Here is a 112,408-nt window from a genome sequence, read left to right as displayed (position 1 = left end):
GTCATGTACCCGATCTACGCCTTCGGCTCGGAAGAGCAGAAGATGAAGTACCTGCCCGGCATGGCCCGGGGCGAGATCGTCGGCTGCTTCGGCCTGACCGAGGCCGACGGCGGCTCGGACCCGGCCTCGATGCGCACGGTGGCGAAGAAGGTCGACGGCGGCTACGTGCTGAACGGCGCCAAGATGTGGATCACCAACGCCCCGATCAGCGACGTCTGCCTGGTCTGGGCCAAGCTGGACGGGGTGATCCGCGGCTTCCTGGTCGATCGCGGCTCGGAAGGCCTGACCACGCCGAAGATCGAGAACAAGCTGTCGCTGCGCGCCTCGATCACCGGCGAGATCGCTCTGGCCGACGTGTTCGTGCCGGAAGACCAGATGCTGCCGAACGTCACCGGCCTGCGCGGGCCGTTCTCGTGCCTGAACAAGGCCCGCTACGGCATCAGCTGGGGCGCGATGGGCGCGGCCGAGTTCTGCCTGCACGCCAGCCGCGAGTACACCCTGACCCGCAAGGTGTTCGGCAAGCCGCTGGCCGCGCGCCAGCTGGTCCAGAAGAAGCTGGCCGACATGCAGACCGAGATCGCGCTGGGCTTCGAGGGCGCGCTGGCGCTGGGCCGCCTGCTCGACCAGGGCGCCTGGGTCCCGGAAGCCATCAGCCTGATGAAGCGCAACAACTGCGGCAAGGCCCTGGCCATCGCCCGCGAGGCCCGCGACATCCACGGCGGCAACGGCATTTCCGGCGACTATCACGTGATGCGCCACGCCGCGAACCTGGAGACCGTCAACACCTACGAAGGCGCGCATGACGTGCACGCCCTGATCCTCGGCCGCGCCATCACCGGCGAAAACGCCTTCTAGGCGAAGGAAAATAGCGCTGCGCGCGATGGTTTTAGCATCGCAACCATCGCGCGCAGAATTTCGCACGCCAAAACGTTACGTTTACCGACCAATGTTACGCATCCCGCCGAACTTTCCGGGGGGCGTGGATGACCGCGCAGCGAACACCGCAGGAAACGGCGGCGATAACCGAGTGGCTGTTCGAGAACAGCCGCGACGTGATGTTCGTCATCGGCGCGGACAAGACGTTCAAGCTGATCAACCCGGCGTTCCGCCGCGAGACCGGCTGGGCCGAGGCCGAGATCGTCGGCCAGTTCGCCCGCGACTTCATCCATCCGGACGAGAACGCCAGCATAGAGGCGCACCTGCAGCGGCTGGCCGAGTTCGGCTATAGCGACCACGCCTCGCGCATCCGCACCAAGGACGGCGGCTGGCGCTGGTTCGAGGGCAGGGCTCAGCTCACCCAGGCCGGCGAGGTGATCGGCGTCATGCGGGACGCCACCGAGGAGCGAGCGCGCGAGGCGCGGCTGGCCGAGGCCGAACGCACCAGCCGCATGCTGTCCCAGGCCGCCGGCATCGGCACCTGGACCTACGAGCCGGACGACGACCGCGTGGAGTGGTCGCGCGACATCCTGGCCATCACCGGCTACTCGTCCGAAGACATCGCCAGCGGCGCCCAGTTCGAGGACATCCTGCATCCCGCCGACCGCGCGTGGGTGCAGGAGCAGTTCATCGCCGGCATCGTGCGCGGGGAATCGCGTTCGTTCGAGCACCGGATGAAGACCAAGGCCGGGCGCTGGTCGCACTGGCGCGTGACCTTCCAGACCGAGCCGCGGCCCGGCGGCGCCTACGCCCTGCGCGGCGTATCTCAGAACATCACCGAACTGATCGAGGCACGGGACGCCGCGCTGCGCAGCCGCCAGCAGATCCTGCAGCTTGTCGAGAGTTCGCCCTTCGGGGTGGCCATGTTCGATCGCCAGCTGCGCTGCATGGTGGTCAGCGACGCCTGGCGCAGCGCCTTCACCCTGCCCGACCAGGACCCGATCGGCCGCACCCTGGGCGAGGCCTTCGCCAAGGCCCCGCGGCAGCTGATCTCGGCCCAGACCCGCGCGCTGTCCGGCGAGGTGGTCCGCGCCCGTGAGCACCGCTTCGCCGACGTGAAGGGGGACAAGCGCTGGTTCCGGTGGGAAGCGCGGCCGTGGCGCGACGCCCGCGGCCGGGTCCAGGGCGTGGTCTGCTATGTCGACGACATCACCCCGCTGGCCGAGGCCCGACGCGAGGCCGAGGTCAATGCACGGCGACTGAAGCTGGCGCTGAACGCGGCCGACGCCGGGGTTTACGAGATCGACCACGTGCAGAAGACCTTCTGGGCCAGCCCGGAGTTCGAGAAGCTGGTCGGCAAGACGGCCGCCGGCTACGAGGAGGCTCAGACCCTTCAGTTCCCGCGCTTCCACGAGGACGATCTGGAGCATGTGCGCGGGGCGTTCCGCGACATCCGCGACGGCAAGCGCGCGCCCGGAGAGGCTTTCGAGGCCCGCGCCCTGACGCCCAACGGCCAGCAGCGCTGGATCCGCGTCTTCCACCACCTGTCGACCGACCGTAAGGGCAGGTGGCTGCGGGGCGTGGGCCTGGTTCAGGACTTCGACCAGCGCAAGCGCCAGGAACTGGAGCTGATGGCCGCCCAGCGCGCGGCGCAGTCGGCCAACGAAGCGAAGGCGGCGTTCCTGGCCAATATGAGCCACGAGATCCGCACTCCGATGAACGGGGTGATGGGCGTGCTTCACCTGCTCAAGTCCGAAGCCCTGTCGGCGGACGGGCGGCGGATGCTGGACGAGGCGTTGTCCTGCGGCCACATGCTGGCCGAACTGCTGAACGACGTGATCGACTTCTCGAAGATCGAGGCCGGGCACCTGGAGATGGCCCCAGAGCCGGTAGCTCCCAAGGCGCTGATCGAGGGGGTCGCGCGGCTGCTGCGACCGCAGGCCGAGGCCAAGAACCTGAAGCTGGTGGTCGAGGCGCCGGACGACCTCGGCTGGGTGATCAGCGACCCGGTGCGCCTGCGCCAGGGGCTGTTCAACCTGATCGGCAATGCGGTGAAGTTCACCCTGAAAGGCCAGGTGACGGTTCGCGCCGCCCTGCGCCACGGCGAGGCCGGGCCGATGCTGCGGCTGGAGATCGCCGACACCGGCGTGGGCATTCCCGAGGCGGTGCAGCCGCGGATCTTCCAGCGCTTCGATCAGGGCGACGCCTCGACCACGCGCAAGTTCGGCGGCTCGGGGCTGGGCCTGTCGATCACCCAGCGGCTGGCGCGGATGATGGGCGGCGACGTCGGCTTCGCCTCGACCGAAGGCGTCGGCTCGGTGTTCTGGATGGAGGTCCTGGCCCCCCGGACCGAGGCGGCCCCGATCGTCGAGGAGAGCACCGAGGACTGGCTGAACGGCCTGCGCGTCCTGGTCGTCGAGGACAATCCGACCAACCGGATGATCGCCACCAAGCTGCTGCAGAACCTGGGCGCCGACGTCGAGACCGCGGCCGACGGCCTGCTGGGCGTGGAGGCCGCTGCGCGCGGCGCCTTCGACCTGATCCTGATGGACGTGCAGATGCCCGGAATCGACGGGCTGGAGGCCGCGCGGCGCATCCGGGCCCTGGGCGGAGCCGCCGCCGCCACGCCGATCGTCGCCCTCACCGCCAACGTGCTGGCTCACCAGCGGCGCTCGTACCTCGACGCCGGCATGGACGGCGTGGTCGGCAAGCCGATCTCGCCGGCCGCCCTGCTGACCGAGATCGCCCGGCTCGCCGCCCAGCCGCTGGAGGACGACGCCGCGGCGCAGACCGCGGTGGCGTAGGCCGGATTCCGATTTGCGCCTCCTCTTGGGGGAGGAATTAGACCGCCCCTTCCCACAACGCCGTTCGCCGCGTTAGACCTTCTTCCGACTTGGGGGGAGACAAGAATGGCGGAAGTCGCCGTGGAGACGCCGGCCGGCAAGCAACCTGCGTCCTTGCGCACCGTGGTGGCGGCCTCTTCGGCCGGGACCGCGTTCGAATGGTACGACTTCTTCGTCTTCGGCAGCTTGACCCAGGTCATCTCCAAGACCTTCTTCTCGGGCCTGCCCGAGACCGCCGGCTATATCGCCGCCCTGGCCCTGTTCGGGGCCGGCTTTCTGTTCCGCCCGCTGGGCGCGCTGGTGTTCGGGCGGATCGGCGACAAGGCCGGCCGCAAGGGCGCCTTTCTGGTCACCGTCGTGCTGATGGGCGGGGCGACCTTCGCCATCGGCCTCTTGCCCACCTACGCCCAGGCCGGGCTGATCGCACCGGCGTTGCTGGTGCTGATGCGGATCATCCAGGGCTTCGCCCTGGGCGGGGAGTACGGCGGGGCGGCCATCTACGTCGCCGAGCACGCGCCGCCGGACCGCCGCGGCTGGGCCACCGGCTGGGTGCAGACCTCGGCCGCCATGGGCCTGTTCGGCGCGCTGATGGTGATCCTGGCCAGCCGGGTCATCGTCGGCGAGATGTTCGGCCCAGAGGCTTTCGACGCCTGGGGCTGGCGCATCCCGTTCCTGTTCTCGGCCGGCCTGCTGGCCATCTCGATCTGGATGCGGCTGAAGCTGTCGGAAAGCCCGGCCTTCGCCAAGATGAAGGCCGAGGGGACCGCCTCCAAGGCGCCCTACGCCGAGGCCTTCGGCCAGTGGAAGAACCTGAAGATCGTGCTGCTGGCGCTCGCGGCGATCATGTCGGCCCAGGGGGCGGTCTGGTACACCGCCTTCTTCTACGTCCAGACCTTCATCGAGCGGTTCCTGAAGGTCGCGCCCGAGACCATCAACCTGCTGATGCTGTCGGCGACCGCGGTCAGCGCCATCGGCTATGTCCTGTTCGGCTGGCTGTCGGACAGGATCGGCCGCAAGCCGGTGATGCTGCTGGGCATGACCCTGATGCTGGTCGCCTATTTCCCCGGCTTCCACATGCTGGCCAAGACGCTGAACCCGGCGCTGGCCGAGGCCGAGGCGCGCGTGCCGGTGGTGGTGGTCGCCGATCCGTCCGACTGCTCGCTGCAGTTCGATCCGGTCGGCAAGACGGCCTTCGTCTCGTCCTGCGACATCGCCAAGAGCGCGCTGGCGAGCGCAGGCGTCTCCTATTCCAACGAGGTCGGCGCCGCCGGTGCGCCGGCCCAGGTGAGGGTCGGTTCCAGTGAAGTCGCCTCGGCCAGCGCCAAGGGCCTGACCGGCGACGCGGCCAAGGCCGCCAAGGCCAAGGTCGAGGGGGAGATCAAAGCCGCCCTGGCCGCCGCCGGCTATCCGGCCAAGGCCGACCCGGCGCGCATGAACCTGGTCGGGGCGTTCGGGGTGCTGATGATCTTCGTGATCGCCGCCACCGCGCTCTACGGCCCGATCGCCGCCTGCCTGGTAGAGCTCTTCCCGACCCGCATCCGCTATACGGCCATGTCCCTGCCCTATCACATCGGCACCGGCTGGATCGGCGGCTTCGTGCCGTTCACCGCCTTCGCCATCGTGGCGGCGACGGGGAACATCTATGCCGGCCTCTGGTACCCTGTCGCGTTCACGGCGCTGTCGGTCGTCACCTGCCTGCTGCTGCTGCCCGAGACGAAGGGGCGGCCGCTGGACCAGTGATCCCCGCTGTCATCCCTTTTTGCGAAGCAAGACTGGGATCCATGAACACCGGATCGCGCCGAATGCGGCAGAGGCCTTCGCCCCTTTGAGCCAGGTCGGCGTCAATGGGTCCCGGACAGCCGCTGCGCGGCTTGCGGACACTTCAAGATCGCGCCGAGACCACCGCCAACGCCGCCTCGAACCGCTGCGAACGCAGACCCTCCAGCGCCTGGGCCAGGCGGGCGCGGACGTAGCCGAACCGGCCTTCGTCGGTGTCGAGCACCGGTTCGCCCAGGATTAGCGCCTGGTGCAGCTCGGCCAGCGCCGGCCCGTCGAGGCTCGGCAGTTGCGCGCGCGAGGCCACGGCGTTGGTCATCACCAGGCCGTAGAACAGGTGGTTCACCTGGGCCATCAGGTAGAGCCGCGCGCGGTGAACCTCGTCCACCTTGCCGAAATAGGTCGCCAGCAGCAGCTCTTCGCGCGCCGGGGTGTCGGCCAAGAGATTGGCCAGGCACGACAGGTCGACGAAGCGGTCGGCGAGGAAGGCCGATTCCCAGTCCACGAACCACAGGCGCTGGCCGTCGTAGAGCATGTTGCGCGGGTTGAGGTCGTTGTGGCTGGCGACCCTGTCCTGCGGCGCGGTGCGATAGGCCGCGCGCAGGACGCCGTAGAGGGCGAAGAGCTCATGGGTCGCGGCCGGCGCGACCAGGCCGCGGGCCTGGAATTGACCGATCAGGGCGTCGATCCCGTCGAGATAGTCGACCAAGGGCGGAAACGGCGGGCCGGCGTGCAGGGCGCGGACCGTCTGGACCGCCTCGACAATCAGGTCCTCGCGCTGGCCTGGGTAGTCGAGCAGCAACGAGCGTTCCTCGATGAATTCCAGGATCGCCACCCCGTCCTGCGGGTCGGCGTAGCGCACCCGCGGGGCGATCAGCCCCGCCGCGGCGATCCGCATGCAGGCATAGGCGCGGGCCGGGTCGCGGAAGGCGTCGCGCTCGCCCTCGATGCGCAGCAGGTATGGCACGCCCCCCACCCGGATTCGGAAGATACCGGCGCCCGACAGCCCGCCGCCCAGCGGCCGCGCGGACTCGATCTCGGCCGTGCCGAAGGCGGCGAGCGTGGCGCGGCGAACCGCGGGCAGGTCGGCGGGAAAAGACATGGGGCGGCTCCTTCGCGCCGCTTTTCACCCCGATAAAAAGCCGAGTCAATATTACCCGGGTATAATTATCATCGGCCTGCCATCGGAAGGATATCGGATTCCGGTCCGGGCCGGCGACGCGCCGGTCGGCCAGACTGGCGGCGTCAATGAAGGGAGGCTTTCTTATGAAACCCCTGTGGATCCTGCCGTTGTGGCTGGCGGCGGCGGGCGCGGCCGGGGCGGCGGAAACCAGGCCCGAGGCGGTCGTCCGCGCCAAGTTCGCTGCGGTGAACCGCCGCGACCTGGCGGGAGTGATCGCCAGTTACGCCCCGCAGGCGCGGCTGACCGCCTCGAACTTCTGCGCGCCGCGGGAGGGACTGGCCGAGGTCGAGCGGACCTATCGGGCGCTGTTCGCGGCCCTGCCCGACCTGGCGGTCACGCTGGACGAGGTGGTGACGCAGGGCGAAACAGTGGCGGTGCGCTTTCGCGTGCGCAGCGCCGCGGCCGGGATGGAGGTTCCGATCGCCGACTTCTTCACGGTGAGGAACGGGCTGATCGAGCGGGACGACGGGCTGTTCGACAACGGCGGACGGCCCTGCACGCCCTGAGGGTCAGGCGCGGCCCTGGGCGGTGCGCGCCGCCCAGCGGCCGACCGCGTCGGAGGCCAGCACGGCGAGGATCGCAACGGCCGCCGCGACCAGGCAGAGCGCCAGGGCGCGCGGCTCGTCCCCGGGCGACTGAGTCGCGCCATAGATCGCCGAGGGCATGGTCAGGGTCTCGCCCGGGATGGCGGCGACGAAGGTGATGGTCGCGCCGAACTCGCCGAGCGCCTTGGCGAAGCCGAGGATCGCTCCGCCGGCCACGCCGGGGGCGGCGAGCGGCAGGGTGACGCGGAAGAAGCGGGTGACGGGGCCGGCGCCCAGGGTGCGCGCCACCTCGTCCACCTCGCGGTCGACGGCCTCCAGCGCCTGACGGATCGGCCGCACCATCAGCGGAAAGGCCATCACCCCGGCGGCCAGGGCCGCCCCGGTCCAGTCGAAGGCGAAGACGATTCCAATCTTCTCGAGCCAGGCGCCGACGACGCCCCGCCGGCCAAGCAGCAGCAGCAGGAAGAAGCCGGTGGCGACCGGCGGCAGGACCAGCGGCAGGGTGACGAGAGCGTCCAGCACGACGCGAGCGGCGAAACGGCCGCGGGCCTGGGCGAGCGCCACGAGCACCGCCAGCGGCAGGCCGAAGAGCGTCGCGGTCAGCGCCACCTTCAGCGACAACGCCAGCGCCTGGAGATCGTCAGGCGTCAGGTGGCTCACGGAGCGGCGACCGGCAGGATTTCGACGGCGACGGCGGCCAGGGCCGCCAGCTCGGCGGGCGTCGGCGCGCCCGCGACGATGCGGACGACGGCGAGGCCGGCCTGAGCCGCAGCGGCGACGGCCTGCGGGGCGATCCGCTCGGCGTCGCGGCGCGCGAGGTCCAGGACCGCCGCGTCCACGCCCGGATCGGCGGCGATCTGGTCGGCGGCGGCGAGCGCGCGCACCGCCCTTAGGCTGAGCAGGTCGACGGGTCCGGTTCCGTCGATGAAGGCGACGCGCCCCAGCGATGCGACGCCCTCGGCCAGCGCCTGGCGCAGGAGGTCGGCGGCGGCTTCCATGTCGCCGGCCTGCGCCGCGGCGGCGGCCGGTCCGGTCAAGGCCTGGCGCAGAAAGGCGCGGCGGCGCGGCAGGTCGGGCAGGGCCGCCCGCACCTCGTCCTGCAGGCGGCGGAACAGGGCCGCGACCCGGCCCGCGCCCTCCGGCACGCGCTGCTCGATGTCATGGCGCAGCAGGGTCGCCAGCATCGGCGAGGCGCCGCCGGTGCCGATGGCGGCCACCACCTCGCCGCGGTCGATCACCGCCGGGGTGGTGAAGTCGCAGAGCTGGGGCCGGTCGACGACATTGACCGGCACATGAGCGGCGCGGGCCGCGGCGGCGGCGGCGGTCGCAAAGGCCTCGTCGGCGCTGGCCACGAAGGCCAGGGTCGCGCCCGCATAGGCGGCCGGATCGGCGGCGGCGGCCCCGGTCAGGCGCACGACCTGGGCAGGCGAGCCCTCCAGCAGCCGTAGCTTGGCCTGCGCCGCCTCGCCCTCGCCGGCCACGACCACCATGCGGCCGCTCAGGGGAAAGAAGGCGGGAAATGCGTCCAAGGTCGTTCCTGGCGGGTGATGAGGGCGGCGCCTAGCCTAACCATGGTTCGGCGCCCCATGCAGCCACTTTACCGGTCGATCTAAACGCTGTTAGGGTGAGCGCACGCTCACATCGAACCGGGAGGGATCCCACCCATGGCCACGACCCTGGACGTCAACGGCAAGAGCCTTACCGTGAAGGCCGCTCCCGACACGCCGCTGCTATGGGTGCTGCGCGACGAGCTGCAGCTGACCGGCACGAAGTTCGGCTGCGGCATGGCCCAGTGCGGCGCCTGCACCGTGCTGATGGACGGCCAGGCGATCCGCGCCTGCGTGACCCCGATCGAAGCGGTCGGCGCCGCCAAGATCACCACCATCGAGGGCCTGGGCGGGACGCACCCGGTGCAGGCCGCCTGGATCAAGCACGACGTCGCCCAGTGCGGCTACTGCCAGTCGGGTCAGATCATGTCGGCCGTGGCGCTGCTGGCGACCAAGCCGAAGCCGAGCGACGCCGACATCGACGGAGCCATGGACGGCAACATCTGCCGCTGCGGCACCTATCAGCGCGTGCGCGCTGCGATCAAGGACGCGGCCGGCATGACGCCCGCCGCCGCCCCGGCAGCACAGCCGGCCAAGGCATGAAGGGAGACCCTGCGATGAACGCTCCCGTGAAACCCTCCGACGTCGCCGGCGCCACGCGGCGCGATGTCGTCATCGGCGCGGCCGTGGTCGGCGGCGCCCTGGTGGTCGGCGCCTGCTCGCCGACCGACATCCTGTCCATCGGCGCCAAGACCGACTTCGGCGCCTTCGGGCCCTTCATCAAGATCGGCGCGGACGGCGCGGTCACCGTCGTCTCCAAGCACATCGAGTTCGGCCAGGGCAACCATGCCGGCCTGGCGGCCATCGCCGCCGAGGAGCTGGACGCCGACTGGAGCAAGGTGAAGGTCGAGCAGGCCCCCGCCATCGCCAAGGTCTACGCCAACCTCGGCATGGGCGCGCAGGGCACCGGCGGCTCGTCGGCGATCTCCAACAGCTGGGAGCAGCTGCGCAAGGCCGGCGCCTCGGCCCGCGCCATGTTCGTCGAGGCCGCCGCCAAGCGCTGGAGCGTGCCGGCCGGCGAGATCACGGTGAAGGACAGCCTGGTCGCCCATGCTTCCGGCAAGTCGGCGACCTTCGCCGAGCTGGTCGCCGATGCGGCCAAGGCGACTCCGCCCGAAACGCCGACCCTGAAGGATCCGAAGACCTTCACCCTGATCGGCACCGACCGCGTGCGCCGCAAGGACGCGACCGCCAAGTCGACCGGGACGGCGATCTTCACCCAGGACGTCCACCTGCCGAACATGCTGACCGCCATGGTGCTGCACGCGCCGCGGTTCGGGGCCAAGCTCGCCTCGTTCGACGGGGCCGCGGCCAAGCAGGTCCCCGGCGTGGTCGACGTGTTCGAGATCCCCAGCGGCGTGGCCGTGGTCGCCCAGGATACCTGGTCGGCCAAGAAAGGGCGCGAGGCGGTCAAGGCCACCTGGAACGAGGACGAGGCTGAGAAGCGCTCGTCCGACGCCATCCTGGCCAGCTACAAGGACCTGGCCTCGGGCAAGACCCAGCCGCAGGACAAGGCCAAGTGGCAGGCCTTCGAGACCCGCGGCGACATCGCGCAGGCCAAGGGCGAGACCCTGGAGGTCGCCTACGACTTCCCGTACCTGGCCCACGCCACCATGGAGCCGATGAACTGCGTGGCCGAGATCGGCGGCGGCAAGGCCAAGCTGACCACCGGATCGCAGATCCCGACCATCGACCAGCTCAACACCGCCAAGATCGTCGGCATGCTGCCGGGCGCGGTGGAGATCGAGACCCTGTTCGCCGGCGGCTCGTTCGGGCGGCGGGCGAACTTCCAGTCCGACTACGCGGCCGAGTGCGTGCACATCGCCAAGAAGATCGGCGGCGGCCGGCCGGTGAAGCTGGTCTGGACGCGCGAGGACGACATGGCGGCCGGCTACTTCCGGCCGATCACCCACCACACCGTGAAGGTGACGGTGGACGCCGAGGGCTATCCCGCCAGCTGGCGCCAACGGGTCGTGACCCAGAGCCTGATGAAGGGCTCGCCCATGGGCCAGCCGAAGCTGGACGCCACCGCCGTCGAGGGCGCGCTCGGCTCGCCGTATCTGAAGGCGACGCCGATCGTAGACGCCCAGATGGTGTTGCCCGACTCGCCGGTGCCGGTGCTGTGGTGGCGCTCGGTCGGCGCGACCCACACCGCCTTCGTGATGGAGCACACCATCGATCAGCTGGCCCGCAAGGCCGGCAAGGACCCGGTGGAGTACCGCCGCGCCCTCTACACCAAGGCCGGCGCCAAGCGGCACCTGGCGGTGCTGGACCTGGCCGCGCAGAAGGCTGGATGGGGAACCCCGGCCCCCGCGGGATGGACCCGCGGCGTGGCGGTGCACGAGAGCTTCGGCTCGGTCGTCGCCCAGATCGCCGAGGTGAAGCTGGAGAACGGCGTCCCGAAGGTCGGCCGGGTGGTGACGGCGGTCGACTGCGGCACGGCGATCTCGCCCGACCAGATCGCCGCCCAGATGGAGGGCGGCACCTGCTATGGTCTGTCGGCGGCGCTCTACGGCCAGGTGACCCTGAAGGACGGGGTGGTCGAGCAGACCAACTTCGACACCTATCGCGTGCTGCGCAATTCCGAAGCACCGAAGGTCGAGACCTACATCGTGCCGTCCGCTAATCCGCCCAGCGGCATCGGCGAGCCGGGCACCCCGGTGATCGGCCCGGCGGTGGCCAACGCGATCCTGGCCATCACCGGCCAGCCGAGCTTCAGCCAGCCGCTGGTGAAGACCGCCTAGGCGAGGCGCGCGGCCAGGTGGTCGGCGACCAAGCCGACGAAGGCGCGGATGCGCGGCGTGCGGCGCAGGTCCTCGTGGGTCAGCACCCAGACCTGCGAGGCGATCTCCGGGATCGGCCCCTGGACCCGCTCCAGGGGCCGCCCCTCGATCAGATATGACGGCAGGACCGCGCGGCCGAGCCCCGCGGCGGCGGCTTCGGCCGCGGCCCACATGCTGTTGACCCGCAGGGCGACGCCCGCCTCTCCGGAGCGGGCGGCCAGCCAGCGCGCGGCAGGGATGGCCGCCAGGCTGTCGTCCAGGGCGATCCAGGCGGCGGGCGCGCCGCGGCGGGCGTAGACGCCGTAGTCGAAGGCGGCTGCGCGCCGGCCGACCAGGGTCTCGGGCGGGGTGCGGGTCGGACGGATCGCCACCTCCGCCTCGTGGCGAGCCATGTCGGCGAAGTCGTTGGAGACCGACAGTCGCACCTGCACCTGCGGATGGGCCTCACGGAAAAGCGCGATCGCCTCAAGCGCCAACGGCGCGAGCGAGTCGGTCGTGGTGGCGGCCAGGGTTCCCGACATCCGCACGTCCGCGCCCGACAGGCGGCGGTTCAGCTCGGCCAGGCGGGTGCGGTTCTCGTCGGCGGCGGCGATGATCTCGCGCGCCAGGTCCGAGGGCTGGTAGCGGCCGTCCACCCGCTCGAACAGCGGCGCGCCGGCCGCCTGCTCCACGGCCTTCAGGCGGCGATAGACGGTGGCCGGATGCGCGCCCAGGGCCGCGGCGGCGCGGCGCGGACCGCCGTGGGCGGCGAGCGCGGCGATGAGCTCGAGGTCGGCATGGTCCAGCATGTGTCGCATTCATGCGAATTATGATCGCATTTCAAGATATTTCCTCGCGACAAAGCGACAATAGGTTGGCGTCTCCATTCGAGGAGACCCGCCATGCCTGTCCTGCTGCACATCGACGCCTCGCCACGCGAGGACTCCCGTTCGCGACGGGTCGGCGAGGCGCTGGTCGCCCGCCGCCTGGCCGATCGGGCCGACCTGCGCCTGGTCCGCCTGGACCTCTGGGCCGCCGACTTGCCGCACATGGACGGGGCGACCCTGGCGGCCAAGTACGCGCGGCTGGCCGGCAAGCCGCACGACAAGGCCGAAGCGCGCGCCTGGAGCGTGATCGAGGCGCTGGTCGCCGACCTGGACGCCGCCGCCGAGGTGGTGATCTCCACCCCGATGTGGAACTTCTCGATCCCCTACCGGCTGAAGCACTACATCGACCTCGTCACCCAGCCCGGCCTGTCGTTCAGCTTCGATCCGGCGAGCGGCTATTCGCCCCGGCTCGCCGAGCGGCCGGTGCACGTGGTGCTGGCCAGCGCCGGCGACTACCGCTTCGGGCCGAGCCGCGGACGGCCGGACCTGGCCACGCCCTACCTGCGCGAAGCCCTGGCCTTCATCGGCCTCAGCGACGTGACCTTCACCCCGGTGGGGCCGACGATCGGCGCGCCCAACGAGGTGGCGGCGGGCCTCGCCCGCGCCCTGGATCAGGTCGCGGCCCTGGAGCCGCAATCGTGAGCGCCCAGGCCGGCTGGATCATGCTGGCGGCCTCGGGGCTGCTGGACGTCGCCTGGGCGATCGCGACCAAGAAGGCGGACGGCTTCCGCAACCTCGGCTGGGCGGCGGCCTCGCTAGTGCTGCTGGCGCTGTTCGTGGTGCTGCTGACCCGCGCCCTGCAGGTGCTGCCGCTAGGCGTGGCCTATGCGGTGTGGGTCGGGATCGGCGCCATCGGCTCGGTCGCCGCAGGAACCCTGCTGTTCGGCGAGCCGCTGGGCGTGCCCCGGATCGCCCTGGTCGCGGTGGTCGCCGGCGGAATCGCCGGGCTGAAGCTGACGGCGGGCTAGGGGTCGGAAAGGGTGTCGCCGAGGTCGCGGGCGCCGTGCAGGATACGGACGATTTCCAGCGCGTCGGGCGTTACGCGGTAGAAGACGACATAGGAGCCGACGACCCAGGCCCGCATTCCCGGCTGCAGGTCATCGCGCGAACGTCCGGACTCCGGAAAGACGGCAAGCCGGCGTTCGGCGTCGAGCAAGGCGTAGATGATCCGATCAGCCGCGGGTGGATTGTCGGCCGCGACATAGACCCAGATCTCAGTGAGGTCTTCGTCGGCTTCCCGGCTGCGCGACACGCGTTTCGTCAAGACTCAGCCCCGGTTGGCCAGCCGGCGCCGGCCCTCGGCGATGATCTCCTCGGCGGTTCGATGGTGCGGCGCCGGCCCGCTGTCGATCCCGGCCTGGATCGCGGCGCGCAGGTCGGCGAGCTTGGCGGCGCGCTCTTCGCGCTTGCCGACCCAATCGCGCACCGCCTCGCGCACCACCTCGCTGGACGAGGCGTAATCGCCGGAATCGACAGCGTAGCGGATGCTCTCGAGCAGTTCTGGCGTGAGTGCGACGGAAACCTTTTCGACCTTGGACATGGCGGCCTCCTCTTCGGTAGGAAAAATTACTACCGGTAAGGCCCGGCGTCGAGATCGCCCGGCGTGTCGACATCGAACAGCACTCCGTCGTCGGCCGCTTCGACCAAGGCCAGACGGGGGCCAAGGTCTTTCAGGATCGCGCGAGCCCCCGCGTCGCCGTGCAGCGTCGCGAGCTGGGGCAGCAAGCTCGCGCCGATCAGGGCCGGATGGCCCCGCTGGCCTTGGAAGACCGGCGCCGCAGCCGGCGCGCCGGCCCGCACGGCCGCCGCCAAGGGCGCCAGCACCGCCGCCGGCACGCGCGGCATGTCGCCGAGAAACACGAAGACCCCGGCGCAGCCCGGGGAAAGCTCGGCCGCCGCGCGGCGCAGCGAGGCGCCCATGCCCTCGGCATGATCCTCCGCGTGGACGATCAGCAGGCGGTCCTCGCCCGCCCGCTGCGCATAGGCGCGGGCGGCGGCTTCCACCGCCTCGCCCCGAGCGCCCGTCACCAGGATGACCCGCGACACCGGGGCGGCGAAGGCCGCGGCCAGGGCGCCGTCCAGCAGCACGCCGTCGCCGAAGGGGGCCAGCAGCTTGCCGCCGCCGAAGCGGGCGCCCGATCCGGCCGCCAGAACGATGGCTTCGAATGCGTCCGCCCCTGTCGCCAAGCCGCGTTCCTCTCTATGTTAGCCAGACCATGACGCCCTATGACGCCGCATCGCCGCAAGAGGCCAGACCGCTGGTCGACGGGTTCGGCCGCACGGTCAGCTATCTGCGCGTCTCGGTCACCGACCGATGCGACCTGCGTTGCGTCTACTGCATGGCCGAGCACATGACCTTCCTGCCGAAGGCCGAGGTGCTGACGCTCGAGGAACTGGATCGCATCGCCTCGGCCTTTGTGGCGCTGGGCACGCGCAAGCTGCGGCTGACCGGCGGCGAGCCGCTGGTGCGCAAGGGCCTGATGGACCTGATCGGCAGTCTCTCGCGGCACCTGAAATCGGGCGCCCTGGACGAGCTGACCCTGACCACCAACGGCACGCGGCTGGAGGAGTTCGCCGAGGGCCTGGCGCGGCACGGCGTGCGGCGGATCAACGTCTCGATGGACACCCTCGATCCGGCCAAGTTCCGCGCCCTGACCCGCGGCGGCCAACTGCCCAAGGTGATCGCCGGGATCGACGCGGCCCTGGCCGCCGGGCTGGCGGTCAAGATCAACGCCGTGGCCCTGAAGGACGACAACGCCGCCGAGCTGCCCGACCTGATCGCCTGGGCCCATGCGCGTGGCTGCGACATGACCCTGATCGAGGCCATGCCGCTGGGCGAGATCGAGGTCGACCGCACCGACCAGTTCCTGTCGCTGAAGGACGTCCGCGCCAGGCTGGAAAGCTTCTGGACGCTCAACGAGATCGCCCACCGCACCGGCGGCCCCGCGCGTTACGTGAAGGTCGAGGAGACCGGCGGGCGGCTGGGGTTCATCACCCCGCTCAGCCATAATTTCTGCGAGAGCTGCAACCGCGTACGGCTGACCTGCACCGGCACGCTGCACACCTGCCTGGGCCGCGAGGACGCCAGCGACCTGCGCGCGGTGATCCGCGGCGGGGCCAGCGACGCCGGGCTGATCGACGCGATCCGCCTGGCGGTCGACGCCAAGCCGCAGGGCCACGACTTCAAGATCGAGCGCGCCGCCGCACCCGCCGTGGCCCGCCACATGTCGACGACCGGAGGCTGAAGCCGTGGCGCGCGTCCTGCTCTTCGGTCGGCTCGCCGACATCGCCGGCTGGCGCGAGCGGGAGCTCGAGGCCGCGTCGGTGGCGGCCTTGCGCGCGCTGCTGTCGGGCGAGGACGAGGCCCTGGCGCACGCCCTGGCCGGCCCCGGCGTGCAGGTGGCGCTGGACCAGGCGATCCTGCGCGGCGATGCGGCCCTGTCGGCCCGCTCGGAGGTCGCCTTCCTGCCGCCGATGAGCGGCGGATGATCGCCCTGACCGACCAGCCGTTCGACCCGGGCGAGCTGCTGAGCGCCTTCGCCCGAGGCCGCAGCGAGACCGGCGCCGTCGCCACCTTCACGGGCTTGGCCCGCGCCGAGCGCGGGGCGACGAAGATCCTGGAGCTGGAGGCCTATCCGGGCTTCACCGAGGCCGCGATCGGCAAGATCGCCGACGAGGCCGCGGCGCGCTTCTCCCTCGACGACGTCCAGATTGTCCACCGCGTGGGCAAGATCGCGCCTGGCGAGGCGATCGTCTTCGTCGCCACCGCCGCCCCGCACCGGCGGGCGGCGTTCGAGGCCTGCGATTTCCTGATGGACTACTTGAAGAGCCGAGCCCCCTTCTGGAAGAAGGAGACCGGTCCGGACGGCGCGCGCTGGATCGAGCCGCGCGACCAGGACCACGCCGACATCGCCCGATGGGAGAGCACCAAGCCATGAACGCCTTCACCCCCGGCGGCCGTATCGACGAGAGCCAGGCGATCAAGCCGGTGCGCATCGCGGTGCTGACCGTCTCCGACACCCGCGACGACGAGAGCGACACCTCCGGCCACGTCCTGGCCGAACGCATCGTCGCGGCCGGTCACGAACTGGCCGACAAGGGCATCGTCAAGGACGACGTCGTCCAGATCCGCGAGCAGATCAAAGCCTGGGTGGCCTCGCGCAGCGTCGACGCGATCATCACCACCGGCGGCACCGGCATCACCGGCCGCGACGTGACGCCCGAGGCGGTCGAGCCGCTGTTCGACAAGAAGATCGATGGCTTCTCGGTGATCTTCCACCTGGTCAGCTACCAGTCGGTGGGCCTGTCGACCCTGCAGAGCCGGGCGACCGCGGGCATCATCGATGGCGTGTTCGTGTTCTGCCTGCCTGGCTCGAACGGGGCGGTGAAGGACGGCTGGGACAAGGTGATCTCCGCCCAGCTCGACAGCCGCCATGGCCCCTGCAACATGGTCGAGCTCATGCCCAGGCTGCTTGAGAAGTAGGCCTGCGTTGAGCAAGCTGACCCACATCGACGAGACCGGCCGCGCCCACATGGTGGACGTGTCGGATAAGGCCGTCACCGCCCGCGAGGCGACCGCCGAGGGCTTCGTGCGCATGGATGCGGCGACCCTGGCCCTGGCGCTGTCGGGCGACGCCAAGAAGGGCGACGTGCGGGCCACCGCCGAAATCGCCGGGATCATGGCCGCCAAGAAGACCAGCGACCTGATCCCGCTGTGCCATCCGCTGGCGCTGAGCAAGGTCGAGGTGCGGGTCACGCCGGGCGAGGGCGGTCTTTCCGTCACCGCCCGGGTCAAGACGTCGGGCCAGACGGGTGTGGAGATGGAGGCCCTGACCGCCGTCTCCGTCGCCTGCCTGACCATCTACGACATGCTGAAGGCGGCCGACAAAGGCATGACCATCGAGACCGTGCGCCTGCTGACCAAGAGCGGCGGCAAGTCCGGCGACTGGGTGCGCGGGTGAGCGACCTGAAGCTGCTGAGCGTTGACGAGGCGCGGGCGCGGATGCTGGCCGAGGTCTCGCCGCTGCAGGCCGAGACGATTTCGCTGAGGGCCGCCATCGGCCGGGTGCTGGCCCAGGACGTGACCGCCGTGCGCGACCAGCCGCCGTTCGACGCCTCGGCCATGGACGGCTGGGCGCTGCGCAGCGCCGACGCCCCCGGAACCCTGGCCGTCGTCGGCGAAAGCGCCGCCGGTCACGGTTATGACGGCGAACTCGCGCCCGGTCAGGCGGTGCGCATCTTCACCGGGGCGGCCATCCCCGCCGGCGCCGACACCATCGTGATCCAGGAAAATGCGACCCGCGACGGCGACCGCGTCACGGTTCCCGCCACAGCCGTCGGCGACAGCGTGCGGCCGCGCGGCGGCGACTTCGCGGCCGGAGCCGCGCTGCTCACGGCCGGAACCCGCATCGATCCCTGGCGGTTGTCCCTGGCGGCCTCCGCGGGGCGGGCCGACGTTTCGGCGTACGCCCGCCCGCGGGTGACGATCGTCTCGACCGGCGAGGAGATCGTCGAGGCGCCGGTCGCGCCGGGCCCCTACCAGATCTACGATTCCGGCGCGCCGGCCCTGGCCGCGATGGTCGAGGCCTGGGGCGGGGTCGCCGCCAAGCTAAAGCCCGTGCGCGACGAACTGGACGCGGTGATCGAGGCCCTGCGCGGCGCGGACGCCGACCTGATCGTCACGGTCGGCGGCGCGTCGGTCGGCGACCACGACCTGGTGCGCGCGGCGGGCGAGGCGCTTGGCCTGTCGATGAAGGTCGCCAGCGTCAAGGTCCGGCCGGGCAAGCCGACCTTCTTCGGGGTGCTGGCCGACGGGCGGCGGATGCTGGGTCTGCCGGGCAATCCGGCCTCGGCTTTCGTCTGCGCCGAACTGTTCCTGCGGCCCATCGTCATGAAGATGCAGGGCGGGGCGGAAAACCTGCCGATGGCGAGCGCCAAGCTGGCCGAGCCGATGAAGGCCAACGGGCCGCGCGAGCACTGGATGCGCGCGCAACTGGCCGTCCAGGCCGGCGAGCTGCGCGTCCGTCCCTATCGCGACCAGGACTCCTCGCTGGTCACGGTCTTCGCCGGGGCCGACGCGCTGCTGCGCCGGCCCGCCGACGCCCCCGCGCTGAACGCCGGAGACGTGGTCGAGGTGTTGCCGCTGGCCAGGGCCTAGACGAGCTTGGCTTCGGCGGCGGCCAGGGCGGCCGCGCCGTCGGCCTTGTAGCCCTGGGCGGCCAGGGCTTCGGAAAGCGCGTTGAGGCACAGGCGCACGTGCCACGGGGTGGCCGAGGCGCCCATCAGGCCGATGCGCCAGACCTTGCCCTTTAGCGGGCCGAGACCGGCGCCGAGCTCCAGGTCCCACTTGGCGAGCACATAGGCGCGGACGGCCGCCTCGTCGACGCCGTCCGGCACGATCACGGCGTTGAGCTGGGGCAGACGGTCCTTGGGCTCGACCAGGAATTTCAGGCCCAGGGCCTCGATCCCGGCCGCCAGGGCTTCATGGGTGCGGGCATGGCGCACCAGCACCGCCTGTTGGCCTTCCTCGAACAGCGCCACCAGGCTCTCGTGCAGGCCATAGAGCGCATTGATCGGCGCAGTATGGTGATAGGTGCGGCCGCCATCGCCGCCCCAGTAGCTCATCAGGAGATTGAAGTCGCACAGCCAGTTGCGGACCTTGGTCTTGCGGGCCTTGATGGCGTCCTGCGCGCGCCGCGACAGGGCGATGGGCGACAGGCCGGGAGGCGCCGACAGGCACTTCTGGGTGCCGGAATAGACCGCATCGGCGTCCCAGGCGGCGACATCGACCGTGACGCCGCCCAGCGAGGTCACGCAGTCGACGATGGAGAGCGCGCCGTACTTGCGGGCCAGGCCGCAGAGGGTGGCCGCATCGCTGCGCGCGCCGGTCGAGGTCTCGGCGTGGACGAAGGCGAAGACCTTGGTCGGCGCCGCCTTCAGGGCCTCTTCCACCGCGGCCGGATCGACCGGCTTGCCCCAGTCGAACTCGACCTTCACGACCTCGGCGCCGGCGCGGTCGGCCATGTCGGCCATGCGGCCGCCGAAGGCGCCGTTGATGGCGATGACGGCGCGGTCGCCCGGCTCCAGCAGGTTCATGATCGCCGCTTCCATGCCCGCGGTGCCGGGCGCGGGCAGCGGCACGCAGGCGTGGTCCGGCGCATTGAACAGGCGGGCGAGCGCAGCCTTGATCTCCTCCATCAGCTCCTGGAACTGCGGGTCCAGGTGGCCGATGGTCGGACGGGCGAGAGCGGCCAGTACGCGGGGGCTGACGTCGGAGGGGCCGGGCCCCATCAGGATGCGCCGCGGCGGCTGGAAGCTCTGCATGTTCGTCGTCCCCGTATGGTCCGTATTCTGGTTGGGGCGACGCTTAGGGGATCGGGGCGGCGATGTCAGCCCAGGATGCGCTGCTCGATCCGGGCGCGCAGCTGCGGATCGACGCCGAGGACTTCGGCCAGGTAGGCGTCGATCGAGCCGTGCTGGGCGGTCATCACCTCGAAAGCCTTGGCGAGAAAGGCCTCGTTGACGCTGACGGCCTGACGCAAGGTCGCTTCGTCCAGCACCTGGCCGGTCAGGTCGGCGATCCAGGGGCCGAGGAAACCGATCTTCTTGGCCATCCGGCTCTCGTCGTTGGTGGCGAGGTAGTCCGCCATGGTGTCGTCGCGATGGACGCCGGCGATGTGGTGGGTCAGGGCGCAGAGCATGCCCGTGCGGTCCTTGCCGGCCGCGCAGTGGACGACCAGGGCGCCATCGGCGTCGGCCAGGGTCTGGAAGTAGCGGCGGAACAGGTCGACGTGGCGCGGCTCGTGCGGCGCGCGCTCGTAATAGGTCAGGCTGTCGCGATAGAACCACGCCGCGTCGATGGTCTCGCCGCTGGTCAGGGCGTCGGCCCAGTCGGCATAGGTGCCGTCGATGTCGTTCTCGATCACCTGGCCGGCGAAACCGTCCCAGCGACGGGAGGGCTCGCGCTCGCGCTCACGGCGGCGGCGCAGGTCGACGATGACCGCGACGCCCAGGTCGCGCAGCTTGGCCAGATCCTCGTCGGTGGCGTAGGCGTGGTTGGCCGAGCGGAACAGGCGGCCGGCCGCCAGTTTGCGGCCCGACGCAGTGGAATAGCCGCCGAAGTCGCGGAAGTTCTCGATGCCGTCGAAATTGATATTCGTCATGGCGCGGATTTAGCGAGCCCGCCGCACGAATGCGAGGGTTCGCGTCGTCGCGACGGCCGGATTACGCCAGGCCGAGCAGGCGCAGCAGGCCGATCGCCAGCGCCGCAAGGAGACCGAGCGACAGGGCGGCGGCGAGGCAGACGCGCAGGCCAGCCCTGGCCAGGGCGCGCACGTCCGCCCCAAGGCCAAGGGCGGCCATGGAGGCGATCGTCAGCCAGACCGAGGCCTTGCCGGCGAGCGCCGCGGCCGGGTCGGGCACAAGGCCTAGGGTGCGGCCGGCCGCCAGGACCAGGAAGACCAGGATGAACCAGGGCGCGAGACGGCGCCAATCGAGGCCGCGCCCGCCCTCCTCGCCGCCGCGGGCCAGGCCGAGCAGCAGGCAGACCGGACCCAGGGCCAGCACCCGGACCATCTTCACCAGCGCTCCGGTCTGGACCGCCAGGACGCCGGCTGGCGCGGCGGCGGCCAGGACCTGCGGCACCGCATAGACCGTCAACCCGGCGAAGGCGCCGCAGGCGGCGGGCGAGAGCCCCATGGCGCCGGCCAGCGGCGCGACGCCCAGCATGACGCCCACGCCCAGCACCGCGGTGAAGGCGATGGCGGCGGCGACGTCTTCCGACCGCGCTCCGATCACCGGAGCGACCGCGGCGATGGCGGAGTTGCCGCAGATCGAGTTCCCGCAAGCGACCAGAACAGCCATAGCCTTGGGCAGGCCGAGGCCGCGCGCCAGGCCATAACCGCCGGCGATCGACAGGGCGACGACGGCGGCGATTCCGACCACGAGGCCCGGCCCCATCCGGGCCAGGGCCACGACGCTCACCGTTGCGCCCAGCAGGGCGACGGCGATCTCCAGCACGACCTTGGAGCCGAAGGCGATCCCCTCGCCCCAGACCTCGCCCGGAGTCCATAGGGCGCGGACCAGCACGCCCAGCAGCACCGCCAGCGCCAGGGCCTCCAGCGGCGCGTGGCCGAACAGGCGCGTCTCCAGACCGTTAAGGCCGGCGGCGGCCAAGCCGATCAGGGCGCAGAGGACGAGGCCGGGCAACAGGCGGGACATGCGGCGGACAGCAACCATGCGAATGTTCTCGCGCCGCACATCCAATCATTCCAACGAATTATAATTGCCGCTTTGATCGTAAAATTCGATCATTAGACATGACCCTGGAACAGCTTCGCATCTTCGTGGCGGTGGCCGATCGCCTGCACATGACCCGCGCCGCCGAGGCCTTGCACATCACCCAGTCGGCCGCCAGCGCGGCGGTGGCGAGCCTGGAGGCCCGGCACGGCACGCGGCTGTTCGACCGGATCGGACGGGGCCTGGCCCTGACGGCGGAGGGGCGCGCCTTCCTGCCCCAGGCGCGTGCGGTGCTGGCCAGCGCCCAGGACGCCGCGGGTCTGCTGGATGATCTGGCGGGTCTGAAGCGGGGTCGGATCGACCTCGCCGCCAGCCAGACCATCGCCGCCTACTGGCTGCCGCCGCGGCTTGCGGCCCTCTCGCAGCGCCATCCCGGGCTCGACCTGGAACTTGCCCCCGGCAACACCGCCCAGGTCGCCGAAGCGGTGCTGGAAGGCCGGGCCGAGCTGGGCTTCGTCGAAGGTGCGCTGGACAACTCGCCGCTGCTGGCGCGCACGCAGATCGGCGCCGACCGGCTGGTGATCGTGGCCCGGCCCGACCACCCGCTGGCCCGCGCCGGCGAGCGTGGGCTCGAGGGTCTCGCCGACCACGCCTGGGCGCGCCGCGAACTGGGATCGGGCACCCGCGCCGAGCTGGAGCACGCCCTGCGCGGCCTGGGCCTGGACCCCGACGCCCTGCCCTGCGCCCTTGTCCTGCCGTCCAACGAGGCGCTGCTGGCGGCGGTCGCGGCCGGCGGGCTGATCGCGGCGGTCTCGGACCTGGCGGCGCGGCCGCTGATCGCACGCGGCGCCCTGGACGCGGTCGGGCCGGACCTGCCGACGCGTCCGTTCCACCTGCTGCGCCATCGCGAGCGGCGGCTGAGCCGCGCCGCTCAGGCCCTGCTTGCGAGCCTGCAAGAGACCGCGCTTGATGAATGATACATTATAACATATCAGACACCCTTTCCATCAGTCGGGGTGTCATCGCATGCAGTTCAGAACCCTCCTTCTCGCCGCCGCCGGCCTGTCGGCCCTGCCCGGCGCGGCGGCCGCAGACCAGTCGGGTCCCGGTTTCGAGATCGGCGAGGTGGTCGTCACGGGCGACCCGCTGGGCCGGCGCGGCGACGACGTGGCCTCCAGCGTCGCCGTCGTGCGCGGCGATGAGCTGGACCACCGCCGCCAGTCCACCCTCGGCGAGACCCTGACCGGCCTGCCGGGCGTCAATTCCGACACCTTCGGCGGCGGGGCCAGCCGCCCGGTGATCCGCGGCCAGACCGCGCCGCGGGTGAAGGTGCTGACCGACGGGGCGGCGCTGCTGGACGCCTCGGAGGTGTCGCCCGACCACGCCGTCTCCGGCGAGCCGTTGCTGCTGGAAGGGGTCGAGATCCTGCGCGGGCCGAGCGCCCTGCTGTATGGCGGCGGCGCCATCGGCGGAGCGGTCAACCTGATCGACAAGAAGATCCCCACCCGCCCGCCCGACGACGGCTTCGAGGGCGTCGCCGAGGTGCGCCTCGGTTCGGCCGACAACGAACGGGCCGGCGTGATCGGCGCGACCGGCGGAGCCGGGAACCTGGCCCTGCGCATCGAGCTCGCCGGGCGCAAGGCCGACGACTACGAGGTTGCGGACTGGAGCGAGAAGGTGCTGGACGGCTCGTTCAGCCAGGGCCGGACCGCCACCCTCGGCCTCTCCTGGGTCGGATCGCGCGGCTATCTCGGCGCGGCCTATACCGAGCAGCGCAGCAAGTACGGCCTCCCCGGTCACAATCACGAGTACGAGGACTGCCACCCGCACGGCTCGACCCTGCATTGCGGCGGCCATGGCCACGACGACGGCCACGGTCATGAGCATGAACACGGCGAGGAGGGCGCTCCGGTGGTCGACCTGACCAGCAAGCGGTTCGACCTGCGCGGCGAGTTGAGCGACCCCGTCGCCGGGATCGAACGCATCCGCCTGCGTGCCGGCTACACCGACTACGCCCACGACGAGATCGACGACGGGACGGTGGCCACCACCTTCACTAACAAGGGCTACGACGTGCGCATCGAGGCCCAGCACGCGCCGATCGGCGCCCTGCGCGGCGTGGTGGGCGTGCAGACCGCCCGCAGCGATTTCGCCGCGGTGGGCGAGGAGTCGTTCATTCCGAAGAGCCGCACCGTCAACACCGCGATCTTCCTGCTGGAAGAGTACGTGGCCGACGACTGGCGGTTCGAGGGCGCCCTGCGCCAGGAATGGCAGGACGCTCGAGCGCTGGGCCGGCCCGACGTCGAGCACAAGCCGTTCTCGGCCTCGCTGGCGGCAAGCTGGCGGTTCGCGCCCGGCTATCTCGTCTCGCTGGCGATCGCCCGCTCACAGCGGGCGCCGGCCGCGCAGGAGCTCTATGCGCGCGGCGTGCACCTGGCGACCAACACCTATGAGATCGGCGACGCCGCGCTGGACGTGGAGACCGCGAAGTCGGTGGAGCTGACCCTGAAGAAGACCGACGGCGCAACGACCTTCACCGCCAGCGCCTATCGCTACGCCTATGACGGCTACATCTACGCCCGCACCATGGACCAGTTCGAGGACTTCCGCCTGATCCGCTACAGCCAGGGCGACGCGACCTTCACCGGGGTCGAGGGCGAGGTGCGCCACCAGTTCACGCCAGGCCTGTCGGCGGCGGTGTTCGGCGACTATGTGCGCGCCAAGTTCGACAATGGCGGCGACCTGCCGCGCATCCCGGCCGGGCGGCTGGGCTTGCGCGGCGACTTCACCCGCGGCGACTGGTCGGGCAGCGCCGAATATGTGCGGGTCTTCGAGCAGGAGAAGATCGCCGCCTTCGAGACCCGCACGCCCGGCTATGACATGGTCAACGCGACCCTGGCCTACGATCTGGCGCTGGCCGGGTTCGCCAGCCAGGTGTTCGTGCGCGGGACCAACCTGCTGGACGAGAAGGCGCTGAACCACGCCTCGTTCATCACCAACCTCGCCCCGCTGCGCGGCCGCAATTTCGCGCTGGGCCTGCGGACGCGGTTCTAGGGCGGCGACGTTCCTCCCCTGCGCAGCAAGGGAGGAAGCGGCCCCCCTATCGGAAGGGGGGTTCGTCGAAGCTGCGCAGCTTGCGCGAGTGCAGCTTCGGCCCCTCCTGGCGCAACAGGTCCATGGTGGCGATACCGATCTGCAGATGCTGGCCGATGGCGCGTTCGTAGAAGGCGTTGGCCTGGCCCGGCAGCTTGATCTCGCCATGCAGCGGCTTGTCCGACACGCAGAGCAGCGTCCCATACGGCACCCGGAAGCGATAGCCCTGGGCGGCGATGGTCGCGCTCTCCATGTCGATGGCGACGGCCCGCGACTGATTGAACCGAAGCGAGCTGGATGAGAACCGCAGTTCCCAGTTCCGGTCGTCGGTCGTGACCACCGTGCCGGTGCGCAGCCGACGCTTCAGCATCTCGCCGCTCTCCCCGGTGACGTTCTCGGCCGCGCGGTTCATGGCCACCTGGATCTCGGCGATCGGCGGAATCGGGATTTCCGGCGGCAGCACGTCGTCCAGCACGTGGTCGTCGCGCAGATAGGCGTGGGCCAGGACATAGTCGCCGATGGTCTGCGACCCGCGCAGGCCGCCGCAGTGGCCGATCATCAGCCAGGCCTGCGGCCGCAGCACCGCCAGGTGGTCGGTGATGGTCTTGGCGTTGGACGGCCCGACCCCGATGTTGACCAGGGTGATCCCGCGCCGGCCCGGCGCCATCAGGTGATAGGCCGGCATCTGGTGGCGCCGCCAGGGACCGTCGGCCACCGCCTGCTCGCCGTTCTCGGTGTCGGCGGTGACCAGCACCCGGCCAGCCGCCGACAGGGCTTCGTAGCGCCCCTCCTTGATCTGCTGGCAGCCCCAGCGGACGAACTCGTCGACGTATCGATGGTAGTTCGTGAACAGGATGAACTGCTGGGTGTGCTCGGCCGGCGTGCCGGTGTAGTGGGCCAACCGCGCCAGCGAGAAGTCGGTCCGCAGGCCGTCGAACAGGGCCAGCGGCCGGGTCTCCTCCAGGCCCGGAACCCAGAAGCCGTCGGCGATCTCATCGCCGATGTGGGCGAGCTCGGTGGTCGGGAAGTGACGTGCGATCTCGGCCGAGCCGACATCGGCCATGGCCAGGTCCACCGCCCCGTCCAGCACGTAGGGGAACGGCATCTCCTGGGTCGAGCGCCCCACCTCGACGGTCACGTCGAAGTCGGCCATCAAGAGGCCGATCTGCTCGACCAGATAGTCGCGATAGAGGTCGGGCCGGGTGACGGTGACGCTGTAGTCGCCCGGCTGGGAAATGCGGGCATAGGCGCGCGACAGGCGCGGATAGGCCCGGCCGTGCGGCCATGAGAGCCGCAGTTCCGGATAGGCGAAGATTCCCTTCGCCCGGTCGGCGGGCGACGGCGGCGGTCCGCCCGAAAGGAATGTCTGGAGGGAGGTCCTCAGGGACCGGACTGTCGTCTGATATTCCTGATTAAGCCGCTCGACGATGGCGGTTGCTTTTTCTTCTTTGGACATGGGTCAGTTTAGCCTGCTCTGGTGCAGGTTGCGAGATGCCTCTGCCTCGAAAATCGTATCCCTATGGACGAACGGCCCTTTTCTCGGCCACAAGGTCGGCTGAGATCCATAGCGCGCGAGTGTGACGGCCCCTGACCGGCGGCTTCCTCGCGGGCCGACAGAGACCCCGGGGGACCCGCGCATGAACCGACTTTTCACCGCCTTCATCGTGGGGGCGATGGTGCTGGGCGTGCTGGTGGGCTGGGGCGTGAACCAGGGCCTGTCGCCCGAACAGGCCAAGGGCGTCGCCGACAACCTGACCATCATCACCGACGTCTTCCTGCGGCTGATCAAGATGATCATCGCCCCGCTGGTGTTCTCGACCCTGGTGGCCGGCATCGCCCACATGGAGGACGCCGCCTCGATCGGCCGGGTCGGGGTGAAAACCATGTTCTGGTTCATCTCGGCCTCGATCGTCTCTCTGACCATCGGCCTGCTGATGGTTCACCTGATCCAGCCGGGCGCGGGCATGAACCTGGTGGCCGAAGCGGCCGCGAACAGCGGAACCGTCGACGCCTCGAAACTGACCCTGAAGGAATTCGTCACCCACCTGGTGCCGAAGTCCATCGTCGAGGCCATGGCCAACAACGAGATCCTGCAGATCGTGGTGTTCTCGATCTTCGTCGGCACCGCGGTCTCGGCCATCGACGACAAGGCGCCGGCGGTCACCGCGCTCGTCGACCAGATCGCCACCATCATGCTGAAGGTCACCGGCTACGTCATGAAGACCGCCCCGCTGGCGATCTTCGCGGCCCTGGCGGCCACCATCTCGACCCAGGGCCTGGGCGTGCTGGTCGACTACGCCAAGTTCGTGCTGGGCTTCTACGCCTCGCTGGGCGTGCTCTGGGCGCTGCTCAGCATCGCCCTCATCCTGATCGTGGGAAAGCGCGCCCTGCAGCTGCTGGGCGCCATCCGCTCCCCCGCCCTGCTGGCCTTCGCCACCGCCTCGTCGGAGGCGGCTTATCCGCGGACGCTGGAGGAGCTGCAGAAGTTCGGCCTGTCGCGCCGGATCGCCAGCTTCGTCCTGCCGCTGGGCTACTCGTTCAATCTCGACGGCTCGATGATGTACTGCACCTTCGCGGTGCTGTTCATCGCCCAGGCCTACGGCATCGACCTGACGATCGGCCAGCAGATCACCATGCTGCTGCTGCTCATGGTCACCTCCAAGGGCATGGCCGGCGTGCCGCGCGCTTCGCTGGTGGTGATCGCCGCGACCCTGACCTATTTCGACCTGCCCGAAGCCGGGCTGCTGCTGATCCTCGGCGTGGACCACCTGCTGGACATGGGCCGCAGCGCCACCAACGTGCTCGGCAACTCGGTCGCCAGCGCCGTGGTCGCCAAGTGGGAAGGCCAGATCGAGGAACCCGAGCCGGAGCCCGCCAAGGCCTGACGACGGTGGTTTTTGCGAGCTCCTCTCGCCGCTGTTAACGGTCGGTCCGTGATTTCCGCATATTACGCGGTTATCTGAACACGTTCGCGGACCGGGTGGGAATGAAGGGCATCGTCTTTACGGAGTTCCTGGAATTCGTCGAGGACCAGATGGGCCCCGACATGGTCGATACGATCATCGACGACTGCGAACTCTCGACCGGCGGCGCCTACACCGCCGTGGGGACGTATCCGTTTTCTGAGCTGCGCGATCTGCTGCTGTCCCTGGTCAAGCATTCGGGCGCGGAGCCGGCCGTGCTGCTGCGCGGCTTCGGCCACAAGCTGTGCGCCACCTTCACCACCGGATACGCCCGGTATTTCGACGCCGCCGGCTCGCTGTTCGACTTCCTGGGGTCGATCGACGACCACATCCACGTCGAGGTCCGCAAGCTCTATCCCGACGCCGAGCTCCCCTCGATGCGGATCGCCGAACGCAACGCTGACCGCCTGGCGCTCGACTACCGCTCCGAACGTGGCCTGGAGGCCCTGGCCGAAGGGCTGATCGAAGCGACCTCCGCCTATTACCGCGAGCCGGTCGCGGTCAGGTCCGCGCGAATGAGCGATGCACAGGGCGAGTTCGTCCGTTTCACCATCGAGCGCAAGGCGGCCTGAGACTCTCTTGGAACAGTCCCCGCAAATGATCGACTCCGCCGTCGCCGCGCGGCGGATCGAGCGCGAGCGCCGGGCCCGTCGCGAGGCCGAAGCCCTGCTCGAGTCGAAGGCGCTGGAGCTGTTCCAGGCCGGGCAGGAGCTGCGCCGCGTCTATGAGACCCTCGCCGGCCGGGTCGACGAACTCGAGGCCGAGCGGGCCCTGACCATGCACCTGGCGCGCACCGACAGCCTGACCGGGCTGCTCAACCGCGGAGCCTTCACCTCGGCCCTGGTCGACCGCCTGGAGGCCGCCCAGGCCTGCGAAGGCGGCGTGGCGCTGTTCGTCATCGACCTGGACCGCTTCAAGCACCTGAACGACAGCCTGGGCCACCATGCCGGCGACCAGTTGCTGATGGAGATCGGCAAACGCCTGGGCCAGCAGGCCCGGCCCGGCGAGGTGGTCGCACGCCTGGGCGGCGACGAGTTCGCCGTCATCACCGATCGCGAGGGCGCGCGCAGCCGCGCCGAGGCGCTGACCCAGGCCCTCACGCAGGTCCACACCATCTACGGGCGTGTGATCGCGCCCGGCGCTTCGGTCGGTCTGGCCGTCTATCCCGACGACGCCACGGACGCGACCGACCTGCAGCGCTTCGCCGACATGGCGCTCTACCGAGCCAAGACCGCCGGCGGCAGCCGCTGGTCGGCCTTCGACGACGATCTGCGCCAGGCCAGCGAGGCGCGCCACAGCCTGGAGGCCGAACTGCGCCGTGCGATCCCCAGCGGCGACATCGTGCCCTGGTTCCAGCCGGTGGTGAACGCCGCCGACGGACGGATCATCGCCGCCGAGGTGCTGGCCCGCTGGAACCACACCGAACGCGGCATGATCCCGCCCGGCGTGTTCGTGCCGCTGGCCGAGGAGCTTGGCCTGATCGGCGAGCTGGACGGCATCATCTTCCAGAGCGCCTGCCAGCGCGCCGCGCCATGGGTGCGCGAGGGGCTGATCGACACCATCTCGTGCAACGTCTCGCAGCGCGAGCTGATGGACCCTGCCTTCTCGCGCAAGCTGATCGCGCGGCTGGCCGACACCGACCTGCCGGCCACGGCCCTGACCGTCGAGATCACCGAGACCTTCCTGGTCAACGACCTTTCGATGGCCCGCCGCCACATCGAGCGGCTGGCCGCGCGCGGCATACGCGTGGCGCTGGACGACTTCGGCACCGGCTATTCCAACCTGCGCGCTCTGCTGCAGCTGCCGATCCACACGGTGAAGCTGGACCAGTCGCTGATCGGCGGGGTCGGCCGCGACCCGCGCACCTCCAAGCTGGTGCGCGCGATGCTGAGCGCGGCCAAGTCGCTGGACGCGCGCATCGTCGCCGAGGGCGTCGAGGACGAGGCCCAGGCGATTTTCCTGCGCGCCGCCGGCTGCGACCGGATGCAGGGCTATCTGTTCGCCCGGCCGATGCCGGCCGACGACTGCGAGGCCCTGATGCGCGAGCAGGCCGCCGGCGCGGGCGCGGAGACCGACCGGATCATGGCCGCCGCCGCCACCCTGCGCGTGGTGAATTTCTAGACCACTACCCGCGGGTCGAGGTCGGCGGCGTAGTCGACGCCCGGAACGCCGAAGCCGAAAATCTTCAGGAAGTCGGCGCGGAAGCCGGCCAGATCGCCCAACTCGCCGAGCGTCTCGGTCGCCACCAGCGGCCAGCGGCGTTCGACCTCGGCCTGGACCTTCTCCGACAGCTCCCAGTCGTCCATGCGGATGCGGCCGGTCTCGTCCAGCGCGCCCTTGGGCAGCGCCTCGCGGAACAGGCGGTCGATCTGTTCAATGCACCCCTCGTGCAGGCCCATCTCCTTCATGACCTTGAAGAGAACCACGCCGTAGAGCGGCACCACCGGGATCGCCGAGCTGGCCTGGGTGACCACGGCCTTCAGCGACACCACTCGGGCGGCGTCCGGCCCCAGGCGGCCGCGGATGGCGGCGGCGGCACGGTCGACGTCCTCCTTGGCCTTGCCCAGGGTCGCATGCCAGTAGATCGGCCAGGTGAGCTGCGAGCCGATATAGGTGTAGTCCAGGGTGCGGAAGCCGTCGGCCAGCAGACCAGCCTGCGCCAGGGCCTCGACCCACAGCTCCCAGTCCTCGCCGCCCATGACCTTGACGGTGGCGGCGGTCTCCTCGGGCGTGGCGGGCGCGAGCTCGGTCTCGAAGACCTCGGCCTTGTCGGTGTTGAGCGTCTTGACCCGCACCGGCTCGCCCAGCGGCTTGATCGCCGAGCGGTAGGTCTCGCCGGTCCGCGGGTCCGTACGGACCGGGGCGGCCATGCTGTAGACCAACATGTCGATCTGGCCGAGCTCGTCGCGGACGGCGGCCAGCACCTTTTCGCGCATCTCGTCCGAGAAGGCGTCGCCGTCGAGGGTCACGGCCTTGCGGCCGGCGGCGGCGGCTTCGATTTCGAAGGCGCGGTTGTTGTACCAGCCGGCGCTGGCGGTCTTGGTCTCGGTCGGCTCCTTTTCGAAGGAGACGCCCACCGTGTCGGCTCCGCATCCGAAGGTGGTCACGATGCGCGACGCCAGGCCGTAGCCGGCCGAGCAGCCCAGCACCAGCACCCGCTTGGGGCCGCCCTCGATGGGGCCGCGCGAGCGCACCAGGTCGATCTGCTGGCGCACGTTGGCCGCGCAGCCGGCCGGATGGGCGGTGGTGCAGATGAAGCCGCGGATGCGGGGTTCGATGATCACGTCGCGGGTCCTGTCGGCTGTCGGCGGGAGGTCCCGCATAGCGCGCCCGGTGCGCCAAGCCAACGCGGCACGCGCGGCCGGATGCTTGCGAAGGCCGGCGCCCAGGCCCCATATCCAGGCCCATGCACAACCATCTTCGCACCTTCATGCTGCTGGCGGGCCTGACCGCCCTGTTCGTCGGCGTCGGCTATCTGATCGGCGGAGCGGCCGGCATGGCCGTGGCCCTGGCGCTCGCCGTGGCGATGAACGCCTTCAGCTACTGGAACTCCGACAAGATCGTGCTGCGCATGTACGGCGCGCGCGAGGTGGATCAGAGCGTGGCCGAACCGCTGCTGCGCAACTACGTGGCCGACGTCTACGAGCTGGCGGATCGCGCGAACCTGCCCCGGCCCAAGGTCTATGTGATGGAGAGCGAGCAGCCGAACGCTTTCGCCACCGGCCGCGACCCGGAACATGCGGCCGTGGCCGCCACCGTGGGCCTGCTGCGGATGCTGGACCGGCGCGAGATTCGCGGGGTGATGGCGCACGAGCTGGCGCATGTGAAGAACCGCGACACCCTGACCATGACCATTACGGCGACCCTCGCCGGGGCCATCTCCTCGCTCGCGAATTTCGCCTTGTTCTTTGGCGGCAACGACCGCGAGCGGCCGGGCGGGATCATCGGGACCATCGCCCTGATGATCCTCGCCCCCATGGCCGCGGCCCTGGTGCAGATGGCGATCAGCCGCGGCCGCGAATACGAGGCCGACCGCCATGGCGCCGAGATCAGCGGCGATCCCGAAGCGCTCGCCAGCGCCCTGCAGAAGATCGACGCCTATGCCCGCGGCATCGTCAACGTCACCGCAGAGCGTAATCCGGCCACCGGCCAGATGTTCATCATCAACCCGCTGGCGGGCCATGGCGCCGACAATCTCTTCTCCACCCATCCCTCGACCGGCAACCGGGTGGCGGCGCTGATGAAGCTGATCGGCCGCGGCGCTCCGCCGGCCGCGCCGATCGTCGACGGCGGCGGACGTCGCCGCGGGACCGCGGTGCCGACCACCAAGGCCCGCACGCCCGGCCCCTGGAGCTAAGGGAAGCCGCGGGGGTTGTCGGACACCGTCCGGCGGTTCACTGTTTCCCCAGCCGACGCGTACGAGAGTTCGGCGGGGAAGGAAGCTGACATGAGCGACGCCTTTGCGCGCGCGGCCGATATCGAGGCCAGCCTGGAACTGCTCGCCGAGCGCGACATCGATCCGACCGCCGCCGTCTATGAGCGGATGTTCGAACAGCACCCGCACATGAAGCCCTATTTTTGGCGCGACAAGGATTGGGCGATCCGCGGCGAGATGCTGTCGCGGACGTTCGCAGCCATCCTCGATTTCGTGGGCGAGCGGCGCTACGCCGACGTCATGATCGGCACGGAGATGGTCACCCACGAGGGCTACGACGTGCCGCGCGAGGTGTTCTCAACCTTCTTCGCCATCGTCCGCGACGCCCTGCGCGACCTGCTGGGCGGCGACTGGACCCCGGCCTTCGAGAGCGCCTGGGCCGAGTTGCTGGCCGAGATCGAGAGCTTCGGTCAGAAAGCGCCGCAGACGGGCGCGATCAGCCCGTTCCACGCCGAACGGGTCGCCAAGTTCCAGCGCGGGGAGATGACGGACTAATACAGTCCGTCGCGGTAGCTGGCCTCCAGCCCCTTGGCGACGAGGCCGCGATTGACCGCCAGCCGCAGCATGGTGGCCTCCGCGCCGCGCGCCTTGTTCAGCTTCACGTGCGCCACCAGGGTGGCGGACGGGTCGACGTCGCTGGCGGCGGGCGGCGCGGCCCAGACCGCGGCGCGGGCGAGGGCCTCGCTGGGCGCGAGACTCGCTGCGGCGCCCTCGATCACCGTGGCCAGGATCGGCGTCTTCGTCTCGACCACGAACCGGGCCCGCAGCGTCTCGTCCGTGGTGAGCACGGCCCGCCCGCGCAGTTCCGCCGCCGCGGCCACTCCCGGGATCAGGCAGAGCGCGGCGACCTGCGGCTGCTCGACCATGTTGCGATAGCCGAAGGCCAGGCGGTTTCCGGGCCGCTCGGCCAGGACGGCGCGGTCGCCCTCCATGCGGATCAGCAGACCCGCCGGGTCGCCCTTGGGACTGATGTCGATGCGGCCCTCGCGGTCCATTGTGGCCAGGGCCAGGAACCGGGCCCCATCGACGAAGGCGGCGGCGCCCGCCGGCGCCGTCGCGTCGGTGGGCGTCCAGAAGTCGGACCGGATCAGCGCCTTGGCGCAGTGGACGAAGCACTCCTCGACCGCGATCTCCAGCGCCTCGCCGGTCACCGCGCTGATGCGGCCGTTGGCGCGCAGGGTCTCGCCGACGCCGGGGATCAGGAAGAGGACGCCCGCCCCCTGCCCGGCCGCGACCTCGCCCGGCGCGTCGACGGCGGCAAGGGGCAGGCTGAGGACGGCCTTCGACTTCGCCCGCGCAAAACCGGCCGAGCCGCCGGCCAGCCGCACGCGCGGCCCATCCGCGCCGCCGATCCCAACGAAGGCCAGCGGCGAGGCGGCGATCCAGCGAGCCGCCGCCTCGTCCAGGTGGTCGATGATCTTCATCTTCACCGGCAGGCCGGCGACGCCGACGCAGGCTTGAAGCTCGGGAATGGTCGAGATGACATCGTTCATCGGCAGGCTCCGGCGTTTCGAACCGCAGCCTGCACGACATGATAATCATTCGCAACTAGAGACTTCAGCGCCCCTGGAACACCGGCGGCCGCTTTTCGAGGAAGGCGCGGCGGGCCTCCTTGCCGTCCTCGCTGCCGAAGGCGCGCATGATGTTGGAGACCTCGTAGCGGAGCTGCTGCTCCATATCGATGGACTCGTAGGACTTCACGATGCCGCGCTTGAGCAGGCGCAGGGTGATCGGCGACCAAGCACAGAGCTGCTGGGCGTATTCCGCCAGCCGCGTCTCGAAGTCGGCGTCGGCGACCGCCTCGCCGGCCATGCCCCAGTCGACGGCCTCCTGCCCGGTCAGGGTGCGGTTCTCCATCATGAAGCGCATGGCGCGCTCATAGCCCATGGCCTGAGGCAGGGTGATGGTCAGGCCGGCGTCCGGCGAGCCGCCGATGCGGGTATAGCCGGCCATCAGCCGGGCGCTGTGGGCGATCAGGCGCACGTCGGTGGCCATGGCCAGGCCCAGACCCGCCCCGACCGCCACGCCGTTGATCCCGCCGATCACCGGCTTGTCGCAGCGCTTGCGCACCGCCAGCAGGAAGTTGCCGACCCAGCCGATGTCGTCCAGCTGGGCGGTCATCGGCGTGCCGGGGTGGTAGGGCTCGGCGCCCGAGAGGTCGAGCCCGGCGCAGAAGGCGTCGCCCGACCCGGTCAGGGCCACGACCCAGACGTTGTCGTCACGCGCGGCGGCGTCCACCGCCTCGACCACGCCCCAGGCCAGGGCCTGGCTCAGGGCGTTCTTCTTCTCCGGACGGTTCAGGCGGATGGTGCGGACGTGGCCCGCATCAGAAACCTCGACTAGCTTGCCCATGGCGATCCCCTCGGTTCTTGGCTTTCCGCCACAATGGACGGGCGGGCGCAGCGATACCAGACCGAAGGGAGCCAGCATGACCGACCAGCCGCTGCACGACGAGGCGACGCTCGCCTTCTACGACCGCGAGGCCGGAGCCTATGCGGCGCGTAAGGATCAGGCCGGGCCGCACCTGGCCGCGTTCCTCGAGAAGCTTGAGCCGGGAGCGAAGATCCTCGAGCTCGGCTGCGGCGGCGGCCAGGATGCGGCGGCCATGATCGCCGCCGGCTTCGACGTCACGCCGACCGACGGTTCGGCGGGCCTGGCGCGGGAGGCGGAAAAGCGCCTGGGCCGGCCGGTGCGGGTGATGAAGTTCGCCGAGCTGGACGAGACGGACGCCTACGACGCGGTCTGGGCCAACGCCTGCCTGCTGCACGTGCCCGAGGAGGGACTCCCCAACGTGCTGGGGCGCATACATCGGGCGCTGAGGCCGGGCGGGCGGTTCTACGCCGGGTTCAAGGCCGGCGACGGCGGGACGCGCGACAGCCTGGGCCGCTACTACAACTTCCCCGACGAGGCGCGGCTTCGGGCGGCCTACGCTGCGGCGGGGCCGTGGGCGCAGATCGAGCTTCGCCATGGACAGGGCGGGGGATTCGATGGCGTGATGCGCGAGTGGCTACACGTTGAGGTCGTGAAACCCTGATGCCCAAGCTCGCGCATCTCCTCGCCCCGGCGCTCGTCGTGGCGGTTCTGGCGGCCTGCAGTCCCGCCCACCCCCCGGCTCAGCCCATCACCAGCAAGGAACAAGCCCTGGCCGTCATCAACGAACGGCTCGGCCCGAACCCGGCCGGCGGCAAGCCGCTGGAGGTCCGCGCCGACGGCGACCGCTGGATCGTGTCGGTGAAAGGGGCGCCCGAAGAGATGACCTCGATCCTCGACGCCAAGACCGGCCGCCTGATCGAATATACGGCGGACGTCTCGGTCACGGCGACCATCGAGCCGGCGGACTAAAGCCGACCTCAGTCCAGCTTCATCCCCGGCCTCCAGCCACTGGCCGCCAGGAAGGCCTTGGCGTCGGACATTTCGAGGATCTCGCGGAAGGCGCGGCGCTTGTCTTTGGCGCCTTGGTAATAGGCCTTGGCGATACGGTAGCCGACCCAGTAGCCAAGGTCTCCCGGCTTGCCCGGCGCGGTGTTGTAGAGCCAGGCCGAGAGGTCGGTCTTGTCGATGTCGGCCAGGAACGCGGTCTCGATCTCCAGTTCGCGCCCGGCCGCCAGCGACGGCAGGTAGACGTAGGCGATCTTGCCGGCGGTCTGCTCGGCGACGAACTCGGCTGCACCCTCGATCAGCGAGGCCTCCAGCACGGTCGGCGTCTCCTTCTCGGTGAGCGACGGCGCCTGTTGGACGTGGGCGAACTCGTGGGCCAGCACGTAGACGACCCGGTCCTCGATGTCCGGGTTCAGGACCTCGGTGGCGCAGAGCGCCTCCAGCCCGACCTGCACGCCGGTCACCGGGCTGCCCACCGCCACCGGCCGTCCGCGGCCGACCGCGACCGTCACGGCGGGAAAGCGCGCCTGCGGATAGAGCCCGGCCAGCCTGGTCAGCGCCTTCTGCAGCCGCTTGCGCGCGGCCGGCAGGACAGCGGCGCAACGGCGTGCGTCTTCATACACGGCCGGCTGTGCGGCGATGTTGTCGGCGATGCGTTGGCCGGTGACCCGGCGCACCCGCGCCAGCGTCTTCAGCCCGTCCGAGCCGCCGTCCAGATAGGCCTGCAACTGCTCGGCGGTCGGCTTGCCGCCGGCGGCGTCATAGATTTCATAGAACCGCGCGACGTCGCCGATCTCGACGACCGGCCCGCCGGCCGGCTGGGCGCCGGCGGCGCCCGCCACGCAGGCGAGCGCAAGGGCGGTCAGGATACGCCGGAACATCGGACCGCTTCCGCCTGCGGCCTATTCCGCCGGCAGCGAATTCTCGGCGCGCTTAGCCAGCATGTTGTCGAAGGACGACCAGACGCCGTCCGCGCCATGCCATTGGCCCTTCGTCGCCGCCTTGGAGTACTCGGTCGAGCGGGCTTCGAAGAAGTTGGCGTGTTCGACGCCCGACAGCATCGACTGCAGCCAGGGCAGCGGGTTTTCCTTCACCCCGTAGACTTCCGGCAGGGCCAGCTGGCGCAGGCGCCAGTCGGCGATGAAGCGGATGTAGGACTTGATGTCGTCCGGGGTCATGCCCTGGATCTCGCCGGCCTCGAAGGCCAGGTCGATGAACTTGTCCTCCAGGCCGACCACGGTCTTGCAGCAGTCGACGATGTCGTCGCCGACGCTCTTGGTGACCGCGCCGGTCTCCTTGTTGAAGGCATGGTAGAGCTTGATGATGCCTTCGCAATGCAGGCTCTCGTCTCGCACCGACCACGAGACGATCTGGCCCATGCCCTTCATCTTGTTGTGGCGCGGGAAGTTCATCAGCATCGCGAACGAGGCGAACAGCTGCAGCCCCTCGGTGAAGCCGCCGAACATGGCCAGCGTACGGGCGATGTCGGCGTTCGAATCGACGCCGAACTTCTGCATGTAGTCATGCTTGTCGCGCATCGCCTGGTAGTCGAGGAACGCCGTGAACTCGGAATCGGGCATGCCGATCGTCTCGAGCAGCAGGGCGTAGGCGGCGATGTGGATCGTCTCCATGTTGGAGAACGCCGACAGCATCATCTTCACCTCGGTGGGTTTGAAGACGCGGCTGTAACGCTCCATGTAGTTGTCGTTCACCTCGACGTCCGACTGCGTGAAGAAGCGGAAGATCTGGGTGAGGAGGTTGCGCTCCTTGTCGTTGAGCTTGGCCGCCCAGTCCTTGAGGTCCTCGCCCAGCGGCACCTCCTCGGGCATCCAATGGACCTGCTGCTGCTTCTTCCAGAAGTCGTAGGCCCACGGATAGCGGAACGGCTTGTAGGCGTAGGACGGGGTGAGCAGGCCAGGCAGGGCGGATTGCGCGGTCACGGCGGCGACTTTCGAATCTGTGCAGGCGGGATCTTGGTTACCCACTTATTTAGGCGCCGTTTGCCGCCGAGAGAAAGCCACATCTTGTGGTGTGACGCGGCATAAAGACCCAACATGTTGTGGATGATGGGAGGACAAACATGAGCAGCGAATATGTCGTTCACGGCGCCTCGGGCTCGGGCTCCATGCCCGTCGAGGCGACGATGCGGCTGCTGGGCCTGCCCTATCGCGTGATCGAGAACGCGCCATGGGAAAGCAAGGCGGCGGCCGACGCGGTGGGCGCGGTCAACCGCTTGCGCCAGGTTCCCGCGGTGATCCTGCCTTCGGGCGAGCTGATGACGGAAAGCGCGGCGATCCTGATCCATCTGGCCGACAGCCATCCCCAGGCCGGTCTGGCCCCCGCGCCGGATGCGCGCGAGCGCGCCCAGTTCCTGCGTTGGATGATCTACCTGCCAGCGTCCATCTATTCGATGTTCTGGGTGCGGGACGATCCGAGCCGGCTGGCGGCCGACGCCGCCGCCGAACAGGTGATCTCCCAACGCACCGCCCAGCGTATCGCCGACTGCTGGCGGATGATGGACGAGCAGGTTTCGCCGGGCGACTACATCCTGGGCGACCGGCTCTCGGTGCTGGACCTCTATGTGACGGTGATGTCCCGCTGGACCCCGCGCCGGAAGGTCTTCCACCAGGTCGCGCCGAAGATGAGCGCGGTCGTCCGCCGCGTCGACGCCGACCCGCGCCTGGCCGACTTCTGGGCGCAGCGCATGCCGTTCGAGGCGGGTTGGGAGGGCTGAGGCCCTCCCAGGCGCCATAGGCCTAGGCCGGCTCGACCACGAGGCCGACGATGCGCCGCACGATCGGCAGCAGCACCAGCAGGGCTGGGAAGGCGATCAGCCACGAGACGCCCCAGGCGCCCATCCAGGCGGCGGGCATGGAGGGCGTCGCGCCCAGACTCTTGAAGGTCGAGATGCCGGAGACCAGCAAGGTCATCAGCATCGACAGCACCAGCGGCATGACGAGCGCGCCATAACGGGCCGGCAGGCGGGGATAGGACTTGGACATGGGATAGCTCCGTAAGCGCCGCGCGATGCATCCGGCCCGTTCCGAACATCGCCGGCTCAATCGAACCCGGAAATGCTCTGCGCGGACGTGACCCCTCGCCCGGCCTGGGTGGGGTGGATGCGTTGGCTGACGTAAACGCTTACGGGCGCGCCAAGGGCGCGACGGGCGAGGCTATAGCCGCACTTCGATATATCGGCAAGCGGTCAGCCGCGACGCGCCGCTTCGATGGCGGCCACGTCTATCTTCTTCATGGTCATCATGGCGTCGAAGGCGCGCTTGGCTTCGGCGCCGCCGGCCGCCATGGCCTCGGTCAGCACGCGCGGCGTGATCTGCCAGGATATTCCCCACCGATCCTTGCACCACCCGCAGGCGCTCTCCTGCCCGCCATTGCCGACGATGGCGTTCCAGTAGCGGTCGGTCTCTTCCTGATCGTCAGTGGCGATCTGGAACGAGAAGGCTTCATCATGCTGAAACGCGGGGCCCCCGTTCAGGCCGAGGCATGGGATTCCGCAGACCGTGAACTCGACGGTCAACACGTCGCCCGCCTTGCCGGAGGGATTATCGCTGGGCGCGTGACGCACGGCGCTCACCGCACTGTCGGGAAAGGTCTCGGCGTAGAAGCGGGCTGCGGCCTCCGCGTCCTTATCGTACCAGAGGCAGATCGTGTTCTTCGCCATGACGTGTTCCTTCGGTTTGAGCCCCGGCGCTCACGTAAGGCGAGCGCATCCGGATAAGAACCGCAGCCGCCCAGCGTCGGATCCGCGTCCTATTCCTTCGGCTTGATCGAGAACGAGAAGGCGACGACCGAGTCTTCCTTGGTGTCCTGGCCGTAGACCATGTGCTCGCCCTTCACCTCGCGGTGGATGTAGCCGAGCGAGGTCTGCATCGCCCCTTTGCGCCAGGCGATGCCGACATGGGCGTCGCCGACAAGGGCGCTGGACGGGTCGGTCGACCAGCCGTCGCGGTCCCAGCCGGACTTCTCGTTGCGCAGGATGTTCAGGCCCACCGCCCGGCCGCTGGCCGCCGCGAACAGGTACCAACGCCCCTGGTCGCCATAGGCCGAGCCGTCGCGAACGCCGAGATCCTTAAGCTGGTTCTCCACCGCCGCGTCGCGCTTCTGCGCCAGGGTCAGCGTGGCGCCGGCCTCGGCCTGGCCGCCGCTGTTGGCCACGCCGACACCGGTGTGCGGGGTCAGTTCGACGTCATAGCGGCCGGCGTCGAAGCGGACGGGCGCCCAGTCGCGGGTGACTGCAATCTCGTAGGCGTCGGCGTCGAACTGGGCCCCGGCGGTCGAGCCGCTCAGGTCGCCCGGCGTGCGCAGGGTTCCGCCGACGCTGAGCCGGAGGGTGTCGACCGAGCCCTTGGCGGTCTTTCCGAGCTTGACGGTGTCGGTTCGCCAGCGCACCGGCCGGCCATCGGCGGTGAACTGCTCCCGCGCAGCCAGGGCGGAAAAGTCGTCGGCGCTCTTCTTGGGCGCATAGTCGGCGGCGAACGCCGCCTGCCGCAGGCGTTCAGCCTTGGCTGATATTGGCGTCTGTGCGTGAACCCCGCTCACAGCGCCAAAAGCAAAGGCGATGGCCCACCCAGCCAACGGCCTCATCATCGAACCTCCCGTGCCGCATCGTTGAGCGTGCGGCTCAACAAGCATCCTTCCACGAAGGTGGAATGACGCAAACGGAAATTCCGTTCCTGGGCGGCCCTCAACTTGAGTTTACACGCTGAGTGGCGCTCAAGAGGACGGCGTCATGTCCCAATTCGGGGCAAGACAAGGAATTCGCCTGCAATTTATGCGCTAGCGGCGTGGGTGCGGCGTTTTGACGGGCGCTGCAGACGTCCCATCCACGCCGGTCCGGTGAATCTCGTCTGAGACGACAATGGCGGGCCCGCAGCGTTGCAGACCCGCCATACCGCAGACTGGAAGATCGCCGTTATGCGAAGCCTATTGGCAGGCCAGGCATTCCTCATAGTCGGTGCGTTCAGCCGGAGCGTCGACCACCATGGCCGCACCTTCGCCGCCCGCGTGAGCCGCGCGCTGAACCGACTTGGAGCGCAGATAGTAGAGCGACTTGCAGCCGCGTTCCCAGGCCTGCCAGTGCAGCATGTGCAGGTCCCACTTGTCGACGTCGCCCGGCAGGAAGACGTTGACCGACTGCGACTGGCAGATGTCGGGCGTGCGGTCGGCGGCCAGCTCGATCACCCAGCGCTGGTCCAGTTCGAAGGCGGTCTTGTAGACGTCCTTTTCGTCCTGGGAGAGGAAGTCCAGGTGCTGGACCGAGCCCTCGTTCTCCAGGATCGAGTCCCAGACCTGCGAGGTGTTCTTGCCCTTCTCGTCCAGCAGGCGCTCCAGATAGGGGTTCTTCACCGCGAACGAGCCCGAAAGCGTCTTGTGGGTGTAGATGTTGGCCGGGATCGGCTCGATGCCGGCGCTTGTGCCGCCGCAGATGATCGAGATCGAAGCGGTCGGGGCGATGGCCAGCTTGTGGCTGAAGCGCTCCATCACGCCCTTTTCGGCCGCGTCAGGGCAGGCGCCGCGTTCGGCGGCGAGCGTGCGCGAGGCCGCGTCGCACTGGCGGCGCAGGTGCTTGAAGAGGCGCATGTTCCAGCTCTTGGCCAGCGCGCTTTCGAACGGCACGTTCTGCATCTGCAGGAAGGAGTGGAAGCCCATCAGGCCCAGGCCCACCGAGCGCTCGCGCTGGGCGGCGTAGACCGCGTTCTTCATTTCCGGCGGCGCGCTGCGGATGAAGTCTTCCAGCACGTTGTCGAGGAAGCGCATCACGTCCTCGATGAAGGTCGGGTGGTCGCGCCACTCCATGAACTTCTCGGCGTTGACCGACGAGAGGCAGCAGACGGCGGTCCGCTCGCGGCCCAGGTGGTCGGTCCCGGTGTGGAGCATGATCTCCGAGCAAAGGTTCGACTGCCGGACGCTGAGGCCGAGGTCGCGCTGATGCTGCGGCATCGAGCGGTTCACGGTGTCGGAGAAGATCAGGTAGGGCTCGCCGGTCTGCAGGCGGATCTCGAGGATCTTCTGCCAGAGGCTGCGGGCGTCGACCTCGCGCAGCACTTCCTGGTTCTTCGGCGAGCGCAGGCCGAACATGGCGCCGTCACGGACGGCTTCCATGAATTCGTCGGTGATGTTGATGCCGTGGTGCAGGTTCAGGGACTTGCGGTTGAAGTCGCCCGACGGCTTGCGGATCTCGAGGAACTCCTCGATTTCCGGGTGGTGGATGTCGAGATAGACAGCCGCCGAACCGCGGCGCAGCGAGCCCTGCGAAATGGCCAGGGTCAGCGAGTCCATCACCCGGATGAAGGGGATGATGCCGCTGGTCTGGCCCGCGCCCTTGACCTTCTCGCCGATCGAGCGAACCCCGCCCCAATAGGTGCCAATGCCGCCCCCGTTGGAGGCCAGCGCCACGTTCTCGTTCCAGACGCTCTGGATGCCGTCGAGCGAATCGCCGACCGCGTTGAGGAAGCAGGAGATCGGCAGGCCGCGCCCGGCGCCGCCGTTCGACAGCACCGGGGTCGCCGGCATGAACCAGAGGTTCGAGATGTAGTCGTAGACGCGCTGGGCGTGGTCGGCGTCGTCGGCATAGGCCGTGGCGACGCGGGCGAACATGTCCTGGTAGCTCTCGCCGGCCAGCAGGTAGCGGTCTTCCAGGGTGGTCTTGCCGAATTCGGTCAGCAGGGCGTCGCGCGAGCGATCCACCTCGACCTTGCGAACCAGTTGAAGCGTGGGCCGTTCAGCCCGCTCCGGGGCCGTCTGGCTTGCTTCCGAAACCGTCCGCTGTACCGCTTCGCCGCTGCTCATGCCCCAAAATCCATAACTATCAGGCGCTTCGAGCCCCCCGCCCGTCGTCACCCTTACTCCGCTACATATTGTGTCTCGCCGACTGCGTTACACCCACATATGGGGCATCAAGCCTAATGACTCGTCAACGGGTTCAGACGGTCATCCCCACGAGAATTTCGTTAACGCCGCATTTACCTTCTCCGCCAGGGCTTTGCGGGATTGAGTTTTCCACAGGCGGTCCTAGCCCGGACAAAGCGTCACCTCACGCGCATGTGAAAATCGGAACGTGCGAAGACGCGAGTCGTTCGCACTTGCCCACCGGCGGTCCCGCCCCTATCCACACCGCCGTCACTGGGGAGTAGCCGCCCGAATCTCCATCGGGGGGTCCGTCAACAGACTTGCGGAAGGCCGAAAGGCCCAAGGCATGGCGGATCCGGCGGTCGCATCTGCGGCCACGTGCTTGGCGAGACCTTTGGCTTTCGTGCGTCGGTCCATGCGGGGTCGGCGGCGCGGAAAGCCATTGGTATGCCTCGACCCCGCCCGGACGCCTATTCATGGAAGCCTTCTTCGTCTCGACCGGGCTCGTGGCGATCGCCGAGATCGGCGACAAGACCCAGCTCCTGGCCCTGCTGCTGGCCGCACGTTTCCGCAAACCCGTCCCCATCATCGCCGGCATCCTGGTCGCGACCATCGCCAATCACGCCCTGGCCGCCTGGGTCGGCATGGCGGCGGGCGCGTTCCTGAACGGCCCCTGGATGAAGTGGGTGCTGGGCCTGGCCTTCATCGGCTTCGGCGCCTGGGCGCTGATTCCCGACAAGTTCGAGGACGGCGACCGGCCCAAGGACCGGGCCGGGGTGTTCCTGACCACGCTCGTGGCCTTCTTCTTCGTCGAGATGGGCGACAAGACTCAGGTCGCCACGGTCGCCCTGGCGGCGAAGTTCCAGCAGGTCCTGCTGGTCGCGGCTGGCACGACGCTGGGCATGATGATCGCCAACGTCCCCGCTGTCCTGATCGGCGAGGCGGCGGCCACGCGCCTGCCCCTGAAATATATCCGCTGGGCGGCGGCGGCCTCGTTCGCGGCGATCGGGGTCTGGATCCTAGTCGCCGGTTAGGTCGGCGACAGCGGCCAGAACCAGGCGACGAGCGGCGCGCCCAGGACCAGCACCAGCAGGGTCAGGGGCGCGCCCAACCGGGCGTAGTCGCCGAAGCGATAGCCGCCTGGCCCCATCACCAGGGTGTTGCACTGGTGCCCGATGGGCGTGAGGAAGTCGCAGGCTGCGCCAACCGCCACGGCCATCAGGAACGGATCGGGATTGAGGCCCAGTTGCTTGGCCATGCTTGCCCCCACCGGCGCGACGATCAGCACGGTGGCGGCGTTGTTGAGGAACGGCGTGGCCGCCATGGCCACCGCCAGGATCGACACCAGCGCGAGCATCGGCGACTGGCCGCGGAACAGGGTCGAGAGCCAGCCGCCGATCAGGTCCGCCCCGCCCGTGGTCTGGATCGCCTCCGACACCGGGATCATCGCGGCGATCAGGACGATCAGCGGGCCGTCGACCGCGCCGTAGGCTTCACGCATCCGCAGCGCGCCGACGGCGATCATCGCCACCGCCGCGCCGAAGAACGCGACGGCCACCGGCGTCACCTGGAACGCCACGAGAATCATCGCCGCCGCCAGGATCACGGCCGGGGCGAGCGCATGGCGAATGCCGCCCAGCCGCACCTCGCGCTCGGCCAGCGGCAGCAGTCCGAGGGCGGCGAGCGCCGCCGGCAGGCTCCGCTCGCTTCCTTGCAGGACCACGATGTCGCCCGACTTGAAGCGCACCCGCTTCAGGTGCTGCTTGAGGTCGTATCCCGAGCGGGCAACGGCCAGAAGATTCACTCCATGGCGACCGTAGAGATCGAGCTGCTGGGCCGAGCGGCCCACGAATTCCGACTCTGCGCCCACCACCGCTTCGACGACCCGCACTTCGTCGGTCGGCTCGTCCATCGCCACGGGCCGGTCCGAACGGGTCAGGCGCAGCTTGCCCCGGTTGATCAACTCATCGAGCGCCTGCGGCTCGCCCTGGAGCAGCAGGATATCGCCGATGCGGACCTTGGTGTTGGCGTGCGGACGCGCCCGCCGCCGCCCCTTGCTCAGCATCATCATCACCTGCGCCTCGCCCTGGGCCAGGGCGTGGAGGTCGGCGATGCGCGCGCCGTCGAGCGGCCAGTCCTCCGGGGCCTCGACCTCGGTGAAATAGGCGTTCGCCGCCAGGGCTTCCTCGATGCTCACCGCGGGCGCCCGATCGGCCGGCAAAATGCGATAGGCGAGCGACAGGAAGATCAGGCCGATAACCGCCAGCGTGAGGCCGACCGGCGTGTAGTCGTACATGGAGAATGGCTTGCCGATCATCTCCTCGCGCACCTGCGAGACGATGATGTTGGGCGCGGTCCCGACCAGTGTCACCACGCCGCCCAGCATGGCGCCGAAGGCCATGGGCATGAGCAGACGCGAAGGCGCCGATCCGGTTCGCCGCGCGACCTGCAGGGCCACGGGCATGAGGATGGCCAGCGCACCGACATTCTTGGTGGCCGTCGACAGCAGGGTGACGGCGGCGGTGAGGACCGGGACCTGTGAGCGTTCGCTCTTCAGACGCGGCAGCAGCGGGCGCAGCACCCACTCCACCACGCCGGACCGTGCGAAGGCGGCGCTGACCACCAGGGCGGCCGCGATGATCACCGTAATGTCGTTGGAGAAGCCGTCGAAGGCGTCCTTTGCCGGGACGATTCCCAGCGCCACCCCGATCAGCAGGGCGCAGACCGCGATGACGTCGTAGCGGAAGCGGCCCCAGATGAAGGCCGCGATCGTCGCGGCCACGAGGCCGAAGGCCAGTCCTTGTTCAAGCGTCATCAAGCCCCCTGGCGACAGAGCCTGAACAACGCAAAGGGCCGCGGAAAGCTGCGCCGGAGCAGCTCACATAGCAAAAGAGCCCGGCCTTTCGGCCGGGCTCCTCGCTTAGATCGGCTGATCGCCGAGATCGACTTAGAAGTTGATGTCGATCGTCGAGCGGCGGTTCAGCGGTTCCTTCACGCCGTCGCCGGTCGGAACGGCGAGTTGGGTCTCACCCTTCCAGTCGACTTGCAGCGCGCCTTGACCCACGCCCAGGCCCACCAGCGCGTCGGCCACGGCCTTCGCACGGCGCTCCGACAGGCGGACGTTGTAGGCGGCCGAGCCCGACGAGTCGGTGTGGCCGACCACGATCACGCGGGTCGCGTTGCCGCTGGTCGCGTAGGTCGCAGCTTCCTGCACCACCGTCTGGGCTTCCGGCGTCAGCACGTACTGATCGAACGGGAAGTAGACGATGAACTGCTTCGCTTCATACGCCGGCGGAGGCGGCGGCGGAGGCGGAGGCGGAGGGGGAGGCGGCGGCGGGGGCGGCGGCGGCGGGGGAGGCGGCGGCGGCGGCGGAGCGGCGAAGGAGTAACGCAGGCCCACGGTCACCGACTGGTCGCGGTATTCGCCCGAGAACACGCCCGGCTGCAGCGCGTGCGAACCGGTCGACGCGAAGTCGAGGTCCGAACCGCCCAGGTAGCGGTAGGTCAGGTCGACGTTCAGACGGTCGGTGGCGCGCCACGCCACGCCGGCCAGGACTTGCCAGGCCAGGGCGGTGTCGTCGTCGTCGATCGTCAGGTTCTGGATCGCCGGGTTGGTCGCCGACAGGGCGCCGGTGATGTTCGAGAACTGGCCGACGGTGTTCAGCTTGACGTGCGCGATGCCGACGCCGGCGCCGATGAACGGATTGAGGACCGCGCTCGGGGCGAAGTCGTAGATCACGTTGCCCATCAGGGTCCAGGCTTCGATCTCACCCGACGGCGAACCGCAGGTCGAGGCCGAGGCGCTGCGGATCACGCCCGGGGTGCAGAGGCCGAGGATGGCGTTGTTGCTGCCGCCGCGAACCGACTTGATGTCGCCCGGACGATAGCCGCCTTCCAGTTCGACCCGCCAGTGCTCGCTCAGGCGATAGCCGAGGCGCGCAAAGCCAGCCCAGTCTTCTTCCTGGTTGAAGTCCCAGGAGTACGGCTGCGAGTTGGCGGCGTTGTTGGACGAGTCGCCCTCGATGCCTTCCGGCCAGTGGTAGCCAAGGTCGACCGCACCGTACCAGCCAACTTCTTGCGCCGAAGCGCCCGACGCGGCGAACACCGCAGCCAGGGCGGCCCCAGCTAGGAGTTTGAATTTCATATTCAGAGCCCTCTCTTGCCCTCTGCTCGGGCCATATGACCCAGCGCTGTTATATCAAGGCCGAAGCATTACGAAAGTGTCGCTACGGCAACACTTTCGCCAATTCGCCGACACCGACAAACCATCTCCAGGACGTTACACATTGTTCCCCTCGGCTATCAACTTCGGGGCGAGAGACAAGTCCCCCGTTCGGTGTCCGACGATGTTCCTGGAAACCATCGCCGGCCCGAATCTTATGTCGGCGTCCCGGCGGCGGTGAAACGGCTGCACCTGCAGCCACACCCGCCGCACTGTCGGAGCCCATTGATTCTCTTGAATATTGGCGCGAAGCGACGACGCAGTCCAGCCCACGTGCGAGACATGCTCCGCACGCGGCTTATACGCACTGCACTGGTCGGACGTCATTGAGCCCCTCGCCTAGGACGCGAACACTCGCCTCCGCAAGCCCCCTGAACGCCGCCCGTGAAGCTTGGTTCCGGGTCTTGTTCAGCTTTCCTGCGACCGACGATAGCGGCGGGTCCGGCCGCCGAGCGCCTCCGGCCGATTGAGCGCCTTTCGGAACTCGTCGCGCCGTTCGTGGATGGATGCGATGATTAGCCCCATTGGCACCCCGATCTCAACCAAAACCGCCTCGGACAATTGTAAACTTGCTTCCACGGTCTCGGGCACGGCGTCGGTGGCGCCCAGCTCGTAGAGGCGTTGAGCCTGCCGCGCGTCGCGGGCCCGGGCGACGATGGTAAGGTCCGGGCGCATGGCCCGGGCGGTGGCGACGATGGCCTCCACGCCGTCCGGCGCGTCCATCGTCACCACCAGGGCGGGGGCGGTCTCAAGCCCGCAGCGGCGCAGGAATTCCGGCCGCGAGGCGTCGCCGAAATAGATCGCCTCCCCGGCCCGGCGCGCGCCCTCGACCAGCCGCGGATCGCGCTCGGCCGCCACCCAGGCGATGTCGTGCCGGTGCAGCATGTCGCCGACCAGCCGGCCGACGCGGCCATAGCCGACCACCAGCACGCGTGGCGTCTCGGCGACTCCGGCCTCGACCTCCGGCTCGGGCGACAGATCCTGGCCCGCGCTCTTGCGCCCGCCGATCTTGAAGCCGAGCGCCGCCAGCAGCGGGATGCACATCATCGACAGGGTCGAGGCGACCAGCACGGTCTGGCCGATCGGCCGGGGCACGATCCCGTCGCCCATGGCGGCCGACAGGATGACGTAGGCGAACTCGCCGCCGCCGGCGAGCAGCAGGCCCGCCTCCATCGCCCCGCGCCAGGGCAGGCGGAACAGCCGGCCCAGCCCGAACACGACGCTGGCGTTCAGGACCACCACCCCCGCCGCGACGCCCAGGATCAGCAGCGGCTGGGCCACCAGCAGCGACAGATCGAGCCCGATGCCCACCGACAGGAAGAACAGGCCCAGCAGCAGGCCCTTGAACGGCTCGATCGTCACCTCGACCTCGTGCCGGTACTCGGTCTCGGCCAGCAGCAGGCCGGCGATGAAGGCGCCCAGCGCCATGGAGAGCCCGGTCAGGGCGCTGACCAGCCCGGCCCCGATGACCACCAGCAGGCAGGCGGCCATGAACAGTTCCTCGCTCTTGGCGCGAGCCACGGACTTCAGCATCGGGCGCAACAGCAGGCGGCCGAAGGCGACGATGGCCATCACCCCGACCGCGGCCGGGGCGAAGGCCAGCAGCAGGCGCGGCGAGAGCACGTCGCCGCCGTCCCCGCCCCTTCCCAGCACCGCCAGGGTGACCAGAATCGGGGCCACCGCCAGGTCCTGGAACAGCAGCACCGAGAAGGTCGCGCGCCCGGCGGCCGAATGCTGGCGCTTATGCTCGGCCAGGATCTGCATGACCACCGCCGTGGACGACAGCGACAGGGCCGCGCCGATGGCCGCGGCGGGGGCTGGCGGCAGGCCCAGGGCCATGGCGCCGGCGGCGATCACCGCCAGGCAGAGCGTGACCTGCAGGGCGCCCATGCCGAACACCCAGCGCCGCATCAGACGCAGGCGTTCCCAGGACAGTTCCAGCCCGATCATGAACAGCAGGAAGACGACGCCGAACTCGGCGAGCTGGGCGATGTCCTGCGGATTGCCGATGGTGAAGTAGCCGAGCCAGGGCGCGTGCGGGCGCAGCGCGCCGAGGCCGAACGGGCCGAGCACGACGCCGGCGCCGATGAATCCGAGGATGGGGCTGATCCGCCAACGGCGGAACAAGGGCACGATCACGCCGGCGGTGGCGAGAAAGAGGATGACGTCCTTGTATTCGCCGGGCGAAACGTGACCTTCCATGCGCTCTCCTTCTGTGACGGGCTGCACTATGGGGGGTGAACGGCTCTTGCGTAACCCACCGGGGGCCGCTTAAGAGCCGGCGCCATGCGGTTCGGCGGAAAAATAGGCGCGAAGGCGGCGCGGCTGGGGGTCCTTGCGGCCCTGCTGGCGCTGCTGAGCCAGGCGCTGCTGCCCGCCGCGGCCATGGCGGCCGAATCGCTGGGCGGCGTCCGCGTCGAACTCTGCACCGAGGACGGCGCCAAGACCGTCGTCATCGGCGCCGACGGCCAGGTGCGCGAAAGCGGCTTCGCCGGCCTGCCCTGCCACGACTGCCTCGCCGCCACCCTGGCGGTCGTCGTCACACCCGAACTGTCGATCGCCCCCGTGACCTACAAGGTCGCCGTGGTTCGCCACGAGGCGCCCGTCGCCGCCCTGCAGCCCCGCGCCCGCGCGCCGCCGCGCCCGCCCGGCCAAGGCCCCCCGTCCCTGAACGTCTGACCGAAACCCGCCGCAGCGCCACAGCGCTCGCGGCCTTCCGTCGTTCGTTCGAGGTATCCCATGCAAACCCTTCTGCGCGCTTCCCCGCGCGCCCTGCTGCTGGCCGCTACGGCGCTGGCCGCCCCCGCCCTGGCCCAGGCCGAGGCGGCCCCGCCCCTGGTCGACGCCGTCATCGTCACCGCCAATCCCAACCCCGAGGACCCGCCGGTCGTCGGCCAGGCCCGCAAGCGGCTCTCCGAAACCCCCGGCGCGGTCGCCGTCGTCTCGGCCGAGGCCTATCGCGACCGCTACGCCCAGGGCCTCTCCGAGACCCTGCGCGACGTGCCCGGCGTCTTCGCCCAGAAGAAGTGGGGCGACGACATGCGGCTCTCGATCCGCGGCTCGGGCATCGGCAATTCGGTGCACAATCGCGGCGTGCTGATCGCCCAGGACGGCGTGCCGTTCAACGAGGCCGACGGCTTCGGCGATTTCCAGCAGATCGACCCGCTGATCGCCCGCTTCACCGAGGTCTACAAGGGCGGCAACGCCCTGCGCTTCGGCGGCGCCCTGCTGGGCGGGGCGATCAACGTTGTCACCCCGAACGGCCGTGATGCGTCCGCGCAAAACCTGCTGAGGCTGGACGGCGGCGCCTACAGAACCCTGCGCGGCCATGCCGAGCTGGCCCGCACGGCCGGCGACTGGGACGTCTTCGCCGCCGCCACGGCGATCACCGCCAATGGCTGGCGCCAGCAGAGCGACCAGACCGCCCAGCACGTGACGCTGAATGTCGGCCGCAGCTTCGGCGAGGACCGCGAGGTGCGCTTCATCCTCTCGGGTCACAATGTCGACCAGGAGATCCCCGGCTCGCTGGAGCTGGCCCAGGCGCTGAATAACCCGAAGCTCGCCAACCCCGGCAACCTGGCGGGTGAGTACCAGCGCAACATGCGCAGTGTGCGCGGCGTGCTGCAGACCCGCTGGCGGGTGGCGGACAACTCAGTGTTCGAGGGCGGCGTCTATGCGACCTGGAAGGACCTGGATCATCCGATCTTCCAGGTGATCGACCAGGAGAGCCGCAACTGGGGCGCGTTCGGGCGGCTGGACGTGGAAGGCTCGCTGGCCGGACGGCCGGCCGACCTCTTCGTCGGCGCCTCGGTGCGATTGGGCGACCTCGACGCCCTGCAATGGGTGAACCTGAAGTCCTCGCGCGGCGAGAAGCGCGCCGACAGCGCCCAGAACGCCCGCGCCCTGGACGTGTTCGCCGAGGGCCGGGTGTTCGTCACCGACCATCTGATCCTGGTCGGCGGCGGTTCGCTGGGCTCGGCCAACCGGCAGTTCCGCAACAATCTGAACCACACCGCCGACCGCTCGATCACCTACGAGTGGTTCGCCCCGCGCGTGGGCGTGATCTGGCAGGCCGACGACGGCGCCCAGGCCTTCGCCAACCTGACCCGTTCGGTCGAGCCGCCGAACTTCAGCGCCCTGGCCCAGACCGGCCCGTTCGTCGGCTTCGCCCCGCTCAAGGCCCAGGACGCCTGGACCGCCGAGATCGGGACCCGCGGCCGTCGCGGCGCCTTCGCCTGGGATCTGGCCCTCTACCGGGCCGAGCTCGAGAACGAACTGCTGAACTTCGTGGTCTCGCCGGCGATTCCGGCCGCGACCTTCAATGCGGGCACCACGATCCACCAGGGGCTGGAAGCCGGGCTCGACTGGCGGGCCGGAAACTGGCGGCTGCGCCAGACCTACGCCTGGTCCGACTTCCGCTTCGACGGCGATCCCGTCTATGGCGACGGCCGCCTGCCGGTCGTGCCCGAGCACCTCTATCGGGCCGAGCTGCGCTACGATCACCCCAGTGGCTGGTTCGTCGCCCCCTCGCTGGAATGGTCGGTCAAGGACGTCCAGGTCGATTATGCCAACACCCTGAAGGCGCCGTCCTACGCGATCTGGTCGCTGGGCGGCGGCTGGCGCGGCCCCAGCGGCGTCAGCCTGTTCGTCGAGGCGCGGAACCTGGCGGACGAGCGCTATGTCTCCAATTTTTCGGCGATCACCGACGCCCGCCTGCCGGGCGTGTCGAAGGCGGTGTTCTTCCCCGGGGAAGGCCGCTCGGTGTTCGGAGGCGTGACATGGGCGTTCTGAAGACCCTGCTTGCGGCGGCCGTCCTGACCGCCGCCCCGGCCGCAGCCGGCGCCCACGTGGTCGCCGATCCCGGCCAGGCGAGCGCCGGGGCCTACCAGCCGGTGCGCTTCCGGGTCGGCCATGGCTGTGGGAGCGCGGCCACCACCGTCCTGCGCGTCGAGATCCCGCCGGAGATGGTCTCGGCCCGGCCCCAGCCCAAGCCGGGCTGGGCCCTGCAGATCGAGCACAATGAAACGAGCAAGGTCGTCGCCGTCACCTGGCGCGGCGCCCTGCCCGACGAGCAGTTCGACGAGTTCGCGATCATGTTCAAACTGCCCGACGCGGCCGGAACGCTCTATTTTCCGACTGTGCAGTCGTGCGGCGACGAGCAGAACCAGTGGACGGAGATCCCGTCTCCCGGCGAGCGCGCCTCCCATCCGGCGCCCAGCCTGACCATCACCCCCAAGGCCGCCCAGGCCGAAAGCCATCAGCACTGAGGACCCGATCCATGCGCAATCTCTGCATCGCCGCCGCGGCCGCCACGCTCGCCCTGGCCGGCTCCGCCCACGCCGCCAGCTACAAGCTGGGGACCCTGGAAGTCGCTGATCCCTGGAGCCGCCCCGCCGCGGCGAACGGCAACGGCGCCGGCTTCATGACGATCACCAACCGCGGCAAGTCCACCGAAGTGCTGAAGGCGGTCGAGACCACGGCGGCCAAGAAGACCGAGATCCACCTCTCGTCGACCGCCGGCGGGGTCATGCGAATGGCCCGCCAGGACGGCGGGGTGGCGATCCCGGCCGGCAAGTCGGTCAGCTTCGCGCCCGGCGGCTATCACGTGATGCTGCTGGGGCTCGGCAAGGCCAGCAAGGCCGGCGACAAGCTGCCGGCCACCCTGGTCTTCGCCAGCGGCGCCCGGCTGAAGGTCGAGTTCACGGTGGGGACGGCAGCCCCCGGCGCCGCCGATCCGATGGCGGGCCACATGCATCACTGAGGCTTTAAGGGGCAAGGGGCGAGCGCCGTTGACAGGCTCGCCCCGGGCGCCGTCTATGCCCTCCATATTTTTGAGACATTGGAGGAAGCCTTGGTTTGGAATTACGCCAACCTGTGGGAGTCCGTGGCCGCCGCCACGCCCGACCGCCCCGCCCTGATCCACGGCGATCGGCGCATCCCCTGGAAGGAATTCGACGCGCGGGCCAACGCCCTGGCCGCCGCCTTCGTTGAGGCGGGCCTGACCCGGCAGTCGAAGGTCGCAGCCTATCTCTATAACGGGCCGGAATACCTCGAGACCTATTTCGCCGCCTTCAAGGCCGGCGCGGTCCCGTTCAACACCAACTATCGCTACGGCGGCGACGAGCTGACCTATCTGTTCGACAACGCCGACGCCGAGGCCGTGGTCTTTCACGCCTCCTTCGCGGCCACCGCCGACAAGGTGCGCGGGCGCCTGCCCAAGGTGAAGGCGTGGATCGCAGTCGCCGAAGACGGCCATCCGGTTCCGGACTGGGCGCTCGACTACGACGCCATCGTGGCGGCGGGCGGCCAACGCTTCGAGGCGCCTTGGGGCCGCTCGGGCGACGACCTGCTGATCATGTACACCGGCGGCACCACCGGCATGCCAAAGGGCGTGATGTGGCGCCAGGAGGACCTGTTCAAGGCCCTCGGCGGCGGGGCCAACCTGCTCCTCGGCCTGCCGCCGCTGGAGACGGTGGAAGAAGCCGGCGCACGCGCCAAAGCGGTCGACGCTTCGGGCGCGCCGCTGAACATCAGCATCCCGGTCGCCCCGCTGATGCACGCCACCGGCCAGTTCATCTCATTCGGCACGCTGATCGCCGGCGGCGCCATCGCCACCCTGACCAGCCGCAAGTTCGACCCGGCCCTGCTGTTCGACGAGGTCGAGCGCCTGGGCGCCGCCGGCCTGATCATCGTCGGCCCCGCCTTCGCCGCCCCGATGCTCGAGACCCTGGACGCCAATCCGGGCCGCTGGACCATGCCCAGCCTGAAGCGCATCGCCTCATCCGGCGCCATGTGGGGCCTTGAGAACAAGCAGGGCCTGCTGAAGCACCTGCCGAACGTGATGCTGATGGACAGCCTCGGCTCTTCGGAAGCCCTGGGGCTCGCCTCCTCGACCTCCGGCGCGGGCCAGGCCACCGGCACGGCCAAGTTCGTCACCGGCCCCAATGCGGCGGTCTTCACCGAGGACGGCGTGCGGGTCGAGCCGGGCTCTGGCGTGCGTGGTCTGGTGGCCGTCGGCGGCCACACGCCGATCGGCTACTACAAGGACGAAGAGAAGTCGGCCAAGACCTTCCGCACCTTCGAAGGCCGCCGCTGGAGCGTGCCGGGCGACTGGGCGACGGTCGAGGCGGACGGCTCGATCACCCTGCTCGGCCGCGGCTCGCAGGTGATCAACACCGGCGGCGAGAAGGTCTTCCCCGAGGAGGTCGAGGAGGCCCTGAAGCGCTTCCCCGGCGTGCGTGACGCGGCCGTGGTCGGCCTGCCCGATCCGCGCTTTGGCGAGCGCATCGGCGCCATTGTGGACTTCCAGGGCGAAAACCTGCCGACCTTGGCCGATCTCTCCGCCCACGTGAAGGGCCTGCTGGCCGACTACAAGGCGCCGCGCGAACTGGTGCTGGCTCCCGTGGCCCGCGCCCCGAACGGCAAGCTCGACTACAAGGCGCTCAAGGCCCAGGCCATGACCGCCCTGGGCGTGACAGGCTAACGTAACAAAAAAGTAACGTGCCTTTCCGGGCGCGGCGGGTCCACCGTCGCGCCCACCGGCAAGACCCTAAGAAGGCTCGAAAAATCTTGATCAAGACCCTCTGGTTGGGCGCGGCGTCGGCCGCCGCCCTCATCTGCGCGTCCGCCCCCGCCCTGGCCGCCGACGACCTGGCCGCCCCGCGCATGGGCAGTTGGGGCTTCGACCTCAGCGGCCGCGACACCAGCATCGCCCCGTCGAAGGATTTCTTCGACTATGCGAACGGGACCTACCTGAACAAGCTGGAGATCCCCTCCGACCGTTCGCGCTACGGGGCGTTCGACGCCCTGGCCGAGCTGTCGCAGCAGCGCATGCGGGCCGTGGCCGAGAAGGCCGCCGCCAACAAGGCCGCGGCCGGCGACGAGGCCAAGGTCGGCGCGTTCTATCGCAGCTTCGTCGACGAGGCCGCGGTCGAGGCCCTGGGCGCCAAGCCGCTGGCCGCCGACCTCGCCGCCATCCGCGCGATCAAGACCCGCGAGCAGATGGCCCGCGAGATGGGCGCCAGCATGCGCAAATTCGGAGGCTCGTTCTTCGGCTCCTACGTGCACGACGACGCCAAGGATCCGGAGAAGTATGCGGCCTACCTGTTCCAGGGCGGACTCGGCCTGCCGGACCGCGACTACTATCTGGAGGACAAGTTCAAGCCCCAGAAGGCCGCCTACGAGGCCTATATCGCCAAGATGCTGGGCCTGGCCGGCTGGGAGAAGCCGGTCGAAAACGCCAAGGCCATCGTCGCCCTGGAGACGGAGATCGCCAAGGTCTCGTGGACCCGCGCCGAGCAGCGCGACGACGACAAGACCTACAACCCCTTCGAGGTCGACAAGCTGCAAGCCTACGCGCCGGGCTTCGCCTGGAAGACCTTTCTGGACGGTGCGGGCCTGTCCAAGGCCAACCGCGTGATCGTGGCCGAGAACACCGCCTTCCCGAAGATCGCGGCGATCTACGCCAAGGCGCCGATCGAGACGCTGAAAGCCTGGGAGGCGTTCAACCTGGTCGACCAGGCCGCGCCTTATCTCTCCAAGGACTTCGACAGCGCCCGGTTCGAGTTCCGCAACAAGACCCTGTCGGGCCAGCCGGCCCAGCAGCCCCGCTGGAAGCGCGCGGTCGCGGCGGTGGACAACAACGTCGGCGAGGCTTTGGGCAAGCTTTATGTCGAGGCCTACTTCCCCGCAGAGAGCAAGGCCAAGATGGAAGCCTTGGTCGGCGACATTCGGACCGCGATGAAGGGCCGGATCGAGAAGCTCGACTGGATGAGCCCGACCACCAAGGCCAAGGCCCTGGAGAAGCTCGCCAAGTTCCACGTGAAGATCGGCTATCCCGACAAGTGGCGCGACTATTCGGCCCTGACCGTCAAGGACGGCGACCTGTACGGCAACGTCCAGCGCGCCAGCGCCTTCGAGTGGGACTATCGCGCCGCGCGCCTGGGCGGGCCGGTGGACGACGACGAGTGGGGCATGACCCCGCCGACCATCAACGCCTACTATTCCTCGACCAAGAACGAGATCGTCTTCCCGGCGGCGATCCTGCAGCCTCCGTTCTTCGATCCCGACGGCGACGCGGCGATCAACTACGGGGGCATCGGCGGGGTGATCGGCCACGAGATCACCCATGGCTTCGACGACCAGGGTCGCAAGTCGGACGGCGACGGCAAGCTGACGGACTGGTGGACGCCCGAAGACGCCGCCAAGTTCGACGCCCAGGCCAAGAAGTTCGGCGCCCAGTACGCGGCCGTCGAGGTGCTGCCCGGCGCCCACATCAACGGCGACCTGACCATGGGCGAGAACATCGCAGACCTCGGCGGGCTGCTGTTGGCGCTTGACGCCTATCACCTGTCGCTGAAGGGCCAGCCGGCCCCCGTGATCGACGGCCTGACCGGCGACCAGCGCGTGTTCCTAGGCTGGGCCCAGGTGTGGCGTGGCAAGTACCGCGACGACCGCATGCGCCAGCAACTGGTCACCGATCCTCACTCGCCGCCGAAATACCGCGTGCAGGTCCCGGTGAAGAACATCGACGCGTTCTACGAGGCGTTCGGCGTGAAGCCCGGCGACCCGATGTACGTGGCGCCGGCCGACCGGGTCCGGATCTGGTAAGCCGCCCAGACTCCAAAGACGACGGCGCTCCTGCGGGGGCGCCGTTTTCGTTTCTGCGGTCGGCGAGCAATTTTTGACTCTAATGTCAAAATTTGTTCTGGCCAAAAAATTGGCCCGCTGCGGGGGATAATCGCAGCGGGCCGTTTTTTGAGCAGTCGCTCTTATTGAGCGGGCGTTTCCTCCCCGAAACGCCGGAGACCGTCGGTCTTGGTGGCCGCCATGTCTCTCGCAGGACTGAGAAAACGGCAATTTCTGACCCGAGTCAATGCACCCAGATCGCTCTTTGTAGGTAATTATCGATCAGATTTGCGCGAGCCGGCTTTTTTCCACCCATCTGGGGATTCTTTTTGACGGTATCGTCAAATATGTACCCGCTGACGTAGCTCATCAGCCGAAACACAACCTGAGTCATACACGAAGTCAGGTCGCGACGCCGTGACCGGTCCGACACCCGCTGCAGCGAGCGCGAGCGACGCCTCTGCGATCCGGCTGGCGGCGACCAGCAGGCCGTTCGGACGGCGTACCGCGCCCTGGGCGACCAGCCCGTCCACCACCGCAGCGTCGCGCGGATCGGCCGGCCAGATCAGGGTGGCGCTTTCGTGGGCCGCCGCGCGGGCCTCGATGATCCGCAGCAGACGCTCGGCGGCGGCAAGCTGATCGTCGCTCCAGGATGCGCGCAGCGACGCGGCGAACTGGGCCTGGCTCTTCAGGATCACCCCGTCGGCCAGGATCTTCAGGCTGTTGGCCTCCAGCGTCGCGCCGGTCGTGGTGATGTCCACGACCAGTTCGGCCGAACCGGCGGCCGGCGCCCCCTCGGTCGCTCCGCCGGATTCGGTGATCCGGTAGTCGGCGACCCCGTGGCGAGCGAAGAAACCGCGCGTCTGCGCCAGGTACTTGGTGGCGACGCGCATCCGCCGGCCCGAGCGGGCCAGCAGGTCGTGGCCCACCTCTTCCAGGTCGGCCATGGTCTCCACGTCTATCCAGCTTTTGGGCACGGCCACGACCAGGTCGGCGCGGCCGAAGCCGAGCGCCCGCAGCAGGAGCACGCGGGCGTCGACGTCGCCGCCCCGCTCGCGCAGCAGGTCCTCGCCGGTCACCCCCAGGTGAACCTCCCCGGCGTCGAGCGCCTCGGCGATGTCGCCGGCCGAGAGCAGGCGCACCTGCACGCCCGGCGCGCCCTTCAGTTCGGCCATGTAGCCGCGCGATCCGCCGCTGACGGACAGCTTCAGCCCGCAGTCGCCCAGCCATGCGTCGACCTGCTCTTTCAGGCGGCCCTTCGAGGGAACCGCAAGGATCAGGGGTTCGCTCACGCCTCGCCTCCCGCCCAGGCCCGCCAGGGCCGGATCATGCATCCCACCGCCTGGCTTCCCGCAGCGCCGCCGAGGCGCGCGGGCAGGCTGTCGTACCTGCCGCCGACGGCGACGGCGCGGTCACCCTCGAGGGCCGCCGAGCGGATCTCGAAGGTCAGGCCGTCGTAATAGTCGAAGGCGTGGCCGAGCGCGGCCGAGAACCGCGCCTGCTCGACCGGAACGCCGGCCGCCGCCAACAGGTCGAGCCGGCGCGACCAGTCGGCCAGCGGCGCCTCCAGACCCGCCCCGCCCAGTTCGCTGATGACCCCGAAGGCCTGGGCCGGCGCGGCCTCGATGGCCAGGAAGCGGCGGATGCGATCGGCCTGGTCGGCGCTGAGCGCCGGGGCGCGATCGGCCTCGGCCCGGCGGATCAGGCGCTGGGCGATTTCGGCCGGCCCCCGGCCGCCGACCGGGGCGATGCCGGCCAGGGCCCACATCTCCTCCAGTACGGTCGCCGCCTCGGCTTCCGAGAGCCCGGAGAGCAGGTCGGCCAGTCGCCCGCCTTCGCGCACGGCCGGCGCCTGGTCGACGCGGGCCAATTCGCCGGCCAGCAGCCGCGGCCGCGCGGCCGCGCGGCGCACGCGTGCAGCGAGCGGCGCGGCCAGGCCGAGGCCGTCGACGAAGGCCGAGAACAGCGCCACGTCGCCAAGCCACAGCGCCAGGTCCTGGCGCCCGCCGGCCGCTGCGGCCCGCCAGGCCAGGGCCGCGATCTCGGCGTCGGCTTCCAACGCCGGGGCCTCGCCGCCGTCGAAGCGCTCAAGGCCGATCTGGCGGAACTCGTCCGGCCGGCCCGGCTCGGGCGAGGCGCGGAACGCCTTGCCCTCATAGAAATAGCGGCCGGACGAGCGACCGCTGTCGAGGTGCTGGCGCACGACCGGAACGGTGAAGTCGGGGCGCAGGCAGGTTTCCTGTCCGCCCTCGGCCTGCACCACGAACAGGCGCGCGCGCATCGCCTCGCCGACCAGTTCGAGCAGCAGCCCGAGCGGCTGGAGGATCGGCGCGTCGACGATCTCGGCCTCCAGCGCCAGGAACGGCGCGCGGATGGCGGCGAGCGCATCGGCGGGAACGGCGGGTTCGGCGCTCATTGCCCGGCCTCGATGATCTTGCGCACCGCCCCGACCAGGTCGGCGCGGTCGACCGTCTGCTGGCCTGGACGCTGCTCGCGCCATTCGGCGTTGTCGGTCACGCCCTTGGAGAGCGCACGACCGAGGTCGAGATCCTTGATGGTGACCTTGCCGGCGGCGATCTCGTCCCCGCCCAGCATGATGGCGGCCGGCGCCATGCGGCGGTCGGCATACTTCATCTGCGCCTTCATCCCCGCCGAGCCGAGATAGACCTCGGCCGGGATCCCGGCGTTGCGCAGTTCGCCCACCACCGAAAAGTAATGCGCCATGTCGTCGGGCGTGAAGGCGATGACGACGACAGGCCCGCGAATCTCGTCACCAAGGTCGCGCCCGGCGGCGCGAAGGGCCGAGACCAGGCGCGAGACCCCGAACGAGAAGCCCGTCGCCGGGACCTGCTCGCCGGTGAAGCGGGCGACCAGGTCGTCATATCGGCCGCCGCCGCCGATCGAGCCGAAGCGGACGCCGCGGCCCTTTTCGTCTTTGGTCTTCAGCAGCAGCTCGGCCTCGAACACCGCGCCTGTGTAGTACTCCAGGCCGCGCACGATCGAGGGATCGAAGGCGGCGCGCTCGACGCCGACGCCGAGGCTGGTCAGGGCCTTGTCGATCGCCGCCAGTTCGGCCAGACCCGCGTCGCCCTCGGCCGAGCCGCCGATGATGGCTGAGATCTGGTCGAGGGTTTCCGCCCGGCCGCTCAGGCCGGCGCCGACGAAGGCCAGCACGGCCTCAGCGCCTGCAGCGTCGAGGCCCGCACCCTTGGTGAAGTCGCCGGACTCGTCCTTGCGCCCTTCGCCCAGCAGCAGGCGCACGCCCTCCGGCCCCAACCGGTCAAGCTTGTCGACGGCGCGCAGCACCGCCAGTTTCTGGGCGTCGTCCTTGACGCCGGCCGTCGTCAGCAGGCCATTCAGGAGCTTGCGGTTGTTGATCTTGATGACCGCCGAGCCGGCCGGCAGACCGGCGGCTTCCAGCCCCTCGACCGCCATGGCGATGATCTCGGCGTCCGCCTCGGGCCGCGCCGAGCCGACGGTGTCGGCGTCGCACTGGATGAATTCGCGGAAGCGGCCGGGGCCGGGCTTCTCATTGCGCCAGACGGGTCCGAAGGCGTAGCGGCGGAACGGCTTGGGCAGGCCTTCCTTGGTCTCGGCCACGAACCGCGCCAGCGGCGCGGTGAGGTCGTAGCGCAAGGCCATCCACTGCTCGTCGTCGTCCTGCAGGGCGAAGACGCCCTCGTTCGGGCGGTCGGCGTCGGGCAGGAACTTGCCCAGGGCGTCGGCATATTCGAAGGCCCCGGTGTCGAAGGCCTCGAAACCGTAGCGTTCGTAGACGGCGGAGACCTTGGCGAGGATCTGGCGTTCGGCGGCCAGGTCGCGGGCGCGGCGGTCGTTGAAGCCGCGCGGAGCGCGGGCCTCGGGGCGGGGAGCGTCGGTCATGGCGCTCGCCTAAAGGCTGGCGGCGCGCGCGGCAAGGCGCGGCTGCGATCGGAAGGAGGGCAAGGTGTCCATTCGTCGAAATCCTTGAGGGGCGTTTCGGACGGATGGAGCCGGTGTTCGAGCCCCATCCGCGGTGCGGGAGGCTCGGGCTCGGGTTCGCTTAGGCCATGCGATCCCGGCCGATCCCGCAATGCGAGGTCGGATGGTGATGGCCGTGATGGTGCGGACGATGCGTCATGACGGGTGCGTCATAGCGGCAAAGCGTGAAGAAGGCGAGTCTAGCCCGGCGGGTCGCCGGTGAAGTCGGCGAACTGGGCATCGAGCGCGCGCTGGAAGGCCGGGCGCGCTTCGCAGCGGGCCTGGTAGGCGGAAAGGTTGTCGTGCTCGGCCATCAGGTCAGTGTGGCGCAGGTTGCGCAGCACGGTGGTCATCATCAGGTCCCCGGCCGTGAAGCGACCATCGAGGTAGTCGTGCCCGTTCAGCCGCTCGGAAAGCTGGGTCAGACGCTGGCGCACGAAGGCCTCGACGCCGGGGCGGCGCGCCTTGGCCCAGTCCTCCTCGGCGTGGAAAAGGTCGATCTCGGCCAGGTTCTGGATGGCCGGCTCGATGGAGTTAAGGGCGGCGAACAGCCAGGCGGTGGCCCGCTCCCGCCCCGCCTCGTCTTCCGGCATCAGCGCCGGCGAGCGGCGGGCGACGTGCAGGACGATGGCGCCTGACTCGAAAAGCGTCAGATCGCCCTCGCGATAGCTGGGCACCTGGGCGAAGGGCTGCAAGGCGCGATAGGCGTCGCTGGCCTGCTCCACGAAGTCGATGGGCTTTGAGCGATAGGGCAGCCCTGCCTCCTCCAGCGCCCAGCGGACGCGCAGATCGCGAACCAGGCCACGGGCGAAGGGGGGCACCCACTTGAAGGCCGAAACCTCGATCATCGTGCGAACTCCTTGGCGAGATAGCCGTCGAACCGGTCGAGCAGCTCGCTCCAACCGCCGAAATGCGAGTCACGTGCGGCGACCGAGCCGAACGGCGTCTGGTGGAAGCGGAACAGCGTACGGCCGCCCGCGGTCGAGGCGAACGTGACGGTGACGACGTTCTCGACGCCGAGGATGCGGTCGGCGTCCCAACCGAAGGTCATGACGATCCGCTCGGGTGCGACGATCTCCTGGTAGACGCCGCTCATCCAGGATCGTGCGCCGTCGGGCGCCTCGATGCACGAGCGATAGGCGCCGCCCGGGCGGAAATCCATCTCGTAGGCGATGGCGCGTTAGTCCTTCGGGCCCCACCAGCGCATCAGGTGCTCGGGCGTGGTCCAGACCCGAAACACCAGTTCGCGCGGCGCGTCGAAGATGCGCTCGATCAGCAGTTCGTCGTCGCGGATGGCTGACGTCATGGTCATTCGCCCTTGGCCTCCTCGGCCTGAAGCTGGGCGATGTACTCGCCCATGCGGTCGAAACTGGCGTCCCAGAAGCGGCGGTAGGAATCGATCCAGGAAGCCGCATCCTTCAGCGGCCCCGCGTTCAACTGACAAGGCCGCCATTGAGCTTCACGCGTGCGGACGATCAGTCCGGCGTGCTCCAGCACCTTCAGATGGCGCGAGACGGCCGGCAGGCTGATCTCGAACGGCTCTGCGAGATCCGAGACCGAGGCTTCGCCAAGCGCGAGTCGCGCCAGGATCGCCCGCCGCGTCGGATCGGCCAGGGCTTGGAACGTGGTGCTGAGGGGGTCTGGGGTTTGCATTTAACAATCTCCTTAATTAACAGGATTGTTAAATGCAAGAGCCGAAATGCGCGATTGGATCGTACCGGGTCCGAGGTCAGCCCTTGAGGCGGCGGACGAGAGCGGTGGTGGACGGGTCGTGCGCGCCGACCGCGCCGCCTTCGAGCTCCTTTAGGATGCGCGAGGCCAGGGTCTTCCCCAGTTCCACGCCCCACTGGTCGAAGCTGTTGATCTGCCAGAGCACGCCCTCGACGAAGGTCTTGTGCTCGTAGAGCGCGATGAGCGCGCCCAGCGCCCGGGGCGTCAGACGCTCCAGCAGGATGAAGCTCGACGGGCGGTTTCCATGAAAGGTCTTCTGCGGCGCCAGCACGTCGATGGCGGCGGGCGACATGCCCTGGGCCGCCAACTCCTCGCGCACGGCGCTCTCGGGCTTGCCGACCATCAGCGCCTCGGCCTGGGCGATGGCGTTGGCCAGCAGCTTGGTCTGGTTGGCGGGTTCGCCCTCCGACGCCTGGGCCACGGCCACGATGTCCAGCGGGATGATGTCGGTCCCCTGGTGCATGAGCTGGAAGAAGGCGTGCTGGACGTTGGTGCCGGCGTCGCCGAACACCGTCGCGGCGGTGGCGCGGGCGACGGGGCGGCCATGAACGTCGGCCTGCTTGCCGTTCGATTCCATCTCCAGCTGCTGAAGGAAGTTGGGCAGCAGGCGCAGGCGCTGGGCGTAGGGCACCACGGCGCGGATCGGACGGTCGAGGCCGTTGCGGTTGAAGATATGGGCGAGCGCCAGCATCACCGGCGCATTGGCCGCCAGCGGCGCGGTGCGGAAGTGGCGGTCCATCTCCCAGGCGCCGGCGAGGAAATCCTCGAAGGCCTCCGCGCCTAGGGCGATGACGCAGGAGAGCCCGACCGCCGACCACACCGAATAGCGGCCGCCCACCCAGTCGCGGAAGCCGAAGATCTGGTCGGCCGGCACGCCGAAGGCCTGGGCGACGTCCGGTGCGGCCGAGACCGCCAGCAGGTGCGCATCGCCCGCCTGGCCCAGCGCGGCGCGCAGCCAGGCGCGGGCGACCTGCGCGTTCGCGAGCGTTTCCTGGGTGGTGAAGGTCTTGGAGACGACGACCACCAGGGTCGTCGCCGGATCCAGGCCGTCGAGGGTCAGGGCCATGTCGGCGGGGTCGACATTGGCCGCGAAGCGCAGGTCGATCTTGGGGGCCAGCGGACGCAGGGCTTCCCAGACCAGGCGCGGGCCGAAGTCCGATCCGCCGATGCCGATGTGGACGATGGCGGTGAAGGCTTTTCCGGTCGCGCCGCGCTTCTGTCCTGAGCGGATGGCGACGCTCAGCGCGGCCATCGCCGCGCGGGTGGCCTCGACCTCGGCCGAGACCGCCTCGCCCTTGGCCTTGAAGTCCGAGCCCGTGGGCGCGCGCAAGGCCATGTGCAGGGCCGCGCGGTCCTCGGAAGGATTGACCGCCTCGCCGGCGAACTGGCGGTCTCGCGCGGCCTCGACGCCGCCGGCCTGGGCGAGCTCGACTGCGGCGGCGAAGTCGCTGAGGGACCAGGGCTGCTTCGAGAGGTCGAGGCGGATCTCGGGCGCCACGACGACCAGGCGGTCAAGGCGATCTGGCTCGGCCTTGAAGAGATCCTCGATGCGACGCTCGCGGGCGCCCTGGGCGGCGGTTTCCAGCTGGGTCCAGGCGGCGGCGAGTTCGGTCATGCGAGAGCCTTCTTGAAGCGGTAGCCGGGCGTTTACGGTATCGCCGTTAGCAAAAGGCGCCCGACCTGTCTTGGGCGATTCGCAGAAGGCTCGCCCCTATGTCCTGCAGCGCCGCCGCCATGATCTCCGCCCTCTGGCTCGCCGCCGCGCCGGCCGGCCCCGCGCCCGCCGCAAGCCCGCCGGTCGTCGTCGCCACCGAGCCGCTGTTCGCCGATATCGCGCGCAGAGCCAGCGCCCTGAAAGGGGAGGTCGAGGGCTTCAAGGGGGTGACCGCGCCCATCCCCGACGCCTTCAAGACCAGGGTCGGCGAACTGGCTGAGCTGGACATGCAGGGTCACCGGAGCCTGGCCGAGCGCAAGCTGGACGGCGACCTGAAGTGCATCCTGCGCGGCATCGCCGAGGACCTGCCGCTGAAACTCAAGGCCCTGGACGAGGCCAAGACCGTCAAGGACCGCGACACCGCCGTCGCCGACATGGGCTATCTGCTGAACGACAACGTCGAGGTGATCACGGCGCCGCCGCAGGCGCCGGTCTAGACTAGCGCGCCTGGGCGTCCTTCAGCGCGCGGACGACAAGGCCCTCGGTCAGGATCTGCGGCAGGATGACCGGCTCTCCCCCCCTGGCGCCATAGACGAGGTATAGCGGCACGCCGGCGCGCCCGTGCCTGGCCAGCTCCGCCTCGATCACGTCGTCCTTCTTGGTCCAGTCGCCCTTCAGATAGACCGCGCCGGTCTGCTTGAAGGCGTCGGCGACGCCCTGGCGGCTGAGCGCGACCTTCTCGTTCACCTGGCAGGTCACGCACCAGGCGGCGGTGAAATTGACGAACACCGGCTTGCCTGCCGCCTGGGCGGCGGCGACCTTTTCCGGGCTCCAGGCCTCGTAGGGCACGCTGGCCTCGGCCCCGGACTGGGCGACGTCGGTCGGCGCGGCATAGTTCGGCCACACCGCGCCCGCGGCGGCGAGCAGCGCCAGCAGCCCGCCGACGACGATGGCCGGCAAGGCGTTCCGTCCCGCCGCCTGGCGCCGTTGCCCCACGCCCAGCAGCCACGCCGCAAGCGCGAGCGCTACGGCGGCGGCCAGGATGCGGGCCAGAGCGATGTTCCCGGCCTGCACCGTAAGCACCCAGGCGAGCCAGGCGGCTGCGCCGTACATCGGGAAGGCCAGCGCCTTCTTGAAGGTGTCCATCCACGCGCCAGGCTTCGGCAGGCGCGACAGCAGGCCCGGCACGAAGGGCGCGAGCGCGAACGGCGCGGCGAAGCCAAGGCCCAGCGCCAGGAAGACCGCCAGCGCGGCGGGCGCGCTCTGGGTCAGCGCCCAGCCGAGGGCCGGCGCCATGAAGGGCGCCGTGCAGGGCGCGGCGACCACCACCGCCAGTGCGCCGGTAAAGAAGGCCCCGGCCATGCCGCCGCGGCTCGCCAGACCGCCGCCAGCACCCTGCAGCGAGGCGCCCACCTGGAACACGCCGGAGAGATTCAGCGCTACGGCCAGCATCAGCAGAGAGAGCCCCGCCACCACCGGCGGCGACTGCAGCTGGAAGCCCCAGCCCACCGCCGCGCCGCCGGCCCTGATCGCGATGAGGACGCCGGCCAGGGCCAGGAACGTCGCCAGCACGCCGGTCAGGAAGGCCAGGCCCTGCGCCTGGGCGGCGCGACGCTCGTGCCCATGGCCGGCGAAGGCGGCGGCCTTCATGGCGAGGATCGGAAAGACGCAGGGCATCAGGTTTAAGATCAGTCCGCCGAGGAAGGCGAACAGCACCGCCGGCGCGAGGCCCAGCCCCGCGCCCGAAGCGCCCGAGGCCTTCGGCGGCGGGCCGAGGCCCGAAGCCCCGGCCGGCAGCGCGCCCTCGACCGCGCTGACCTCGAAGGCCTTGCCGCCGACCGTGAGCACGCCGGCCAGCGACTTCGGCGGCTGCGGCTGCTGGAAGGCGTAGCCCCCAGTCAGTCCCAGGGTCAGGCCCTCCGGCCCACGCTCGATCGGCTGGGCCTTGGCGTGTTCGATGACCGTGGCGTCGAACGGGAAGAAATAGGCGTCGGCCATGTCGAGGCCCTTCAGCGCCGGGCCGGTGATCGCCAGCGCCACGACCGGGCCCTGCCGCGCGAAGGCGGCGGTCAGGCCGCCGGGGGCCGGGGCGGCGGCGATGGTCGCCGCGACCTTCTCGCCCCATTGGGGGTCGGGCTCAGCCAGCCCCTCCTTGACCGGCAGGGAGAAGGTCAGGGTCGCCTCCTCCGGCACGCAGATCTCCTCGCAGACGAGGAAGGTCGCCGCCGCGGTCAGGGTGACGATCTGCCCAGGCCGCGCATTGGCGGGGGCCGTGACCGGCACGGGCAGCAGAACCTCTCCCTGGTAGCCATAGTTCATCAGCGGGCCGGTGGGCTGGCGATGCGGTGCGGGCCAGACGATGTCGCCGGCGCGCCAACCGTTCGGCAGGGTCCACTGGATGCGGGTCGCCTCGCCGCTGTCGCCGGAATTGCGCCAATAGGTGTGCCACCCCTTGTCGATTTTCTGGCGCAAGGCGACGTAGGTCGTCGCGCCCGGCGCGACCGAGAGGTCGCGGCCGACCAGCTCGGCCTCCAGGTGGCCAGTGTCGACCGGCGCCGCGACCGCGGGCGCCGCCCCCAGAAGGGCGAAGGCGGCGAGCAGGGTCGCAAGGAGGCGCGTCATCCGGTCATCCCATCAGGTCCGCCGCCTATATGGCCCGGCTGGCCGCCGGAGCAAAGTCAGGCGGACGCCGCACTCGGACGATAGGTCAGGATCGCCGCGCCGGTGTCGGCGGTGACGCAGCTGACCAGCTCCAGCGGCCGGCGGCGGTGGCCGCCGTCGAACAATCGCTTGCCGTCGCCCAGCAGGATCGGAACCAGCAGGATCCGGTATTCCTCAATGAGGTCCAGAGCGATCAGGCTGTTGGCGACCCCGGCCCCGCCCAGCACGACGATATCGCCGCCGTCCTGGCGCTTCAGCTCGGCGAACTCGGCCGCCAGGTCGGGACCGGCCAGGCGACCGTTCCAGCCCACGCTGGCCAGAGTATGCGAGAGCACCAGCTTGGGCAGGCCGTTCATCAGGGCCGCGAACTCCCGCTCCTCGGCCGGCGCCTCCGCGTTCGCCTCCATCGCCGTCCAGAAGGCGGAATTGAACTCATAGTTCTTGCGCCCGTAGACCAGCAGGCCGGCCGCCGACATCCCGGCGCCGGACCACTTCTCCTGCATGTCGTCGGACCAGGGCGGCGGCACGAACTCGCCATCCGGCCCCTCGATGAATCCGTCCAGGCTCATGAACATCGACAGCACGACCTTGCGCATGGCGCATCCCTCCCGTTGGGGGCCGCCTCCGCGGCCGAAACCGATTGCAAATTGCAATTGGTTGCGAGCTAGCCGCAACCGATGGCAAACTGCAAGCAGTTTCTGCGAGGACGCCGTCCATGGCCGACAGCCAAAGATCCGGCTGCCCGATCAACCTCACGCTCGAGGTGTTCGGCGACAAATGGAGCCTGCTGGTGATCCGCGACATGATGTTCGGCGACCGTCGGCACTTCCGCGAGCTTCTCGCCCGCTCGGAGGAAGGCATCGCCAGCAACATCCTGGCCGATCGGCTGAAGAAGCTGACCGAGATGGGCATGATCACCCGGTCAGACGATCCGAGCCACAAACAGAAGGCCATCTACAGCCTGACGGAAAAGGCGATCCAGCTGGTGCCGGTCTTCGCCCAGATCGGCGCGTGGGGCCGCCGCCACCTGCCGGTCAGCGAGGACCTCGCGATCCGCGCTCAGGTGCTGGAGGAAGGCGGACCGCAGATGTGGGCCGAGTTCATGGACGAACTGCGCGTGCTGCACCTGGGCGCAAAGCCGACCGGCGCGCCATCGGTCGCCGGGCGTCTCCAGGCCGCCTACCAGGCGGTGCTGGCCAGGCTCGGCGCGGCCTGAGGCTACTCCGCCAAGGCCAGCCAGCGACGCGGCCACTTCCAGCCCAAGGGTCGGACCTCGCCCGGTTTCAGGGCCAGCGACTTGATGGTCTTCGGGTTGAGCGCGCCGATGACGTGGACCGGCTCCAGCCCCTTGACCGGGCTGGAGGCCACCTGGCCGATCAGCATGGCGCGATCGATCGCCGTCCATTCGGCCTTCGCACGGTCTTCATGACCGACGGCGAAGAAATGGCGGACGGGAACAGGCTCCCCCGCCGCCTCGACCATGACGCCAATCAACCACCCGCTCGACATGACCGCCACATAGGGCGCCAAGGTCCAAACTTAAATGCCTGCTCGACTTGTCGCGTTCTGAGGTGAAGATCACCGAATCAGCGTTTTCCGAACTTGGAGTGCGTTCCTGTGCCTGCGTCCTTTGACGACATCGAAATCGGTCAAGTCGTACCGCTCGGCGACATCGCCGTGGATCCCGCTGCGCTCGAGGGCTTTATCGCCGCCTTTGCGCCCGGCTGGCCGACCGAACGGGGCGCGCCGGATGCGATGGTCTATGCGCTTTGGTGCCGTCTCGACGCCGCCTCGGTGCTGGAATGGCCGCAGACCAAGCGCCTGGGCGTCGACGCCCTGCGCTGGGCGCGCAATCCGCCGGCCGGCGAGATGCTTCGCGGCCGCATGACGGTGATGGGCAAGGATCCGGTCGGCGAGGGCAAGGGCATCGTCATCGCCCAGCACGACCTGCTCGACGAGGCCGGCCGGCTGGTCTTCTCCTGCCTGACCCGCAGCGTCTTCGCTAGGTGACGTCTTCTCCCTCCCCCTGGTGGGGAGGGCGGATCGGCGCAAAGCGCCGAGACGGGTGGGGCTTTGCTGACTCAGCAGTTCCCCACCCTGGTCGCTACGCGACCTGTCCCTCCCCACAAGGGGGAGGGAGATCTCATCCCCTAGGCGTTGGCGGCCTGGGGCATGCGGGCCATGGCCAGCGCGATCAGGCGGTCCCAGCCCGACAGCGACACCAGGTGCGCGTAGATCTGGGCAAGCGCGCCGTTGTCGCGCAGCTCGGTGTACTTCTCCACCGGCAGGGCGTTCAGCTTCTCTTCCGAGACGCCGAAGTACTCGGCGATGGTCTGCGGTTCGCCGGCGCTGCCGTCCGGATTGGTGGGGGTGAAGGTGGCCTTCTTGGTCTCGAACAGGTCGAGATCCTTGAGCAGCTGCACGAAGTTCTGCGTGCGCTGGCGCTCGACTTCGTAGTCGTTGCAGAAATTGATGCAGTTCTGCGTGTACTCGGTCGGCTTGCCCTCGGCGTCGAAGAACGACATGTCGCCGCCCTCGACGATGAACTCGGCGGCGCGGTCGATGCAGAGGATCATCTGGCCGGCGGCGCTGTCGTTGGCGAACACGAACGGATAGCGGCGGATGTAGGCGGGAACGTAGACGCCCGGCTCGAACATGCCCTCGGCGGTCAGGAACATGTTCTCGCCCGGGTTCAGGCCCATCACCGCCAGCGGGATCTTCTCGTCGCCGACGAAGATGATCGGGCCGCACAGCGCCGAGACGCCGAACTCGGTGACCGTCAGCGGCACCGCGTGGCCTTCCTTGGCGAACTTGAACGGCCCGGCGACGCTCTTGACGCCCAGCGTCTTGTGCAGGTCGACCGAAAGCGGCTCCGGCTTCGAGTAAAACAGCACGTTGCCGGAGATCTGGCCTGCGCCGGATTGGGTTTGGGTCGCCATGAAATACCTTCGATGATCCTGGGCGATTGATGTGTCTGCGCGAGCGGGCGGTTCTTCTGGCGTTGGCGCGCCGTCTCGGGCGAGGTTCGCGCTTCTACCCGATCGCGGCAGGACCGGCAAACCTGCTCGCGCCGCGCTTGCCTAGCGCAGGGCGAGCCGCTTCAATTCGTCCCATTCGATAAGCCGCAAGGCCACATACCGGAGGAATTGTTTTGCCCATCTTCTATCCCGACATTCTCAACCAGAAGACCGCGCCGCGCACCTTCACCTATGGCGACAAGGACGTGATGCTGTACGCGCTCGGCGTCGGCCTCGGCCGCGACCCGATGAACGAGACCGAGCTGCCCTTCGTCTATGAAAAGGCGCTGAAGGTCGTCCCCACCGCCGCCACCGTGCTCGCCTCGAACGCCAAGGCCAGCGGCCCGGCGCCCGAGATGCCGGCCGGCCATCGCCAGAGCCAGATCAACTTCCTGATGGTCGTGCACGGCGAGCAGAAGGTCGAGCTTCACAAACCGCTTCCCACCTACGGAACCTTCACCGCCGAAAGCCGCACGGTCGGCGCCTTCGACAAGGGCGAGGGCAAGGGCGCGGTGATCGTCAACGAGACCATCTGGAAGGACGAGAAGGGCGAAAAGGTCGCCACGCTGACCGGCTCCACCTTCGCCCGCGGCGATGGCGGCTTCGGGGGTCCGTCGGACGGCGCGCCCGAGCCGCACGTAGTCCCGACCCGCGCGCCGGACCTCTCGGTCGACTTCGCCACCCTGCCCGACCAGGCCCTGCTCTACCGGCTGAACGGCGACCGCAACCCGCTGCACTCCGATCCGGACGTGGCCAAGCGGGCCGGCTTCGACCGGCCCATCCTGCACGGCCTCTGCACCTACGGCATCACCTGCCGCGCCGTGCTGCAGGAGATCGTCGGCTTCGACCCCGACCAGATCTATTCCCACCAGGCCCGCTTCTCGGCCCCGGTCTTCCCGGGCGACACTATCACCGTCGATCTCTGGAAGGACGGGAAGAACATCTCGTTCGAAGCCCGGGTGAAGGCCCGCAACGTCACCGTCATCAAGAACGGCCTGACGGTCCTGCGGTAGGGCGCTGCTTCCTGGAACGGTTCCCAAGCCCTGGGGACCGTTCTATGGAGGCGCATGATCCGTAACCTGACCACCCTGGCCGGGCTCGCCCTGGCCGCGGGCCTCGCCGCCTGCGCCGCGACTACCGCCCAGGCCCCGCAGCTCGTCGACGAGAGCCTCGATGCGCCGCTGCTCAACCCGATCCCGACCAACCTGACCGGCTATCTCGCCCATGGCGTGATCGACGGCGCCACCTTGCTCGGCCCGCCGCCGGCGCCCGACAGCCTGGTCGGCCAAGCCGACCGCGCCCGCTACCTCGAGACCCGCGCGCTGAAGGACACGCCGCGCTGGAAGCAGGCCGTGGTCGACAACGACCTGTGGGGCGGTGGAGCCCTGAAGCAGTATTCCTGCAAGCTCGGCGTCTCGATCGACGAGAAGCAGACCCCGACGGCTCTGCGTATCCTGCACCGCGTGGAGCTGGACGTGCGCACGGTCGGCAAGCCGGCCAAGGACCACTACAACCGCCCCCGTCCGATGATCGGCGACGAGCGCCCGATCTGCGTGCCGCGCGAGGACTGGATGAAGACCAACGCGTCCTATCCGTCCGGCCACTCGATGACCGGCTGGACCTGGGCGCTGATCCTGGCCGAGCTGGCCCCCGCCAAGGCCGACGACATGCTGGCCATCGGCAAGCAGATCGGCGAGAGCCGGATCATCTGCGGCGTGCACTACGCCAGCGACATCGAGGCCGGCCGCACCCTGGGCGCGGCCATGGTCGCACGCCTGCATGGCGATCCGCAGTTCCTGGCCGACATGCAGAAGGCGCGGGCCGAGATCGCACGCGCCAAGGCCGCGCCGAAGAACTGCGCGGCCTAGGGGTACGCCACGTAGACCACGCTGGTCGGATCCTCGCCGGCCGGCGTGTTCGGAAAATGGAAGTCGCGCTGCGGCTCGCGCGAGAGGCCGAGGCGCTGCATCACCGCCTGCGAACGCAGGTTGGCCTTGCTGGTATAGGCCAGCACCTCTGCAAGCCCGACCCGCGCGAAAGCGTCGTCCAGCGCCGCGCGCGCCGCCTCGGTGGCGTAGCCCTCGCCCCAGGCCGTGGTGACCAGCCGCCAGCCGATCTCCGGCTGGCCGGCGATCGGCGTCACGCTCTCGTGGCACGGCATCACCCCGCACCAGCCCAGGAAGGCCCCATCGGACTTTCGCTCGACCAGGAAGCGACCGTAGCCGAGCGCCTCGAAAGTCGCCTCGACCCGGTCGATGCGCTGGCCGGCCTGTTCGGGGGTCAGCACCCCGCCCAACCATTGCATGACTTCAGGATCGGCGCAGATGGCGGCGAAGGCGGGCCGGTCGCTGTCTTTCCAGCGTCGGAGGATCAGGCGGGGCGTTTCGATCACGCCTCAGATGATCAGGCCGGACGCGCGCCCGTCAACGCCCCGTAGAGGTCGGTGCGGCGGTCGCGGAAGAAGCCCCAGGCCGCGCGGTGGGTCTGCAGGAAGTCGAGATCGAAGGTCGCCGCGACCAGGCCTTCGTCGCCGCGCCCCAGTTCCGAGACCAGATCGCCGCGATGGTCGGCGATGAAGGACGAGCCGTAGAAGGTCTGGCCGCCGTTCGGATAGCCGTCCCACGGCTCAAAGCCGATACGGTTGGCGCCGACCACGGGAATGACGTTCGACACCGCGTGGCCCTGCATCGCGCGCCGCCACGGCAGGGCGGTGTCCAGGCTGGGGTCGTGCGGCTCGGAGCCGATGGCGGTGGGATAGAACAGCACCTCGGCGCCCATCAGCGCCATGGCGCGGGCGCATTCGGGATACCACTGGTCCCAGCAGATGCCGACACCGAGGCGGCCGAACTTGGAATCCCAGACCTTGAAGCCGGTGTCGCCAGGCCGGAAGTAGTATTTCTCCATATAGCCCGGGCCATCGGGGATGTGGCTCTTGCGATAGAGTCCCATCAGCGAGCCGTCGGCGTCGACCATCACCAGGCTGTTGAAATAGTGCGGGCCTTCCTTCTCGAAGATCGAGATCGGCAGCACCACGCCCAGCTCGGCGGCCAGCGGCGCCAGCGCCTTGACGGCAGGATGCTCGCGCCACGGATAGGCCTGGCGGAACCAGTGCTCCTCCTGGGCGACGCAAAAGTACGGCCCCTGGAACAGCTCGGAGGGCAGAACCACCTGAGCGCCCTGGTCGGCGGCCTGGCGGATGAAGTCGGCGGTCTTCTTGATGTTCGCGTCCAGATCCATGCCGTAGCTGGTCTGGATGGCGGCGACGCTGATCGTGCGGGCCATCAGGCGGGCTCCTGCTGGGTGATGCAGTGGAACGAACCGCCACCGGTCAGGATGGCGTTGGACGGCAGGGCGATCACCTCCCGGTCCGGGAAAACGCTCTGCAGCGCCTGGGCGGCGAGGTCCGCAGCCTGGCCCTGCTTGTAGGTCGGCATGATCACCGCGCCGTTGGCGATGATGAAATTCATGTGGCTGGCAGGCGCGGCGCCGCCCTCGGCGCCCTCGATCCAGCCCGGCGAGGGGATGCGCACGACCTTCAGCCCGGCCTCGGCAAGGCGACGGGCGGCGTCGTCATAGGCCTCGACGTTGACGTCGCCGCGGCCATAGGCGACGGGGCAGACTGCGACGCCCGGCGCCACGAAGCGGGCCAGGTTATCGACGTGACCGTCGGTGTGATCGTTGGCCAGGCCATCGCCTAGCCAGATGACCTTCGCGGCGCCGAACGCCTGCGCGAAGGCGGCCTCCGCGTGCGCCTGGGTCCAGCCGGCGTTGCGGTTGGGGTTCAGCACGCACTGGCCGGTGGTCAGCACCGTCCCGGCGCCGTCATGGTCGACCGCTCCACCCTCCAGGATGAAGTCGTGGGCGTTGAGGGCGACGCCGGAAGCCTGGGCGATCTGGCCGGCCACCTCATCGTCATGGTCGAGCTGGTACTTGCCGCCCCAGCCGTTGAACTTGAAGCCCTGGGCCAAGTCCGCGCCATCCTGCTTGACGAAGATCGGGCCGGTGTCGCGCAGCCAGATGTCGCCGAACCGGCCGGGAACGATCTCGACGCCGGCCACGTCGCCCAGCAGGGCGCGCGCATCGGCCTCGCCGGCGTCCGAACCGGTCAGCAGGCGCACGCGCTCGCGGCCGGGACCGGCCAGGGCGCGGGCCAGGGCCGCCACCTCTTCCTGAGCCTGGCGCAGGTCTTCCTGCCAAAGCTCCTCATGACTGGGGAAGCCCAGCCACATGGCGCGGTGCGGAGCCCATTCGGCGGGGACGAGAACGGTCATGGCCTGCCTTCAATTCAACGAACGCGCGCAGATGGGCGGACAAGGCTCCCCCGTCAAGCGCTGCAAAGAAAAAGGGCGGCCCGTCGCCGGACCGCCCCCGATCTCAAGACTGATCCCGAAACTAGAACTCGGCGTGCAGGGTCAGCATCACCGCCCGCGGGTAGCCCAGCTGGAACTGGCCGTTGCCGTTGGTGTTGGTGACGATGTCGGCGAGGTAGTACTCGTCGAACAGGTTACGCACGTTGAGCTGCAGGTAGGTCTTCTTCAGGACGTCGAACTTGTAGCGCACGTCCAGATCCCAGGTGCTGTAGCCCGGAGCCTTTTCGGTGTTGGTCAGGTTCGTCCAGCGCTCGCCGACGAACTTGCCCTGAACGCCGACGCTCAGCGCGTCGGTGACGTCCCAATCGACGCGGACCGAACCCTGGAGCTTCGGGATCTCGTAGAGTTCCTTGCCCTTGGTCGCCAGGATCGCGCCGCCGGCGCCGTTCGGGAAGTTCGACTGGATCTCGGTGTCGACGTAGGACAGCGAGGTGTAGAAGCTCAGGTAGTCTTCCGGCTTCCAGCCGATCTGGCCATCGAAGCCGCGCAGCTTAACTTCGCCTACGTTGACCGAGTAGAAGATCTGGGCGGCTTCGTCGAACTGACGCTCGATGCGGTTTTCGAAGCTGTTGCTGAACGCCGCGATCGAGGCGATCAGGGTCGGGCTCGAATAGCGCCAGCCCAGGTCGAACGACTTCGAGGTTTCCGGGTTCGGATCCACGACGTTGCGGTCGTAGAGGTCGTCCGTACGCGGCACCGAGATGGTTTCGGCGTAGCTCGCATAGATCGTCTGGTGGTCGTTCAGCTCATAGCTGACGCCGACGTTCGGCAGCACCTTGTCGTACTTGCGCTCGAACTTGCGCGGCTGGCCGAAATAGGCGCTCGGCGTCGCGGTCGGTCCGTAGATCGCGCGGAACGCGGCCAGCTGGGCCGGGGTCAGCGAGGTGGTCGAAGCGCCGCCCGTCTGCGAAGCGTTGTTGGTCGGGAAGACCACGAACGGCACGCCGCTGCCGTCGTCGGTGCCGGCCACCACGAACGGGGTCTGGGTGGTGCAGTAGGCGTTGAAGGTGTCGCGCATGTAGCAGAACTGGTTCAGGTCCCGCTTGAAGAAGGGCGCGCGCACGCCGACGTTGATCAGCAGGCGGTCTTCCATGAACCGACCGCGATAGTCGATGGCGAACTGGTTCAGGGTGGCGATCGACAGGCGGTCGCGGCGACGCAGGATGCTGCCGTCGGCCAGGTTGATCGCCGGGCCGTAGCCGTCCTTGCCGCCGAACACGTCGGCCGGATTGCCGTTGGCGTCGAAGGTCGTGCCCTGGCCGGTCTGACGGTGACGGGCGTAGTCCAGGGTGTAGGCGGCGCGGATGCTCTGGGTATCGGAGAACTTCCAGATCAGCGAGGTGTTCACGCCGTAGCGACGGGTGTTGGTGGTGTTCGGCCAGTAGATCAGCACGCGGTCGAGGGTGTCGCCGTCGCCGTTCAGGTCGACATTGCCGCGGAACTGCGGATCGTTCTCCTGGAAGATCGTCCGGCCGCCGCCGTTAGCGATGGTGTACTGGAACGAGGGGTCGACCGTCAGGATCAGGGTGTCGGTCAGGTGGAACAGGCTCTGGCCGCGGATGTTGCCGGTGTTCGACGGGTTGATGTTGTTCCCGACGTACTGGGCGCAGGCGGCGGTGAAGCCGGTGGCCGAGGTCGCTTCGTTCTGCACCGTGCCGTTGGTCGGCGTCGGGCGCACGCAGGTGGCGTCATAGTGCAGGGTGGTGTCCGGCAGGTTCGCCGAGGTCACGCCCTTCTGGTTGAACTGCGCCAGGGTGATGCGGCGGATGAAGTTGTTGCGGTTCTCGTTGTAGTTGGCGGTGACGCTGATGAAGTCGCCGTTGTCGCCGATGTCCTGCCAGATCCGCGCGTTGAACGCCTTCTTCTCGATCTTGCCGGGGGCGTCGAAGATGTCGTTGCGGGTGTAGAGGCCGCTGATCCAGGCCTTGGTGCCCCACGGGCCGAAACGGCCGGTCTCGAAGGTGCCGTAGTAGCGCTGGAAGTTCTCCGAGCCGAAGCCGAGCTGGACGCGGCCGCCCATCTCGTCCTGCGGCTTGCGGGTGATGTAGTTGATGGTGCCGCCGGCCGCAGCCGCGGTCGGGCTGTCGACGTCGGTGGTGCCAAGGTTGACTTCGACGCGCTCGATCAGGTCGGAGTCCATCTGCTGGTTCGGATAGACGGCGTAGTTGCCGCTGTCGTTCAGCGGGATGCCGTCCTGGATCAGCGCCAGGCGTTGCGAGTCGAAGCCGCGAAGGGTGATGTCGCCGCCGGCCGAGCCGAAGGCGTCGTTGCCGGTGAAGTTGACGCCCGGCAGCAGGTTGATCTGGTCAAGGACGGTGCCGCCCGGAGCCTGGGTCGACAGGAATTCCTGGGTGATGGCCGAACGCGACTTCGGCGCATCCATGGCGACGATCGCGCCGCCTTGGCTGCGCTCGGCGGAGCCGGTGACGACCAGTTCTTCGACAACCGCGGTGCCGGTCGACTGGGCCATGGCGGCGGTGCTGACCAGAAGGCCGGTCACAAGCGCGGTAGACGCGCAAAGCGCGCGACCAATTACAGATTTCATGCTGATATCCCCTCAGTAGTACGAGAAAGGGATGGGCGCCCCGGCCCATCTTCCCACCCTTGAGGGCCCCTATAGCGCGGAAATTTCCACTGTGGGTGACGGATTCGTGACGCTCGCGTCACTACCGTAACGGGGAGTTCATTTATGCGGCGGCTGTCGCTTTACAGACACGCTCGCGCGCGCAAGTTTCCGCGCGAATTCGGCTAAGAGGCGCGCGTGTCCAACAGCAACCCGTCCGTTCACGGACTCGACCGGCACTGGCGCTCGGTGGTGCTCGTCACCCTGGCGCTGACGGCGGTGCGGCTGGTGGCGCTGTTCGCCACCCCGCTCGAGCTCTATCCGGACGAGGCTCAGTACTGGCTTTGGTCGCGCACCCTGGACTGGGGCTACTATTCCAAGCCGCCGGTCATCGCCTGGCTGATCTGGAGCACGACCCATATCGGCGGCGACGCCGAGCCCTGGATCCGGCTCTCGGCGCCGCTGCTGCACGCGCTTACGACGCTCTGCGTCTACCAGATCGGCCGGCGGCTGTACGACGCGCCCGCCGGCTTCCTCGCCGCAGCCCTCTATCTGCTGATGCCGGCGGTGCAGCTCTCGTCGCTGGTGATGGCGACGGACGCGCCGCTGCTCGCCTTCCTCAGCCTGGCGCTGCTCGCCTACGTCGAGCTGCCGCATGCGCAAGGTCGTCGACGTCTTGCTCTGGCCGCGGCGGTCGGCGCGGCGACGGGCCTGGCCTTCCTGTCGAAGTACGCGGCGATCTATGGGGTGATCGGGATCGCCCTGCACAGCATCCTTTCACGCCCGGCGCGGGCGGAATGGAACGTCCGAACCGCGGCCCTGGCGATCGGCGCCTTCCTGCTGGTGCTGGCGCCGAACCTCGTCTGGAACGCCGGGCACGGCTTCGCCACCGTCCAGCATACCGCCGCCAACGCCGCCTGGGGCGGGCGCCAGCTGTTCAACTTCGCCGAGCTTGGGGACTTCGTCGCCTCGCAGTTCGGGGTGTTCGGGCCGATCCCCTTTGCGGTGCTCATCGGCGGGACGATCCTCCTGGCCGCGCGGCGAAAGCTGCGCCCGCAGGACGTGCTGCTGCTCTGCTTCGCCCTGCCGCCGCTGCTGATCGTCACCGGCCAGTCGTTCATCAGCCGCGCCAACGCCAACTGGTCGGGCGCAGGTTATGCGCCGGGCGCCATCCTGGTCGCCGCGTGGCTGATGCGCTGGCGCGCCCGCGGGTGGATCATCGCCGCCCTGACCATCCAGGCCGCCGTGGCCGTCGTCTTCCTGGCCTGCGTGCTCAATCCCGGTTTCGCCGATCAGGTGGGCCTGGCCAACGCCTTCAAGCGGGCCAAGGGCTGGGAACAGATGAGCGAGGCCATCGCCGAGCGCGCCCTGCGCGAGCCCAAGGGCAGCCTGGACGCGGTGGTCGTCGACGACCGCTTCCTGTTCAACGCCGCCGCCTATTACGGCCGCGACTATTTCGGCAAGGACGGCGAGCCGCCCCTGCGCATGTGGGTGCGCGAGCTGCATCCGCAGAATCAGGCCGAGACTGTCGCCCCGCTGACCGCAGCCCAGGGCCGGCGTGTCCTGGTGGCCAGCCTGGACGAGGTCTACCAGGGCGAGGTCATGAACGACTTCAAGCGCATCTCCGGCCACGAGATCGTCGGCGTGCGGCTGGACCGCAAGCGCAAGCGCACGGCCGGCGTCTTCATCGCCGAGGGCTTCGATCCTGCGCCCCGCGACCCCGTCAGTGGGGAGCCGCTCCCCAGACGGCCTTGAGGGCGCGGTCGCGGCCGCAGCCCAGGCGATAGGCGTTGTAGCTGGCCGGATTCTTCCTGGCGTAGTCCTGGTGATAGGCCTCGGCCATCCAGAACGGGGAGGCCCGCAACACGCTGGTCGCCACCGGTTTGCCGAGGGTCTTGGCGATCTGCGCCTTCACCTCCACAGCGGCCGAACGCTCGGCCTCGCTCGTGACGAAGACCGCCGTCGTGTACGAGTGGCCGCGGTCGCAGATCTGCCCGCCGGCGTCGGTCGGGTCGATATTATGGAAAAAGCCGTCGACCAGCTTGGCGTAGCTGGTCTTGGCCGGGTCGTAGGTGACCTTCACCGCCTCCAGATGGCCTTCGTGGTTCTGATAGGTCGGGTTGCGACGGTCGCCGCCGGAATAGCCCACCACGACATCGGTGACGCCCGGCAACTTCTCCATCGCCTTCTCGACCGACCAGAAGCAGCCGCCGGCGAACACCGCCGTCTTGAGCTGCGCGGATTCGGCCGCCTCCACCGACGCCAGGCTGGCGACGGCTGCGAGGACGGCGGCGGAACGGAGGATCTTGGACATGGCTTCGAGCGTCTCACTTTCACGCGTCGGGCGAAAGCCAGACGCTGATGCAAGAACATACGCAAGCAAAAGGCGGCCGGATGCGCGGCCGCCTTTCAAAGTCCGGGGTTGGAAGCTGGGTCCTAGACAGCGACCTCGAACGCCGCCTCGGTCTTGGCCTTCACCTCGTCGAGCGTGACCCCGGGGGCCAGTTCGATCAGCTTCACCGGGGTCTTGCCGCGGTTGATCTCGAACACGCCGAGCTCGGTGATCAGCAGGTCGACCACGCCCTGACCGGTCAGCGGCAGGCTGCAGGCGTTCAGCAGCTTGGGCGCGCCCGACTTCTCGCAGTGGTCCATGACCACGACGACGCGCTTCACGCCCGCCACCAGGTCCATGGCCCCGCCCATGCCCTTGACCATCTTGCCGGGCACCATCCAGTTGGCCAGGTCGCCGTTCGCCGAGACCTGCATGCCGCCCAGGATCGACAGGGCGATGTGGCCGCCGCGGATCATGCCGAACGAGTCGGCGCTGGAGAAATAGGACGAGCTCGGCAGTTCGGTGATCGTCTGCTTGCCGGCGTTGATCAGGTCGGCGTCTTCTTCCCCCTCGTAAGGGAAGGGGCCCATGCCCAGCATGCCGTTCTCGCTCTGCAGCGTCACGTGCATGCCTTCGGGGATGTAGTTGGCGACCAGGGTCGGGATGCCGATGCCCAGGTTCACATAGAAGCCGTCGCGCAGTTCCTTGGCGGCGCGGGCGGCCATTTCGTCACGGGTCCAGGCCATCTTACGCGCTCGCCTTCTCTTCGCGGGGACGGGTAGTGACCCGCTCGATGCGCTTCTCGTAGACCGCGCCCTTGACGATGCGGTCGACGAAAATGCCCGGGGTGTGGATGTGGTCCTTGTCGATCGAGCCGATCGGCACGAGGTTCTCGACCTCGGCGACCGTGACCTTACCCGCCGTGGCCATCATCGGATTGAAGTTCCGCGCGGTCTTCCGATAGACGAGGTTGCCCTCGGCGTCGCCCGTGTGAGCCTTGACGATGGCGAGGTCGGCGACCAGGCCGCGCTCCATCACATAGGTCTCGCCGTCGAAGTCGCGGACTTCCTTGCCCTCGGCCACGAGCGTGCCGACCCCGGTCTTGGTGAAGAAGGCCGGGATGCCGGCGCCGCCGGCGCGAATGCGCTCGGCCAAGGTGCCCTGCGGGTTGAACTCCAGTTCCAGCGCGCCCGACAGATAAAGCTGCTCGAACAGCTTGTTCTCGCCCACATAGGACGAGATCATCTTCTTGATCTGGCCGCTTTCCAGCAGGATGCCGAGGCCGAAGCCGTCGACCCCGCAATTGTTGGAAACCACCGTCAGGTTTTTGACGCCGGATTCCTTGATCGCGCCGATCAGGTTCTCGGGAATGCCGCAGAGGCCGAAGCCCCCGGCCATGATGGTCATGCCGTCGAAGAGCAGCCCGGCGAGGGCCTCCACGGCGTCGTTACGGGTTTTTCCAGCCATGAGGGCCCCTTTACGCTGCGAGAGCCCCTTTGAGAACGGGGTCACGCGAAAAATTTCACCAGATGGAGAAGAACTACTCCGCAAGCTCCTTCGGGTGCTTCTCCAGCACGTCGGCGGCCTCCTCGTTGCCCGCACGCCCGCCCTTGCGCGGAACGGAGAACGGCTCCGGCGTCGGGGTCGGCATGTTGCCGCGCATCAGCCAGCGACCTTCCTGGATGCCGCCGGCGATCTGCAGCTCCAGGCGCTCGGTGTCGCGGCGGCGCACGTCGCGGACGATGTCGGCGGCCTCCACCTCGTCGACGCCGAGCTGGATCAGCACGTTCTTCCCGAACGACAGCGCCGATTCGAAGGTCTCGCGGATCTGGTAGTCGACCCCGGCCTTGATGAGCCGCAGCGAGTGGCCGCGGTCGAAGGCGCGGACGAACAGTTTGGCCAGCGGGAACTCGGCCTTCACCAGCTCGACGATCCTGTCGGCCACGTCCGGCTTGTCGACGCAGACCAGGATCGCCTCGGCGTTGGACGCCCCCGACGCGCGCAGCACGTCCAGCCGCGTGCCATCGCCGTAATAGACCTTGAAGCCGAAGGTGCCGGCGGCGCGGATCATCTCGACGTCGGTCTCGATCAGCGAGACCTCCATGCCGCGGGCCAGCAGCGGCTGGGAGACCACCTGCGCGAAGCGGCCGAAGCCGATCATCAGAACCCGACCCTCCAGGTTGGCGGCGACCTCGACCCCGTCCAGAGACTCCTTGGGCGGCGGCAGCACCCGGTTCAGCACGATCACCACCAGCGGGGTCAGGGCCATGGAGAGGATCACGACCGCGGTCAGGGCCGCGCTGGTGCGCGCGTCCACCACGCCGGCCGCGACCGCCGCCGAATAGAGCACGAAGGCGAACTCGCCGCCCTGAGCGAACAGCGCCGCGCGCTGGATCGCCTCGCGATGGTCGGCGCGGAACAGCCGGGCCACGACATAGATGCCGCCCGCCTTGACCAGCATGAAGGCGATCACCCCGACCGCGATCAGCCCCCACTCGGCCGCCACCACCGACAGGTCGAGCGACATGCCGACGCTGAGGAAGAACAGGCCCAGCAGGATGCCGCGGAACGGTTCGACGTCGGCTTCCAGCTGGTGGCGGAAGGTCGATTCTGACAGCAGCACCCCGGCCAGGAACGCGCCCATGGCCATGGAAAGCCCGCCCCACTGCATGAACAGCGCCGTGCCCAGCACCACCAGCAGAGCGGCGGCGGTCATGATCTCGCGCGCGCCGCTGCGGGCCAGAATCTGGAAGAACGGATTGAGCAGCCAGCGGCCGGCGGCGATCACTGCGGCGATGCAGCCGAGTCCGATCAGCAGGCCGAGCCAGGCCGGACGCCCCGAGTCGGCGACCGTCCCGTTCATCGAGGCCAGCACGACCACCAGGGCCAGCAGCGGCACCACCGCCAGGTCCTCGAGCAGCAGGATCGACACCGCCCTCTGGCCGGCTTCGGTCGAGGTCTCGCCGCGCTCGTCCAGCATCTTCATGATGACCGCGGTCGAGGACAGCACGAAGCCGCTGGCCCCTATCACTGCGGCGGCCGGCGGCAGGCCGCCCAGCATGGCCACGCCCGACAGCAGGGCGCAGCACAGCAGCACCTGAGCGGCCCCCAGGCCGAAGATCTCCCGCCGCAGGCTCCAGAGCTTGGCGGGCCGCATCTCCAGCCCGATCAGGAACAGGAACAGCACTACGCCCAGCTCAGCGACATGCAGGATGGCCTGCGGGTCGGTGAACAGCTTGAGGCCGAACGGGCCGATCGCCAGGCCGGCGGCCAGATAGCCCAGCACCGAACCGAGGCCGAGCTTGCGGAACACGGGCACAGCGACGACGCCGGCGGCCAGCAGGGCGACCGCATGCCCAAGATTCATTCCCGCCGCCTCGGCCGCCATTCCAGCTCCCATCGCCCGACGCGGCGAACAGCCGCTCGCGCCTCGCCGCTATGTGGGGCCAGAAGCCTGCGGCGTGCAACACAACGCGCCGCGAGGAAGAGCCGATCTAGGCCGTCAGCCCGTATAGGGGCGCAGGACGATCTCGACGCGCCGATTCTGCGCGCGTCCGGCATCGGTGGCGTTGTCGGCGATCGGCTGGGTCGAGCCGCGCCCCTCGACATAAAGCCGATCGCGCAGGACGCCGCGGTCGATCAGGTAGCCGGCCACCGAGGACGCTCGACGCTCGGAAAGGTTCTGGTTGTATTCGGCCCGTCCAGTGGAGTCGGCGTGACCGATTACGTCCACCAGGGTCTGGGGATAGGCGTTGAGGCTGCGGGCAACGTCGTCCAGCGCCCCGCGGAACTGCGGCTGAATGTCCGCCCGGTCGAAGCCGAAGGTCACGTCGGCCGGCATCTGCAGGACGATATTGTCGCCCTGGCGCTGGACGTCCACGCCGCTGCCGGCCAATTCACGGCGCAGCTCGGCTTGCTGGCGGTCCATATAGTTTCCGACGCCCGCACCGGCCAGGGCTCCGATCCCGGCGCCGATCAGGGCGTTCCTGCGTCCCTGCTCGCTGCGGTTGGTGTTGGTCAGGTAGCCAAGCGCCGCGCCGCCCAGGGCGCCGGCGATGGCGCCCGTGCCGGTGTTGTTGCGGACGGTCTGTCCGGTGTAGGGGTCGACCGTGGTGCACGCGGCCAGGGCCCCGGCGCCGACGACACATGCCGCAAGGGCGGTCCAGTTGCGCATCTATGATCTCCTCGCGAGGTGGGATTTCCGATGCGAACGCGACGCCTACGGTCAAGGTTCCCGCGAGGGCGGGTGAAGGACACGACGTGACGACACGACGGATCGAGCCGGTTTCGTTCGAGCGCTTCGAGCGCGACTTCGGCGGCTTCTCTGCTGACCTGGGCGGTTCGTTCGCCCGCTATGGCTTCGCGGTGATCTCCGACCACCCGCTGGAGCAGGCTCGCATCGAAAAGGCTATCGCCGCGGCCAAGGCGTTTTTCGCCCTGCCCGACGAGGTCAAGCGCAAGTACGTGTCGGGGGTCGGCGGCCAGCGCGGCTACACCCCGTTCGGCATCGAGACCGCCAAGGACGCCAAGCACTTCGACCTCAAAGAGTTCTGGCACATGGGCCGGGACCTGCCGGAAGACCATCCCTTCCGCGCCTTCATGCCCGACAACGTCTGGCCGGACGAGGTCCCTGAATTCCATCGCGAGATCGCCTGGCTGTTCAATGCGCTCGACGGCATGGGCCGCAAGGTGCTGGAGGCGATCGCCGTCTATCTGGGCCTGGATCGCCAGTTCTTCGACGACACGGTCGATCACGGCAATTCGATCCTGCGCCTGCTGCACTATCCGCCGGTGCCGCAGGACGGCCCCAACATTCGCGCCGGCGCGCACGAGGACATCAACGTCATCACCTTGCTGCTGGGCGCGGAAGAAGCCGGCCTGGAAGTGCTGGAGAAGGACGGGGGCTGGCTCGCGATCAACCCGCCGCCCGGCGCCCTCGTCTGCAACATCGGCGACATGCTTCAGCGGCTGACCAACCACGTGCTGCCCTCGACCACGCACCGGGTGGTCAATCCAGCGCCGGAACGCCGCGGCTTCTCGCGCTACTCCACGCCGTTCTTCCTGCACTTCAACCCGGACTACGAGATCCGCACCCTGCCCGGCTGCATCACGGCCGAGCATCCCGACCGGGGACAGGCGCCGATCACCGCCGATGAATTCCTCAAGCAGCGGCTGCGCGAGATCAAGCTGCTCTAGACTTCGCACAAACCCTTGTTTCAGCTTGCAATTCCGGACTTGAGTCCAAAAAATTGCAAGCTGGACCGCTGCAATCACAGATTTTCCACAGAAAACGACCGGCGGTTGCCGAACGACGTTCGGATAAACAGACAAATTTAACTCCACCTACCCATCCTCCCGCGCAAATACGTCAGGGGGAAAACATGTCCGGGCGTCCAATGGCGTCGCAGGTGGAAACCGCGCGGCTGGCGGCTATCGCCACGCTCGACCTCGACGAACTGAAACCGACTTTCGAGCGCATCGGCCGCCTGGCGCGGGCCTTCGCGCGCATGGACCTGGGCGACGTGGTGATGGTGGGCGCCGAGCGCACCTGGCACGCCAGCGTCGGTCCCAACTGGACCGACGAGCAGGTCTATCAGGACCAGTCGTTCTCCGAGATTGCAGTAAAGACCGATACACTGCTCTGGGTCGGCAACGCCCTGGATGATCCGCGCTTCACCGGTCACCCGCACGTGCGCGGACCCGAAAACGTCCGCTTCTACGCCGGCGCGCCGATCCGCCTGGCCGACGGCCAGCCGATCGGCGTGGTGTGCGTCGCCAGTCACGAACCGCGGGCCTACGACCAGGAACTGGCCGACTATCTGATCGACCTGGCCGCCGTCGCCTCGAACGAGTGCTCGCGCCATCACGCCCAGCGCGACCTGGTCAAATTCGCCGGCGAGGCCGAGGCGGCCAACAAGGCCAAGAGCGAGTTCCTCGCCAATATGAGCCACGAAATCCGCACCCCGCTGAACGGGGTGATGGGCATCGCCGGCGCCCTGGCCAAGACCGAACTCGCCCCCCACCAGGCCGAGATGGTCGAACTGATCGAGACCTCGGCCCAGACGCTGGAGGCGCTGCTCACCGACATCCTGGACCTGGCCCGCATCGAGGCCGGGCGCATGGAGATCCGGCCTGAGCCGTTCGACCTGGCCACCTCGGTCAACGCCTGCGCAGCCCTGTTCGAGGCCAGCGCCCAGGCCAAGGGCCTTAGGCTGAGGGTCGAGATCGAACCCTACGCCCAGGGCTCGTTCGAGGGCGACGGCCCCCGTATCCGCCAGATCCTCACCAACCTGGTCGGCAACGCGGTGAAGTTCACGGCCGAAGGCGAGGTCAAGCTGGCCGTCCGCGCCCGGCGGGACGAGACCACCACACATCTGACTTTCGTGGTCAGCGACACCGGCATCGGCTTCGACGAGGAGACGCGACAGCGGCTGTTCGGACGTTTCCAGCAGGCCGACGGCTCGATCACCCGCAAGTACGGCGGCACAGGTCTGGGCCTCGCCATCTCGCGTTCGCTGGCCGAGGCCATGGGCGGGACGCTCACAGCTTCGGCGGCCCCCGGCCGCGGCGCCAGCTTCGAGCTGGGCCTGGAATTGCCGCGCCGCCACGGCGCGGTCGAGATGTGGGGCGACCACGAGGACCACGGCGGCGACGAGCACGAACTGACCGCGATGCGGGTCCTGCTGGCCGAGGACCATCCGACCAACCGGCGCGTGGTCGAGCTGATCCTGGGCGCGGCCGGCGTCGACCTGATCTCGGTGGAGAACGGGGCCGAGGCGGTGGACGAGGCGGCTCGCTGCCAGTTCGACCTGATCCTGATGGACATGCAGATGCCGGTGATGGATGGCCTGACCGCGATCTCCGCCATCCGCCGCCGCGAGGCGCGGGCCGGGCGGCGCACGCCGATCTACACCTTGACCGCCAACGCCATGCCCGAGCACGCCGAGGCCTCCGCTCAGGCCGGCGCCGACGGCCACGTGACCAAGCCCATCACCGCCGAGCGCCTGCTGCACGTTGTCGAGCAGGTCTGGGCCGACAAGCTCGCGGCGGCCAGCGCGCCGGCGCTCTCCAACGTGGTGGCGCTGCGGGCCTGACGGCCGCGCTACCGCACGAATATCCCCATCAGCAGCGGACGAGCGAACACCGAAGGGGCGGCCTTCTGGGTGATGCCGGGCACCCAGAAGCCGAGTTCGGCGCCGGCGTTCAGGGTGGCGTTCAGCATCTGAGCGGCGATGGCCGGATCGACCGGCCGGATCGAGCCCTCGGCTATGCCGTCCGAGATCATCGAGGCGAAGCGGTCGGAGACGCGATCCGAATGGGCCACCTGCTCGCCGCGGATCGGCTCGGGCAGGGCCGAAAGCGCCGACACCCGCAGCAGCGGCCCGTAGTCCGAGAGCTGGTACTCGGCGAGGGCCGCCGCGGCGCTGGAAAGCCGCCGCCACTGGTCGCCGGGCAGGGCCATGGCCAGGCGCTGAACGCGGCGCATCACCTCGAAGGTGCGGTCGAAGCAGGCGACCACCAGGTCGTCCTTGGCGTCGATGTGGTGATAGAAGGAACCCTTGGTGACGTTGAGCGAGGCTGAGATCTTGTCGACCGACGCCCCGCGATAGCCGCGGCTGTTGATCAGCCGCGTGGCCGCCAGCAGGAAGGTGTCGCGGCTGATCTCCTGCGGTTCGCAGGCGGCCAGCTCGGCCAGGGGCGCCGGCGCGGGGGCCCAGGTCGCGCCCTCGACCGCCAGCCCGCCGACCAGGATGTCGAACATCCGCTCACGGATGCGCGGGTAATCGTCCACGTCGTATTTCGGCAACCAGGCGGCCGACCAGAACAGCTGCTCCAGCAGCATGTGCGTGCGCGCCGTGCGCCGTCCCCGGCTGAGCCAGGCCATGTCCGGCGCCTCGAACAGCGTCCGAACCTTGCGGAACAGCTTTACGTAGGCCTCGAACACCTCGGCTCGGCGCGGCTCGTTGAGAGCGCGAACGTCGGCGAGCACGGGCAATGGCGGCGCCTGGCCCAGAGCGGCCAGGCGAGCGCGATCGAGGTAGATCTCCAGCAGCCGGTGCAGCCGCGCCTTCGGCGTCGGCTCGGCCACCGCGCTCTCGGCGGCCTCCTGCAGCCATGCCACGCCGCGGGCCATGCAGGCCGCGGCCAGATCGTCCTTGCGCTTGAAGTAGTATGTGACGCTGGTCGTCGACAGGCCGACCGCCGCCGCCGCATCGGCCAGGGTCAGGCCTTTCACGCCCTTCTGGTTCAGGATCGGGATGGAGGCGTCGAGGATCGCTTCACGCTTCCGTCGGAAGCGGTCGGTCGCACGCCCGCCCTTGCCTTCAGCCATCTACGCCCATCCCCTTGAACAGCCTTGTCTATCGCAAGCCTGACGCCGCGCAAGGCGTCAGCTCGACGCGAAGGGATAGGGCGAGATCGACTTGGTGAAGTCGTCGACCGTCAGGGTGCGGTTGATCGGCTCGGCCGCGCGCTGAGGGCAGGCCGGCCGCTCGCAGATCCGGCAGGCCGGGCCGATCGCGCTCACCGCCGGCTCGCGCAGGTCGATGCCGCGCGAATAGACCAGCCGCTCGGCGAACTTCAGCTCGCAGCCCATGCCGATGGCCAGCTCCGAATCGTCGCCCGCATACGGCGTGGCGATCCGCGCCACCGTGCGTGAGAGGGTGAAGTAGCGCTGACCGTCCGGGGTCTCGACGATCTGGGTGACGATGCGGCCAGGGGTGCGGAAGCTGGTGTGGATGTTCCAGCGCGGGCAGGTGCCGCCGAAGCGCGAGAACGGGAAAGTGGCCCCGGCGAACCGCTTGGAGATGTTGCCGGCCGAGTCGACCCGCAGCATGAAGAACGGCACGCCGCGCGCGCCCGGCCGCGAGAGGGTGGTCAGCCGGTGGCAGGCCTGCTCGAACGAAACGCCGAACCGCGAACGCACCAGCTCGATGTCGTAGGCGCTGCGCTCGGCCGCCTCGTGGAAGGCGCCGTAGGGCATCAGGATCGCCGCGGCCAGGTAGTTGGCGAGCGACACCTTCAGCAGGCTGCGGGTCGGTCGATCCGGCGGCCCGGCCCGCTCGACCAGCGCGTCCAACAGCGGGCCGCTCTCCAGGATCGCCAGCTGATAGGCGAGCGCGAAGGAGCGGCCGTCGGTCGTCAGCACCTCGGACAGGAACAGCCGCTTGCGGTGATAGTCGTAGCGGCGCACCGATTCCGGCAGCACCTCCAGCGGGACGATCCGCACGGTGATGCCGTGGCGCTTGGCCAGCCGCTCGCGCGCGGCGACCGCGAAGTCGAGCGGCTCCACGCCCAGTTCGGCGACTAGGCTGTCGGCCGCCTCCTCCAGCTCGGCGAAGTAGTTCTTCTGGGCCTGGATGAAGTCGCGCACCCAGTCGGACGGCAGAACCGACGAGCCGGCCGAAGCGCCCTCCTCAGGCCGCCCGATGGCGCCGAGGTCAGTCAGGGCCCGCTGATCGAGATAGGCGCGGTAGAGGCGCACAATGGCTTCCGAGACGCCCGGCGCGCTCTCGGCCACCTCGGCGATCTCGTGACGCGCCAGGCCGAGGTCTCGGAACATCTGGTCTGAGAACACCTCGGCCAGGCCCGCGCCGCCGCCGCCCTCCGGGTCGGTCGACAGGGTCTTGAGGTCGAGGTCGTAGGCTTCGGCCAGGCGCAACAGCACCTGGGCCGTCACCGGCCGCTGGTTGCGCTCCAGCAGGTTCAGATAGCTGGGCGAGACGCCCAGGTCCTCGGCCATCCGCGTCTGGGTCAGGCCCAGATCGCGCCGCAGCCGCTTCAGCCGCGCGCCCAGGAAGAGCTTCCGATCCGTGGTCGAGATCGCCATGGAGTCTCATTGTCACAGATTTACAATATTTACAAGGTCGCGCTGTGACAAGTGAGCCTTGTTGCACCGCATTAACCCTTCATCCCAAGCCAGGCAAGGGCTAGATGGCTTCAACGGCTGTCACAGGCCAAGGCAACGGAAGAGTCAGATGTCGTATCAAGACCACATCATCGAGATGGGCCAGCTCATCAAAAGCAAGAACGGGACGTGGGACGGCATCAACCCCGAGTCCGTCGCCCGCATGCGCCTGCAGAACCGCTTCAAGACCGGCCTGGAGATCGCCAAGTACACCGCCGACATCATGCGCAAGGACATGGCGGCGTACGACCTGGACGCTGGCAAGTACACCCAGTCGCTGGGCTGCTGGCACGGCTTCATCGGCCAGCAAAAGCTGATCTCGATCAAGAAGCACTTCAAGTCGACCGACCGTAAGTACCTCTACCTGTCGGGCTGGATGGTCGCGGCGCTGCGCTCGGAATTCGGCCCGCTGCCGGACCAGTCGATGCACGAGAAGACCTCGGTCCCGGCCCTGATCGAAGAACTCTACACCTTCCTGCGCCAGGCCGACGCCCGTGAACTGGGCGGCCTGTACCGCGACCTCGACGCGGCGCGCGCGGCGGGCGACAAGGCGAAGGAAGCGTCGATCATCGACCAGATCGACAACTTCCAGACTCACGTCGTTCCGGTCATCGCCGACATCGACGCGGGCTTCGGCAACGCCGAGGCGACCTATCTGCTGGCCAAGAAGATGATCGAGGCGGGCGCCTGCGCCCTGCAGATCGAAAACCAGGTCTCGGACGAAAAGCAGTGCGGCCACCAGGACGGTAAGGTGACTGTCCCGCACGAAGACTTCCTGCAGAAGGTCCGCGCGGTCCGCTACGCCTTCCTCGAGCTGGGCGTCGACAACGGCGTCATCGTCACCCGCACCGACAGCCTCGGCGCCGGCCTGACCAAGCAGATCGCCGTCAGCCACACCCCGGGCGACCTGGGCGACCAGTACAACAGCTTCCTGGACTGCGACGAAGTCGACGCCAGCCAGATCGGCAACGGCGACGTCATCATCACCCGGGGCGGCAAGCTGCTGCGTCCGAAGCGCCTGCCCTCGAACCTCTTCCAGTTCCGCGAAGGCACCGGCGCGGACCGCTGCGTCCTCGACTCGATCACCTCGCTGCAGAACGGCGCGGACCTGCTTTGGATCGAGACCGAAAAGCCGCACGTCGAGCAGATCGCCTCGATGATGGACCGCATCCGCGAGGTCATCCCGAACGCCAAGCTGGTCTACAACAACAGCCCGTCTTTCAACTGGACGCTGAACTTCCGCCAGCAGATCTACGACGCCTACAAGGCGGCGGGTAAGGACGTCTCGGCCTACGACCGCGAAAAGCTGATGAGCGTCGACTACGACGGCACCGAACTGGCCGCCGAGGCTGACGAGAAGATCCGCACCTTCCAGGCGGACGGCGCCAAGCGGGCCGGCATCTTCCACCACCTGATCACTCTGCCGACCTATCACACCGCGGCCCTGTCGACCGACAATCTGGCCAAGGAATACTTCGGCGCGGCCGGCATGCTCGGCTACGTCGCCGGCGTCCAGCGCAAGGAGATCCGCGAAGGCATCGCCTGCGTGAAGCACCAGAACATGTCCGGCTCGGACATCGGCGACGACCACAAGGAATACTTCGCCGGCGAAGCGGCCCTGAAGGCCGGCGGCGTCCACAACACGATGAACCAGTTCGCCTAAGAACGGCTGATCATCGACTTACGGCCGGCCGGGCCGGGGGCTTGCCCCGAGGTCCGGCCGGAAACTCGGTTCCGGCGCAAGCCGGGGGAGCAGAGGACCATGACCAAGGAACGGTATTGGGTTGTCGGCGGCGAATACAGCTGCATGGCCTTCAAGGCCCTGAAGAGCGGCGCCCCGCACGTAATGGGCCCGTTCGAGGATCGCGACGAAGCCCGGCAAGCGTGGAAGCGCGTCTCTGACGAGACCCGCAGCAACGCCGCCGTCCGCTACTCGATCGCCTCCGAGCAGATCGTCCTGCCGGCCTAAGGTCAGGGCCTCCAAGCGCCCAGATGTCTCTCCTCGAGCCCGCCCGGCTTTCGGGCCTGGCGGGCTCGCTTTTTTCGATACCGAGTGAACAAGGAATATCAGCATGACCGTCGACGTCGCCGCCCGCCCGATCGAGATCAAAGGCGCTGTGGAAGGCCGCGCGGCCGAGGTGCTGACCCCGGATGCCCTGGCGTTCGTCGCCGAGCTCCACACCCGTTTCAACGACCGCCGGCTTGAGCTGCTGGCCGCCCGCGCCGAACGCCAGAAGCGCTTCGACGCCGGCGAGAAGCCGGACTTCCTGGCCGAGACCAAGGCGATCCGCGACGGCGACTGGAAGGTCGCTCCGATCCCCGCCGACCTGCAGGACCGCCGCGTCGAGATCACCGGTCCGGTCGACCGCAAGATGATCATCAACGCGCTGAACTCCGGAGCGCGGGTGTTCATGGCCGACTTCGAGGACGCCTCCTCGCCGACCTGGCAGAACATGATCGAGGGTCAGATCAACCTGAAGGACCGCTGGTCCGGCCAGATCGGCTTCACCGACGCCACGAACGGCAAGACCTACGCCCTGAAGGACAAGGTCGCCACCCTGATGGTGCGCCCGCGCGGCTGGCACCTGCCCGAAGCCCACGCCCTGGTGAACGGCCAGGAGATGAGCGGCGGCCTGTTCGATTTCGGCCTCTACTTCTTCCATAACGCCAAGGCCCAGATCGCCGCCGGCGCCACCCCGGCCTTCTACCTGCCGAAGATGGAGAGCCATCTGGAGGCGCGCCTCTGGAACGACGTCTTCGTCTATGCGCAGCAGGCGCTGGGCGTGCCGAACGGGACGATCAAGGTCACCGTGCTGATCGAGACCCTGCCGGCCGCCTTCGAGATGGACGAAATCCTCTACGAACTGCGCGACCACATGGCCGGCCTCAACTGCGGCCGCTGGGACTACATCTTCTCGTACATCAAGCGCCTGGGCCGCCAGCCCGACGCCCTGACCCCCGACCGCGCGGTCATGGGCATGGGCTCGGACTTCCTGGCCGCCTATTCGCTGAAGCTGATCCAGACCTGCCACCGCAGAGGCGCCTTCGCGATGGGCGGCATGGCCGCCCAGATCCCGGTCAAGGGCGACGACGCCGCCAATCAGGCGGCCTTCGCCAAGGTCCGCGCCGACAAGGAGCGCGAGGCCAACAACGGTCACGACGGCACCTGGGTCGCCCACCCGGACCTGGTGCCGGTCGCCATGGAAGTGTTCGACCGCGTCATGCCGACCCCGAACCAGCTTTCCAAGCTGCGCGAGGACGTCAGCGTCAGCCGCGAGGACCTGCTGAAGGTCCACGCCGGGGTGCGCACCGAGCATGGCCTGCGCGAGAACATCCGCGTCGGCGTGCAGTACATCGAGGCCTGGCTGCGCGGGAAAGGCGCGGTTCCGCTCTACAACCTGATGGAGGACGCGGCGACCGCCGAGATCAGCCGCGCCCAGATCTGGCAGTGGATCAAGCAGGCCGCCAAGCTGGACGATGGCCGCACGGTCGACGAAGCCCTGTTCCTCAAGCTGCTGGACGAGGAGATGGACGGCCTGCGCCAGGTGCTGCCGGCCGCCGCCTTCGAAAACGGCCGCTTCGCCGAAGCGGTGGCGATCTTCAAGGAGATGAGCCTGTCCGAGGCCTGCGAGGAGTTCCTGACCCTCCCGGCCTACCGGGCGCTGTAATCCGCGAGAGCGGATGGGGTGACGGGCGGGGGAGCTTAAATTCGGTCGCTTTCCCCGCCCCGATCACCCGAAACGAAAAGGGCGTCCCGCGGGACGCCCTTTTGCTTTGCCTACTTCTTCACCCAGGCGCCGCCGGCGTCCTGATAGAAGTCGCCGGGCCGCAGCTTGCCCTGCACCACGCTGCGGAAGGCCGAGGCTCCGGCCGCGGCCGGGCTGACCCCATTCTGGGCGGCGGCCTGCGAATAGAGCTGGCGACGGCCGGCGTTGATCTCGGCCACGGCCGCGCGGACTTCGGCGCTGGCGGCGCCGGCGTTCACGAAGCCCAGGAAGCCGTCGGCCTGCTCACCCACGACGCCTTGCGCCTTGGCGGCGTCGACGGCGGCCTTGGCGGCGGCCGGATCGGCATAGGCGGCGCCGGCGAAGGTGATGCTGGCGACCACGGCGGCGACAGGCGCCATCAGTTTGTGGAAGGTCATGCTCATCCCCTTAGAACAGGTTCGGGTTCTGCTTGATCAGCGCCTTGACGTCATCGTCGAGGCGCAGCCGGACGTCGGCGTCCAGCTTGGCGTAGATGGTGATCGGGGCGACCTCGACGCGAACGGTCGGGGTGCAGGCGCCGGTCACGGCCGCCCCGGCCAGGATCGCCGCGAGCGGCAGGGTTCTCTTCATGACGTCGTCTCCAATCTCATGGCCAAGTTAGGGCTTCACGGCTGAACGGCTTGTGAACCGCGAAGCGCCTGGTACTCGGCGAAGTCCTTGAGGATTTGATCGAGGTTGATCGAGGTGTCGAGGGTCAGGTCGACCTTGGTGCCCGAGGGCAGCGGCAGGGTCTTGTTCATGAAGCTCTGGCGGATCAGCTCCATGATGGTCAGGCGGATTTCCTGTTTCTTGGGCGGTGTGTGCTCGCCCTTGATGTGCATCAGAACGCCCAGCCGCCCGTTGGCCTGACTGTCGACCTGGGCGTCCAGGGTATCGAAGGCCAGGTGCTCCATGGCCTGATAGGCGAACTCGGTGATGGCGTTGGTGGCCTCGGGCGCAGCCTCCTCCGGAACCGGGACCGGGGCGCTGACACCGCCCCCCTCGGCGCCGACTGTGGTGAAGGCCTCACGCAGGATCGACAGGCGGCCCGGCTCGATGGCGCGCAGCACCCCTCCCGAAACCCGTACTCCTTCCGGCGTCACCTCGAACGGCGCCCGGCCGGTCAGGCGGGCGTCGAGGTCGACCCGGTCGCCGAAGGGCGAGGCCTCGACGAGGTCCTTCACCTGCACGGCCTCGATGTTGATGACGCCCTTCCACGGCGCGCCCGGCTTGAACGGCACGGTGAAGGGCTCGAAGACCATCTTGCCGCCGCCCATGGCGAACTGAGCGCCCTCGACCACCACCGCCTCGCTTTCCAGGCCGAATCGGATGTCGACGTCGGTCAGCGGCACCAGGGTGTTGACGCTCTGCGCTTTCAGGAATTGCCCGGGCGAGGCTTTCAGCGGCAGCAGGCTGTCGAACTGCGCCTGGCCCGAGAGTCCGACCACCGGCCCCATCGGACTCACGAAGTCCAGCCGTTCGACCAGCAGGGTTCCGTGGCTGGTCGGCTCTCCCTCTCCCCAGTCCATCTGGCCGACGAAGCGTGCGCGCCCCTCGGCCGGCGAGCCGAGGACGGCGGCGAAGGGCGACAGGCCGATCGGCTGCAGGCCGCCCGGCGCGAAGGCCAGCATCCCGGTGTCGAACCGCACCCCGCCGCGCCCGTCGCGGCCCTGGCTCAGGTTACCGTCGGCCAGTCGCCGGCCGGCCAGATCATTCAACGAGAATATTCCGGTCCAAACGCCCCCCGCGGCCTTCAGCTCGCCCGCCGCCTTCACCGGCCGAAACCGCATCTCGGCGGCGGTGTCGGAAACCCGCGCGCCGCTGACCACGACCCGTCCGCGCAAATCCTGGCCCACGCCGGAGAGATCGATCACGCCCGCGCCCTCCGCGACGTGCAGCTCGGTGGCCGGAAGATCGCCCGACAGGCCCTGGGCCTGGCCATGCACGCGCCAGCCGCGGCCATCCACGGTCAGCAGCGGCCCGACTGCCGGGCACAACGTCCCGTCCACTCGCTCGAGGTCATTCTCGCCCAGCTCGACATGGCTGGCGGCCAGGGTGACGCAGCGGCTGGCGGTGAAGGTCGTACGCCCGCCGGCGATCTTCAGCTCGCCCGCCGCGTCGATCGCCCCGCCGGAGACCGGCGCGAAGCCGCCCCTGGCCTTGAGGGCGAGGCCTGCGACCAACCCGTCGCCGGTCAGCCGGTACTGCGCTACGTCGAGGTCCACCTCCGGCAGGCCGCCGCCCTTTACGTTCAGGCCAAATCCGCCGCGCCCGTTCACATAGACTGGCGCGCCGGCGCGATAGAGCAGCGCCTCGCCGCCGCTGTCGGTGCGCAGTCGGACCGGCGTTCCCAGACTGACCGAAAGGCCGTCGCGCGAAGCGTTCACCGCCACTGAGTTGGCGGTCAGCCGAAAGCCCGCCACGGCTTGCTTCAGGGCCGCGGTCTCGGCCGGATCCTCGGCCAGGACAGGCCCGAGGCCGGACCAGGCTCCGCGCGAGGCGATCGAGCCGCGCAGGGCCACGTCCACGCGCTTCGGATCGAAGGCCACCAGCCCGCCGAGATCGCCCTGCGCGTCGGTCAGCACCAGGTCGGCCGCCGCAGCGTGATCGACCGAAAACCGCGAGCTCACCTCGGCCGAGACCACGTCGCCCGCCGCCCGGGTCCAGCGCACGTCGCCCACCGACGCGTCCGCCTTCAGCCGCTCGATCTTCACCCCAGCCGCCTGCCCGCCCGCGACCGCCGCTTTGATCGACCCGTCGCCCTGCAGCGCCAGGGTGCGCGCCCATCCGCTGACCGCGCCGGTGAAATCGCCGGTCAGGCGCGCGCCCTGCAGGCGGTTCTCGCCCAGGCGGACCTCCTGGCCCGACAGTTCGGCGCGGACCAGCACCTTGCCGTCGCCGCGCTGCCGGCGCAGGTCTGGATAGGGCCCTTGCAGCGACAGGGTCAGCCGCGCGGCCTTGGCCGAACCTTGTTCGAGCTTGATCTCGTTGACCGGCGCGACCAGCACCAGGTCGACCCGCGGCCCGGTGGTCGCCAGGCGCAGGGTCGCCGCGCCCAGGTCGGCGTCGATCCCCTCGCCCTTCAGCCGCGCCGGATCGAGCCGGGCGTCGAGCGCCATCAGCTTGCCGTCCTCCATGCGCCCATCCGCATAGACCTTCAGCGCGCCGTAGTCGGTGGCCAGCGCCAACACCCCCCGATGCGCCTCGATGCGCGGCTGGCGCGCGTCGGGCTGCGGCGGCTTGCGGGTGAACTCCTCGATCACCCGGTCCAGCGTTCCCAGGCTGAACTTCCCGCACCTGAGGGCGCCCTTCAGGACCGGGCGATATAACTTGATCGACGCGACCTCGACGCCCAGCGGCTTTCCGGCCCAGGGGCCGGTGAAGCCGTAGCGCACCTCCACCCGCTCGACGCTGACGTCGGGATCGTTCGCCGGGCCGGCGCGCACGCGGGCGGTGAAGCCGCCGTACTCGAAGTCGCGGAACTCGACGTCGGCCGGCACGCCGCGAGCGTCCAGCCATCCGACCAGCAGCTCGCGCGCGATGGCGCGCCGTGTGACGTACACGGTCGCGCCGGCCGCCATCGAGACGACGATCACCACCGCCACGGCGGTATAGGCGCGTCGCCAGCGGCGGCGGGTCGCGCGGTTCGGCGGTTTAGGTTCGGACTCGGTCAAACGCGGCGCCTGCTGCTCTCCAGCAGGTCATAACGCAAAACCGCCGAAAGCGTGGCCGTTCGATGCGAGTTTTACAGCACCCCGGTACTGGCCAGCGCCACGCCTCCGTCGACCGCGATGGTTTCGCCCACGACATAGTCGCCGGCTCGGCTGGCCAGGTAGATCGCCGCGGCGGCCATGTCCTCGTCGCGGCCGATGCGGCGCGAGGGGATGCGCTTGGCGACTTCCACGCTCTGGTCGCGGGCGACACGGTTCATTTCCGAGGCGAAGGCGCCGGGCGCGATGCCGGTGACGTTGATCTGGTCCTTGATCAGCTCGGCGGCGATCCGGCGGGTCAGGTAGATCAGCCCCGACTTGCTGGCGTGATAGGAGTAGGTCTCCTGCGGATTGAGGCGGATCCCATCGATCGAGCAGATATTGATCACCTTGGCCGGCTGGTCGGGGCTGGCGGCGGCCTTCAGCGCGCCGTGCAGGGCCTGGGTCAGGAAGAACGGCGACTTGAGGTTCAGGTTCAGGACCTTGTCCCAGCCGCTTTCGGGGAATTCGTCGAAGGGCGCGCCCCAGGCGGCGCCGGCGTTGTTGACCAGGATGTCCAGCTTCGGCTCGGCGTCGGTCAGGCGCTTGGCGAGCGCCTGGCAGCCCTCCACCGTCGAAACGTCCTGGGGCATCGAGATGCAGCGCTCGCCCAGTTCCGCCGCCGTCTCGTCGCAGGCCGCCGGCTTGCGCGAGGAGATGTAGACCCGCGCCGCCCCCGCATCGAGAAAGCCCTTGGCGATCATCTTGCCGATGCCGCGCGAGCCGCCGGTGACGAGAGCCACCCGGCCCTCCAGCGAAAACAGTCCCTGAGCCATGCCTTGCTTCCCCTAAGGTGATGTTCGGTAGGGTCGTCCAGCCCGTATCTCGTGCTCGAAAACCCCAATGGATTTTTGACTCGCGCACGTTCGGCGGGACATGTAAACAACCGTTTGAATCCAAAGGCGGCCAAGCTCAAGAGCCGCCTCTCCCAACAGTCGAGGATGCGCCACATGGCCGAGATCAATTCGGTGACCGACCTTTCGCTCGACGGCGACGTCGCGGTGATCACGCTCAACTCTCCGCCGGTCAACGCGCTGTCGGCCAATGTCCGCGAAGGCCTCTACGAGGGCTTCAAGGCGGCCATCGCCAACGACGCCGCCAAGGCCATCGTGCTGATCTGCGAAGGCCGCACCTTCATCGCCGGGGCCGACATCACCGAGTTCGGCGGCGCCATGAAGGGCCCGTCGCTGTTCGACGTCCAGGAGATGATGGAAAGCTCGCCCAAGCCGGTGATCGCCGCGATCCACGGCACGGCCTTGGGCGGCGGCCTGGAAGTGGCGCTCTGCGCCCACTATCGCGTGGCCGTCCCCTCGGCCCGCTTCGGTCTGCCGGAGGTGAACCTCGGCCTGCTTCCGGGCGCCGGCGGCACCCAGCGCCTGCCGCGCGTGGCGGGTGTCGAGAAGGCCCTGGAGATGATGACCAGCGGCCGCCACGCCCCAGCCAAGGAAGCCCTGGAAATGGGCCTGGTCGACGAGCTGGAGGACGAGGGCAAGCTGAAGGAAGGCGCCATCGCCTTCGCCCGCAAGGCCGTGGCCGAAGGCAAGCCGCTGGTGAAGGTCCGCGAGAACAACGCCAAGCTGGAAGCGGCCAAGGGCAAGCCCGAGATCTTCGAGACCTTCCGCAAGGCGAACGCCCGCAAGTTCCGCGGCTTCCTGGCCCCGGAATACAACATCCGCTGCATCGAGGCGGCGGTGAACCTGCCCTGGGACGAGGCCATCGGCGTCGAGCGCAAGCTGTTCGCCGAGCTGATGACCGGCTCGCAGTCGGCCGCCCAGCGGTACTCCTTCTTCGCCGAGCGCACCGCCCAGAAGATCCCGGACGTGCCGGACGACACCGCCCTCATCCCGATCAAGAAGGTCGGCATCATCGGCGCCGGCACCATGGGCGGCGGCATCGCCATGAACTTCGCGAACGCCGGCATCCCCGTGGTGATCGTCGAGCAGAAGCAGGAGCCGCTGGATCGGGGCCTGGCCACCATCCGCAAGAACTACGAGCGCACCGCCTCGCGCGGCGGCCTCACTGCGGCCCAGGTCGAGGAGCGCTGCGCCCTGATCACCGGCTCGCTGTCGATGGAAGACTCGTTCGGCGACGTCGATCTCGTCATCGAGGCCGTGTTCGAGCGCATGGACATCAAGAAGGACATCTTCGCCAAGCTCGACGCCATCTGCAAGCCTGGCGCGATCCTGGCCACCAACACCTCGGGCCTGGACATCGACGAGATCGCCTCGGTCACCAAGCGTCCCGAAAGCGTCATCGGCCTGCACTTCTTCTCGCCGGCCAACGTGATGAAGCTGCTGGAAATCGTCCGCGCCGACCACACCAGCAAGGAGGTGATCGCCACCTCGATGAAGCTGGCCAAGCAGATCGGCAAGGTCGCCGTGCTGGTCGGGGTCTGCCCCGGCTTCGTCGGCAACCGCATCCTCGGCGCCCGCCAGCGCGAGGCCCAGAAGCTGGTGCTGGAAGGCGCCATGCCCTGGGATGTCGACCGCGTGCTCTACGACTTCGGCTTCCCGATGGGCCCGTTCGCCATGAGCGACCTGGCCGGCCTCGACATCGGCTGGGTGAAGGAGAAGTCGAACGGCGCGACCATCCGTGACGTGCTGTGCGAAATGGATCGCCGCGGCCAGAAGACCGGCGCCGGCTATTACGACTACGACGAGAACCGCAACGCCAAGCCCAGCCCCGTCACCGAGAAGATCATCAACGACTTCATCGTCAAGTCGGGCGCCAACCCGCGCAAGATCAGCGACGAGGAGATTCTCGAACGCTGCATCTATCCGATGATCAACGAAGGCGCGAAGATCCTCGAGGAAGGCAAGGCCATCCGCGCCTCCGACATCGATGTGGTCTGGCAGAACGGCTACGGCTGGCCGGTCTATCGCGGCGGCCCGATGTGGTACGGCGATCAGGTCGGACCGGCCAAGGTGCTGGCCAAGATGAAGGAATTCCAAGCCACCATGGGCGACCAGTTCAAGCCGGCCGCGCTCCTGGAAAAGCTTGTGGCTGAAAACAAGAAGTTCGCCGACTTCAAGTAAGGCGACCGCTCACCGAGACAGGCCCCGTCGCTCGCGCGGCGGGGCCGCGAGCAGGACCACCCCCTCCCAACTCCTAGGAAGCTTTCCCATGCGTGAAGCCGTCATCGTCTCCACCGCCCGCACGCCGATCGGCAAGGCCTATCGCGGCGCCTTCAACAACACCTCGGCCGCCGAGCTGGGCGGCCACGTGATCAAGGCGGCCGTCGAGCGCGCCGGCATCGACCCGGCCACCGTCGACGACGTGGTGCTGGGCGCGGCCCTGCAACAGGGCTCCAGCGGCAACAACATCGCCCGCCGCGCGGCCCTGCGCGCCGGCCTGCCGAACACCGTCTCGGGCATGAGCCTGGACCGCCAGTGCTCGTCGGGCCTGATGGGCATCGCCACGGCCGCCAAGTACATCATCAACGACGGCGCCCAGGTGGCGATCGGCGGCGGCCTGGAGAGCATCAGCCTCGTCCAGAACGACAAGATGAACCGCTTCCGCACCTCGGATAAGTGGCTCGACCAGCATGTGCCGGAAATCCACACCTCGATGATCGAGACCGCCGAGATCGTGGCCGAGCGCTACGGCGTCTCGCGCGAGGCCCAGGACGAGTACGCCCTGCAATCCCAGCAGCGCACCGCCGCGGCCCAGGCCGCCGGCGTGTTCACCGCCGAGATCGCGCCGCTGACCTCGATCATGATGGTGCAGAACAAGGAGACCGGCGAGTTCTCCGAAAAGGAAGTCACCCTGACCCTGGACGAAGGCAACCGCCCGTCGACCACCCTGGCCGACCTGCAGAAGCTGGCCCCGGTGTTCAAGGGCGGCCAGTACGTCGCCGAGGGCAAATACGTCACCGCCGGCAACGCCAGCCAGCTCTCGGACGGCGCCGCCGCCGTGGTGCTGATGGAAGCCAAGGAAGCCGCGCGCCTGGGCCTGGAGCCGCTGGGAGCCTATCGCGGCATGGCCGTGGCCGGCTGCGGCCCGGAAGAAATGGGCATCGGCCCGGTCTTCGCGATCCCGAAGCTGCTGGAGCGCAACGGCCTGACCATCGACGATATCGACATGTGGGAGCTGAACGAGGCCTTCGCCTCGCAGTGCCTCTACTGCCGTGACAAGCTCGGCATCGACCCGGCCAAGTACAACATCTCGGGCGGAGCCATCTCGATCGGCCACCCCTACGGCATGACCGGCGCCCGCGCGACCGGCCACATCCTGCACGAGGGCAAGCGCCGCGGTTACAAGTACGGCGTCGTCACCATGTGCGTCGGCGGCGGCATGGGCGCGGCCGGCCTCTTCGAGATCTTTTAAGAGGGCGGAAGACCGCGCCCATCATCAGGAAATCGCCGAAATCGCTCGGCGATTTCGGTGGGGCGCGGCCGGCCTCTGCGAGATCTTCTAAGAGACAGATCGACCCAGATCGGAAAGGGCCGTCCCTCGGGGCGGCCCTTTTTCGTACCCGGCCGCGGCGCCGATCCTGCAGAACATCGATCTATCGGCGGGACGCTGTCCCATTGTGGCGCGTCACCGGCTCGGGACCGCGGGATCTGGAGAGTTACATGTTCAAGGCTTTTGCGGCTGCGGCCGTCGCTTCCATCGCTCTCGCCTGCGCCGGCGGCGCTTCGGCCGCTGCGGTCACCGTCTACAACACCGGACAGGGCGCCGCGGCCGGCAATGGCCAGGCCGACGCCCATTATACGATCTCCGGCTCGGACTTCGGCGCCAGCGGCCAGGCCAAGACCTACTACAACCCCGCCTACGCGGCCGAGGACGGCGACTCGCGCTGGGTCTCCTATAGCGGCTCGCCGTTCAGCGGCGTGGGCTTCACCACCTTCCAGACCACCTTCGACCTGACCGGCTACGACATCGCCAGCGCCGTGCTGTCCGGCCGCTGGGGCGTGGACAACGAAGGGGTCGTCCTGCTGAACGGCGTGCAGATCGCCAGCCTTAGCGGCACCCTCTACGAGAACTTCAACCAACTGCATCAGTTCGGCGCCAATTCGGGCTTCCTCCAGGGCCTGAACACCCTGCAGTTCGTCGTGCACGACACCGGCTCGCCGATGGCCTTCCGCACCGACGACATGAGCCTGACCGCCAACGTCTCGGCCGTGCCGGAGCCGGCCACCTGGGCGATGATGATCGTCGGCTTCGGCCTGGTCGGCGCCACGGTGCGCCGTCGCAGCCTGGCGTTCGCGACCGTCCGCGCCTGACCTTGGCGTAGGCAGAGGAGGCCTTGCGCCTCCTCGTTTCGCGCAGGACATCGCGCGAGGGACATATTGCAGTTAGGGTGAGTGCGGGGCCCCGAGAGGGTCTCGCCTGGACTCAAACCCTAGATGATCCTCTTCGCCTCGGCCGTCGTGCTCCTGCTGCTGGTGCTCAACGGCCTTTTCGCCATGTCCGAGCTGGCCGTGGTCTCCTCGCGCCGCGCCAAGCTGCAGGCCAGGGCCGATCGCGGGGACAAGGGCGCGGCCGCCGCGCTCCGCCTCTCCGAAAACCCCACCCGCTTCCTGGCTGCGGTCCAGGTCGGCATCACCCTGATCGGCATCCTCTCGGGCGCCTATGGCCAGGCGACCATCGCCGCCGAGCTCGACCATATGCTTGAGCGGGTTCCGGCCCTGCACGACTATTCCGAGCTGATCTCCACGGCGATCGTCGTCGTGATCATCACCTACCTCTCGCTGATCGTCGGCGAGCTGGTGCCCAAGCGCTTCGCCCTGGTGTTCCCCGAGACCATCGCCGCGGTCGTCGCCCGGCCGCTGTCGGTGATGGCCCGCGTCATGGGGCCCTTCGTCACCCTGCTGACCGCTTCGACGGTCGGCGTCCTGCGCCTGCTCGGCATTCGCGACGAGAAGGGCGAGCAGATCACCCACGAGGAGGTCGAGACCGTCTTGGCCGAAGGGACCAGCGCGGGCCTGATCGAACCGGAAGAACAGGCGATGATCGGCGAGGTGCTGCGCCTTGGCGACCGCCAGGTTCGCGTCGCCATGACCCCGCGCACCGACATCTACTGGATTTCTCTGGCCGACCCGATCGACCAGCAGATGGCCGATATCCGCGCCTGCCCCTATTCGCGCATCGTCGTGATGCGCGGCGGCGACGCCGAAGAGCCGGTTGGCGTGGTGCACAAGAAGGACGTGCTGGACGCCTTCCTCGGCGGCGGGCGGCTGAACGTCGAGGAACTGATGGCCACGCCGCTGTTCATCGTCGAGACCACATCGCTGCTGCGCGCCTTCGGCCTCCTGAAGCAGACCCCGCTGCACATGGCCCTGGTCGTCGACGAGTTCGGCGCGTTGGAAGGCGTCGTCACCCCGACCGACCTCCTGGAAATGATCGCCGGCGACTTCGACGAGGCGCACGACGCCGACACCCCCAGCGCCATCCTCAAGCGCGATGACGGCAGCTATCTCGTCGACGGCCGCGCCGACGTGGAGGAAGTGGCCAAGGCGCTCGACGCCGACTTCATCGAGAGCAGCGACTTCCACACCGCTGCGGGCCTGGTGCTGCACGAGGTGGGGCAACTGCCGAAGGAGGGCGACGTGTTCGAGATCGCTGGCTGGCGGGTCGAGGTCATCGACATGGACGACCGCCGCATCGACAAGCTGCTGTTCACCCGCCTTGATCCGCCGGAGCCGCCGGGTCTGGGCGACCTGCTAGGCTCGTGACGGCGGCGGGATGAACCCGCCGATCTCACGCTCCAGCAGCCGGGCGAAGGCCAGCGGCGTGCGGTCCTCGAGATAGGGCCCGATGATCTGCACGCCGATCGGCAGGCCCTGCCGGCTCAACCCGACCGGCGCGGCGGTGGCGGGCAGGTGGGCCAGGGTGGCGATCCCCGGCCAGGCCAGTTGGGCGAAGTAGGGCGTCGTCTCGCCGTTCAGGGTCAGGGTGCGCTCCGGCCCCGGCCCGTCGACATGCGGATAGGCCAGGGTTCCGATCGCCGGCGCCAGCACCACGTCGAATTCGCCGAACAGGCGCGACCACTCGCGGCGCACCCCGAGCTGGGCGTCCTGCAGATCCATCCATTTGTGCGCGGAAATCACCTCAGTCACGCCCGGCGAGCCCCGGCTCATCGCCGCGCCCAGCAGCGCGCCATAAATCTCGTGATGTTGGGCGAGGTCGGGCAGCGCACCGCTGCGCCGCGCCACCTTGCCCCCCGCCTGCTCCAACCGCCGGGCCAGGCCGTCCAGCGCATCGACGATCTCCGCGTCGGTCGCCGCCAGCGGATGGGCGTCCAGCACCAGCACCCTAAAGTCGGCCAGGCGGGCCGCGCGGGCCGGCGGCAGTGTCAGGCTGTAGCCGATCGCTTCTTCGTCCAGCGGGCCGGCCAGGACGTCCAGGGCCAGCTCCAGGTCGGCGGCGGTGCGCGCCAGGGGCCCGACCACCGCTAGCGCGACGTCGCCGCCGTCCAGTCCGGGCGGGGCGTGGCCGCGCTGGGGAATGATTCCGTAGCTCGGCTTATGGCCATAGATCCCGCAGAACGCCGCCGGCACGCGGATCGAGCCGCCGATGTCCGAGCCGTACTCGAGCGGGACCATCCCAGCCGCCACCGCCGCCGCCGCGCCGCCCGACGAGCCGCCGGGGGTCCGCGCCAGATCCCAGGGATTATGCGTGCGCCCATAGACCGGATTGACGCTCTGCCAGTCGGCCAGGCTGACCGGGACGTTGGTCTTGCCGAGGATAATGGCGCCTGCCGCCTTCAGCCGCGCGACGCCGACCGCATCGGCCGGCGCGATCCAGCCCCTGGCGGCCTCGAAGCCCCAGGTGGTCGGCAGGCCGGCGACGTTATTGGATTCCTTGACCGTCATCGGCACGCCCAGCAGCGGCCCGCGCTTGCCGCGCGCCAGGGCCGCGTCCGCCGCCCGCGCCGCCTCGCGCGCCCGGTCGAAGTCGCGCACCACCACCGCGTTGATCGGCCCGTCCAGCGCCTCGATCCGGCCGATGGCGGCCTCGCAGAGTTCGGCGGCGCTGGCCTGGCCGGCGGCGACCGCCCGCGCCAGTTCGCCGGCCGAGGCCTTGGACAGATCCGGCGTAAGCGTATCGGACATCGGAGCCTCCCTAGGCGTTTGCGGTCAGCCTGCGCCCCGCCGTTTGTCGAGTCCAGGCGCGCAGCCGCTCGGCGTAGCGCTCGCCCTCCTGCGCCAACTGCTCGGGCCCGACCTTGTCGGCTTCGTAGACCAGGTGCGGCTCGCTCCAGGCCAGGCCGCAGCGGTTGGCGGTGGCCGCCAGCGGCTTCAGCAGCTCGGCCAGCGGGAACAGGTTCACGCCCTCCGGTCCGTAGGCCTCCCGGTAGTTGCCGGCGGTCGCCGCGACCATCACCGGCACGCCAGCCAGCCGGACGCCCTCGGTCTGTGGCGCAATGTACATCATCCGGGTCAGCACCAGATCCTGCCAAGCCTTCATCAGCGGCGGCGTCGAGTACCAGCGGATCGGGAACTGCAGCACCAGGCGGTCGGCCGACAGCAGGTCGGCGACCTCGACGTCGGTGTCGATGCGCCCGGCGGGGCAGCGGGCCGCCACGTCGACGATCTCGACGCCGGGCACGCGCGCGGCGGCCTGCGCCAGGGCGCGATTGGCGCGCGAGGCAGCAAGGTCGGGGTGGAAGATCAAGATCAGGGTCTTGGACATCGGCCGCTCCTCATTTCGATGAAGACAGCCTCCGCCTGGAGACATCATGCTTCCAATGGATCATTGATATATCATATTATTTGCTGGATGAATTTACGTGGGATCGACCTCAACCTCCTGGTGGTGTTGGACGCCCTGCTGGCTGAGGCGCACGTGTCGCGCGCGGCCGAGCGGCTGGGCCTGTCGCAGCCGGCGACCTCCGCCGCCCTCGAACGCTGCCGCCACTTGTTTGGCGACCGCCTGCTGGAACGTTCGGCCGGCGGCATGCGCCTGACCGCGCGAGCCGAGGCGCTGCGCGAGCCGCTGGCTGCGGCCCTCGCCGCGGTCGCCGACACCCTGCAAGCCGAACCGCCGCCGCTGGCCGAGCTGCGCCGTACGGTCAGGATCGCCATGGCCGACGCTCCGGGCGCCCTGCTGGCGCCGCCGCTCTATGCGGCCCTGCGCCAAAGCGCCCCCGGCCTCGACCTCGTCATCCATCCCTGGCGCGGGGCGGCGGCCGCACTGGAGGCGATGGCCCGCGGCGAGGTCGACCTGGCCATCTCCGTCCTGCCGCCGCCTGGAACCAGCTTCCGGCGGCGCGAGCTCTTCCAGGAGACCTATGTCGTGGCCATGCGCCGCGATCATCCGGCGGCCAAGCGCTTCGATCTCGACGCCTGGCTCTCCCATCCGCACCTAATGGTCTCCTCCGAGGGCGGGCGGCGAGGCGACCTCGACGAGGCGCTGGAGCGGCTCGGCCGCGCCCGGCGGGTCGGCATGTCGGTCCCGAGCTTCCTGATGGCCCGGCCGATGCTGCTGGCCTCGGACCTGATCGCCATGCTGCCCAGCCGCAGCTTCGAGCGCGAGGGACTGGCGGTGTTCGAGCCGCCGATCGCAATCGCCGGCTTCCCCCTGCACCTCGGCTGGCATGCCCGCCATGACAAGGATCCGGCCGTCCGCCACGTGGTCGAACTGATCAACGTCCACCTAGGACATTGAGTCGCACCCCCATGAGTTGTGGCTATACCCGCCATACGCTCTAGTGGCGCCCCAGCCACGGGGGTGTGCGATGGACGAGCAGGCGCTCCTGGAGATCTTCTCCCGCGAGATCGTGCCTGGCCTGGCCGGACGACTGGAGTTCGGGCCCCGCGCAGCCAACCGGCTGGAGCGGACAATCGCCGACGCCGCCCGTTCCGCCGCCTATGACAGCTGCATCGCCGACGAGGCCGCCGCCGTGCGCCATGCCCGCCAGTTCGTCGAGGCCTTCCTGGCCCAAATCGAAGAAAGCCAGGGCCAGACGACCGTGATCAAGATCAACGACGCGGCCTATACCACCGCGATCCTCGCCTTTTGCCCGATGTGGCCCTGGCGGCAATAGGCGTCTCCGGCGACGCCCCACGCTCAAGCTCGGCAATCCTTCCTTCATGATGAACGCCTGAACTCGCGCGGGCGAGGGGGGCCTCTTTGGTAAGGGAGGGGTCCGACATGGACATTCGTTTCAAGGCGTCGCTGACGGCGGCGCTGCTCATCCTGGCCGGCTGCGCGACGAGCGCGCCCGGGCCGCGCGGGGCCGCCGTGGTGGCTGACGCCCGACTGGCGGCCCAGGCCAGCGCCTTCGAGAGCTTCATGCGCAACGCGCGCGGAATCGAGCCGGGCTTCTCGGGACCGGCCGCGGTGCGCGATGGGCTGATCGTCGGCGCGGGCTACGAGCCCAAGCAGATGGAGGCCGGGATGGTCGCCTACGCCGCCCTCGCCGCCCTGCAGGAGCCGCGCTTCGTCGCCGGGGTGCGCAAGGCGGCGGCCGATCGACGCGACGGCCGGGGCCTGGCCGCCCGTCTCGCAGCCCACCCGGAACTGGCCGCCAGCCTGCCCGGCGCCGACGCGGCGGCGGCGCGGGCCAACGGCGCCCTGCAGCGCCAGGGCGAGGCCCTGGCCGCCAGCGGCCGGCGCGTGAAGCAGGCCTCGTACGATATTCAGCGCCAAGCCTGGGCCAAGGTGTTCGTCCCCGACGCTCGCGCGCGGCTCACCCGGGTCAAGCAGGTGTCGGGCAGCGGCTATCGCCCCGCCCGCGAAGACGTCGCGCAGCTGTACGCCTCCATGGCCCAAGGCGGCCGGCGGGGCGGCCGCGGCGGCCCGGTGATCGACCGCGGCCTGGCGGTCGCGGCCCTGACCGTACTGAACGAACCGGCGAGGGCCGGCAGCCTGCTGCGCGAGCCGCGCAGCGGCATGTGCGTGCGCCTGGCCAAGCTCAACCTCTACCAGTGCCTGGCCAGCGCCGGGCCCTATTACGAGGACATCTACTGCCTGGCCCAGCACGGCATGCTGGAGCCGGCCAGTTGCGCAACCGACGCTGTGCGTCCGATGCGCACGGCGGCGCGCTGAGCCACGCCGTCGCCCCAGAACGGTCTCAGTCGATCCTAGAGTGATCCCGCGCGCTTGAGCATTTCCCGCCGAAGTGGATGTCGGTTCGGCGAAGAAAATGCGCCAATTCAAGGAGCCTCGCGCGGGAGACCTCGATGACAACGCCCGACCAGGACGACAACCCGTTCATCCGCTCCAGCCCCTGGGGCCGCGCGGCCGGCCCGTCGGCGCCTTTCCGCGTCGGCCCCCTGCCCAAGGCGCCCGACGCGCCGCCTCGCCCCGCGCCCAGGCCGGCCCAGAGCTTCGCGCCCCGGTCGCAAGGGTCCGACGCCGGCATTTTGAACGGCTCGCTGATTCCCCGCGCCCCTGCGCCCGCCCCCGCGCCGTCCCCCGCTCCTGCGCCCGCCGCGGCGTCGCCGATCGCGACCGTCACGCCGCAGCCGGCCGCACGCGAGCCTGCGCCAGTTCCACGTCCAGCCGCGCCCGTTTCTGCGCCCCAGCCGACTGCGGTCGCGCCGCAGCCGCGACCGGCCCGGGCCCGCAAGCCGCCGCTCCCCGCCATCGCGGCCGCCGGCGCGGCGATCTCGGCCGCCGCGGGCCTGGCGGCGGTCGTGCTGATCACCGGCCGCGACGAGGCGCCCCCCACGACGCCGAGCCTGCGGACCACGCCCGCTGCGACCACGCCCGCCGCAGCGTCGCCGACCCCGACCCCCGCGCCTGCGCCGGTCCTCGCCGCCACGCCCGCGGCCGAATCCCGGCCGACTCGGCTGGCCGCGGCCACGCCGGCGCGGCGCGCGCCTGCGACCTCGACACGCACGGCCGAACCGCCGCGCCTGGAGCCGCCGCCCGCCGCGATCGCTGCGCCGTCGCCCGAACCGGCCCCCGCGCCGGCCGCCGTTCAGCCGGCCGCACCGCCGCCCTCGGCCGTCGTCGTCCCGACCGACCCCGAGGCGCCGATCGCCCTGCATCCGAACTAGCTTTCCCCCGCGCCGCCCGCCTATGGATGAAGCCAAAGAGGGGGAAGCCATGCGGACTCTGGGCCTGGACGAGATCGCGCCGTTGCTGGATGGCCATGTCGACATGCGGCGGCGGGAAGGCTCCCTGCAGCCGCTGCGCCTGCCGGTCGCCGAGCTCGGCTTCTACGACCCGTTCAATCGCTGGGTCGCCTCCTGCGCCGCTGGCTGTCGCATCCGCCTGCGCACGACCTCGCGCACCGTGTCCCTGGCCGGCGCCCAGCGGCTGATGGCCGAGCCGGTGTCCGACGAGCGCCGCGGCGCCTACGACCTGTTCATCGACGGCGTGCTCCACGGCCGCGCCTGGGCCGAAGGCGGCGCGACCATCGACCTCGCCGCCGGCAGGTTTGTGGGCGACGAGGCGTTTAACCTCACGTTTGAGGGCCTTCCGGCAGGTTCCAAGACGCTCGAACTCTGGCTGCCCCAGGCGGCCACCGTCTCCATCACCGCCCTCGCCGTCGATGACGACGCCGAGGTCGCCGCCGCCCCGGACGCGCGCCCTCGCATCCTCTTCCACGGCAGTTCGATCAGCCATTGCCTGGAGGCGCAGGGCGCCAGCGCCGGTTGGCCGGCGGTGGCCGCGGGTCTGGCCGGGCTTGCGCACCAGAACCTCGGTTGGGCGGGCTCCTGCCTGCTGTCGGGGCAGGCTGCGCGGATCATCCGCGACACCCGGTGCGACGCCATCGTCCTGAAGCTCGGGATCAACGTGCACACGGACGGCCAGCTCAAGGAGCGGACCTTCCTCGACTCCGCGCACGCGATGATCTCGATCATTCGCGAGAAGCACCTCAGCACGCCGATTCTGGTGGTCTCGCCGATCTTCTCGCCCGGGCGCGAGGTCGAAAGCTCGGGCGGCGGCCTGCCCCTGGCGCGGATGCGCGAACTCCTGGTCCAGGTCGTGGCCTCGCGCCGGGCGGCCGGCGACGCGGCGATCCGCTACCTCGACGGCTTGTCCCTGTTCGGCGAGGCGGACGCGCACCTGCTGCCCGACGACCTGCACCCGAACACCGAGGGCTATCGGCTGATGGGCCAACGCTTCCACGCCTTGATGCTGAGCGGACCGGACGCCTTGATCGGCGCATAGCCGCCGCGGCGGCAGGTCTGCGCGCAATTTCTAGATGCTGCACACAACTTTTTCTTGAGATTAAAGAAACGTATAATGCACTTGCGCGCCCGCATCTATCGTGGGTTGATGCGTCATCAGGCGACGAACGGCGCGGTAATGACTGTAACGCCAAGATCTTCGACGGCGATATTGCCCCTAATCGGGCCGCACCACTTCGCCCATCCACCCCCTCGACCAAGAAACTAAGTCGATCGACCTGAACGACGAAGTCGAGGCTCGCCCCGAACCTGTGCGGCGCGGGAATGCCCGCGCGCGCCTGAAGCAGCAGGAAGCAGCATGCCTAAAGCCGAAGATATTCGGACCGCCGTAACGCTCGATCACGGGCTGCCGCCCGAGAGCGAGCTCAACTACAACGCCTCCGCCGACCCGCTGGCCGGCGGTACGGCGCGGGACCTGCCGATCTGGACACCCCAGCAGATCGCCGACCAGCTGACCCGCTCCGGCTTCACCTGGAGCCCCAAGGAAACCGCCGACGGCGTCCTCACCTACGGATTCTACAACGGGCCCACGACGACCGGCATCTACAACAATCCTCACGAAGCTGCCGAGAAGTACGGCTACGCACCGATGAGCGCGGCCCAGCAGGCGGCGACGCGCGAGGCCCTGGCCTACTGGGACGACCTGATCCCGCTCCGTTTCCAGGAGCAGGCCAACGGCCATGGCAACTGGGACATCGCCTTCGCGACGACGACCAGCGGGCCGGGCCAGGCCTGGGCCTACCTGCCGCACGGCACGGCCTATGGCGCGAAATACCAGCACATCGAGGGCGACGTCTGGATCAATCCAGGCCCGGTCAGCGGCATCCAGCTGGAAGACGGCTTCTACGGGATGCAGACCCTGACCCACGAGATCGGCCACGCGCTCGGCCTCTCTCACCCCGGGGACTACGACGCCAGCGACGATACCCCGCTGAGCTACGAGCTGGCCGACTATTATCAGGACTCCCGTCAGTACACGGTGATGTCGTACTGGGATTCCTACGAGACCGGGGCCAAGCACATCGACTGGGCGACCATGCGGTTCGTCTATTCGCCGACCCCGCTGGTGCATGACATCGTCGCCATGCAGAAGCTCTACGGCGTCGACACCACCACCCGCACCGGCGATACGACCTACGGCTTCAACTGGAGCCACGATCTCGACAACCGCACCGCCTTCCAGATCCAGCCGCACGACCTGGCGCCTGTGTTCACCATCTGGGACGCAGGCGGCAAGGACACCCTGGACCTGTCGGGCTACAGCACCCCGTCCTACATCGACCTCAATCCGGGATCGTTCAGCAGCGCGGGCGGCTCCAACACCTTCCTCAGCCTTGAAGAAATCAACGCCAACAACGCCGCGGCCGGCCTGCCGGCGCGCACTCAGCTGCTCTACGACATCTACAATACCGGCGTGGAAGGGGTGAACGGCGGACTGTCATGGAAGGAGATCGCCGGCGTCACTGACCCACTGATGCACGACAACATCAGCATCGCCTACGGCGCGTGGATCGAGAACGCGGTGGGCGGCTCGGGGAACGACACCATCGTCGCCAACGCCGTCGACAACGCCCTGACCGGCGGCGCGGGCGCCGACCGCTTCGTGTTCCTGGCCAACGCCGGCAAGGATGTGATCAAGGATTTCAGCGTCAGCGGTGGCGACACCATCGACCTGACCGGCGTCGTCGACATCCACACCTGGGCCGACGTCCAGGCGCATCTGAGCGCCAACGGCCAGGGCGACGCCGTTCTGAGCCTGGGATCCGGGACCGTCACCCTGACGGGTGTGACGCTCGCCAGCCTTTCGGCCGACGACTTCGTCCTCGACTGACTGAGGAAGGTGGGTCGCCTATCCCAGGCGACCCACCGCCTGCGCCACGACGCCGGGCTTTTCCAGCACCACCATGTGGCCGGCCTCCGGGATCGAGACCAGCTCGGCCCCCGCGATCGCCTTCTTGAAGCCGTGGGCGTAGACCGGCGGGATCAGCCGGTCGCTGTCGCCCCAGATCACCACCGTCCGCGCCTTGATGCGATAGAGCCGCTGGGCCAAGCCCCGCTCGGGGATCGGGAACAGGATGCGCCCGGCCATGCCCAGCTGACGGGCGTTGGCGACCAGATAGGTCTGCAGGAAATTCGGGTCCTCGACGTTGCGCCCGGCGGTCAGCATGGCGGCGCCAGCCGCGGCGTCGTGGAACAGCACCTGCGGCATCTCGTAAGGCATCAGGGCGAACAGGTCCGGGATCGGATGATCGTCGTCCCAAAGCCCCGCCGGACAGATCAGCGCCAGGCGCGAGACGTCGTTGGGCGCGACGGCGGCCATTTCCGCGGCGATCATTCCGCCCATCGAATGGCCGACGAGAAGCGGGTCCTTCAAGCCCAGCGCCTCGACGACGTCCCAGCCGTGCAGGGTGAAATCCAGCATGTCGCGGATCTCGGCGCACTCCTCGCTGTCGCCGTAGCCGGGGATGAGCGGGGCGTAGACGTGATGCGCCCTGGCCAGTTCGGCCAGGAACGGATCGTCGGCGGTGATTCCACCAGCGCCGTGCAGATAGACCAGGTCGGGGCCCGAGCCGCCTTCGAGATAGCGCACCGGGACATGGCGGGTCTGAACGGTCTTCAGGTCCATCTCGCCCTCCCTCACGCGTAGGTCCGGGCCAGCGAGGCGCTGGTCGGGATCTCGCGCGGCAACGCGCCGGACGTCACCCGGCTGTCCAGCGGCTTGCACCAGAACCGGTGATCGTCGGCATGCTCGGGAAACATGCCCCGCAGCTTGGGCATCACCTTCTCGGCGAACAGCCGCGTGGAATACATGCACTTGTCGGCGGGCATGTTCCCCACGTGCATCAGGCAGAAGATGTTGCCGACGTTGAGGCCCTTGATCAGGTCCTCCATCCGCTGGCGAACCGTCTCGGGGCTGCCGGCGATCACGTGGCCCTGCTCGGTCAGCTCCTTCCAGGTCAGCTGGGTGTAGCCGCCCTTGGGCGGAGCGTATTGAGACAACGCCCCCGTCTGGATGGTCTTGATCGTGCGATAGCCGGGCGCGTCGGCGAAGCCCGGATAGACGTGCAGGCAGCGATTGTAGAAGTAGCTGACGTGCTCGGAATAGAGCCGCTCGGCCTCCTCGTCGGTCTCGGCCACGCAGATGGTCTGGGCGAAACCGGCGCGATAGGGGCTCTTGTCGACGCCCCGCTCCTCCACCCTGGCCTGACCCGATTGGGTGATCCGGGTTCAATGTTAGTGCATGGCTGGCTCTGAGGCCATGGTTGGGGTGGGCGAGCGCGCGCCCTCAACAGCTGGCGCGCTCGCCCATGGCACGATGGTTCCAC

The 112,408-nt window shown here is 69.1% G+C and carries 104 protein-coding genes, 1 pseudogene and 1 riboswitch (1 of these 106 cut by a window edge); of the genes and pseudogenes, 52 read left to right on the top strand and 53 right to left on the bottom strand.

Annotated elements, in window-relative coordinates; all coding sequences use genetic code 11:
• The 3 genes from ACE3T2_RS07425 to ACE3T2_RS07415 form a co-directional block, all read left to right on the top strand.
• Nucleotides 1–855, top strand: the 3' portion of a protein-coding gene (locus ACE3T2_RS07425; RefSeq protein ID WP_374656277.1) for an acyl-CoA dehydrogenase. It extends 336 nt beyond the left edge of the window; only the last 855 of its 1,191 coding nucleotides appear in the window; its start codon lies off the left edge, out of view; its stop codon occupies nt 853–855.
• Nucleotides 856–983: 128 nt separating this feature from the next.
• The gene (locus tag ACE3T2_RS07420; RefSeq protein ID WP_374656275.1) at nt 984–3,680 is read left to right on the top strand and encodes a PAS domain S-box protein; all 2,697 of its coding nucleotides are present in this window, start codon (nt 984–986) and stop codon (nt 3,678–3,680) included.
• Nucleotides 3,681–3,785: 105 nt separating this feature from the next.
• Nucleotides 3,786–5,459: an MFS transporter gene (locus tag ACE3T2_RS07415; RefSeq protein ID WP_374656273.1), complete on the top strand. Its 1,674-nt coding sequence runs from the start codon at nt 3,786–3,788 to the stop codon at nt 5,457–5,459.
• 142 nt (nt 5,460–5,601) lie between these two features.
• On the opposite strand, the gene ACE3T2_RS07410 is transcribed toward ACE3T2_RS07415, so the two are convergent.
• The gene (locus tag ACE3T2_RS07410; protein ID WP_374656271.1) at nt 5,602–6,597 is read right to left on the bottom strand and encodes a phosphotransferase; all 996 of its coding nucleotides are present in this window, start codon (nt 6,595–6,597) and stop codon (nt 5,602–5,604) included.
• A 164-nt stretch (nt 6,598–6,761) separates the two neighbouring features.
• Between ACE3T2_RS07410 and ACE3T2_RS07405 the strand changes: the two genes are divergently transcribed.
• The gene (locus tag ACE3T2_RS07405; RefSeq protein ID WP_374656269.1) at nt 6,762–7,184 is read left to right on the top strand and encodes a nuclear transport factor 2 family protein; all 423 of its coding nucleotides are present in this window, start codon (nt 6,762–6,764) and stop codon (nt 7,182–7,184) included.
• Between the two features lie 3 nt (nt 7,185–7,187).
• Here ACE3T2_RS07405 and modB read toward each other — a convergent pair whose 3' ends face one another.
• Together modB and ACE3T2_RS07395 are read right to left on the bottom strand one after the other, a co-directional pair.
• Nucleotides 7,188–7,883: a molybdate ABC transporter permease subunit gene (gene modB, locus ACE3T2_RS07400; RefSeq protein WP_374656267.1), complete on the bottom strand. Its 696-nt coding sequence runs from the start codon at nt 7,881–7,883 to the stop codon at nt 7,188–7,190.
• Entirely contained in the window at nt 7,880–8,752 is an 873-nt protein-coding gene (locus ACE3T2_RS07395; protein ID WP_374656265.1) for a bifunctional precorrin-2 dehydrogenase/sirohydrochlorin ferrochelatase, read from the bottom strand. Before ACE3T2_RS07395 ends, modB begins: the two co-directional genes overlap by 4 nt.
• Before the next feature lie 135 nt (nt 8,753–8,887).
• On the opposite strand from ACE3T2_RS07395, the gene ACE3T2_RS07390 reads away from it, so the two are divergent.
• Both ACE3T2_RS07390 and ACE3T2_RS07385 read left to right on the top strand, forming a co-directional pair.
• Nucleotides 8,888–9,373, top strand: a complete 486-nt coding sequence (locus ACE3T2_RS07390; protein WP_374656263.1) for a (2Fe-2S)-binding protein — start codon at nt 8,888–8,890, stop codon at nt 9,371–9,373.
• A gap of 14 nt (nt 9,374–9,387) precedes the next feature.
• A complete protein-coding gene (locus ACE3T2_RS07385) occupies nt 9,388–11,574 on the top strand; it encodes a molybdopterin cofactor-binding domain-containing protein (RefSeq protein WP_374656261.1) in 2,187 nt (728 codons plus the stop codon).
• Here ACE3T2_RS07385 and ACE3T2_RS07380 read toward each other — a convergent pair.
• Nucleotides 11,571–12,401: a LysR family transcriptional regulator gene (locus tag ACE3T2_RS07380; RefSeq protein ID WP_374656259.1), complete on the bottom strand. Its 831-nt coding sequence runs from the start codon at nt 12,399–12,401 to the stop codon at nt 11,571–11,573. The genes ACE3T2_RS07385 and ACE3T2_RS07380 overlap by 4 nt on opposite strands.
• Nucleotides 12,402–12,494: 93 nt before the next feature.
• Between ACE3T2_RS07380 and ACE3T2_RS07375 the strand changes: the two genes are divergently transcribed.
• Entirely contained in the window at nt 12,495–13,121 is a 627-nt protein-coding gene (locus tag ACE3T2_RS07375) for an FMN-dependent NADH-azoreductase (RefSeq protein ID WP_374656257.1), read from the top strand.
• Nucleotides 13,118–13,447 (top strand): multidrug efflux SMR transporter, encoded by a 330-nt coding sequence (locus tag ACE3T2_RS07370; RefSeq protein WP_374656255.1) that lies wholly within the window; start codon nt 13,118–13,120, stop codon nt 13,445–13,447. Before ACE3T2_RS07375 ends, ACE3T2_RS07370 begins: the two co-directional genes overlap by 4 nt.
• Here ACE3T2_RS07370 and ACE3T2_RS07365 read toward each other — a convergent pair.
• Genes ACE3T2_RS07365 through ACE3T2_RS07355 form a run of 3 tightly spaced genes read right to left on the bottom strand, consistent with a single transcriptional unit; the run spans nt 13,444 to nt 14,666 of the window.
• Entirely contained in the window at nt 13,444–13,743 is a 300-nt protein-coding gene (locus tag ACE3T2_RS07365) for a type II toxin-antitoxin system RelE/ParE family toxin (protein ID WP_374656253.1), read from the bottom strand. The genes ACE3T2_RS07370 and ACE3T2_RS07365 overlap by 4 nt on opposite strands.
• A gap of 3 nt (nt 13,744–13,746) precedes the next feature.
• On the bottom strand, nt 13,747–14,019 hold the full coding sequence (locus ACE3T2_RS07360) for a type II toxin-antitoxin system ParD family antitoxin (RefSeq protein WP_374656251.1): 273 nt from the start codon (nt 14,017–14,019) through the stop codon (nt 13,747–13,749).
• A gap of 29 nt (nt 14,020–14,048) precedes the next feature.
• Nucleotides 14,049–14,666, bottom strand: coding sequence for an NTP transferase domain-containing protein (locus ACE3T2_RS07355; protein ID WP_374656249.1), 618 nt, complete (start codon nt 14,664–14,666; stop codon nt 14,049–14,051).
• Nucleotides 14,667–14,695: 29 nt separating this feature from the next.
• Between ACE3T2_RS07355 and moaA the strand changes: the two genes are divergently transcribed.
• From moaA to glp, 6 genes are read left to right on the top strand one after another with little or no spacing between them, the layout of a single operon-like run.
• Entirely contained in the window at nt 14,696–15,724 is a 1,029-nt protein-coding gene (gene moaA / locus ACE3T2_RS07350) for a GTP 3',8-cyclase MoaA (protein WP_374656247.1), read from the top strand.
• Between the two features lie 4 nt (nt 15,725–15,728).
• On the top strand, nt 15,729–15,968 hold the full coding sequence (locus ACE3T2_RS07345; RefSeq protein WP_374656245.1) for a MoaD/ThiS family protein: 240 nt from the start codon (nt 15,729–15,731) through the stop codon (nt 15,966–15,968).
• A complete protein-coding gene (locus ACE3T2_RS07340; protein WP_374656243.1) occupies nt 15,965–16,417 on the top strand; it encodes a molybdenum cofactor biosynthesis protein MoaE in 453 nt (150 codons plus the stop codon). Before ACE3T2_RS07345 ends, ACE3T2_RS07340 begins: the two co-directional genes overlap by 4 nt.
• On the top strand, nt 16,414–16,962 hold the full coding sequence (gene moaB / locus ACE3T2_RS07335; protein WP_374656241.1) for a molybdenum cofactor biosynthesis protein B: 549 nt from the start codon (nt 16,414–16,416) through the stop codon (nt 16,960–16,962). The genes ACE3T2_RS07340 and moaB overlap by 4 nt, the downstream gene beginning before the upstream one ends.
• A 7-nt stretch (nt 16,963–16,969) precedes the next feature.
• Nucleotides 16,970–17,440 carry a cyclic pyranopterin monophosphate synthase MoaC gene (moaC, locus tag ACE3T2_RS07330; RefSeq protein WP_374656239.1) on the top strand — a complete coding sequence of 157 codons (471 nt, stop codon included), beginning with the start codon at nt 16,970–16,972 and terminating at the stop codon, nt 17,438–17,440.
• Nucleotides 17,437–18,636, top strand: coding sequence for a gephyrin-like molybdotransferase Glp (glp, locus tag ACE3T2_RS07325; RefSeq protein WP_374656237.1), 1,200 nt, complete (start codon nt 17,437–17,439; stop codon nt 18,634–18,636). Before moaC ends, glp begins: the two co-directional genes overlap by 4 nt.
• On the opposite strand, the gene ACE3T2_RS07320 is transcribed toward glp, so the two are convergent.
• The 3 genes from ACE3T2_RS07320 to ACE3T2_RS07310 form a co-directional block, all read right to left on the bottom strand.
• Complete coding sequence (locus ACE3T2_RS07320; RefSeq protein ID WP_374656235.1) at nt 18,633–19,802, bottom strand: alanine--glyoxylate aminotransferase family protein; 1,170 nt, start codon at nt 19,800–19,802, stop codon at nt 18,633–18,635. The genes glp and ACE3T2_RS07320 overlap by 4 nt on opposite strands.
• 65 nt (nt 19,803–19,867) lie before the next feature.
• Nucleotides 19,868–20,641 (bottom strand): tyrosine-protein phosphatase, encoded by a 774-nt coding sequence (locus ACE3T2_RS07315; RefSeq protein WP_374656234.1) that lies wholly within the window; start codon nt 20,639–20,641, stop codon nt 19,868–19,870.
• Between the two features lie 61 nt (nt 20,642–20,702).
• Nucleotides 20,703–21,716 carry a YeiH family protein gene (locus tag ACE3T2_RS07310; RefSeq protein WP_374656232.1) on the bottom strand — a complete coding sequence of 338 codons (1,014 nt, stop codon included), beginning with the start codon at nt 21,714–21,716 and terminating at the stop codon, nt 20,703–20,705.
• Nucleotides 21,717–21,796: 80 nt separating this feature from the next.
• Between ACE3T2_RS07310 and ACE3T2_RS07305 the strand changes: the two genes are divergently transcribed.
• Together ACE3T2_RS07305 and ACE3T2_RS07300 are read left to right on the top strand one after the other, a co-directional pair.
• Nucleotides 21,797–22,693 (top strand): LysR substrate-binding domain-containing protein, encoded by an 897-nt coding sequence (locus ACE3T2_RS07305; RefSeq protein ID WP_374656230.1) that lies wholly within the window; start codon nt 21,797–21,799, stop codon nt 22,691–22,693.
• Between the two features lie 49 nt (nt 22,694–22,742).
• Nucleotides 22,743–24,770 carry a TonB-dependent receptor domain-containing protein gene (locus ACE3T2_RS07300; protein WP_374656228.1) on the top strand — a complete coding sequence of 676 codons (2,028 nt, stop codon included), beginning with the start codon at nt 22,743–22,745 and terminating at the stop codon, nt 24,768–24,770.
• Between the two features lie 46 nt (nt 24,771–24,816).
• Here ACE3T2_RS07300 and ACE3T2_RS07295 read toward each other — a convergent pair whose 3' ends face one another.
• Nucleotides 24,817–26,265, bottom strand: coding sequence for an AMP nucleosidase (locus tag ACE3T2_RS07295; protein ID WP_374656226.1), 1,449 nt, complete (start codon nt 26,263–26,265; stop codon nt 24,817–24,819).
• Nucleotides 26,266–26,446: 181 nt separating this feature from the next.
• On the opposite strand from ACE3T2_RS07295, the gene ACE3T2_RS07290 reads away from it, so the two are divergent.
• The 3 genes from ACE3T2_RS07290 (at nt 26,447) to ACE3T2_RS07280 (ending at nt 29,893) form a co-directional block, all read left to right on the top strand.
• Nucleotides 26,447–27,694: a dicarboxylate/amino acid:cation symporter gene (locus ACE3T2_RS07290; RefSeq protein WP_374656224.1), complete on the top strand. Its 1,248-nt coding sequence runs from the start codon at nt 26,447–26,449 to the stop codon at nt 27,692–27,694.
• A gap of 101 nt (nt 27,695–27,795) precedes the next feature.
• A complete protein-coding gene (locus tag ACE3T2_RS07285; RefSeq protein WP_374656222.1) occupies nt 27,796–28,344 on the top strand; it encodes a heme NO-binding domain-containing protein in 549 nt (182 codons plus the stop codon).
• A gap of 25 nt (nt 28,345–28,369) precedes the next feature.
• Nucleotides 28,370–29,893: a putative bifunctional diguanylate cyclase/phosphodiesterase gene (locus ACE3T2_RS07280; protein ID WP_374656220.1), complete on the top strand. Its 1,524-nt coding sequence runs from the start codon at nt 28,370–28,372 to the stop codon at nt 29,891–29,893.
• Here the strand turns inward: ACE3T2_RS07280 and fabV are convergent.
• On the bottom strand, nt 29,890–31,056 hold the full coding sequence (fabV, locus tag ACE3T2_RS07275; RefSeq protein WP_374656218.1) for an enoyl-ACP reductase FabV: 1,167 nt from the start codon (nt 31,054–31,056) through the stop codon (nt 29,890–29,892). The two genes, ACE3T2_RS07280 and fabV, sit on opposite strands and share 4 nt — an antisense overlap.
• Before the next feature lie 122 nt (nt 31,057–31,178).
• On the opposite strand from fabV, the gene htpX reads away from it, so the two are divergent.
• Both htpX and ACE3T2_RS07265 read left to right on the top strand, forming a co-directional pair.
• Nucleotides 31,179–32,129, top strand: a complete 951-nt coding sequence (gene htpX, locus ACE3T2_RS07270; RefSeq protein WP_374656216.1) for a zinc metalloprotease HtpX — start codon at nt 31,179–31,181, stop codon at nt 32,127–32,129.
• 90 nt (nt 32,130–32,219) lie between these two features.
• A complete protein-coding gene (locus tag ACE3T2_RS07265; protein ID WP_374656214.1) occupies nt 32,220–32,702 on the top strand; it encodes a globin domain-containing protein in 483 nt (160 codons plus the stop codon).
• Here ACE3T2_RS07265 and ACE3T2_RS07260 read toward each other — a convergent pair.
• Complete coding sequence (locus ACE3T2_RS07260; protein ID WP_374656212.1) at nt 32,699–33,700, bottom strand: pyridoxamine 5'-phosphate oxidase family protein; 1,002 nt, start codon at nt 33,698–33,700, stop codon at nt 32,699–32,701. The genes ACE3T2_RS07265 and ACE3T2_RS07260 overlap by 4 nt on opposite strands.
• 64 nt (nt 33,701–33,764) lie before the next feature.
• Nucleotides 33,765–34,559, bottom strand: a complete 795-nt coding sequence (locus ACE3T2_RS07255) for an enoyl-CoA hydratase/isomerase family protein (RefSeq protein WP_374656210.1) — start codon at nt 34,557–34,559, stop codon at nt 33,765–33,767.
• 76 nt (nt 34,560–34,635) lie between these two features.
• On the opposite strand from ACE3T2_RS07255, the gene ACE3T2_RS07250 reads away from it, so the two are divergent.
• Nucleotides 34,636–35,241, top strand: coding sequence for a class I SAM-dependent methyltransferase (locus tag ACE3T2_RS07250; protein ID WP_374656208.1), 606 nt, complete (start codon nt 34,636–34,638; stop codon nt 35,239–35,241).
• Nucleotides 35,241–35,549 (top strand): hypothetical protein, encoded by a 309-nt coding sequence (locus ACE3T2_RS07245; RefSeq protein ID WP_374656206.1) that lies wholly within the window; start codon nt 35,241–35,243, stop codon nt 35,547–35,549. The genes ACE3T2_RS07250 and ACE3T2_RS07245 overlap by 1 nt, the downstream gene beginning before the upstream one ends.
• Nucleotides 35,550–35,557: 8 nt before the next feature.
• On the opposite strand, the gene ACE3T2_RS07240 is transcribed toward ACE3T2_RS07245, so the two are convergent.
• Nucleotides 35,558–36,466: a DUF2268 domain-containing putative Zn-dependent protease gene (locus ACE3T2_RS07240; protein ID WP_374656204.1), complete on the bottom strand. Its 909-nt coding sequence runs from the start codon at nt 36,464–36,466 to the stop codon at nt 35,558–35,560.
• A 21-nt stretch (nt 36,467–36,487) separates the two neighbouring features.
• Nucleotides 36,488–37,525: a ribonucleotide-diphosphate reductase subunit beta gene (locus ACE3T2_RS07235; protein WP_374656202.1), complete on the bottom strand. Its 1,038-nt coding sequence runs from the start codon at nt 37,523–37,525 to the stop codon at nt 36,488–36,490.
• A gap of 140 nt (nt 37,526–37,665) precedes the next feature.
• On the opposite strand from ACE3T2_RS07235, the gene ACE3T2_RS07230 reads away from it, so the two are divergent.
• Nucleotides 37,666–38,319: a glutathione S-transferase family protein gene (locus ACE3T2_RS07230; protein WP_374656200.1), complete on the top strand. Its 654-nt coding sequence runs from the start codon at nt 37,666–37,668 to the stop codon at nt 38,317–38,319.
• 22 nt (nt 38,320–38,341) lie between these two features.
• Here ACE3T2_RS07230 and ACE3T2_RS07225 read toward each other — a convergent pair whose 3' ends face one another.
• From ACE3T2_RS07225 to ACE3T2_RS07210, 4 genes are all read right to left on the bottom strand, one after another.
• Nucleotides 38,342–38,587: a DUF2798 domain-containing protein gene (locus tag ACE3T2_RS07225; RefSeq protein WP_374656198.1), complete on the bottom strand. Its 246-nt coding sequence runs from the start codon at nt 38,585–38,587 to the stop codon at nt 38,342–38,344.
• 203 nt (nt 38,588–38,790) lie between these two features.
• A complete protein-coding gene (locus tag ACE3T2_RS07220) occupies nt 38,791–39,264 on the bottom strand; it encodes a VOC family protein (protein ID WP_374656196.1) in 474 nt (157 codons plus the stop codon).
• A gap of 89 nt (nt 39,265–39,353) precedes the next feature.
• Complete coding sequence (locus tag ACE3T2_RS07215) at nt 39,354–40,142, bottom strand: lipid A-modifier LpxR family protein (RefSeq protein WP_374656194.1); 789 nt, start codon at nt 40,140–40,142, stop codon at nt 39,354–39,356.
• A gap of 384 nt (nt 40,143–40,526) precedes the next feature.
• Nucleotides 40,527–42,392 carry a ribonucleoside-diphosphate reductase subunit alpha gene (locus ACE3T2_RS07210; RefSeq protein ID WP_374656192.1) on the bottom strand — a complete coding sequence of 622 codons (1,866 nt, stop codon included), beginning with the start codon at nt 42,390–42,392 and terminating at the stop codon, nt 40,527–40,529.
• Between the two features lie 323 nt (nt 42,393–42,715).
• Nucleotides 42,716–42,913, top strand: a riboswitch (yybP-ykoY riboswitch).
• A 15-nt stretch (nt 42,914–42,928) separates the two neighbouring features.
• Here ACE3T2_RS07210 and ACE3T2_RS07205 point away from each other — a divergent pair.
• Entirely contained in the window at nt 42,929–43,486 is a 558-nt protein-coding gene (locus tag ACE3T2_RS07205) for a TMEM165/GDT1 family protein (protein WP_374656190.1), read from the top strand.
• Here ACE3T2_RS07205 and ACE3T2_RS07200 read toward each other — a convergent pair.
• The 3 genes from ACE3T2_RS07200 to ACE3T2_RS07190 form a co-directional block, all read right to left on the bottom strand.
• Nucleotides 43,483–45,267, bottom strand: a complete 1,785-nt coding sequence (locus ACE3T2_RS07200) for an SLC13 family permease (protein ID WP_374656188.1) — start codon at nt 45,265–45,267, stop codon at nt 43,483–43,485. The genes ACE3T2_RS07205 and ACE3T2_RS07200 overlap by 4 nt on opposite strands.
• Before the next feature lie 132 nt (nt 45,268–45,399).
• Nucleotides 45,400–46,596, bottom strand: coding sequence for an outer membrane beta-barrel protein (locus ACE3T2_RS07195; RefSeq protein WP_374656186.1), 1,197 nt, complete (start codon nt 46,594–46,596; stop codon nt 45,400–45,402).
• Between the two features lie 486 nt (nt 46,597–47,082).
• Nucleotides 47,083–48,876, bottom strand: coding sequence for a cation:proton antiporter (locus tag ACE3T2_RS07190; protein ID WP_374656185.1), 1,794 nt, complete (start codon nt 48,874–48,876; stop codon nt 47,083–47,085).
• An 84-nt stretch (nt 48,877–48,960) separates the two neighbouring features.
• On the opposite strand from ACE3T2_RS07190, the gene ACE3T2_RS07185 reads away from it, so the two are divergent.
• The 6 genes from ACE3T2_RS07185 (at nt 48,961) to ACE3T2_RS07160 (ending at nt 56,283) form a co-directional block, all read left to right on the top strand.
• Nucleotides 48,961–49,353: a DUF2946 domain-containing protein gene (locus tag ACE3T2_RS07185; RefSeq protein WP_374656183.1), complete on the top strand. Its 393-nt coding sequence runs from the start codon at nt 48,961–48,963 to the stop codon at nt 49,351–49,353.
• Nucleotides 49,354–49,413: 60 nt separating this feature from the next.
• The gene (locus tag ACE3T2_RS07180) at nt 49,414–51,465 is read left to right on the top strand and encodes a TonB-dependent receptor family protein (RefSeq protein ID WP_374656181.1); all 2,052 of its coding nucleotides are present in this window, start codon (nt 49,414–49,416) and stop codon (nt 51,463–51,465) included.
• Nucleotides 51,453–51,941: a YcnI family protein gene (locus ACE3T2_RS07175; RefSeq protein ID WP_374656179.1), complete on the top strand. Its 489-nt coding sequence runs from the start codon at nt 51,453–51,455 to the stop codon at nt 51,939–51,941. The genes ACE3T2_RS07180 and ACE3T2_RS07175 overlap by 13 nt, the downstream gene beginning before the upstream one ends.
• A gap of 11 nt (nt 51,942–51,952) precedes the next feature.
• Nucleotides 51,953–52,435, top strand: a complete 483-nt coding sequence (locus ACE3T2_RS07170) for a copper chaperone PCu(A)C (RefSeq protein WP_374656177.1) — start codon at nt 51,953–51,955, stop codon at nt 52,433–52,435.
• A 90-nt stretch (nt 52,436–52,525) separates the two neighbouring features.
• Nucleotides 52,526–54,157 (top strand): AMP-binding protein, encoded by a 1,632-nt coding sequence (locus ACE3T2_RS07165; protein ID WP_374656175.1) that lies wholly within the window; start codon nt 52,526–52,528, stop codon nt 54,155–54,157.
• 89 nt (nt 54,158–54,246) lie between these two features.
• A complete protein-coding gene (locus tag ACE3T2_RS07160; protein ID WP_374656448.1) occupies nt 54,247–56,283 on the top strand; it encodes a M13 family metallopeptidase in 2,037 nt (678 codons plus the stop codon).
• A gap of 359 nt (nt 56,284–56,642) precedes the next feature.
• On the opposite strand, the gene hisG is transcribed toward ACE3T2_RS07160, so the two are convergent.
• The 7 genes and pseudogenes from hisG to pgi all read right to left on the bottom strand — a co-directional run bounded on the left by hisG (nt 56,643) and on the right by pgi (nt 63,607).
• On the bottom strand, nt 56,643–57,593 hold the full coding sequence (hisG, locus tag ACE3T2_RS07155; protein ID WP_374656173.1) for an ATP phosphoribosyltransferase: 951 nt from the start codon (nt 57,591–57,593) through the stop codon (nt 56,643–56,645).
• Nucleotides 57,590–58,717 carry an ATP phosphoribosyltransferase regulatory subunit gene (locus ACE3T2_RS07150; protein ID WP_374656171.1) on the bottom strand — a complete coding sequence of 376 codons (1,128 nt, stop codon included), beginning with the start codon at nt 58,715–58,717 and terminating at the stop codon, nt 57,590–57,592. The genes hisG and ACE3T2_RS07150 overlap by 4 nt, the downstream gene beginning before the upstream one ends.
• A complete protein-coding gene (gene hisS, locus ACE3T2_RS07145) occupies nt 58,714–60,183 on the bottom strand; it encodes a histidine--tRNA ligase (RefSeq protein WP_374656169.1) in 1,470 nt (489 codons plus the stop codon). Before hisS ends, ACE3T2_RS07150 begins: the two co-directional genes overlap by 4 nt.
• A gap of 278 nt (nt 60,184–60,461) precedes the next feature.
• Nucleotides 60,462–61,109: a glutathione S-transferase family protein gene (locus ACE3T2_RS07140; protein ID WP_374656167.1), complete on the bottom strand. Its 648-nt coding sequence runs from the start codon at nt 61,107–61,109 to the stop codon at nt 60,462–60,464.
• Nucleotides 61,106–61,468 (bottom strand): annotated as a pseudogene (locus ACE3T2_RS07135) (SRPBCC domain-containing protein). The gene ACE3T2_RS07140 and the pseudogene ACE3T2_RS07135 overlap by 4 nt, the downstream one beginning before the upstream one ends.
• A 101-nt stretch (nt 61,469–61,569) precedes the next feature.
• Nucleotides 61,570–61,914, bottom strand: coding sequence for an ArsR/SmtB family transcription factor (locus tag ACE3T2_RS07130; RefSeq protein WP_374656165.1), 345 nt, complete (start codon nt 61,912–61,914; stop codon nt 61,570–61,572).
• A 76-nt stretch (nt 61,915–61,990) separates the two neighbouring features.
• Nucleotides 61,991–63,607, bottom strand: coding sequence for a glucose-6-phosphate isomerase (gene pgi, locus ACE3T2_RS07125; protein ID WP_374656163.1), 1,617 nt, complete (start codon nt 63,605–63,607; stop codon nt 61,991–61,993).
• A gap of 98 nt (nt 63,608–63,705) precedes the next feature.
• Here pgi and ACE3T2_RS07120 point away from each other — a divergent pair, with 98 nt between their 5' ends.
• Nucleotides 63,706–64,143, top strand: coding sequence for a hypothetical protein (locus ACE3T2_RS07120; RefSeq protein WP_374656161.1), 438 nt, complete (start codon nt 63,706–63,708; stop codon nt 64,141–64,143).
• 1 nt (nt 64,144) lies between these two features.
• Here ACE3T2_RS07120 and ACE3T2_RS07115 read toward each other — a convergent pair whose 3' ends face one another.
• Both ACE3T2_RS07115 and ACE3T2_RS07110 read right to left on the bottom strand, forming a co-directional pair.
• A complete protein-coding gene (locus ACE3T2_RS07115; RefSeq protein ID WP_374656159.1) occupies nt 64,145–66,268 on the bottom strand; it encodes a protein-disulfide reductase DsbD family protein in 2,124 nt (707 codons plus the stop codon).
• 56 nt (nt 66,269–66,324) lie between these two features.
• Nucleotides 66,325–66,903, bottom strand: coding sequence for a dihydrofolate reductase family protein (locus tag ACE3T2_RS07110; RefSeq protein WP_374656157.1), 579 nt, complete (start codon nt 66,901–66,903; stop codon nt 66,325–66,327).
• A 119-nt stretch (nt 66,904–67,022) separates the two neighbouring features.
• On the opposite strand from ACE3T2_RS07110, the gene ACE3T2_RS07105 reads away from it, so the two are divergent.
• Nucleotides 67,023–67,523 (top strand): winged helix-turn-helix transcriptional regulator, encoded by a 501-nt coding sequence (locus ACE3T2_RS07105; protein WP_374656155.1) that lies wholly within the window; start codon nt 67,023–67,025, stop codon nt 67,521–67,523.
• 2 nt (nt 67,524–67,525) lie between these two features.
• On the opposite strand, the gene ACE3T2_RS07100 is transcribed toward ACE3T2_RS07105, so the two are convergent.
• On the bottom strand, nt 67,526–67,816 hold the full coding sequence (locus ACE3T2_RS07100) for a hypothetical protein (RefSeq protein ID WP_374656153.1): 291 nt from the start codon (nt 67,814–67,816) through the stop codon (nt 67,526–67,528).
• Between the two features lie 108 nt (nt 67,817–67,924).
• Here ACE3T2_RS07100 and ACE3T2_RS07095 point away from each other — a divergent pair, with 108 nt between their 5' ends.
• Nucleotides 67,925–68,317 carry an acyl dehydratase gene (locus ACE3T2_RS07095; RefSeq protein WP_374656151.1) on the top strand — a complete coding sequence of 131 codons (393 nt, stop codon included), beginning with the start codon at nt 67,925–67,927 and terminating at the stop codon, nt 68,315–68,317.
• 140 nt (nt 68,318–68,457) lie between these two features.
• Here the strand turns inward: ACE3T2_RS07095 and ACE3T2_RS07090 are convergent, their stop codons facing one another.
• On the bottom strand, nt 68,458–69,246 hold the full coding sequence (locus ACE3T2_RS07090) for a SapC family protein (RefSeq protein WP_374656149.1): 789 nt from the start codon (nt 69,244–69,246) through the stop codon (nt 68,458–68,460).
• A gap of 212 nt (nt 69,247–69,458) precedes the next feature.
• Between ACE3T2_RS07090 and ACE3T2_RS07085 the strand changes: the two genes are divergently transcribed.
• Together ACE3T2_RS07085 and ACE3T2_RS07080 are read left to right on the top strand one after the other, a co-directional pair.
• Entirely contained in the window at nt 69,459–70,337 is an 879-nt protein-coding gene (locus ACE3T2_RS07085) for a MaoC/PaaZ C-terminal domain-containing protein (protein ID WP_374656147.1), read from the top strand.
• Between the two features lie 54 nt (nt 70,338–70,391).
• Nucleotides 70,392–71,192: a phosphatase PAP2 family protein gene (locus ACE3T2_RS07080; RefSeq protein WP_374656145.1), complete on the top strand. Its 801-nt coding sequence runs from the start codon at nt 70,392–70,394 to the stop codon at nt 71,190–71,192.
• Here the strand turns inward: ACE3T2_RS07080 and ACE3T2_RS07075 are convergent.
• From ACE3T2_RS07075 to ACE3T2_RS07060, 4 genes are all read right to left on the bottom strand, one after another.
• Nucleotides 71,189–71,716: a GNAT family N-acetyltransferase gene (locus ACE3T2_RS07075; RefSeq protein ID WP_374656143.1), complete on the bottom strand. Its 528-nt coding sequence runs from the start codon at nt 71,714–71,716 to the stop codon at nt 71,189–71,191. The genes ACE3T2_RS07080 and ACE3T2_RS07075 overlap by 4 nt on opposite strands.
• Before the next feature lie 11 nt (nt 71,717–71,727).
• Nucleotides 71,728–72,606 (bottom strand): N-carbamoylputrescine amidase, encoded by an 879-nt coding sequence (gene aguB / locus ACE3T2_RS07070; protein ID WP_374656141.1) that lies wholly within the window; start codon nt 72,604–72,606, stop codon nt 71,728–71,730.
• The gene (locus ACE3T2_RS07065) at nt 72,606–73,595 is read right to left on the bottom strand and encodes an agmatine deiminase family protein (RefSeq protein ID WP_374656139.1); all 990 of its coding nucleotides are present in this window, start codon (nt 73,593–73,595) and stop codon (nt 72,606–72,608) included. Before ACE3T2_RS07065 ends, aguB begins: the two co-directional genes overlap by 1 nt.
• Nucleotides 73,596–73,716: 121 nt before the next feature.
• Nucleotides 73,717–76,194, bottom strand: coding sequence for a TonB-dependent receptor (locus tag ACE3T2_RS07060; protein WP_374656137.1), 2,478 nt, complete (start codon nt 76,192–76,194; stop codon nt 73,717–73,719).
• A gap of 261 nt (nt 76,195–76,455) precedes the next feature.
• Between ACE3T2_RS07060 and ACE3T2_RS07055 the strand changes: the two genes are divergently transcribed.
• Nucleotides 76,456–78,012, top strand: a complete 1,557-nt coding sequence (locus ACE3T2_RS07055) for an ArnT family glycosyltransferase (RefSeq protein ID WP_374656135.1) — start codon at nt 76,456–76,458, stop codon at nt 78,010–78,012.
• Here the strand turns inward: ACE3T2_RS07055 and msrA are convergent.
• From msrA to ACE3T2_RS07030, 5 genes are all read right to left on the bottom strand, one after another.
• Nucleotides 77,981–78,571 (bottom strand): peptide-methionine (S)-S-oxide reductase MsrA, encoded by a 591-nt coding sequence (msrA, locus tag ACE3T2_RS07050; protein ID WP_374656133.1) that lies wholly within the window; start codon nt 78,569–78,571, stop codon nt 77,981–77,983. The genes ACE3T2_RS07055 and msrA overlap by 32 nt on opposite strands.
• A gap of 122 nt (nt 78,572–78,693) precedes the next feature.
• Complete coding sequence (locus ACE3T2_RS07045) at nt 78,694–79,335, bottom strand: 3-oxoacid CoA-transferase subunit B (protein ID WP_374656131.1); 642 nt, start codon at nt 79,333–79,335, stop codon at nt 78,694–78,696.
• 1 nt (nt 79,336) lies between these two features.
• Complete coding sequence (locus tag ACE3T2_RS07040; RefSeq protein WP_374656129.1) at nt 79,337–80,056, bottom strand: CoA transferase subunit A; 720 nt, start codon at nt 80,054–80,056, stop codon at nt 79,337–79,339.
• A gap of 73 nt (nt 80,057–80,129) precedes the next feature.
• Complete coding sequence (locus ACE3T2_RS07035; RefSeq protein WP_374656127.1) at nt 80,130–81,956, bottom strand: monovalent cation:proton antiporter-2 (CPA2) family protein; 1,827 nt, start codon at nt 81,954–81,956, stop codon at nt 80,130–80,132.
• Between the two features lie 135 nt (nt 81,957–82,091).
• The gene (locus ACE3T2_RS07030; protein WP_374656125.1) at nt 82,092–82,763 is read right to left on the bottom strand and encodes an OmpA family protein; all 672 of its coding nucleotides are present in this window, start codon (nt 82,761–82,763) and stop codon (nt 82,092–82,094) included.
• Nucleotides 82,764–82,849: 86 nt separating this feature from the next.
• Between ACE3T2_RS07030 and ACE3T2_RS07025 the strand changes: the two genes are divergently transcribed.
• Entirely contained in the window at nt 82,850–83,785 is a 936-nt protein-coding gene (locus ACE3T2_RS07025) for an isopenicillin N synthase family dioxygenase (RefSeq protein WP_374656123.1), read from the top strand.
• 185 nt (nt 83,786–83,970) lie between these two features.
• Complete coding sequence (locus ACE3T2_RS07020) at nt 83,971–85,683, top strand: ATP-binding protein (RefSeq protein ID WP_374656121.1); 1,713 nt, start codon at nt 83,971–83,973, stop codon at nt 85,681–85,683.
• Between the two features lie 8 nt (nt 85,684–85,691).
• Here ACE3T2_RS07020 and ACE3T2_RS07015 read toward each other — a convergent pair whose 3' ends face one another.
• Together ACE3T2_RS07015 and ACE3T2_RS07010 are read right to left on the bottom strand one after the other, a co-directional pair.
• Nucleotides 85,692–86,921: a TetR/AcrR family transcriptional regulator gene (locus tag ACE3T2_RS07015; protein WP_374656119.1), complete on the bottom strand. Its 1,230-nt coding sequence runs from the start codon at nt 86,919–86,921 to the stop codon at nt 85,692–85,694.
• Between the two features lie 57 nt (nt 86,922–86,978).
• The gene (locus tag ACE3T2_RS07010) at nt 86,979–88,418 is read right to left on the bottom strand and encodes a short-chain fatty acyl-CoA regulator family protein (protein ID WP_374656117.1); all 1,440 of its coding nucleotides are present in this window, start codon (nt 88,416–88,418) and stop codon (nt 86,979–86,981) included.
• 148 nt (nt 88,419–88,566) lie between these two features.
• On the opposite strand from ACE3T2_RS07010, the gene ACE3T2_RS07005 reads away from it, so the two are divergent.
• From ACE3T2_RS07005 to aceB, 3 genes are all read left to right on the top strand, one after another.
• Nucleotides 88,567–90,159: an isocitrate lyase gene (locus ACE3T2_RS07005; protein WP_374656115.1), complete on the top strand. Its 1,593-nt coding sequence runs from the start codon at nt 88,567–88,569 to the stop codon at nt 90,157–90,159.
• Nucleotides 90,160–90,258: 99 nt separating this feature from the next.
• On the top strand, nt 90,259–90,465 hold the full coding sequence (locus ACE3T2_RS07000) for a DUF4170 domain-containing protein (protein ID WP_374656113.1): 207 nt from the start codon (nt 90,259–90,261) through the stop codon (nt 90,463–90,465).
• A 103-nt stretch (nt 90,466–90,568) separates the two neighbouring features.
• Nucleotides 90,569–92,164 carry a malate synthase A gene (aceB, locus tag ACE3T2_RS06995; protein WP_374656111.1) on the top strand — a complete coding sequence of 532 codons (1,596 nt, stop codon included), beginning with the start codon at nt 90,569–90,571 and terminating at the stop codon, nt 92,162–92,164.
• A gap of 110 nt (nt 92,165–92,274) precedes the next feature.
• Here aceB and ACE3T2_RS06990 read toward each other — a convergent pair whose 3' ends face one another.
• The 4 genes from ACE3T2_RS06990 to ACE3T2_RS06975 all read right to left on the bottom strand — a co-directional run bounded on the left by ACE3T2_RS06990 (nt 92,275) and on the right by ACE3T2_RS06975 (nt 96,767).
• A complete protein-coding gene (locus ACE3T2_RS06990; RefSeq protein ID WP_374656109.1) occupies nt 92,275–92,640 on the bottom strand; it encodes a YdbL family protein in 366 nt (121 codons plus the stop codon).
• Nucleotides 92,641–92,650: 10 nt separating this feature from the next.
• Nucleotides 92,651–92,833, bottom strand: coding sequence for a YnbE family lipoprotein (locus ACE3T2_RS06985; protein ID WP_374656107.1), 183 nt, complete (start codon nt 92,831–92,833; stop codon nt 92,651–92,653).
• A 35-nt stretch (nt 92,834–92,868) separates the two neighbouring features.
• Complete coding sequence (locus ACE3T2_RS06980) at nt 92,869–95,916, bottom strand: YdbH domain-containing protein (protein WP_374656105.1); 3,048 nt, start codon at nt 95,914–95,916, stop codon at nt 92,869–92,871.
• 71 nt (nt 95,917–95,987) lie between these two features.
• Complete coding sequence (locus ACE3T2_RS06975) at nt 95,988–96,767, bottom strand: SDR family oxidoreductase (RefSeq protein ID WP_374656103.1); 780 nt, start codon at nt 96,765–96,767, stop codon at nt 95,988–95,990.
• A 174-nt stretch (nt 96,768–96,941) separates the two neighbouring features.
• Here ACE3T2_RS06975 and ACE3T2_RS06970 point away from each other — a divergent pair, with 174 nt between their 5' ends.
• The 4 genes from ACE3T2_RS06970 to ACE3T2_RS06955 all read left to right on the top strand — a co-directional run bounded on the left by ACE3T2_RS06970 (nt 96,942) and on the right by ACE3T2_RS06955 (nt 102,668).
• A complete protein-coding gene (locus ACE3T2_RS06970; RefSeq protein WP_374656101.1) occupies nt 96,942–99,026 on the top strand; it encodes a 3-hydroxyacyl-CoA dehydrogenase NAD-binding domain-containing protein in 2,085 nt (694 codons plus the stop codon).
• A gap of 88 nt (nt 99,027–99,114) precedes the next feature.
• On the top strand, nt 99,115–100,317 hold the full coding sequence (locus ACE3T2_RS06965; RefSeq protein WP_374656099.1) for an acetyl-CoA C-acyltransferase: 1,203 nt from the start codon (nt 99,115–99,117) through the stop codon (nt 100,315–100,317).
• Nucleotides 100,318–100,565: 248 nt separating this feature from the next.
• Complete coding sequence (locus ACE3T2_RS06960; protein WP_374656097.1) at nt 100,566–101,216, top strand: PEPxxWA-CTERM sorting domain-containing protein; 651 nt, start codon at nt 100,566–100,568, stop codon at nt 101,214–101,216.
• 123 nt (nt 101,217–101,339) lie between these two features.
• A complete protein-coding gene (locus ACE3T2_RS06955; RefSeq protein ID WP_374656095.1) occupies nt 101,340–102,668 on the top strand; it encodes a hemolysin family protein in 1,329 nt (442 codons plus the stop codon).
• Here the strand turns inward: ACE3T2_RS06955 and ACE3T2_RS06950 are convergent.
• Both ACE3T2_RS06950 and ACE3T2_RS06945 read right to left on the bottom strand, forming a co-directional pair.
• Nucleotides 102,657–104,048 (bottom strand): amidase family protein, encoded by a 1,392-nt coding sequence (locus ACE3T2_RS06950; RefSeq protein WP_374656093.1) that lies wholly within the window; start codon nt 104,046–104,048, stop codon nt 102,657–102,659. The genes ACE3T2_RS06955 and ACE3T2_RS06950 overlap by 12 nt on opposite strands.
• A 10-nt stretch (nt 104,049–104,058) precedes the next feature.
• A complete protein-coding gene (locus ACE3T2_RS06945) occupies nt 104,059–104,628 on the bottom strand; it encodes an NAD(P)H-dependent oxidoreductase (RefSeq protein WP_374656091.1) in 570 nt (189 codons plus the stop codon).
• 87 nt (nt 104,629–104,715) lie between these two features.
• On the opposite strand from ACE3T2_RS06945, the gene ACE3T2_RS06940 reads away from it, so the two are divergent.
• From ACE3T2_RS06940 to ACE3T2_RS06915, 6 genes are all read left to right on the top strand, one after another.
• Nucleotides 104,716–105,603 (top strand): LysR family transcriptional regulator, encoded by an 888-nt coding sequence (locus ACE3T2_RS06940; RefSeq protein WP_374656089.1) that lies wholly within the window; start codon nt 104,716–104,718, stop codon nt 105,601–105,603.
• 70 nt (nt 105,604–105,673) lie between these two features.
• Nucleotides 105,674–105,982, top strand: a complete 309-nt coding sequence (locus ACE3T2_RS06935; protein WP_374656087.1) for a hypothetical protein — start codon at nt 105,674–105,676, stop codon at nt 105,980–105,982.
• 107 nt (nt 105,983–106,089) lie between these two features.
• Complete coding sequence (locus ACE3T2_RS06930; protein WP_374656085.1) at nt 106,090–106,986, top strand: hypothetical protein; 897 nt, start codon at nt 106,090–106,092, stop codon at nt 106,984–106,986.
• Between the two features lie 134 nt (nt 106,987–107,120).
• Entirely contained in the window at nt 107,121–107,942 is an 822-nt protein-coding gene (locus tag ACE3T2_RS06925; RefSeq protein WP_374656083.1) for a hypothetical protein, read from the top strand.
• Nucleotides 107,943–107,991: 49 nt separating this feature from the next.
• The gene (locus ACE3T2_RS06920; protein WP_374656081.1) at nt 107,992–109,062 is read left to right on the top strand and encodes a GDSL-type esterase/lipase family protein; all 1,071 of its coding nucleotides are present in this window, start codon (nt 107,992–107,994) and stop codon (nt 109,060–109,062) included.
• A gap of 318 nt (nt 109,063–109,380) precedes the next feature.
• Nucleotides 109,381–110,913: a M10 family metallopeptidase C-terminal domain-containing protein gene (locus ACE3T2_RS06915; RefSeq protein WP_374656079.1), complete on the top strand. Its 1,533-nt coding sequence runs from the start codon at nt 109,381–109,383 to the stop codon at nt 110,911–110,913.
• Nucleotides 110,914–110,931: 18 nt separating this feature from the next.
• On the opposite strand, the gene ACE3T2_RS06910 is transcribed toward ACE3T2_RS06915, so the two are convergent.
• On the bottom strand, nt 110,932–111,708 hold the full coding sequence (locus tag ACE3T2_RS06910) for an alpha/beta fold hydrolase (protein WP_374656077.1): 777 nt from the start codon (nt 111,706–111,708) through the stop codon (nt 110,932–110,934).
• Nucleotides 111,709–111,719: 11 nt separating this feature from the next.
• Nucleotides 111,720–112,280, bottom strand: a complete 561-nt coding sequence (locus ACE3T2_RS06905; RefSeq protein WP_374656075.1) for a hypothetical protein — start codon at nt 112,278–112,280, stop codon at nt 111,720–111,722.
• Nucleotides 112,281–112,408: the final 128 nt, after the last annotated feature.

This window comes from Phenylobacterium sp. (genome assembly GCF_041919955.1).
Classification (GTDB): domain Bacteria; phylum Pseudomonadota; class Alphaproteobacteria; order Caulobacterales; family Caulobacteraceae; genus Phenylobacterium.
This window is presented reverse-complemented; position numbering and strand designations above follow the sequence as displayed.

Coding starts and splice junctions, on each gene's coding strand:
- ACE3T2_RS06915 (WP_374656079.1), top strand. CDS start 109,381: ATGCCTAAAGCCGAAGATATTCGGACCGCCGTAACGCTCGATCACGGG.
- ACE3T2_RS06960 (WP_374656097.1), top strand. CDS start 100,566: ATGTTCAAGGCTTTTGCGGCTGCGGCCGTCGCTTCCATCGCTCTCGCC.
- ACE3T2_RS07390 (WP_374656263.1), top strand. CDS start 8,888: ATGGCCACGACCCTGGACGTCAACGGCAAGAGCCTTACCGTGAAGGCC.
- htpX (WP_374656216.1), top strand. CDS start 31,179: ATGCACAACCATCTTCGCACCTTCATGCTGCTGGCGGGCCTGACCGCC.
- ACE3T2_RS07310 (WP_374656232.1), bottom strand. CDS start 21,716: ATGGTTGCTGTCCGCCGCATGTCCCGCCTGTTGCCCGGCCTCGTCCTC.
- ACE3T2_RS06925 (WP_374656083.1), top strand. CDS start 107,121: ATGACAACGCCCGACCAGGACGACAACCCGTTCATCCGCTCCAGCCCC.
- ACE3T2_RS07185 (WP_374656183.1), top strand. CDS start 48,961: ATGCGGTTCGGCGGAAAAATAGGCGCGAAGGCGGCGCGGCTGGGGGTC.
- ACE3T2_RS07320 (WP_374656235.1), bottom strand. CDS start 19,802: ATGCAGAGCTTCCAGCCGCCGCGGCGCATCCTGATGGGGCCCGGCCCC.
- ACE3T2_RS07105 (WP_374656155.1), top strand. CDS start 67,023: ATGGCCGACAGCCAAAGATCCGGCTGCCCGATCAACCTCACGCTCGAG.
- ACE3T2_RS07065 (WP_374656139.1), bottom strand. CDS start 73,595: ATGACCGTTCTCGTCCCCGCCGAATGGGCTCCGCACCGCGCCATGTGG.
- ACE3T2_RS07410 (WP_374656271.1), bottom strand. CDS start 6,597: ATGTCTTTTCCCGCCGACCTGCCCGCGGTTCGCCGCGCCACGCTCGCC.
- ACE3T2_RS07265 (WP_374656214.1), top strand. CDS start 32,220: ATGAGCGACGCCTTTGCGCGCGCGGCCGATATCGAGGCCAGCCTGGAA.
- ACE3T2_RS06955 (WP_374656095.1), top strand. CDS start 101,340: ATGATCCTCTTCGCCTCGGCCGTCGTGCTCCTGCTGCTGGTGCTCAAC.
- ACE3T2_RS06975 (WP_374656103.1), bottom strand. CDS start 96,767: ATGGCTCAGGGACTGTTTTCGCTGGAGGGCCGGGTGGCTCTCGTCACC.
- msrA (WP_374656133.1), bottom strand. CDS start 78,571: ATGTCCAAGATCCTCCGTTCCGCCGCCGTCCTCGCAGCCGTCGCCAGC.
- ACE3T2_RS06920 (WP_374656081.1), top strand. CDS start 107,992: ATGCGGACTCTGGGCCTGGACGAGATCGCGCCGTTGCTGGATGGCCAT.
- ACE3T2_RS06990 (WP_374656109.1), bottom strand. CDS start 92,640: ATGACCTTCCACAAACTGATGGCGCCTGTCGCCGCCGTGGTCGCCAGC.
- ACE3T2_RS06985 (WP_374656107.1), bottom strand. CDS start 92,833: ATGAAGAGAACCCTGCCGCTCGCGGCGATCCTGGCCGGGGCGGCCGTG.
- ACE3T2_RS07385 (WP_374656261.1), top strand. CDS start 9,388: ATGAACGCTCCCGTGAAACCCTCCGACGTCGCCGGCGCCACGCGGCGC.
- ACE3T2_RS06910 (WP_374656077.1), bottom strand. CDS start 111,708: ATGGACCTGAAGACCGTTCAGACCCGCCATGTCCCGGTGCGCTATCTC.
- ACE3T2_RS07225 (WP_374656198.1), bottom strand. CDS start 38,587: ATGTCCAAGTCCTATCCCCGCCTGCCGGCCCGTTATGGCGCGCTCGTC.
- ACE3T2_RS07295 (WP_374656226.1), bottom strand. CDS start 26,265: ATGTCCAAAGAAGAAAAAGCAACCGCCATCGTCGAGCGGCTTAATCAG.
- ACE3T2_RS07205 (WP_374656190.1), top strand. CDS start 42,929: ATGGAAGCCTTCTTCGTCTCGACCGGGCTCGTGGCGATCGCCGAGATC.
- ACE3T2_RS07045 (WP_374656131.1), bottom strand. CDS start 79,335: ATGGCCTGGACCCGTGACGAAATGGCCGCCCGCGCCGCCAAGGAACTG.
- ACE3T2_RS07150 (WP_374656171.1), bottom strand. CDS start 58,717: ATGAGCGCCGAACCCGCCGTTCCCGCCGATGCGCTCGCCGCCATCCGC.
- ACE3T2_RS06930 (WP_374656085.1), top strand. CDS start 106,090: ATGGACATTCGTTTCAAGGCGTCGCTGACGGCGGCGCTGCTCATCCTG.
- ACE3T2_RS07240 (WP_374656204.1), bottom strand. CDS start 36,466: ATGTTCCGGCGTATCCTGACCGCCCTTGCGCTCGCCTGCGTGGCGGGC.
- ACE3T2_RS07250 (WP_374656208.1), top strand. CDS start 34,636: ATGACCGACCAGCCGCTGCACGACGAGGCGACGCTCGCCTTCTACGAC.
- ACE3T2_RS07020 (WP_374656121.1), top strand. CDS start 83,971: ATGTCCGGGCGTCCAATGGCGTCGCAGGTGGAAACCGCGCGGCTGGCG.
- ACE3T2_RS07380 (WP_374656259.1), bottom strand. CDS start 12,401: ATGCTGGACCATGCCGACCTCGAGCTCATCGCCGCGCTCGCCGCCCAC.
- ACE3T2_RS07175 (WP_374656179.1), top strand. CDS start 51,453: ATGGGCGTTCTGAAGACCCTGCTTGCGGCGGCCGTCCTGACCGCCGCC.
- ACE3T2_RS07305 (WP_374656230.1), top strand. CDS start 21,797: ATGACCCTGGAACAGCTTCGCATCTTCGTGGCGGTGGCCGATCGCCTG.
- ACE3T2_RS07360 (WP_374656251.1), bottom strand. CDS start 14,019: ATGTCCAAGGTCGAAAAGGTTTCCGTCGCACTCACGCCAGAACTGCTC.
- ACE3T2_RS07230 (WP_374656200.1), top strand. CDS start 37,666: ATGAGCAGCGAATATGTCGTTCACGGCGCCTCGGGCTCGGGCTCCATG.
- ACE3T2_RS07120 (WP_374656161.1), top strand. CDS start 63,706: ATGTCCTGCAGCGCCGCCGCCATGATCTCCGCCCTCTGGCTCGCCGCC.
- ACE3T2_RS07315 (WP_374656234.1), bottom strand. CDS start 20,641: ATGACGAATATCAATTTCGACGGCATCGAGAACTTCCGCGACTTCGGC.
- ACE3T2_RS06950 (WP_374656093.1), bottom strand. CDS start 104,048: ATGTCCGATACGCTTACGCCGGATCTGTCCAAGGCCTCGGCCGGCGAA.
- ACE3T2_RS07200 (WP_374656188.1), bottom strand. CDS start 45,267: ATGACGCTTGAACAAGGACTGGCCTTCGGCCTCGTGGCCGCGACGATC.
- ACE3T2_RS07285 (WP_374656222.1), top strand. CDS start 27,796: ATGAAGGGCATCGTCTTTACGGAGTTCCTGGAATTCGTCGAGGACCAG.
- ACE3T2_RS06970 (WP_374656101.1), top strand. CDS start 96,942: ATGGCCGAGATCAATTCGGTGACCGACCTTTCGCTCGACGGCGACGTC.
- ACE3T2_RS07280 (WP_374656220.1), top strand. CDS start 28,370: ATGATCGACTCCGCCGTCGCCGCGCGGCGGATCGAGCGCGAGCGCCGG.
- ACE3T2_RS07375 (WP_374656257.1), top strand. CDS start 12,495: ATGCCTGTCCTGCTGCACATCGACGCCTCGCCACGCGAGGACTCCCGT.
- aguB (WP_374656141.1), bottom strand. CDS start 72,606: ATGGCCCGCACGATCAGCGTCGCCGCCATCCAGACCAGCTACGGCATG.
- ACE3T2_RS07005 (WP_374656115.1), top strand. CDS start 88,567: ATGTCGTATCAAGACCACATCATCGAGATGGGCCAGCTCATCAAAAGC.
- ACE3T2_RS07405 (WP_374656269.1), top strand. CDS start 6,762: ATGAAACCCCTGTGGATCCTGCCGTTGTGGCTGGCGGCGGCGGGCGCG.
- ACE3T2_RS07040 (WP_374656129.1), bottom strand. CDS start 80,056: ATGGCTGGAAAAACCCGTAACGACGCCGTGGAGGCCCTCGCCGGGCTG.
- ACE3T2_RS07130 (WP_374656165.1), bottom strand. CDS start 61,914: ATGCAAACCCCAGACCCCCTCAGCACCACGTTCCAAGCCCTGGCCGAT.
- ACE3T2_RS07170 (WP_374656177.1), top strand. CDS start 51,953: ATGCGCAATCTCTGCATCGCCGCCGCGGCCGCCACGCTCGCCCTGGCC.
- ACE3T2_RS07245 (WP_374656206.1), top strand. CDS start 35,241: ATGCCCAAGCTCGCGCATCTCCTCGCCCCGGCGCTCGTCGTGGCGGTT.
- moaB (WP_374656241.1), top strand. CDS start 16,414: ATGAACGCCTTCACCCCCGGCGGCCGTATCGACGAGAGCCAGGCGATC.
- ACE3T2_RS07010 (WP_374656117.1), bottom strand. CDS start 88,418: ATGGCGATCTCGACCACGGATCGGAAGCTCTTCCTGGGCGCGCGGCTG.
- ACE3T2_RS07100 (WP_374656153.1), bottom strand. CDS start 67,816: ATGTCGAGCGGGTGGTTGATTGGCGTCATGGTCGAGGCGGCGGGGGAG.
- ACE3T2_RS06940 (WP_374656089.1), top strand. CDS start 104,716: ATGAATTTACGTGGGATCGACCTCAACCTCCTGGTGGTGTTGGACGCC.
- ACE3T2_RS07080 (WP_374656145.1), top strand. CDS start 70,392: ATGATCCGTAACCTGACCACCCTGGCCGGGCTCGCCCTGGCCGCGGGC.
- ACE3T2_RS07255 (WP_374656210.1), bottom strand. CDS start 34,559: ATGGGCAAGCTAGTCGAGGTTTCTGATGCGGGCCACGTCCGCACCATC.
- ACE3T2_RS07420 (WP_374656275.1), top strand. CDS start 984: ATGACCGCGCAGCGAACACCGCAGGAAACGGCGGCGATAACCGAGTGG.
- ACE3T2_RS07190 (WP_374656185.1), bottom strand. CDS start 48,876: ATGGAAGGTCACGTTTCGCCCGGCGAATACAAGGACGTCATCCTCTTT.
- ACE3T2_RS07195 (WP_374656186.1), bottom strand. CDS start 46,596: ATGAAATTCAAACTCCTAGCTGGGGCCGCCCTGGCTGCGGTGTTCGCC.
- ACE3T2_RS06965 (WP_374656099.1), top strand. CDS start 99,115: ATGCGTGAAGCCGTCATCGTCTCCACCGCCCGCACGCCGATCGGCAAG.
- ACE3T2_RS07035 (WP_374656127.1), bottom strand. CDS start 81,956: ATGAATCTTGGGCATGCGGTCGCCCTGCTGGCCGCCGGCGTCGTCGCT.
- pgi (WP_374656163.1), bottom strand. CDS start 63,607: ATGACCGAACTCGCCGCCGCCTGGACCCAGCTGGAAACCGCCGCCCAG.
- ACE3T2_RS07290 (WP_374656224.1), top strand. CDS start 26,447: ATGAACCGACTTTTCACCGCCTTCATCGTGGGGGCGATGGTGCTGGGC.
- ACE3T2_RS07300 (WP_374656228.1), top strand. CDS start 22,743: ATGCAGTTCAGAACCCTCCTTCTCGCCGCCGCCGGCCTGTCGGCCCTG.
- hisS (WP_374656169.1), bottom strand. CDS start 60,183: ATGACCGACGCTCCCCGCCCCGAGGCCCGCGCTCCGCGCGGCTTCAAC.
- ACE3T2_RS06945 (WP_374656091.1), bottom strand. CDS start 104,628: ATGTCCAAGACCCTGATCTTGATCTTCCACCCCGACCTTGCTGCCTCG.
- ACE3T2_RS07030 (WP_374656125.1), bottom strand. CDS start 82,763: ATGCGCAACTGGACCGCCCTTGCGGCATGTGTCGTCGGCGCCGGGGCC.
- moaA (WP_374656247.1), top strand. CDS start 14,696: ATGACGCCCTATGACGCCGCATCGCCGCAAGAGGCCAGACCGCTGGTC.
- ACE3T2_RS07210 (WP_374656192.1), bottom strand. CDS start 42,392: ATGAGCAGCGGCGAAGCGGTACAGCGGACGGTTTCGGAAGCAAGCCAG.
- ACE3T2_RS07220 (WP_374656196.1), bottom strand. CDS start 39,264: ATGGCGAAGAACACGATCTGCCTCTGGTACGATAAGGACGCGGAGGCC.
- ACE3T2_RS07115 (WP_374656159.1), bottom strand. CDS start 66,268: ATGACGCGCCTCCTTGCGACCCTGCTCGCCGCCTTCGCCCTTCTGGGG.
- ACE3T2_RS07110 (WP_374656157.1), bottom strand. CDS start 66,903: ATGCGCAAGGTCGTGCTGTCGATGTTCATGAGCCTGGACGGATTCATC.
- ACE3T2_RS07260 (WP_374656212.1), bottom strand. CDS start 33,700: ATGAACGATGTCATCTCGACCATTCCCGAGCTTCAAGCCTGCGTCGGC.
- ACE3T2_RS06935 (WP_374656087.1), top strand. CDS start 105,674: ATGGACGAGCAGGCGCTCCTGGAGATCTTCTCCCGCGAGATCGTGCCT.
- ACE3T2_RS07000 (WP_374656113.1), top strand. CDS start 90,259: ATGACCAAGGAACGGTATTGGGTTGTCGGCGGCGAATACAGCTGCATG.
- aceB (WP_374656111.1), top strand. CDS start 90,569: ATGACCGTCGACGTCGCCGCCCGCCCGATCGAGATCAAAGGCGCTGTG.
- ACE3T2_RS07415 (WP_374656273.1), top strand. CDS start 3,786: ATGGCGGAAGTCGCCGTGGAGACGCCGGCCGGCAAGCAACCTGCGTCC.
- ACE3T2_RS07015 (WP_374656119.1), bottom strand. CDS start 86,921: ATGGCTGAAGGCAAGGGCGGGCGTGCGACCGACCGCTTCCGACGGAAG.
- ACE3T2_RS07140 (WP_374656167.1), bottom strand. CDS start 61,109: ATGATCGAGGTTTCGGCCTTCAAGTGGGTGCCCCCCTTCGCCCGTGGC.
- ACE3T2_RS07180 (WP_374656181.1), top strand. CDS start 49,414: ATGCAAACCCTTCTGCGCGCTTCCCCGCGCGCCCTGCTGCTGGCCGCT.
- ACE3T2_RS07340 (WP_374656243.1), top strand. CDS start 15,965: ATGATCGCCCTGACCGACCAGCCGTTCGACCCGGGCGAGCTGCTGAGC.
- ACE3T2_RS07090 (WP_374656149.1), bottom strand. CDS start 69,246: ATGGCGACCCAAACCCAATCCGGCGCAGGCCAGATCTCCGGCAACGTG.